General features: G+C 60.3%; 75 protein-coding genes (1 of these 75 only partly in view). 27 read left to right on the top strand and 48 right to left on the bottom strand.

The annotated features are described in order from the left end of the window. The 13 genes from BMY98_RS03160 to BMY98_RS03220 form a co-directional block, all read right to left on the bottom strand. Positions 1-155, bottom strand: partial view of an efflux RND transporter periplasmic adaptor subunit gene (locus tag BMY98_RS03160; RefSeq protein ID WP_074884534.1) — the start only. 1,012 nt of this gene lie to the left of the window's left edge; the window shows 155 of its 1,167 coding nt (coding positions 1-155); it begins with the start codon at positions 153-155; the stop codon falls past the left edge of the window. Positions 156-492: 337 nt separating this feature from the next. Continuing rightward, positions 493-1,590, bottom strand: a complete 1,098-nt coding sequence (locus BMY98_RS03165) for a DUF1513 domain-containing protein (RefSeq protein ID WP_074884537.1) — start codon at positions 1,588-1,590, stop codon at positions 493-495. A gap of 1 nt (position 1,591) precedes the next feature. Continuing rightward, positions 1,592-2,656 carry an imelysin family protein gene (locus tag BMY98_RS03170; protein ID WP_074884540.1) on the bottom strand — a complete coding sequence of 355 codons (1,065 nt, stop codon included), beginning with the start codon at positions 2,654-2,656 and terminating at the stop codon, positions 1,592-1,594. 27 nt (positions 2,657-2,683) lie between these two features. Beyond that, positions 2,684-4,111: a di-heme oxidoreductase family protein gene (locus tag BMY98_RS03175; protein ID WP_074884543.1), complete on the bottom strand. Its 1,428-nt coding sequence runs from the start codon at positions 4,109-4,111 to the stop codon at positions 2,684-2,686. Between the two features lie 139 nt (positions 4,112-4,250). After that, complete coding sequence (locus BMY98_RS03180) at positions 4,251-4,790, bottom strand: AP2/ERF family transcription factor (protein ID WP_074884547.1); 540 nt, start codon at positions 4,788-4,790, stop codon at positions 4,251-4,253. Positions 4,791-5,055: 265 nt separating this feature from the next. Then, complete coding sequence (locus BMY98_RS03185) at positions 5,056-6,411, bottom strand: imelysin family protein (protein ID WP_074884551.1); 1,356 nt, start codon at positions 6,409-6,411, stop codon at positions 5,056-5,058. 215 nt (positions 6,412-6,626) lie between these two features. Then, complete coding sequence (locus BMY98_RS03190) at positions 6,627-8,678, bottom strand: putative bifunctional diguanylate cyclase/phosphodiesterase (protein WP_074884554.1); 2,052 nt, start codon at positions 8,676-8,678, stop codon at positions 6,627-6,629. Positions 8,679-8,988: 310 nt separating this feature from the next. Further along, on the bottom strand, positions 8,989-9,585 hold the full coding sequence (locus BMY98_RS03195; protein WP_065992213.1) for a superoxide dismutase: 597 nt from the start codon (positions 9,583-9,585) through the stop codon (positions 8,989-8,991). 368 nt (positions 9,586-9,953) lie between these two features. Continuing rightward, positions 9,954-11,177 carry an MFS transporter gene (locus BMY98_RS03200; RefSeq protein ID WP_074884556.1) on the bottom strand — a complete coding sequence of 408 codons (1,224 nt, stop codon included), beginning with the start codon at positions 11,175-11,177 and terminating at the stop codon, positions 9,954-9,956. 22 nt (positions 11,178-11,199) lie between these two features. Continuing rightward, positions 11,200-12,159 (bottom strand): diiron oxygenase, encoded by a 960-nt coding sequence (locus BMY98_RS03205; protein ID WP_074884559.1) that lies wholly within the window; start codon positions 12,157-12,159, stop codon positions 11,200-11,202. Then, entirely contained in the window at positions 12,149-13,246 is a 1,098-nt protein-coding gene (locus BMY98_RS03210) for a SagB/ThcOx family dehydrogenase (RefSeq protein WP_074884562.1), read from the bottom strand. Before BMY98_RS03210 ends, BMY98_RS03205 begins: the two co-directional genes overlap by 11 nt. A gap of 438 nt (positions 13,247-13,684) precedes the next feature. Further along, positions 13,685-14,287, bottom strand: a complete 603-nt coding sequence (locus BMY98_RS03215; RefSeq protein ID WP_074884565.1) for a LysE/ArgO family amino acid transporter — start codon at positions 14,285-14,287, stop codon at positions 13,685-13,687. Between the two features lie 36 nt (positions 14,288-14,323). After that, positions 14,324-14,722, bottom strand: coding sequence for an ACT domain-containing protein (locus tag BMY98_RS03220; protein WP_074884568.1), 399 nt, complete (start codon positions 14,720-14,722; stop codon positions 14,324-14,326). Positions 14,723-14,831: 109 nt separating this feature from the next. On the opposite strand from BMY98_RS03220, the gene BMY98_RS03225 reads away from it, so the two are divergent. The 4 genes from BMY98_RS03225 (at position 14,832) to BMY98_RS26655 (ending at position 18,773) form a co-directional block, all read left to right on the top strand. Then, complete coding sequence (locus BMY98_RS03225) at positions 14,832-15,731, top strand: LysR family transcriptional regulator ArgP (RefSeq protein ID WP_074884571.1); 900 nt, start codon at positions 14,832-14,834, stop codon at positions 15,729-15,731. Between the two features lie 88 nt (positions 15,732-15,819). Then, a complete protein-coding gene (locus tag BMY98_RS03230; RefSeq protein ID WP_074884574.1) occupies positions 15,820-16,818 on the top strand; it encodes an NAD-dependent epimerase/dehydratase family protein in 999 nt (332 codons plus the stop codon). A gap of 68 nt (positions 16,819-16,886) precedes the next feature. Next, on the top strand, positions 16,887-17,741 hold the full coding sequence (locus tag BMY98_RS03235; protein ID WP_074884576.1) for an ATPase: 855 nt from the start codon (positions 16,887-16,889) through the stop codon (positions 17,739-17,741). Positions 17,742-18,032: 291 nt separating this feature from the next. After that, the gene (locus BMY98_RS26655; RefSeq protein ID WP_074884579.1) at positions 18,033-18,773 is read left to right on the top strand and encodes an SMP-30/gluconolactonase/LRE family protein; all 741 of its coding nucleotides are present in this window, start codon (positions 18,033-18,035) and stop codon (positions 18,771-18,773) included. A 98-nt stretch (positions 18,774-18,871) separates the two neighbouring features. On the opposite strand, the gene BMY98_RS03245 is transcribed toward BMY98_RS26655, so the two are convergent. The 3 genes from BMY98_RS03245 to BMY98_RS03255 are packed head-to-tail and all read right to left on the bottom strand — an operon-like array spanning position 18,872 to position 21,491. Beyond that, positions 18,872-19,921 (bottom strand): alkene reductase, encoded by a 1,050-nt coding sequence (locus BMY98_RS03245; RefSeq protein WP_074884582.1) that lies wholly within the window; start codon positions 19,919-19,921, stop codon positions 18,872-18,874. 57 nt (positions 19,922-19,978) lie between these two features. Beyond that, positions 19,979-21,145 (bottom strand): MFS transporter, encoded by a 1,167-nt coding sequence (locus BMY98_RS03250; RefSeq protein WP_074884585.1) that lies wholly within the window; start codon positions 21,143-21,145, stop codon positions 19,979-19,981. 37 nt (positions 21,146-21,182) lie between these two features. Further along, entirely contained in the window at positions 21,183-21,491 is a 309-nt protein-coding gene (locus BMY98_RS03255; RefSeq protein WP_074884588.1) for an ArsR/SmtB family transcription factor, read from the bottom strand. Positions 21,492-21,769: 278 nt separating this feature from the next. Here BMY98_RS03255 and BMY98_RS03260 point away from each other — a divergent pair, with 278 nt between their 5' ends. Next, on the top strand, positions 21,770-22,366 hold the full coding sequence (locus tag BMY98_RS03260; protein ID WP_074884590.1) for an acyl carrier protein phosphodiesterase: 597 nt from the start codon (positions 21,770-21,772) through the stop codon (positions 22,364-22,366). On the opposite strand, the gene BMY98_RS03265 is transcribed toward BMY98_RS03260, so the two are convergent. Both BMY98_RS03265 and olsB read right to left on the bottom strand, forming a co-directional pair. Continuing rightward, positions 22,327-23,115 (bottom strand): lysophospholipid acyltransferase family protein, encoded by a 789-nt coding sequence (locus BMY98_RS03265; RefSeq protein ID WP_074884593.1) that lies wholly within the window; start codon positions 23,113-23,115, stop codon positions 22,327-22,329. The genes BMY98_RS03260 and BMY98_RS03265 overlap by 40 nt on opposite strands. Next, positions 23,115-23,870, bottom strand: a complete 756-nt coding sequence (olsB, locus tag BMY98_RS03270) for an L-ornithine N(alpha)-acyltransferase (RefSeq protein ID WP_074884596.1) — start codon at positions 23,868-23,870, stop codon at positions 23,115-23,117. The genes BMY98_RS03265 and olsB overlap by 1 nt, the downstream gene beginning before the upstream one ends. 195 nt (positions 23,871-24,065) lie before the next feature. Here olsB and BMY98_RS03275 point away from each other — a divergent pair, with 195 nt between their 5' ends. The 3 genes from BMY98_RS03275 (at position 24,066) to BMY98_RS03285 (ending at position 26,802) form a co-directional block, all read left to right on the top strand. Next, positions 24,066-25,160 (top strand): serine hydrolase domain-containing protein, encoded by a 1,095-nt coding sequence (locus BMY98_RS03275; RefSeq protein ID WP_074884598.1) that lies wholly within the window; start codon positions 24,066-24,068, stop codon positions 25,158-25,160. Further along, positions 25,157-25,495 carry an amidase gene (locus BMY98_RS03280; protein ID WP_074884601.1) on the top strand — a complete coding sequence of 113 codons (339 nt, stop codon included), beginning with the start codon at positions 25,157-25,159 and terminating at the stop codon, positions 25,493-25,495. The genes BMY98_RS03275 and BMY98_RS03280 overlap by 4 nt, the downstream gene beginning before the upstream one ends. A gap of 149 nt (positions 25,496-25,644) precedes the next feature. Then, positions 25,645-26,802 (top strand): phospholipase D-like domain-containing protein, encoded by a 1,158-nt coding sequence (locus BMY98_RS03285; RefSeq protein WP_074884603.1) that lies wholly within the window; start codon positions 25,645-25,647, stop codon positions 26,800-26,802. Between the two features lie 74 nt (positions 26,803-26,876). On the opposite strand, the gene BMY98_RS03290 is transcribed toward BMY98_RS03285, so the two are convergent. The 5 genes from BMY98_RS03290 to BMY98_RS03310 form a co-directional block, all read right to left on the bottom strand. Beyond that, positions 26,877-28,400, bottom strand: a complete 1,524-nt coding sequence (locus BMY98_RS03290; RefSeq protein ID WP_074884606.1) for a fumarate hydratase — start codon at positions 28,398-28,400, stop codon at positions 26,877-26,879. A 251-nt stretch (positions 28,401-28,651) separates the two neighbouring features. Next, positions 28,652-31,042 carry an RHS repeat-associated core domain-containing protein gene (locus tag BMY98_RS03295; RefSeq protein ID WP_074884609.1) on the bottom strand — a complete coding sequence of 797 codons (2,391 nt, stop codon included), beginning with the start codon at positions 31,040-31,042 and terminating at the stop codon, positions 28,652-28,654. Positions 31,043-31,086: 44 nt separating this feature from the next. Beyond that, the gene (locus BMY98_RS03300) at positions 31,087-33,531 is read right to left on the bottom strand and encodes an RHS repeat domain-containing protein (RefSeq protein WP_074884611.1); all 2,445 of its coding nucleotides are present in this window, start codon (positions 33,529-33,531) and stop codon (positions 31,087-31,089) included. Between the two features lie 92 nt (positions 33,532-33,623). Further along, entirely contained in the window at positions 33,624-36,257 is a 2,634-nt protein-coding gene (locus tag BMY98_RS03305; protein ID WP_074884614.1) for an RHS repeat domain-containing protein, read from the bottom strand. Between the two features lie 80 nt (positions 36,258-36,337). Further along, positions 36,338-37,345: a hypothetical protein gene (locus BMY98_RS03310; protein ID WP_074884617.1), complete on the bottom strand. Its 1,008-nt coding sequence runs from the start codon at positions 37,343-37,345 to the stop codon at positions 36,338-36,340. Between the two features lie 328 nt (positions 37,346-37,673). Here BMY98_RS03310 and BMY98_RS03315 point away from each other — a divergent pair, with 328 nt between their 5' ends. Continuing rightward, a complete protein-coding gene (locus BMY98_RS03315) occupies positions 37,674-38,795 on the top strand; it encodes a GGDEF domain-containing protein (RefSeq protein ID WP_074884619.1) in 1,122 nt (373 codons plus the stop codon). Next, on the top strand, positions 38,788-39,726 hold the full coding sequence (locus BMY98_RS03320; RefSeq protein ID WP_074884622.1) for an iron-sulfur-binding ferredoxin reductase: 939 nt from the start codon (positions 38,788-38,790) through the stop codon (positions 39,724-39,726). The genes BMY98_RS03315 and BMY98_RS03320 overlap by 8 nt, the downstream gene beginning before the upstream one ends. A 38-nt stretch (positions 39,727-39,764) precedes the next feature. Here BMY98_RS03320 and BMY98_RS03325 read toward each other — a convergent pair whose 3' ends face one another. Together BMY98_RS03325 and pyk are read right to left on the bottom strand one after the other, a co-directional pair. Beyond that, positions 39,765-40,997 carry an NHL repeat-containing protein gene (locus BMY98_RS03325; protein WP_074884626.1) on the bottom strand — a complete coding sequence of 411 codons (1,233 nt, stop codon included), beginning with the start codon at positions 40,995-40,997 and terminating at the stop codon, positions 39,765-39,767. Positions 40,998-41,224: 227 nt separating this feature from the next. Beyond that, the gene (gene pyk / locus BMY98_RS03330; RefSeq protein ID WP_065992245.1) at positions 41,225-42,676 is read right to left on the bottom strand and encodes a pyruvate kinase; all 1,452 of its coding nucleotides are present in this window, start codon (positions 42,674-42,676) and stop codon (positions 41,225-41,227) included. Positions 42,677-42,855: 179 nt separating this feature from the next. On the opposite strand from pyk, the gene BMY98_RS03335 reads away from it, so the two are divergent. Both BMY98_RS03335 and BMY98_RS03340 read left to right on the top strand, forming a co-directional pair. Then, complete coding sequence (locus tag BMY98_RS03335) at positions 42,856-43,230, top strand: tetratricopeptide repeat protein (protein WP_074884629.1); 375 nt, start codon at positions 42,856-42,858, stop codon at positions 43,228-43,230. A 314-nt stretch (positions 43,231-43,544) separates the two neighbouring features. After that, positions 43,545-43,904 (top strand): PilZ domain-containing protein, encoded by a 360-nt coding sequence (locus BMY98_RS03340; RefSeq protein ID WP_074884632.1) that lies wholly within the window; start codon positions 43,545-43,547, stop codon positions 43,902-43,904. A gap of 10 nt (positions 43,905-43,914) precedes the next feature. Here the strand turns inward: BMY98_RS03340 and BMY98_RS03345 are convergent, their stop codons facing one another. The 6 genes from BMY98_RS03345 to BMY98_RS03370 are packed head-to-tail and all read right to left on the bottom strand — an operon-like array spanning position 43,915 to position 50,877. Further along, positions 43,915-45,270: a DUF58 domain-containing protein gene (locus BMY98_RS03345; protein ID WP_074884634.1), complete on the bottom strand. Its 1,356-nt coding sequence runs from the start codon at positions 45,268-45,270 to the stop codon at positions 43,915-43,917. After that, on the bottom strand, positions 45,267-46,343 hold the full coding sequence (locus BMY98_RS03350) for an AAA family ATPase (protein WP_083398701.1): 1,077 nt from the start codon (positions 46,341-46,343) through the stop codon (positions 45,267-45,269). The genes BMY98_RS03345 and BMY98_RS03350 overlap by 4 nt, the downstream gene beginning before the upstream one ends. Further along, positions 46,340-47,560, bottom strand: coding sequence for a DUF4350 domain-containing protein (locus tag BMY98_RS03355; RefSeq protein WP_074884637.1), 1,221 nt, complete (start codon positions 47,558-47,560; stop codon positions 46,340-46,342). The genes BMY98_RS03350 and BMY98_RS03355 overlap by 4 nt, the downstream gene beginning before the upstream one ends. Then, positions 47,557-49,176 (bottom strand): DUF4129 domain-containing protein, encoded by a 1,620-nt coding sequence (locus BMY98_RS03360; RefSeq protein WP_074884640.1) that lies wholly within the window; start codon positions 49,174-49,176, stop codon positions 47,557-47,559. Before BMY98_RS03360 ends, BMY98_RS03355 begins: the two co-directional genes overlap by 4 nt. Then, complete coding sequence (locus BMY98_RS03365) at positions 49,163-50,143, bottom strand: stage II sporulation protein M (protein ID WP_074884643.1); 981 nt, start codon at positions 50,141-50,143, stop codon at positions 49,163-49,165. Before BMY98_RS03365 ends, BMY98_RS03360 begins: the two co-directional genes overlap by 14 nt. Then, positions 50,140-50,877 (bottom strand): RDD family protein, encoded by a 738-nt coding sequence (locus tag BMY98_RS03370; protein WP_074884646.1) that lies wholly within the window; start codon positions 50,875-50,877, stop codon positions 50,140-50,142. The genes BMY98_RS03365 and BMY98_RS03370 overlap by 4 nt, the downstream gene beginning before the upstream one ends. Before the next feature lie 235 nt (positions 50,878-51,112). Between BMY98_RS03370 and sbcB the strand changes: the two genes are divergently transcribed. Continuing rightward, entirely contained in the window at positions 51,113-52,543 is a 1,431-nt protein-coding gene (gene sbcB, locus BMY98_RS03375) for an exodeoxyribonuclease I (protein WP_074884649.1), read from the top strand. 98 nt (positions 52,544-52,641) lie between these two features. Here sbcB and mvaT read toward each other — a convergent pair whose 3' ends face one another. Next, positions 52,642-53,019, bottom strand: coding sequence for a histone-like nucleoid-structuring protein MvaT (mvaT, locus tag BMY98_RS03380; RefSeq protein ID WP_065992265.1), 378 nt, complete (start codon positions 53,017-53,019; stop codon positions 52,642-52,644). Positions 53,020-53,365: 346 nt separating this feature from the next. Between mvaT and purU the strand changes: the two genes are divergently transcribed. Together purU and BMY98_RS03390 are read left to right on the top strand one after the other, a co-directional pair. After that, entirely contained in the window at positions 53,366-54,217 is an 852-nt protein-coding gene (gene purU, locus BMY98_RS03385; RefSeq protein WP_074884652.1) for a formyltetrahydrofolate deformylase, read from the top strand. 104 nt (positions 54,218-54,321) lie between these two features. Continuing rightward, positions 54,322-54,510, top strand: a complete 189-nt coding sequence (locus BMY98_RS03390; protein ID WP_074884654.1) for a hypothetical protein — start codon at positions 54,322-54,324, stop codon at positions 54,508-54,510. Here the strand turns inward: BMY98_RS03390 and gpgF are convergent. The 3 genes from gpgF to gpgS are packed head-to-tail and all read right to left on the bottom strand — an operon-like array spanning position 54,487 to position 57,363. Continuing rightward, positions 54,487-55,482 (bottom strand): glucosaminyl phosphatidylglycerol flippase, encoded by a 996-nt coding sequence (gene gpgF, locus BMY98_RS03395; protein ID WP_074884658.1) that lies wholly within the window; start codon positions 55,480-55,482, stop codon positions 54,487-54,489. The genes BMY98_RS03390 and gpgF overlap by 24 nt on opposite strands. Continuing rightward, entirely contained in the window at positions 55,479-56,222 is a 744-nt protein-coding gene (gene gpgD, locus BMY98_RS03400; protein ID WP_245760010.1) for an N-acetylglucosaminyl phosphatidylglycerol deacetylase, read from the bottom strand. Before gpgD ends, gpgF begins: the two co-directional genes overlap by 4 nt. Positions 56,223-56,250: 28 nt before the next feature. Continuing rightward, positions 56,251-57,363 carry an N-acetylglucosaminyl phosphatidylglycerol synthase gene (gene gpgS, locus BMY98_RS03405; RefSeq protein WP_245760011.1) on the bottom strand — a complete coding sequence of 371 codons (1,113 nt, stop codon included), beginning with the start codon at positions 57,361-57,363 and terminating at the stop codon, positions 56,251-56,253. A 225-nt stretch (positions 57,364-57,588) separates the two neighbouring features. Between gpgS and BMY98_RS03410 the strand changes: the two genes are divergently transcribed. After that, on the top strand, positions 57,589-59,079 hold the full coding sequence (locus tag BMY98_RS03410) for a helicase HerA-like domain-containing protein (protein WP_074884781.1): 1,491 nt from the start codon (positions 57,589-57,591) through the stop codon (positions 59,077-59,079). Between the two features lie 178 nt (positions 59,080-59,257). On the opposite strand, the gene BMY98_RS03415 is transcribed toward BMY98_RS03410, so the two are convergent. Both BMY98_RS03415 and BMY98_RS03420 read right to left on the bottom strand, forming a co-directional pair. Beyond that, a complete protein-coding gene (locus tag BMY98_RS03415; RefSeq protein ID WP_074884664.1) occupies positions 59,258-60,730 on the bottom strand; it encodes an inorganic phosphate transporter in 1,473 nt (490 codons plus the stop codon). Positions 60,731-60,974: 244 nt separating this feature from the next. Further along, on the bottom strand, positions 60,975-61,172 hold the full coding sequence (locus BMY98_RS03420; RefSeq protein ID WP_074884667.1) for a hypothetical protein: 198 nt from the start codon (positions 61,170-61,172) through the stop codon (positions 60,975-60,977). Positions 61,173-61,989: 817 nt separating this feature from the next. On the opposite strand from BMY98_RS03420, the gene pcaR reads away from it, so the two are divergent. From pcaR to pcaD, 6 genes are all read left to right on the top strand, one after another. Beyond that, on the top strand, positions 61,990-62,832 hold the full coding sequence (gene pcaR / locus BMY98_RS03425) for a pca regulon transcriptional regulator PcaR (RefSeq protein ID WP_074884784.1): 843 nt from the start codon (positions 61,990-61,992) through the stop codon (positions 62,830-62,832). A 172-nt stretch (positions 62,833-63,004) separates the two neighbouring features. Further along, positions 63,005-63,865, top strand: coding sequence for a CoA transferase subunit A (locus BMY98_RS03430; protein ID WP_074884670.1), 861 nt, complete (start codon positions 63,005-63,007; stop codon positions 63,863-63,865). 17 nt (positions 63,866-63,882) lie between these two features. Then, positions 63,883-64,641: a CoA-transferase subunit beta gene (locus tag BMY98_RS03435; protein ID WP_175514137.1), complete on the top strand. Its 759-nt coding sequence runs from the start codon at positions 63,883-63,885 to the stop codon at positions 64,639-64,641. Next, positions 64,638-65,840: a 3-oxoadipyl-CoA thiolase gene (gene pcaF, locus BMY98_RS03440; RefSeq protein WP_175514132.1), complete on the top strand. Its 1,203-nt coding sequence runs from the start codon at positions 64,638-64,640 to the stop codon at positions 65,838-65,840. Before BMY98_RS03435 ends, pcaF begins: the two co-directional genes overlap by 4 nt. Before the next feature lie 169 nt (positions 65,841-66,009). After that, entirely contained in the window at positions 66,010-67,299 is a 1,290-nt protein-coding gene (locus BMY98_RS03445) for an MFS family transporter (RefSeq protein WP_074884680.1), read from the top strand. A gap of 87 nt (positions 67,300-67,386) precedes the next feature. Next, complete coding sequence (gene pcaD, locus BMY98_RS03450; protein WP_074884682.1) at positions 67,387-68,175, top strand: 3-oxoadipate enol-lactonase; 789 nt, start codon at positions 67,387-67,389, stop codon at positions 68,173-68,175. An 82-nt stretch (positions 68,176-68,257) separates the two neighbouring features. On the opposite strand, the gene BMY98_RS03455 is transcribed toward pcaD, so the two are convergent. The 3 genes from BMY98_RS03455 to BMY98_RS03465 are packed head-to-tail and all read right to left on the bottom strand — an operon-like array spanning position 68,258 to position 74,031. Continuing rightward, on the bottom strand, positions 68,258-69,724 hold the full coding sequence (locus BMY98_RS03455; RefSeq protein ID WP_074884686.1) for an AdeC/AdeK/OprM family multidrug efflux complex outer membrane factor: 1,467 nt from the start codon (positions 69,722-69,724) through the stop codon (positions 68,258-68,260). Next, positions 69,721-72,855, bottom strand: a complete 3,135-nt coding sequence (locus BMY98_RS03460) for an efflux RND transporter permease subunit (protein WP_074884689.1) — start codon at positions 72,853-72,855, stop codon at positions 69,721-69,723. Before BMY98_RS03460 ends, BMY98_RS03455 begins: the two co-directional genes overlap by 4 nt. Positions 72,856-72,858: 3 nt before the next feature. Next, positions 72,859-74,031: an efflux RND transporter periplasmic adaptor subunit gene (locus BMY98_RS03465; protein WP_074884692.1), complete on the bottom strand. Its 1,173-nt coding sequence runs from the start codon at positions 74,029-74,031 to the stop codon at positions 72,859-72,861. Positions 74,032-74,285: 254 nt separating this feature from the next. Here BMY98_RS03465 and BMY98_RS03470 point away from each other — a divergent pair, with 254 nt between their 5' ends. Both BMY98_RS03470 and BMY98_RS03475 read left to right on the top strand, forming a co-directional pair. Continuing rightward, positions 74,286-74,945, top strand: coding sequence for a TetR family transcriptional regulator (locus tag BMY98_RS03470; protein WP_074884695.1), 660 nt, complete (start codon positions 74,286-74,288; stop codon positions 74,943-74,945). A 230-nt stretch (positions 74,946-75,175) separates the two neighbouring features. Beyond that, on the top strand, positions 75,176-76,036 hold the full coding sequence (locus tag BMY98_RS03475; protein ID WP_074884697.1) for a cache domain-containing protein: 861 nt from the start codon (positions 75,176-75,178) through the stop codon (positions 76,034-76,036). Positions 76,037-76,054: 18 nt separating this feature from the next. On the opposite strand, the gene BMY98_RS03480 is transcribed toward BMY98_RS03475, so the two are convergent. The 3 genes from BMY98_RS03480 to BMY98_RS03485 all read right to left on the bottom strand — a co-directional run bounded on the left by BMY98_RS03480 (position 76,055) and on the right by BMY98_RS03485 (position 78,908). Beyond that, positions 76,055-77,560, bottom strand: a complete 1,506-nt coding sequence (locus BMY98_RS03480) for an MDR family MFS transporter (protein ID WP_074884700.1) — start codon at positions 77,558-77,560, stop codon at positions 76,055-76,057. 143 nt (positions 77,561-77,703) lie between these two features. Continuing rightward, positions 77,704-77,880 (bottom strand): hypothetical protein, encoded by a 177-nt coding sequence (locus BMY98_RS27240; RefSeq protein ID WP_175514133.1) that lies wholly within the window; start codon positions 77,878-77,880, stop codon positions 77,704-77,706. Positions 77,881-78,020: 140 nt separating this feature from the next. Then, positions 78,021-78,908 (bottom strand): LysR substrate-binding domain-containing protein, encoded by an 888-nt coding sequence (locus BMY98_RS03485; RefSeq protein WP_074884787.1) that lies wholly within the window; start codon positions 78,906-78,908, stop codon positions 78,021-78,023. A 145-nt stretch (positions 78,909-79,053) separates the two neighbouring features. On the opposite strand from BMY98_RS03485, the gene BMY98_RS03490 reads away from it, so the two are divergent. Continuing rightward, positions 79,054-80,685: a 5-guanidino-2-oxopentanoate decarboxylase gene (locus BMY98_RS03490; protein WP_074884703.1), complete on the top strand. Its 1,632-nt coding sequence runs from the start codon at positions 79,054-79,056 to the stop codon at positions 80,683-80,685. Between the two features lie 27 nt (positions 80,686-80,712). On the opposite strand, the gene BMY98_RS03495 is transcribed toward BMY98_RS03490, so the two are convergent. Further along, the gene (locus tag BMY98_RS03495; RefSeq protein ID WP_083398702.1) at positions 80,713-81,666 is read right to left on the bottom strand and encodes an AraC family transcriptional regulator; all 954 of its coding nucleotides are present in this window, start codon (positions 81,664-81,666) and stop codon (positions 80,713-80,715) included. 368 nt (positions 81,667-82,034) lie between these two features. Between BMY98_RS03495 and BMY98_RS03500 the strand changes: the two genes are divergently transcribed. Together BMY98_RS03500 and BMY98_RS03505 are read left to right on the top strand one after the other, a co-directional pair. Beyond that, the gene (locus tag BMY98_RS03500) at positions 82,035-82,388 is read left to right on the top strand and encodes an antibiotic biosynthesis monooxygenase family protein (RefSeq protein ID WP_074884706.1); all 354 of its coding nucleotides are present in this window, start codon (positions 82,035-82,037) and stop codon (positions 82,386-82,388) included. 118 nt (positions 82,389-82,506) lie between these two features. Further along, positions 82,507-82,746, top strand: a complete 240-nt coding sequence (locus BMY98_RS03505; RefSeq protein WP_074884709.1) for a hypothetical protein — start codon at positions 82,507-82,509, stop codon at positions 82,744-82,746. On the opposite strand, the gene BMY98_RS03510 is transcribed toward BMY98_RS03505, so the two are convergent. The 4 genes from BMY98_RS03510 to BMY98_RS03525 form a co-directional block, all read right to left on the bottom strand. Continuing rightward, positions 82,747-83,370 (bottom strand): flavin reductase family protein, encoded by a 624-nt coding sequence (locus BMY98_RS03510; RefSeq protein WP_074884712.1) that lies wholly within the window; start codon positions 83,368-83,370, stop codon positions 82,747-82,749. It lies immediately after the preceding gene. A 217-nt stretch (positions 83,371-83,587) separates the two neighbouring features. Next, a complete protein-coding gene (locus BMY98_RS03515) occupies positions 83,588-83,911 on the bottom strand; it encodes a hypothetical protein (protein WP_074884716.1) in 324 nt (107 codons plus the stop codon). 409 nt (positions 83,912-84,320) lie between these two features. Continuing rightward, positions 84,321-84,668, bottom strand: coding sequence for a hypothetical protein (locus BMY98_RS03520; protein ID WP_074884719.1), 348 nt, complete (start codon positions 84,666-84,668; stop codon positions 84,321-84,323). Positions 84,669-84,917: 249 nt separating this feature from the next. Further along, on the bottom strand, positions 84,918-86,240 hold the full coding sequence (locus BMY98_RS03525; RefSeq protein WP_074884722.1) for an MFS transporter: 1,323 nt from the start codon (positions 86,238-86,240) through the stop codon (positions 84,918-84,920). Positions 86,241-86,755: the final 515 nt, after the last annotated feature.

The raw sequence follows: 86,755 nt of genomic DNA on the forward strand, positions 1-86,755 counted from the left end.
CGCTCTTCGACAATCGCCACCGCGACATTGATCGGCGGCTTCGGCGCCGTGAATTGCTGGATCTGCTGATAGACCGAAAACGCCTTGTACCCACCCAGGACCAGCACCACGATCAGGACAATGCCCAACATGATCAACATGCGGCGACGCAACATATTCCACTTCCTTGGAAAACCGATGAATCAGGCGAGCACGTTAGTCTTGTCGCGATTTAGTTGCCAGTGGCATTGATTGAATTCGGGGTTAGCGTCCTGCCGGAACCATGGAGGATAGATGGGCATGCCCGCCGCCGTGACATCGCGCTGTCGCCCAGCAAAAACGGTATCTGTAGGAGTGAGCTTGCTCGCGAAGTCAGTATTCCATGCGCTGAAAATCTAGCGGATGTTCCGGCCTCTTCGCGAGCAAGCTCACTCCTACAAGGTGATGTGGCTGCGCGACAGTTCGGCGTCCGGACAACCCGAAGAAGCCCGCGCGGCAGCCGCAGTTCCACCATCAAACCAAATGCAGATGGTTGTCCCACAACCCCGCCGGCAGCTCCAGCGGCTTGGCGACCAGCACTGTCTCGCGGCAGTCGTAGAATCGGCAGCGCCCTTGTCCCGAGGTCACGACAAAGCCATCGGTCACAGCACCGACCCCGGCGCAGTCAGGCAGCGGTGCGTCGAGCTTCAGCGCGCCGCTGTCCAGGTCCCAGATGAAGAAGCGGTTGCCCCTTGGCGCCGTCAATGCCACCAGCCGCAGGTCGTTATGAATGGCGACGCTGGCGGTGTAATGCGCCATGGCCTGCAACTGCTGCTCCGCCACCGGAAAGGCCTGGAACGGCTGGCCTGGTCGCTTGATGGCGAGCAGCTCGGCGGACTCGTGGGAGGGCCCCATGAACTGCTGCCCCGCCACGATGGTGCCGTCGCTGGCAATCGCCATATGCCGCACGCTGTTCATCTGCTGCGCCAATGTCTCTTTGCTCAGCAGGGTGCCGTCGCGCTGCATCAGCACCAGACTGGGCTCCATGGCGTCGAGGTTCATTTCGACGCGGCTCTCGGCCTCGGTGCGAATGCCGCCGTTGGCGACTGCAAGGGTTTCGCCGTCCGGCATCCATGACACCTGATGAGGTCCCACGCCGTGGGTGGAAATCTCCCCGGTGCGTTGCAGCCGCTCATCCACAAATCGATACACGCCCAACAGGCCGCGACCCGGTTCGGTCGTGTCGTTTTCAGTGGCGTACAGCCATTCGCCGTCTTTGTGAATGACCGCGTGGCCGTAGAAGTGTCGGTGGGGTTGCGAGGTGATGGTCTGCAGCAGCCGACCGTCGCGCAGGTCGATCAGGTAACTTTCGGTGCCCGGCCGGCGCGCGACGAACAGGGCGATCGGCAGATTCGGGTGATTGATGATGTCGTGACAGCGCTGGGCGACGGCGGTGGCGAAGACTTGCGTGCCGTCGACGTGATAACCCACGGCGAAGTGCTGGCCGTTGCCGTCGTCCCGCGCGGACAACAGCAGCGGGCTTTCGCCTTTTCTCGCGAACAGCGTCCAGCCGCCAAACGTGACGGCGCTGAGCAGCAGGCTGCCCAGACCCAGAGCCTGACGTCGCAACATATCAGTCACCATCATTGGCGTTGAAGCCCAGTTGAATGCCCAACGCCTTGGCCAGTTCGCCTTCGTGCAGGCGATGAACCACGTTGAGGCTGTCGTAGAAAGCGTTGAGCTGCTGGCGGCCTTCTTCGCTGGCCAGCAGATCGCCGAGCGGCGGTTTCAGCGCGGCCAACTGTCGATTGCTCTCGGCGTAGGCGGCGTCGATCTTGTCGGCCAAAGGCTTCTGCTCCTTGGGCAACAGCCCGCGCAGACCCTTGTTGTCGACGCCGGCCCAGACCGTCTGCGCACTGGCCAGACTCGCCTGCAAGCTGCTGAGCGAGGCTTTGCTGCGCCAGGCTTCGGCCTGAAACGGCTGCGGGACGCCCTTGGTGCCACGGCCGAGCGGGGTGCCGAGCTTTTTCTTCAGCGAGTCCAGTGCGGTCACTTGCACGCGCAGCAACTCGGCAATGGCTTCGTGGGAATCGGCATAACGCTGGTTGGGAAACTTGCTCAACTGAGCGAGCATGCCGTCGTTGCTGTTCCAGCTGCTGAGGATGTCTTCGGCCAACGCCTTCTGACGCTCGCCGATGGCCACCAGCAGCGGGCAGTAGCGGGCTTTCTGCTCGGCATTGGCCATGTCGATGTCGGCGTCGAAGAGGATGTATTCATAGGCCGAGAGGCCCTGAACCACCACGCTGGATTTGCTCAGTTCGTCGGCGCTGATCTGCGGCTGTGCGGTCACCAGTTGCTCCACCTGACGACCGACCAGGTTTTTCTTGTCCGGCCAGAACTGAATCTGCCAGGCGCGATTGCCTTCGGCGAGCGGCCCGATCAGCAACGGTTGCAGCTCGGCCCAGGCTTTTTGCGCGTGGAGGAAGTCGGCCCGGGCGGTGTCCAGGTCGGATTTGCCCTGGCAGTAGGACAGCGCACTGATCGCCAGCTGCCGGTCCGCATCGACCCAACGGCTGTAGGTCGGCAGGATGACCTGACTGGCGATGGCGGCAGACGTCACGGCTTGCGGGTCCGACGGCGCGCACGCGCCCAGTGCCAGTGCGGCGAGGCTGGTGAGCAACAACTTGGGGCGGAACATGCCCGACTCCTTATCTTCAGAAATACGTTAGAGAGAATTCAAGAACGCCAGCAGCGCTGCGCGTTGTTCCGCGTCGAAAGCCAGCACCTGACGTTGCGCCGGCAGTGCCTCGCCGCCGTGCCAGAGTACGGCCTCCATCAGGTTGCGAGCGCGGCCGTCGTGCAGAAACTGCGTGTGGCCACTGACGGCTTGCGTCAGGCCGATGCCCCATAACGGCGGCGTGCGCCACTGCTGGCCGCTGGCCTGAAATTCGCTGAGATTGTCGGCCAGTCCTTCGCCCATGTCATGCAGCAGCAGATCGGTGTACGGGCGAATGACCTGATTCGCCAGTTCGGGTTCGGCGGCGTCGGCGGAGGTGGTGAATTGCGGCGTGTGGCATTGCTGGCAGCCTGCTTTGAAAAACAGATTCTTGCCCGCCAGTACCTCTGGCCCAGCCACGTCACGCCGCGCCGGAACGCCGAGGTTGCGGGTGTAAAAGGTGATCAGCCGCAGGATGTTGTCGCTGACTTCCGGTTCGCCGTTCGGGCCATTGCCGTTGGGCGCGGCAAGGCAGTCGGTCTGTGACGGCGTGCAGTCGTCGACCGGCATCAAGGTGGACGTCAGGCCCATGTCACCTACCAGTGCGTGGGCATTTTGCTGTTCGATGCTCGGCTGCGAGGCTTTCCAGCCGAAGCGGCCGAGGACGGATTTCTGCTGCGCGTCGTCCCAGACCCAGTTGGGTTTACCGGTGATGCCGGTGCCCTGTTCATCGTTCGGGTTGGCGTTGGCCAGAATCGCCGCCTGAGGAATGGCTTCCAGAAGCCCCAGCCCGATCATCGGCGGAGCAATGCGCGCGGAAGCTCGCGTCTGCGGGTGCATCGGACCGTAGCCGGGTTGGGTGATCTGCAGGGTAGGCCGGCGCAGGTGCACCGGGGTGCCGTCGCGAAAATGCACGGTCATTGAGTCGTAATCGACCCGAACCTTGCCCTCTGGCGTCACGCCGGGGATGGCCATGTCCTGGAGTTGCTTGCCATACACCGGCTCGGGTGTCAGGCCCAGTTGCTTGATGTGTTCGGCGAATGCCGGATCGTCGGGAATGGACAGGCGTACCAGCATGGACACGGCGTTGTCGGCGCCGGGCTCGGGTGGGTGGCCGCGGCCGTCCTTGATGTGGCAGTTCTGGCAGGCGTTGGTGTTGAACAACGGACCCAGGCCGTCGCGAGCAGTGGTCGTCGAGGGGGCAATCACCCAGGGGTTGCGGAAGAAACTGTTGCCGACGCTGAAGTCCAGCCGCCGGACAGGCGACAGGTTGGCCGAAGGCAGGGAAAACGCGTTGCGGTCGCTTTTGTTCACGGTGGTGGCGCCGCCAGAGCGAGACTCGCCCGGCTCGGCGGCGGTGAAACGCGGGGCGTCATCGCACCCACTGACGGCCAGCGCCATCAGCAGGAGAAACGAAGGACGGAGCCGCGCAGTCATACAGGTCCTGCAAAAGGGGGGAATTCGGGGCGAGCAAGCTTACCAGCCCCGTGTTTGATGAATAAGAGGGATTAGCGTTTGAAGGTCCTCTCGTAACGTGTTGTTACCAAATGATCGGCTGGCAACGGGCAGGCAACGCTCACGCGCCGGCGATCTCCAGGGCCGGGTTTTCCACGAGTAATTGCATCAGGCGTCGTTCGCCCTCAACCACCTTGAATGACCGGTAATCGCCAATGCCGTCGAGTTGCCGTTCGCGCTCGCGGATCGCCAGCTCCTTGGCCCGCTCATAGCCGTAGTGCTCGACCCTGAACGACTTGGTGACGCTGCTGCCGTTGCGCAGCGTGGTCCGCGCCACCCAATAGGCGATGCCGGTGTAGCAGCGGTAATGCACCCCCGGATAGCCGCTGGTGTTGGTGGCGATGATGCGTTGACGGATGTCGCGGCTGAGCTTGGGCAAGTGTGCCAGCAGCAACTGGTCACGGCACGCGTCTGCGGCCTGTCGTGCCGGATCACGGCCGCCGTAGCGGGAGAATGAAAACAGCCGGTTGAAGGTCCTGCCATCGCGGTAGATCGTCACCTTCCAGGCACGCGGGCCCTTGACGCCGACCAGCAGGTGGATACCGTAATCGTTGGCTTTGAGCTTGCTGACGCGGCGCCTTTTTTTGTTTCTCTTGGGCACTTTCTGTCTCCTCCTGGATAGGGTGGGGTCAAGGAAGTGCGCATGATCGGCGGCGGGGGAGGCGTGTTCAATCCGACAAGGAACGAACAGGAAATGCCCTACAAAGCTTACAGACCGGTCCCCGGATAACGCCGGTTTTGGTAGGGTTTGCAGCTTCGATTGACGAAAAAAATGCCGGCCCGTGGTCGGGTCGGCATTCGTTTGCAGCGGGGCCGGCGTCAGCCGGGTGCTTGTAAGGCTGCGGCCCTACAGGGCGTGAAGCGGATCAGAACTCGTGGTCGGCATTGTCCGGATTCAGGTCAGTGATGCCCAGCTTGCCGGCCGCTTGCTCGATCGCGCCGGTCTGTTTGACCAGCGCGGCGATGGCGTCGCGCACGACCTGGTTGCCCGCTGTATTGCCCGCCGCGATGAGTTGGTCGAAATGCTCGCCCTTGTTGGCATGGTCGACGATGACCTGCAGCTTTGCCTGGGTGGCGTCGAGGTCGGCACGCACGGTCTGGTCGGTCGCGGCGTCGGCCTTGGCCACCAGCGAAGACAGGCTTGGGCCGGTCACTTTGCTGCCGTCGACGCGGGTGTATTCGCCCAGGTAAACGTTGCGGATGCCCAGGCCGTTATAGAAGTGCGAGTTGTGGGTGTTGTCGCTGAAGCAATCGTGCTCGTCTTCGCTGGAATTGGCTTCCAGCGCGACTTTCATGCGCTCGCCTGCCAGTTCACCCAGCGACAGGCTGCCCATGCCGAACAGCATTTTGCGCAGCCCGCTTTCGGCGGATTCTGCTTCCAGCGTGGCGCGGTAGTTGTCAGCGACGCCCGGCTTCCAGTTGTTGACCATCTCTTCGAGGTCGCTCACCAGCAGATCGGTGGCTGCTTTCAGGTAGGCGCGCCGGCGGTCGTTGTGGCCGCCGGTGCCGCCCTGACCTTCGATGTAGTCGCTGGCCGGACGCTCGCCGGCGCCCGGGCCGGTGCCGTGCAGGTCCTGGCCCCAGAGCAGGAATTCGATGGCGTGGTAACCGGTCGCTACGTTGGCTTCCGAACCGCCCAGCTCGTTCAGGCTGGCGAGTTTTTCAGGGGTGATGTCGCTGACGTCAACTTTGTCCTCGCCCACTTGCACCGACTTGTTGGCGATGATGTTGGCGGTGGCGCCCGGATTGCCCAGTGCGTGCTGGTAATCCTTGGCGACGTAGTCGATCAGGCCTTCGTCCAGCGGCCATGCGTTCACCTGACCTTCCCAGTCGTCGATGATGGTATTGCCGAAGCGGAACACTTCCGTCTGCATGTACGGCACGCGCGCCGCGACCCATGCTGCACGCGCTGCTTTCAGGGTCTGGTCATTGGGGGCGGCGAGGAAAGCGTCGACTGCCGTGCTGAGGTTTTTGGCAGTGGATTCGGCGTCGCTGAAGACGGCAAATACCATGTTGGCGTAATTGGCGACCACTGCTTTGGTGGCGGCTTCGCTGGACTGGGCAGGCGCAGCGGCTGGGGTTGGCGCTGTGGCCGGGGCGGCCGCTGCGGCAGGAGCCGGGGCAGGCGCTGCAGCGGCGGGTTTGTCCTTGCCTTGATCACAACCGGCCAGAGCAATAGCGACAGCCAGCAGACTTGCGGTTGCCAGGGGCATACGAATCATGACGGAATCCTGCATCGAGAAGAGGTGTGAACGGTGGCGAACGCCAAAAAATGCTGCGACATAATGCGAAAGATTTGCATTCTGTGTAAAGGCCATTTGCCCAGGCAGTCGGGAGGAGATATTTCAAGCTGTTTCAAGGAGAGGGTTAAGTGGCGGCGTCGGAATGGCGAGGGGAATCTGCGCAGCGGCTGCCTTCGCGTTGAAAGGCAGCTGTTCTAGAGCGCCTCGCTGTGAGTGCGCCGTGCCTGCTTCAGGTACACCAGCAGCTCCCGCGCCGGCAGCGGCTTGCTGTAGAAATAGCCCTGACCCTCGTGGCAACCCTCGGAAATGATGTACGCCTCTTGCTCGGCGGTCTCCACACCCTCGGCAATCACCTGCATGCCCAGGCTTTTGCCAAGCTGGATGATGGCGCGCACGATCGTCGCGTCGTCATCGTCGTCGAGCAAATCCTGCACGAAGCTCTTGTCGATCTTGATCTTGTCCAGCGGCAGGCTTTTCAGATAGCTCAGCGATGAATAACCGGTGCCGAAGTCATCGATGGCGATCAGCGCCCCGGAGCGGCGCAGGCTCAGCAAGTGCTGCGCGGCGGTGGTGATGTCTTCCATCAGGCCGGTTTCCGTGACTTCCAGCTCCAGGCTACGGGGCGGCAGGCGGTAGATCTGCAGCAGGTTGTTCACCACCCGCGGCAGTTCGGCGTGGTGCAGCTGCACGGTGGACAGGTTCACCGCCATGCGCAGGTCGCTGAAGCCCTGATCGTGCCATTCGCGCAGCTGTTTGCAGGCCTGATCCAGCACCCACTCGCCGATGGCGATGATAGTGCCGTTCTGCTCGGCCAGCGGGATGAACAGGTCAGGCGGCACGAAGCCATGTTCCGGATGAATCCAGCGGATCAATGCTTCGACGCCGACCACACTGTGATCCCGATAACTGATCTGCGGCTGATAGACCAGATGAAACTGCTCGCGGGCCATGGCTTCGCGCAGGTCCTTCTCCAGCTCGCGACGACGGCGCATCTCGCTGTCGACGCTGGCGATATAAAACTGGTAGCGATTGCGCGAGCGGGTCTTTGCCAGCGTCATGGTCTGTTCGGCTTTCTGCAGCAGCTTCTCGGTGCTGTCGCCATCTTCGGGGAACAGCGTGATGCCGATGGTGGCGCGCAGGCGAATCTCCTGCTGATCGACGGCGAAGGGCGCTTCCAGGTCGTCGAGAATGTTCTGCGCCAGCTCGGCGGCTTCATAAGGCTGTTCGATATCGGCCTGAACCAGCGCGAACTGGTCGCCGCCCAGACGGGCGAGGGCGCCGAGGCGGCCGCTGTGGCTGCGCAATCGATCGGCGAGGGCCAGCAGCAACTGATCGCCAGCCTGATAACTGAATTGTTCGTTGATGCCTTTGAAGTCATCCAGACCGACGCACAACACTGCGACGCGGTGCTGCGCTTTTCCGGAATCGACGAGGATTTTGTCCAGTTGCTTCTGCAGTTGCAGCCGGTTGGGCAGCCCGGTGAGGAAGTCGTATTGGGCCATCCGCAACAGGCTCGATTCAGCCTCGTGACGCAGCGTGGTGTTGCGCTCGATGGAGGCCAGCAGTTGGTTGGCGGTGTTGACCCAGACCCCCAGCTCGTTTTTTTCGTGGCCTTTGAGCAGAGGCAATTGGTGTTCGCTGGGGCGGTCGGGGTTGATGGTGGTCAGGTGCTCGATGATTCTCGACAGCGGTTTGGTCAGCAGCCAGTGATAAACCAGGTACAGCACCACACCCAATGCCAGCGCGCGCAACACGCCGGAGATGAAGATGATCATCGAGTTGGTGAGGAAGGTTTCGCCGTAGGTGGCAGTGTCCAGTGTGATGCGCAGGTCGCCGTAGTATTCGCTGTACGGGCTGCGGCCGACCAGTTGCGTAGTAAAGCTGCGTTCCTGGCCAAGGATCAGATCGGTCAGCCAGCGGGTGGGGGTGACATCGAGCTCGCGGGATTTCTCGGCGAGCACCGTCTCGTTGGGGTGACCGATGGACGCCTGCCGCACGGCTTTATCCTGAAACAACCCTTCGATGACCTGCATGCCCATTTCCCGGTCCAGGCTGTAAACGGCCTGCGTCGACGGGTCGCGAAACATGTCGAGGATACGCTCGGCATCCGAGGCAACGGCCTGGCGGGTTTTGTACGCGTCGTAGACGATCTGTGCACAACTGAGCACGACTCCCACGATCAGCGCTGAAAGCAGCACAACGCGAAGCAGCTTCACCGACAAGCTGTGTTTGAGTTCCAGCTTCAAATGGCCATTCCTTCATCCATGCTGATAGCAGCCTGAATGCGTGCAAGCACTGGCAATGCAGGCATTCAGATCAGACGCTTCTCGCTTGCGCGCGATTCCATCAATCGGGAAAACAGTTAACAGGCAGACCACTCTGGCTATCCGCACTGTGTCGGTCGTACGCGGGGAAAACTTGAGCCCAGTCGTTTGAATCAGCACGGAATTTGATATTAGTCCGCTATCGCTTCCAGACAATACATAAACGACAAACAGAAGGCGAAAAAAAACCCGGACGTGCCGGGCTTTTTTTTATCGAGCATTCAAGCATTCGTCAGGCGGTGAAGCTTTTGCCTTCGAACTGCTCGGCAACGAACTTCCAGTTGACCAGGTTCCAGAACGCCTCGACGTACTTTGGACGCAGGTTACGGTAGTCGATGTAGTAAGCGTGTTCCCAGACATCGCAGGTCAGCAGCGGGGTGTCGCCGCTGGTGATTGGGTTGCCGGCGCCGATGGTGCTGGCCAGTGCCAGGGAGCCGTCGGCTTTCTTCACCAGCCAGCCCCAGCCGGAGCCGAAGGTGCCGATGGAAGTCTTGCTGAATTCTTCCTTGAACTTGTCGAAGGAGCCGAAAGCAGCGTTGATCGCGTCAGCCAGAGCGCCAGTCGGTTGGCCGCCGGCGTTTGGCGCCAGGCAGTTCCAGTAGAACGTGTGGTTCCAGACTTGAGCGGCGTTGTTGAAGATACCGCCCGAAGAGGTCTTGACGATTTCTTCCAGAGTCTTGCCTTCGAACTCGGTGCCTGGCACCAGGTTGTTCAGGTTCACGACATAGGTGTTGTGGTGCTTGTCGTGGTGGTATTCCAGAGTTTCCTTGGAGATGTGCGGTGCCAGAGCATCATGTGCGTACGGCAGCGGAGGCAATTCAAAAGCCATGGTAATTCTCCTAATCAGGTCAGTTGCGGTTTGCGCAAGGCCGATCACGGGCGGCCAGACAGAACTTACGCTGGCGAGTTTGTACTCTTTGCAGCGCAGGGGCTGGATCATAGCACCGGCCCCTGACCTTAACCACGCAACAACTGTAGGGGATAGAGGTTCCAGAGCGTTGCGCTGAAATGACCGAATTCGGGCTGGGGGGCTGCTCACTGGCCACACGGTCGCGACAGGGCAACCCTTCCTGGCACTCATCGATGTCTGCTAAAAAGCTTGACCGGCCAAGGGACAAGGCCGTTTTCCCCGGTTCTACCGTTTCGCCTGGTGGGCAAGGGGCGCAGCGCGATTGATCGTACCTCGCTGGTCGATGATCAATGTGAGGACCCCGCTTCTGTATCTCCGAGGACTGGACCTTCAGGGATTCCCCATTTGTTGAACGCATAGCCCAACGCAGTGGCAATGACGATGAAAATCGAAAGGCTTTCCAGAGGGGGCAATGGCGCATTGGAAAGGATCACGCTGACCGAGCCCGCGGTCACAAACATGATGGTGCCGCCTGCAGCAGACGAAGCGCCCGCTTTTTCGCTGAACATCTCCATTGCCCGCGAGGCAGCTGCTGGCCTGACCAGGGTGGTGCCAATCGTGCAGATAATCATTGGTACGGCAACTGTGGCAATCGAAAGCTGAAATTGAATCATGCTGACCATGATCACTCCGGATAGCCCCGAGATGGCGAGCCCTATCTTTATTTGCGCATCGACGGCCAGCGTCTTGGACAGCCGTGTAGCGACCAATCCCCCCACCACATACGCGGCTCCATAAAGTAGCAGCACAAGTGAGTAGGCAAGGGACGATACCTGCAGTGTTTCCAGAAAAATGATAGGGGAGACAGCGATAAAGCCGAAGTGGCAAGAGAATGCCATCGCAGACGTTAACCAGGAACATACAAACGGCCTGAAGGTAACAATGTCGGCGTAGCGCTTCACAAGACTCAGTTTTTGGGTTTGGGCGGATAACGGCTGATCCTGCAAGTTGGGGAAATAAAACACGATCTGGACAAGAAGAATGAGCGCCAGGATTGCAAATAAGTAAAAACTTCCCTGCCAGTCCAGCGCATATTGCAGGTATGTCCCGAGCAAAGGTGAGAAAGAGATGCAGATGCCGCTCAAGGAAAGCAGGTAGATGCGAACTCTTTGGCGGTCTTCGACGGTGAATACATCCTGGACGATGGCCTGAGCCAAGACAAAGCATCCGCATCCTGCGCCTTGTATCACCCGAGCTGCGGCGAATGCGGTGTGAGTGTTTGAAAGAAGGCACCCCATAACACCAATCAGTGATACCACAAGCCCGATTTTCAGCATGATGGGTCGCCCATATTTATCCGACAGGGGGCCGATCAAGATTTGTGAAATCGAAAAACCCACTGCGAACATCGCCACATAAAGCGTGACCTCATTGATTTTCACTTCAAAGGCATTCGCCAGTGCAGGGTAGGAAGGGAGCATGACATCAAGTGGAAACATGCCTAGCACAACCATTAAGGAAAGCAAAAGCACTGCAGATTTTTTTGAGGAAGGCCTGGCCGTATCATTCATGGTCTACTCAACTGTTGTCTGATTAGAGAAGTCCTGCCTCAACGAAACGCTCTACATTTAGGGGGTCTTTAAAGAAGCCGCTGCGCTTCATGGCCGTTATCGTCGCGGTGCAGCCCGCCTTCGCTCTGGCGCGATGTGGGAAAACGCCTTGTTGTCGCTCATGGATAATTTCCGCGCTGGAATCATCTATGCCCACGCACCTAAGGCTTTCGTACAGCCATGTTTTATGCAGTCTAAAAAACTCGTAGATGGCGTGGATGATAAAGGTTGAAATGAAAGTTTGCTGAGCCTTTGAAGCACGTTGCCAGATGATGCTAAAGAGGTTGGAAAAATAGAGAGAGTGTTTTAACTCATCCTCTAGGTGGTCGCGAAGCATCAGGTAGACGGGGGTGTAGATAGTTGCCTTGGAAATTTTGAGGAATTCTTTGGTGATAACAGTCTCTGAGACGAATCCTATAACGAACCACGCTAGTTCAGCGTGAACCGGATCAACTGCATCCGCCAGTGCTCGAATATTTTGAACTCGCTCGGACGTGATCTCGCGGTTATTGATACCGTAAATAGCGCTCACTTGATTAGCCACGGCTGCTGACATCACGGCATGGTAGGCTTCATCTGCATACAACTTCAGCCCTGTGAGCTTGAGCGGTGCAGATAAACCAAAATCGACTCGATCATGGGCGATCGTGACGATCGAGCGATTGACAATCCTAGTCTCGAGTTCAGTTGTATAGTCCAGGAACATCACCAGATACCGTGCCAGCAACTCCTGTCTGACGTCTTCTCCTCGTGAGTGGACCGCGTCGTCAGCCAGCCAAGGAAGGGCCGTTGACACGAACCAGTCCTCGTGTTGTTCTCCCTCCCGAGTCCAGCCTGAAAGGTCGTAGGCATAAGGTTGCGTGCGTACTGTAGACGCTTCGTCCCAGTCTCCAAAGACCATCAGTGCGTCGCGTTCGGTCTGAGCACATTTGTCAATAATCATTGTGTACTCTCCCGTTGGCGTGCAGTTCTTCCAAGGCCGCCGGCATATCCCGGCCTGTGCTGACGCCGGCACCGACAAACAGAAGGGGGGCTGACCGGTTGAGATGATCTATGACTGGCTCCAGACAGGATTCATCAATCGCTGCAGAGATCCACGTGCCGAGGCCCAGCGAGGTTGAGATGAGCTGTACTGTTTGGGATAGATGACCTGCATCAAGTAGCGCTACGCGGTAGGCTCTTGAATGAGGATACTTCCACCAAAGGCGGTCGAACTGGCAGGTTAGGAAGATCCCGAAAGGGATGTCCTCTGCGAAAAACTGTCCGTTGAGTGCTTTGCCTAGGCTGAACTCACGGTCACTGCTGATTAATTCTAACTGGTGGCGCGCAGGGTTGTAATAATAGAAACCTGCAGGGATCTGTGAGACGTTCCTGATGTAGACATATCCGTCTATCGAATTGAGCCCTCCACCTGAGGGGCTGCTTCTTCGATGTCGCAGCCCCTCGGGGCACAACTCACTAATATCGCCAGCTCGTGAAGGTAGATAAGCAAGGGAAAAATAGAGTATCGACTCAAGTTGTTTTTTTGTGACCGCCTGGGGCAAGAACTCTCTCACGCTACGCCGTGTGAGTAATGCATGCTGCAGGTCATGTGTCTCATCAGTAGCAGGGACATCCAGCTGAATGCTGTTTATTATTTTTCTGCTTTGAACTTCATGCCTTAGTTTTGGAATGGGCACGTCGACTGTGTTTTCGCATGCGGCCTGGTACGCGATCGCCCACTCCTGAGTGTTGGTCGGTTGTTCTGTGTAGTCGATATGACTCGTTCCAAAATGGAAAATTCTGGAAAGGTCATCCCACCCCCAATCAACCACTGGAAATGAATGCTCCGCCAATAGGCCCGTCGCTAGTAGATCTTGATCGATTGCATGGTCCCTGTCGGGATTTTCATGGGCGTTTTGACTAAGGTGCAATAACCGTGAAAGGTACGCTTGGGTAATGGAATATTGCTTATGTGCAGCGTAGTCCCATAGCACCAGTTGGTTGTTCTTGATTAGGAAAAAAATATTTGAGCTGATATAGGACGGCACTGTTCTCTTCCATGAGGCGCTCTACGATAAAAAGCCCGGAAGAATTACTTCCGGGCCCGCATGTCACTTGCTTGCAGTTTTCACTGGGCCGGCAAGTTGAGTCCAATTTGCCAAAGCTTTAGATTCAAGATTGATAGCAATCATGGTGCTCTCCTTATGCAATTGACATGCCGAACCATTCGGCGGGACTAGATTTAAATATATTTCTGAGTGTGTCAACAACGTAATGAAAAAATGTAAGCTCATATTTTGGTGCGTTGCTAATAGGGAGTGCACGCTTGAGGTGCTTAGGCTTCATGGCAGTCATAAATGTTTGTGGGTATTAAATATTTTTGTGCGCCAGATGAGTGCGGACGTTGTTATAAGGAACTCTCTCGCTACAGAAATCTACGGCCGCATTGTCAGGCAGCGGCTGTATGCTCTTGGCGAGGCGCATATTTACGCCGTTCTGATCAATTGCACCGCCACGCTGAACATCATCACCGCGACCATCAGGTCCAGCAGGCGCCAAGTCGTTGGGCGTGCCAGCCACGGGGCCAGCCAGGCGGCGCCAATCGCCAACGTGGAAAACCACACGACTGATGCGCTCGCCGCTCCGGCCACATAGGCGCCGGGCACCGCTTGCTGCGCGCCGAGGGAGCCGATCAGCAGGACCGTATCGAGATAAACGTGCGGGTTCAGCAAGGTCACCGCCAGGGCGGTCAGCAATACCGCGCGGCGTGAGCGCTGGCCGTCAGTGTCGCCCTCTGCGAGGCTCTGCGGCGATAGCGCGCGGCGCAAGGCCATGGCGCCGTACCACAGCAGAAACACCACGCCGCCCCAGCGTGCCACCGCCAGCAGCGTCGGGTTGTTGGCCAGCACATTGGCCAGCCCGAAAACGCCGGCGGCCACCAGTACGGCATCGCACACGATGCACAGCAGGGCCACGGAAAGGTGGTGTTCGCGACGCAGACTTTGCGCCAGCACGTAGGCGTTCTGGGTGCCGATGGCCATGATCAGCCCGAGAGAAACCAGCAGGCCGTTGAGGTAACTTTGCCACATGATGCCGAGCCTCGATCAGTTCAGAAATGGGAGCGATCAGGCGCTCGCGGCCAGTGCGCGCAAGGTAGTCATGGCCTCCTGCGCGTCGTCCTTACCCACGAAAAGATGGTCGTGGTAAAAGCCCGCGACCACGTTGCAACTGATGCCCGCCTGGCCCAGTGCGCTGGCGAACGCTGCGGTCAACCCGACTGCCGCGAGTGAGGAATGAACGGTCAGGGTGATCCAGGCCATGACGTAATCGCAGTCCAGGCCCAGTTGCTGCGCCTGGCTGCGTTCGAGGATGACGGTCAGGCCCTCACGCTCCCGGAAGCTGCCGATGACTTCAATCCCCTCTATACGGCGGCTGTCCGTCACGGTGCAGAACACGTAGTCACCGTCGTTCAGTTCGGGGTTCATGCTGCGCAGCAATGCGCTAAGGGAAGTTTCGCCAGTCATTGATAGTTCGCCGTCCATTGAGGGTGTGCCGTGAATCAGTGGTGGCGATTGTCAGCCGACAGCGGGTATAAGAAAAACCAATAAAGCTCATCACCCATTAGAGAAACTGATGTTCGACTACAAGTTGCTTTCCGCGCTGGCGGCGGTGATCGAACAAGCCGGCTTCGAGCGCGCCGCCCAAGTACTTGGTCTTTCGCAGTCCGCGGTATCCCAGCGCATCAAGCTTCTGGAGGCGCGGGTCGGCCAGCCAGTACTGGTTCGGGCGACGCCGCCCACGCCGACAGACATCGGCCGGCGCTTGCTCAACCATGTGCAGCAGGTGCGTTTGCTGGAGCGGGATCTGCAAAGCGTGGTACCGGCGCTGGACGAAGGCGGTATGCCCGAACGTTTGCGCATCGCGCTGAACGCCGACAGCCTGGCCACCTGGTGGGCCCTCGCAGTGGGGGACTTCTGTGCCGAGCATCGATTGCTCACTGATCTGGTGGTCGAGGACCAGGATGTTGGCCTCAAGCGCATGCGCGCCGGTGAAGTGGCCGCGTGCCTGTGCGGCAGTGAACGGCCGGTGGCAGGGGCGCGGAGTCTATTGCTTGGCGCCATGCGCTACCGGGCGCTGGCCAGCCCTGACTTTATCGATCGGCATTTCCCGCAGGGCGTGACGCCCCAGGCGGTGGCCCGATCGCCCGCGCTGGTGTTTGGCCCGGATGATTTCCTGCAGCACCGCTATCTCGCTTCGCTGGGAGTCGAGGGCGGATTCGAGCATCATTTATGTCCGTCGTCCGAAGGTTTCACGCGCATGGTCGAAGCCGGAATGGGCTGGGGACTGGTGCCTGAGTTGCAGGTTCGTGGGCAATTGGCGAGCGGTCAGTTGGTCGAGTTGCTGGCCGATCACTGCATTGATGTGCCGTTGTACTGGCATCATTGGCGCAATGGCGGTCGGTTGCTGACAGAGCTGACGGACCATCTGGCGAAAAAAGCGGGGCAGTGGCTGGTGCCGTTGCAGCCTGAGTGAACGTCAGTAGTCGACGCAGCAGATTGTAGGATCGGTCGCAGCACCGCCGCGGCGATCACAGGTAAAAGAAGATGAAACGGAGCACGCAATGAAAATTCTGGTCACCGGCGCAGGCGGCTTCATCGGCGGACGCTTCGCGCGTTTCGCGCTGGAGCAAGGCCTGAGCGTCCGGGTCAACGGCCGCCGCGCTGAGGGTGTCGAGCATCTGGTCCGGCGCGGCGCCGAGTTCATTCAGGGCGATCTCTGCGATCCGGAGCTTGTGCATGCGCTGTGTGACGACATTGAGGCCGTGGTCCATTGCGCGGGGGCAGTGGGGACGTGGGGGCGACGCCAGGACTTCCATCAGGGCAACGTTCAGGTCACCGAAAACGTCGTTGAAGCCTGCCTGAAACAAAGAGTCCGGCGGCTGGTGCACCTGTCGTCGCCATCCATCTATTTCGATGGCCGCTCGCACCTCGACATCCGCGAGGAGCAAGTGCCCAAGCGCTTCGGCAATCACTATGCCGCGACCAAATACCTGGCCGAGCAAAAGGTGTTTGGTGCCGAAGAGTTCGGTCTGGAAGTCATCGCCCTGCGCCCGCGTTTTGTGACAGGCGCGGGTGACACGAGCATTTTCCCGCGCCTGCTGCAGATGCAGCAGAAGAAGCGCCTGTCGATCATCGGCAACGGCCTGAACAAGGTCGATTTCACCAGCATTCAAAACCTCAATGAGGCACTGCTCAGCAGTCTTCTCGCCGCAGGGTCAGCATTGGGTAAGGTTTACAACATCAGTAATGGCGCGCCGGTCCCGCTCTGGGACGTGGTCAATTACGTCATGCGCCAGATGGAATTGCCGCCGGTAAGGCGTTATCGGTCGTACGGCCTGGGGTACACCGCCGCAGCCTTGAACGAGGCGGCGTGCCTGATCTGGCCGGGACAACCTGAACCGACGCTGTCGCGCATCGGGATGCAGGTGATGAGCCGTGATTTCACGCTTGATATCAGTCGCGCGAGGCATTATCTGGATTACCAGCCCGACGTCAGCGTGTGGACCGCCCTCGACGAGTTCTGCGGCTGGTGGAAAGCCCAGCACGGCGGCGCGTTGTAAAAGGCGTCAACATCCGTGGTTATACTGCGAGCCATTCAGATTCAGCGGTTTTTTTCAAAGGTAAATCCATGCGCAAAGATCCCTATGACGACGTCGATGACGTCCCGAGCCTCAGCGCCAAAGACGATGACGATGATTTTCTGCCGCCGCCCGGCGCTCGCGAGCGCACGACGGTGTATTCGCGCGACACGCCAGTGGTGAAGGTGAAGGCGCCCGGTACCGGTGCCTTGTGGGCGTTGATCTGTGTGCTGTTTATCGCTTTTTGTGGCCTGGGCTGGTGGAGTTTTCAGCAGGTTTCGTTGATGGAGCAGCAGTTGGTGGCAACGCAGGAAAGCTTCGCGCGGATCAGTGAGGAGGCGGCAGGGCGCTTGCAGGATATTTCCGGCAAGGTGGTGGCGACCGAGTCAATGGCCAGCAGCAGCGAGGCGTTGAAGGCGCAGATCAAGCAGTTGCAGGATCAGTTGGCGGATCAGAACAAACAGCAGGAAGGTGTGGCCGGTTTGCAGGGCGGGCTGGACAAGCGGCTGGAGCAGATCAGCACACAGAGTGCGCAGCAGCAGGCGGTCAATCAGCAGTTGCAGGATCAGTTGAAGGCGGTGGCGACTGAGCTGGCGGCGTTGAAGGCGGCGGTCCCGGATGGGAAGTCGATTCAGGCTGAGCAGGAGCGGCTGGAGACGCAGTTGAAGGGTTTGACTGCGGATGTGGCAAGTCTGAAAAAGGCGAACGGCAGTCAGGCGATCGAGCAGCTTGAGCAGGATATGGTGGTGGTGAAGAGCGAGTTGGAAAATCGTCCGGCGGCGGCTGCTTCTACGGGGGCGAGTCTGGCCGAGTTCGATGCGTTTCGTGGGCAGATGACGCGGACGATCAATACGTTGCAGAGTCAGATTCAGACGTTGTCGCAGCAGATGAATGCTCGACCTTGAAGCAGCACCCCGATGACGTCGCTGTTTGTGACGTCATCGGGGGAAATGACGCGGAGACAAGTTGAGGAGTGAATGTTTAACTCTGCTCCGTAGGCCATTTCCGATTTTGATATTTTGTCGGGTTTTGAATTGCGTTTATTTTGCTTTGAATTATGGTTCTAACCAGTGACTCGCAACAGCGCTATTCTTTATCGCGCACTCAGTGAAGAGCATCAATGACGAAGCTCTTTTGAAGAACAAACGATACAACTCAAACGGGGTGTTTCGTTACCACAGCCAAGGATGACTGAAATGAATGGATTCAATAGTAAGAACGGCCAAAACCCCTCGATCGGTAAAAGCATCGTCAGCGGTGCAGGCCTTACCCGAAATGCTGCAAAGCCGCCGAAAATCAAACCCGGCATCAAACCTCCCGTGACGAAGCAGACGGTCGTCAAGCCTCCCGTTACAAAGCCAGGCGGTACAAAGCCTCCGGTTATCAAGCCACCCGTGACGACCCCACCGGGTATCAAACCACCTGTGACGACCCCGCCCCCGATTAAACCGCCGGTCATCCGACCTCCTGCTGTAAAACCAGTGAAACCACGGCAGTCGGCTGCTAAACCGCGTCCTCCCAAGCCAGTCATCAAGGGACCGGTCAAGCCACCCGCGTCGCTGGTGCTGCCACCCAGGCCGCTGATCCCACCTCGTCTGGCTGAAGTGCTGTCGGTGGTTGATACGATTACCGGTGTCGTCTCTTTGCTGTATCCGTTGGGCACGTATCTGCTGTCGAGCGGAGACAAGCAATTGCCGGACGGCCGCGTAGCCGATGCCGGGGGCGAGTACGTTACGGATGCCGATGGCAACGTCCAGTATCTGGATGGCACCATTGTTTACGCAGACGGGACGATCAAGTTCCCGGACGGCACCTATCAATATACCGATGGCAGTTACATGCACCCTGATGGCACCGTTAGTTATCCGGACGGTACCTGGCGGTTCCCGGATGGCACTGTTACGGATTCGGAAGGCAATGTGTTGGCTACTGAATAACCGGAGCTGTAAGTTGAAACGTTAGTTGTAAAAAAAGCCCCGGCTCTTTCGAGTCGAGGCTTTTTTATTCTGCTTGTATTACTCAAGAGCGGTGCGGCTTACAGCGTCGGGTAATCCAGATAACCCTCAGCGCCTTTGGCGTAGAAGGTTTCGGGATGAGGTTCGTTGAGCGGTGCATCCTTGGCCAGACGTGCCGGCAGGTCGGGGTTGGCGATGAAGGGCACGCCGAACGCCACTGCATCCGCCTTACCGCTTGCCAGCCACTCGTTGGCGCTGTCCTTGGTGAATTTCTCGTTGGCGATGAACACGCCGCCGAACGCTTCTTTCAGGCGTGGGCCGAGGCTGTCGTCGAGTTCACGTTCGCGGGCGCAGATGAAGGCGATGCCGCGTTTGCCGAGTTCGCGAGCGACGTAGGTGAAGGTCTCGGCCAGGTTGGCATCGCCCATGTCGTGGGCATCAGCGCGGGGTGCCAGGTGCACGCCGACGCGGCCAGCGCCCCAGACTTCAACGGCGGCGTCGGTCACTTCCAGCAGCAGACGCGCGCGATTTTCCAGCGAGCCGCCGTAGGCATCGGTGCGGGTGTTGGTGCTGGTTTGCAGGAACTGGTCGAGCAGGTAACCGTTGGCGCCGTGGATCTCGACGCCGTCAAAGCCGGCGGCCTTGGCGTTCTCGGCACCGACGCGGTAGGCGTCGACGATTTCTTCGATTTCTGCCAGTTCCAGCGCGCGCGGGGTGACGTAGTCAGACAGCGGACGCACCAGGCTCACGTGGCCTTTCGGCTGGATGGCGCTCGGCGCAACCGGGGTTTCGCCGTTCAGGTAGGTCGGATGGGAAACGCGCCCTACGTGCCACAGTTGCAGCACAATCTTGCCGCCGGCCGCGTGCACGGCTTTGGTGATGTTGGCCCAGCCACGCACTTGATCGTTGGACCAGATGCCCGGGGTGTCGGGGTAGCCAACGCCCATCGGCATGACCGAAGTGGCTTCGCTGATGATCAGGCCGGCCGAGGCGCGCTGTACGTAGTACTCGGCCATCATCGCGTTGGGTACGCGGCCTTCGTCGGCGCGGCAGCGGGTCAGCGGCGCCATGATGATGCGGTTGGCCAGTTCCAGGTCACCCATCTTGATCGGGTCAAAAATCGTGGTCATCGTGAAATCCTTAGTGCAATCGGTAAAAGGTGGATCCGCAGTTTCAAATTCGGGGAATCAGTTCGTCACGGCGGCCAGTTCGGCATCGTTGGGCTGCCTGAAGTTAATCAGCGTGACCAGCAGGGCCAGCACCGCGAGTGCGCCGGCCGCCAGCGGCACGGTGGTCAGGCCAAAACCATGGGCGATGACGCTGCCACCGACCCAGGCGCCCAGCGCGTTGCCGACGTTGAAGGCGCCGATGTTCAGGGTGGACACCAGATTGGGCGCGGCCTTGCCGAAGGTCACCACGTTGATCTGCAGGGCAGGCACGGCGGCAAATGCAGCGGTGGCCCAGAGGAACAGGGTGATCTCGGCCGGAATCAGCGCCGTGCTGGTCCAGCTCAGCACCGTGGAGATCACCGCCATGGCGATGAACACGCCGATCAGCGTGGCGGCCAGTCGGCGGTCGGCGAGCTTGCCGCCGATGATGTTGCCCAGCGTCAGACCAAGGCCAATGAGCATCAGCGTCCAGGTCACGCCCAAAGGCGAGACGCCGGTGACTTCGCCCAGCAGCGGCGCGACGTAGGTGAACAGCGCGAACACGGAGGCCGCGAACAGCGCGGTCATGCTCAGGGACAGCCAGATGCCTGCGCCTTTGAGTGCAGCCAGTTCGGCGCGCATGTCGAGTTTCTCTTCATCCCGCTTGCTCGGCAGGAAGCGAATCAGGCCGATGAAGGCGATGACGCCAATCACCGTCACCGCGTAGAAGGTCGAGCGCCAGCCAGCTTGTTGTCCCAGTGCGGTGCCCAGCGGGACGCCGAGGACGTTGGCCAGGGTCAGGCCGGTGAACATCAGCGCGACGGCCGACGCGCGGCGATTGGCCGGGACCAGATTTGCCGCCACCACCGACCCGATGCCGAAGAACGCGCCGTGGCACAACGCGGTGACCACACGGGCGAACATCAGGATGTTGTAGTCCGCCGCCAGTGCGCAGAGCAGGTTGCCGATGATGAAGATGCCCATCAACGTCACCAATGCGCCTTTGCGCGGCAGCCTGGCGGTGGCCATCGCCATGAACGGCGCGCCGATCGCGACGCCCAGGGCGTAACCGGTGACCAGCCAGCCGGCACCCGGAATGCTGACGCCCAGGTCGCTGGCGACGTCGGGAAGCAGGCCCATGATGACGAACTCGGTCGTCCCGATGGCAAAGGCGCTCAGGGCCAGAATGAGTAGTGAAAGGGGCACGTTGCGTCTCCTGAAAGGCGGGTGTGTGGCGCAGGGCTTAGAGCCGCTGCGCCAGTTGCTGCACGAACGCCTGAATGACGTCTTCGTTGCGCTTGAAAAAATGCCACTGGCCGTGTTTCTGGTTGGTGATCAGACCGGCACGTTGCAGCGTTGCCAGATGGGCGGAAACGGTCGACTGCGACAGGCCGGCGCGTTGGTCGATCTGGCCGGCACACACACCACCATCGATCGTGTGACGCTGATCGGGGAAAGTCGTGACCGGGTCTTTGAGCCAGTCCAGAATCTGCCGGCGAACCGGGTGGGCCAGGGCTTTGATGATTTCGTCGATATCGATGTCGGTAGGCATGTCGTTCTCAGTGCAGGTGCGCTGTATCGCGATGGGGCGAACCTTATATCTATAAATCGCGATATACAAATATGATTAGGTGCTTAGGAGAGGCCGAATCGTTATATCGGGTTATAACGATATGAGCATGGCCTGATACCTCGGTGGGGCCTTCACCGGCAATCCCGCTTTACACGCGCAGGGAATGTCGCGACTGTACGAACGTCATTGCGCATGAGTTCCCGCACATTCGGCGGAGTCAGGCGCACAAAGAAGGCTCGCAGCAATAGGCAAGCACCATGAATTACCTCGCACACCTGCACCTCGGCGGGCAGGCCCCGGCGCAATTGCTGGGCAGCCTGTACGGCGACTTCGTCAAAGGGCTGCTGCCCGGACGTTTCCCGGCGGACATCGAAAGCGCGATTCATCTGCATCGGCGCATTGATGCATTCACCGATTCGCACCCGCTGATCAAGCAGGCACTGGGACGTTTTCCCGATGGCCGTCGCCGCTATGCCGGCATTGCGCTGGATGTGTTTTTCGACCATTGCCTGGCGAGGGACTGGCACGAGTACTCGGATGAGCCCCTGGATGGCTTCACGCGTAAGGTTTACCGCGTGCTGGCCGAAGAGCCTGCGTTGCCGGAGCGTCTGGCGCTGATTGCGCCGCGCATGGCGGCGCAAGACTGGCTGGGTTCGTACCGTGAGTTTTCGGTGGTGGGCGATGCACTGGCCGGCATTTCGCGGCGCCTGTCACGTCCGGAAGGGCTGGCCGGGGTCAACCAAGAGTTGCACGCGCTGTATCGACCACTGAGTGACGACTTCAGCGCGTTTTATCCTGAGCTGCAGGCGTTTGCTCAGGCGGCCTTGGCGGCGGAACGTACCATCACCGGTTGAACCGCCTCGCCGAATAGCGCGATCTGCACCGCCTGCTGGGCTTCGAACGCCAGCGCTGCGCGCTCTTTCCCCACAGAAGCGATAGGCGAGAGCAACTGGATATGCACCTCGCTGACCTCATTGGCAAACAGACGACGCAAGTGCGAGAGCAGGTCGTCGTCGCCAATGAACGGCGCAATCTGATCCGGTTGGCCGTCGCGCACATACTGAATGGCAACAGGCTGCACGGGCACGCCGGTTTCAATCGCGCTGGACAGAAGGCGGCCGTGGAAGGTACGCAAGCTGCGGCCGTCGGTGGTGGTGCCCTCAGGGAAGATCACCAGCGAATGCCTGCCGAGCAAGTGCTGGCCCATCTGCTTTTGAATCAGCTTGCTGTCGCCCGAGCCCCGGCGGATGAACAACGTTCCGGCTTTCAAGGCCAGCCAGCCCGCCACGGGCCAGGTGCGCACTTCGGCCTTGGACAGGAACGACAGTGGCGCCAGCATCCCCAGCAACGGAATGTCGGTCCATGACACATGATTGCTTACCCACAGCATCGGCTCGCTCGGCAGCTTGCCGCTGACCTTCACGCGGAACGGCAGCGCGGCACTCAGGCGCGCCATGAACCAGGCGGTCCAGCGCTGGCGACGGGCCATGGAATTGCCGATGCGCAGACGTTCCATCAGGGCAAAGGTACCGGCGATGCTCAGGCCCAGTGCAATGACCCACAGCACCCGCACCACGCGCGCATGACTGCGCCACGTGCTCATCACACCGCTGCCTTGAAGTGGCGGGCGTAGCGTGGGCACAGGTCGTCGCGCTTGAGCAGGATGAAGACGTCGGCCACCTGGAAGTCTTCGTCCCAGCACGGTTCGCCGCAGATCTTCGCGCCAAGGCGCATGTAAGCCTTGAGCAGTGGCGGCATCTCACAAATGACGTTGTTGGGCAGGTCCAGTGTCGGCAGCGGATTCTTCGGTTCGGCGCGCAGGTGTTCATTACACAGATAACGTTCGCGCAAGCGCTGCATGATCGCGTGGGCCTGAATGCCGCCGTCCTGCATCGGAATGCTCGCGCAGCCCATCAGGTAGCTGTAGCCGCCTTCGTTGAGGATCTCGGCAAGTTCGCTCCACAACACGGCGATGGTGCCGCCGTTGCGGTAGGACGGATCAACGCAGGTCCGACCCAACTCCAGGATTGGGCCCTGCAAATGCCGCAGGCCGTGCAGGCTGAATTCTTCTTCGCTGTAGAATTTGCCCAGGGTGCTGGCGGCCTTGTGGTCCAGCAAGCGGGTGGTGGCGACCAGACGACCGCTGCTCAGGTCGCGCACGCCGATGTGCATGCAGTGAACGTCGTAATCATCAATGTCCAGGCCCAGCTCGGCGCCCTTGAGCCTGGCGTTGAATTCGCCACTGAACACACTGAAGCGCAAAGCCTGTGCTTCCTGCAGGGCCTTATCACCGGTCAGGCGTTCTGCCTGCAGGCGACGTTCGGTTCGGGTGTCTCGAATGCTGGCGATCTGAGTCATGCGGCATCTCCGTAATCCCGCCTTCGTCCAGGCGGGTCGACTGATTGTTCGAGCATTGCTGTACGAATTCAGGCTAGGGAGAGGCCGTGTCACGACCATTAAGCTTTGGTGATGGTTGCGTGACAGGGGTTTGTGTTCAATGGGCTGTCATTATTGAGTGCTAGGGTTGCCTGCATCCGAGCCCGAGTCCTGTCCATGAGCCGTCTGCTGTTAACACTCGCGCTGTTGCTCATCAGCTGTTCAGCCGCTGCCGAAACCTGGCCGACGCCGGATTGGTCCGAGCGCCTGCTCAGTCAAAACGCTGCCATTACTGCCCTCGATGCTTACGCCTTCCCGCCCCGCGACGAGATCGAACGCAAGGGCGTGCGCACAGACGCGCTGCTGATCATTCACGACGGCGAAGTGGTGTATGAACGCTATGGCGGCGTGACCCGGGCAGACACCCCGCACCTGACCTGGTCGATCAGCAAAAGCATTCTGGCGAGCGTACTTGGCGTCGCGTTTGGTGAAAGCCGTTTCAAGCTTGAAGACCCCGTCGTCAGGTTCTACCCGCCGTTCAGCGCGCATCCCGATATCAAACTTCAGGACCTGCTGCGCTGGGCTTCGGGGCTGGACTGGCAGGAAGATTACGAATACGCGCCGCTCAACTCGTCTGTGGTGGCGATGCTTTACACCCGTGGCCGCGGCGACATGGCGCGGTACACCGCCGAACATGCCGTCGCCAGTGCGCCCGGCACTTCATACCGCTATTCCAGTGGCGACAGCACCGTCCTCGCCGCCGCACTTAAAAGCATGGTCGGTGACAGCGCTTACGCCAATTACCCGTGGACCGCCTTGTTCGACCCGCTGGGCATCACCAGCGCCACGTGGGAGCGCGACGCCGCCGGCACTTTTGTCGGGTCGTCCTACGCGTACATGACGGCCCGCGATCTGGCGCGCATCGGCCTGCTGATGGAGCGCGGCGGGCGTTGGCAAGACCGCCAGTTGCTGCCCAAGGCCTGGGTTGATTTCAATCTGACGCCGTTCAAATCCCTGACCCCGACGCCGACCGATGAAGCCCCAGGCGGTCACTGGTGGCTGAACAAGACCGCCGACGGCAAGCCCGGCCCTTGGCCCGACGCATCTCCCGACACCTTTGCGGCCCTCGGCCATTGGGGGCAGGCGCTGTACGTGATCCCCAGCGCAGGACTGGTGATCGTTCGCAACGCCGACGATCGCGACGGCACTTATGACCACAACCAGTTGCTCAAGCTGGCGCTGAAGGCCGTGGCCGGGGAGGGTGATCAATGAACGCTCGTAAAGCATTCATCCGATGCCGCCCGTTCAGCAGTCTCGGCATATTACTTCTGTTAATACTTGCCGGCCTGATCTGGAACTGGCGCGTTCAACTGCAGGTGTTCCCCAGCATCATCAGCGCCTACACCGCCAAGGAATACTGCTCGTGTCGGTTCGTCATGAATAACCCGGCGGACTATTGCCGCAGCTACGTAAAGCAATGGCTGCCGAGTACGCTTGACGAAGACGCCCTGAACAAGCGCATCACTTCGACAGGCCTGGGCCGCGAGAGCGAAGCCCGCTGGGAAGGCCAGCGCCAGGGCTGCCGTTTGTCGCCGCCGGTACCGTAGAACGTTGAAGTTTGCCTGCGGTCAGACAGCCGGATAGGGTTGCGTATCGCACCCTCTGGAGTCCGCATGTCTATTCGCCTTCCTTCCTCGTTCGCCTGCGCGCTATTTGCCGTTGATGCCTGTGACTTGATCGCCACGGCGCGCCGCTCGTGAGGGGCGCGATCTTCCCGTGGCGTGAAGAAAACCAGTTCAACCTGCTGATTGACGGCCCGGCGTTTTTTCCGCGCATGATCGCCGCGATAGAAGGCGCGCAGCAGCAGATCGAGCTCGAACTGTATCTGGTGGAAGCCGGGGCCTGTGCCGAAGCGATCGTGGAGGCGCTGGTCAGTGCAGCGAGTCGCGGGGTCATCGTGCGTTGTCTGTTCGATGGCTTCGGCTCTGCGGCGTTTACGATCAGCCTGCGCAAGCGACTGACCGACGCTGGCGTGATCCTGCGTTTCTATAATCCTGTGCATTGGCGGCGGGGCTTGCGCAATCTCTACCGCGACCACCGCAAACTGTTGCTGGTCGACAAAGAGCTGGCGGTCGTGGGCGGGACAGGTGTCACCGACGAGTTCTGGCGCCCTGACCTGAACACCAGCGAGTGGCATGAGGTCATGGTCGAGATTCGTGGACCGCTGGTGATCGACTGGCAGGCGCTGTTCGACCGCCAGTTTCACGCCAACCCTCGGCGGCGGGCGTGGCGGCCGGCGGAAAACTTCGGTCTGCCGCGCTTGCCCAAGGCGCCCGTCAGCGGGAATGGACTGGGTCGTGTGGCCTATGCCGACTCCCGTCAGCACCGGGATATCGTGCAGTCACTGGTGCGTGCGCTGAACACCAGCAAGACGCGCATCTGGCTGGCGACCCCGTATTTCCTGCCGACCTGGAAAGTCCGCCGCGCGTTGCGTCGTGCCGCCTCCCGTGGCGTCGACGTGCGCTTGTTGCTCACCGGGCCGCGCACCGATCACCCCTCGGTTCGCTACGCCGGCCATCGCTACTACCCGCGCCTGCTCAAGGCCGGCGTGAAAATCTTCGAATACCAGCCGTGCTTTCTGCACTTGAAAATGGTGCTGATCGACGACTGGGTCAGCGTCGGCTCATGTAACTTCGATCACTGGAATCTGCGTTTCAACCTGGAGGCCAACCTCGAAGCGATCGACCCCGCGCTGACCCATGCCGTGACCGCCAGCTTCACCAAGGATTTCGCCGTGAGCAGCGAAATCACCCTGGACGGCTGGAAATCCAGACCGCTGTGGCGACGGGTTCAGGAGCGGGTGTGGGGATGGCTGGATCGGTTGGTGGTGAATGTGCTGGATCGGCGTGGGTGAGCGCTTTACAACTCATCGCCCACAAAAAAGCCCGACACGCAGGTCGGGCTTTTTCGTTTTAGCGATTGAAACGCTTACTGCACTTCTACCGCCAGGCTTTCACTGATCTTCTTCTGCCAGATGGCGGGACCGGTGATGTGAACCGACTCGCCCTGGCTGTCTACTGCAACCGTGACCGGCATGTCCTTGACCTCGAACTCGTAGATCGCTTCCATGCCCAGTTCCGGGAAGGCCAGCACTTGCGATTTCTTGATCGCCTGAGCAACCAGGTAGGCAGCGCCACCCACGGCCATCAGGTAAACGGCTTTGTTGTCCTTGATCGCTTCGATGGCGGTCGGGCCGCGCTCGGATTTGCCGATCATGCCCAACAGGCCGGTCTGCTCGAGGATCTGGCGGGTGAACTTGTCCATCCGCGTCGCTGTGGTCGGACCGGCAGGCCCCACCACTTCATCACCGACCGGATCAACCGGGCCGACGTAATAGATGAAGCGCCCCTTCAGGTCCACCGGCAGGGTTTCGCCCTTGTTGAGCATCTCGACCATGCGCTTGTGCGCCGCGTCGCGACCGGTGAGCATCTTGCCGTTGAGCAGGACGGTTTCGCCCGGCTTCCAGCTCTGCACGTCTTCCGGCGTCAGCGTGTCGAGGTTGACGCGGCGCGCCGACGGACCGGCTTCCCAGACGATCTCGGGGTAAGCGTCCAGCGGTGGTGCTTCCAGCGAAGCCGGGCCGGAGCCGTCGAGCACGAAGTGGGCGTGACGGGTGGCGGCGCAGTTGGGGATCATGCACACCGGCAGCGATGCGGCGTGGGTCGGGTAATCCATGATCTTGACGTCGAGCACTGTGGTCAGACCGCCAAGGCCCTGGGCGCCGATGCCCAGTTGGTTGACCTTCTCGAACAGCTCCAGACGCATTTCTTCCAGACGGTTCGACGGGCCGCGTGCCTTGAGCTCGTGGATGTCGATGGACTCCATCAAAACTTCCTTGGCCATGACCGCAGCTTTCTCGGCAGTGCCGCCGATGCCGATACCGAGCATGCCGGGTGGGCACCAGCCAGCGCCCATGGTCGGCACGGTTTTGAGCACCCAGTCGACGATCGAATCGGACGGGTTGAGCATCGCCATTTTCGATTTATTTTCCGAACCACCGCCCTTGGCCGCCACGTCCACTTCCACGGTGTTGCCCGGGACGATGGAGTAGTGAATGACCGCCGGGGTGTTGTCCTTGGTGTTTTTACGGGCGCCGGCCGGATCGGCGAGGATCGAGGCGCGCAGGACGTTTTCCGGCAGATTGTAGGCGCGACGCACGCCTTCGTTGATCATGTCGTCCAGGCCCATGGTCGCGCCATCCCAGCGCACGTCCATGCCGACGCGGACGAACACGGTGACAATCCCGGTGTCCTGGCAGATCGGCCGATGGCCGGTGGCGCACATGCGCGAGTTGATCAGAATCTGAGCCATGGAATCCCGTGCGGCAGGGGATTCTTCACGCAGGTAGGCCTCGTGCATGGCCTGAATGAAATCGACGGGGTGGTAATAGGAGATGAACTGCAGCGCGTCGGCGACGCTCTGGATCAGGTCATCCTGCTTGATCACGGTCATGGGCGTTCTCCTCTCTCAGGCGGGAACTTTGAATAGGGCTGTTCGCGCAGGGTGTAATGGACACTCGCGGGAACGGCCTTTGGCCCGGCTGCCCATCAGGCGCCGCGGCAGGAAAAGGCGCGGCAGTATAGCGCCTGACTGCCGGCGCGACACCCTGCCGCAGGGTAAACATTGGTATTAGCAGCAGGGGGGCGCTGAATGGCAAGGTGCCGGCGCTGCTTCAGCCACTGCAGCGCTGCGGCGCCGGCGAGTCAAGCGGGAGAATAGGTCCGCGGCGTGGCGAATCCGTAATTAGGGCCCAAGTGAAAACCCTGATCTCTTCCGCCTTTCAACCGTTTGAGGGGCAGGGTCGTCACGATGCCTGTACGGGTTTGGTGGTACCCAAACGATCCAATATGGCTGGGACCGCCAACGTAAATGACCTCGTCGTAGCCGATGACCGGCCTGCGCAGTACGTTGGCGATTTCCTGTGCGGCGCCGCTGGATCCACCCTCGCACGCCAACAACACAAGTGGCCGGTGAGCCTCGTATTCAGCCAGACGAGGCGCGATTTCCCGTTTTGCGACATTGGCAGCCGGCTCGAAGATCCCCTTGGCGTTCATCAGGTAGCCTTCTGGCGTGCCGTGTGTTTCAAAGCCCTTTAAATCACTCTCTCCCCAGAGTGCTTTATGAAACGTCACATCATGTTCGCCGCGGGTTTTTTCAAAGAGTACATCAGCGCTGGACTCTCGACGCACGGGCACCGAAGGGCTGCCGGGTTTGCGCCCTCCGATCCTGGCGACCGATCCGGCGAGGCCGCTCAGCGCGCCAGCCGCCAGCCCTGTCCCAAACGAAACCCAGCCCAACACGTTGCCGACGCTCTCATCCGCGCCGGTGGCCTGGCTTATCAGCCCTGCAACCCCTGTGGCGACGGACGCGACGTCCAGGGCGCCCGCGCCGATGATCATCGCTGCACTCGGGGTCAGGGCGGCCCATCCGGCATACCCGAATGAGGCGATGACCGTGGACGCCGCTCCAAAGCTGGCGACCGCTGCAGCGATACCAATCGCCAGACCTGCCCCTGCCAAGAGGTAATTGACCCAGCTGTGGCCATCAGGGTCGATCCGATTCACCGGATCCCCCGCACAATAAGCGTAAGGGTTGATTCCGCCCTTGCCGAAAGGGCTCTCACTGTCTGGACTCAGAAAGCACATCAGCACCGGGTCGTAAGGACGATAGTCCCCCAGAATCTGTATGCCGGTCAGCGGTTCGTGGCGCTGGCCTGCGTAGCCGAATGGCACCGCTTGCGTATTTCGGGACTCCATACCGTAAGCGCTGTAGCGGCGTGTTCGCACCGTGCTACGGGACTCCAGGCGCACACTTCCCTGTCCATCTGCTCCCAGCAAGGTGGTTTCGCGGAGGGCCGCAGTGACTTTACTGACGGCAAACAGGCCGGTTTCACCGGAGTTGAATTGCAGGCTGTCGTCGCCCGTCATTTCGTGGGTCAGTTCTTCGCCACTGTAAAAGCTGCGGCTCAGCGTGCCGTCGACAGTGCGATCGACCAGACGGCCGTGAGCCGTGTAGCCGTACTGGCAGGATCGGCCATCCTGGCGGATTTCAATCAGGCGACCCTGGGCGTTCCAGACCATGCGACGTCCCAGGCTGTCACTGACGACGCGCCCGCAGTCGTCATAGTTGAGCTTCACTTCCCTGGGCCATGACGGGTGGGTGTGGGTGATCAGCGCCAGTTGAACCGGGTTGTGGGTGGCGTAAGTGAAGCGGGCCTCATCGACGCTGGTGTCGGCATAGGTGGTCACCACCTTTTCATGACCGTTGAGCGAGTTGTAAGTGAAGGCCTGGCTGACGATGGGATTGCCAAAAGGGTCTTCCGGGGCTGCGTCGGCGTCTGCGGCAAAGCCGACCAGGCGGCCCCTGATGTCGTACTCGAAGGTTTCCTTAAGGGTCCGGGAGTCTTCGGTCCAGGTGCGCGAGGTGATCTGGTCCAGCGCCGAATAGCTCAATGTCTGAGTGGAGGTGTGCGACTGGCCGTCGGGCGTCACGGCGGTGAAGGTACGCGTGTGCTCGCGTCCCAGACTGTCGTACGTCAGTGCGGTGGTCAGTTTTCCCGCGTCGAGCTGATCCTTGACGGAGATTTCAGCGAGGCGGGAAAGGGCGTCGTAGCGATAGCGGGTAACGAGATGACCGACCCGTGTTTCCGAAACCCGGCCATGGCTGTCGAAACTGCGCCGATGTGCCGTGCCCATCGCGTCATCGAACCCTTGAAGCAAACCGTTCAGCGAATAATGCCAGCGGGTCCCATGACGGGCATCTCCAACGGTCCACGTGTCCTGATCGGGCTGCCCGGACGGGGTAAAACCGAAGGACTCGGTACCCAGCGCACCGTTTGCCGAGGCGGGCATGCCCAAAGGGTGATAGGCGATGGTCTGCGCTGGCTGGTCGTGAGGGGTGACACTGAGCAAACGGTTGTTCAATTCCGGCTCGTAGGTGAATTCGACGCGCTTGCCGTCAGCCAGGGTGTTGGCCGTCGGCGGAAGTTGTCCTTTCCCGTAATGAAAGCGCGTGAGACAGCCCGCTGCTTCCACCGAAAGCTGACGACCCAGGCCGTCGAAGGTCTGACGACCAATGATGAGAGTAGCGGTCACGGTTCCAATCCCTCGAGATAATGACAGACAAGCCTGTCCACGATTCAAACTGCGACTACTGTGCCGTCAGGGTGATAAATATTGGATTTCGCCGCCTTGTAAGTGGTCTTCAATGCTTTGAAAGGGTTGCCCGTCGCACGCATCCGCTCCAGGTAGGAGGTGGCTTGGGTGGGTATATTTGCCGCGTTCGGGTTCAATTGGAGATTGGCGAAGCCTTTGACGAACACCTTCCCAGTGAATCCTTGAACGGGGCGACCCAGCTCCCTGGCAATCTCCAGCGCAGCACCGTTCTTCCCGCCCCAGCACGACAGCAACACGAAGGTGTCATCAGCCCCAGTGCCAAGCGCTTGGAGTCGGGGGGCTATGACATCTCTTGCAACGTCGGCTGCTCGCATTGTTTTACCGTCAGGCCCCATCAGCAGCGCACGTTTCAGATCTCCGTGCGTCAGGAGGGCGGCACGGTTGCTGCCCAGATAGGTATCGATGAAACCGACGTCCACTCCTCTGGATGTGTGTTGCGCAAGCAACTCTCCACTGCCAAGACGACCAGGTTTGGGTAAGGTCCAGCCCTGCTTGATGTCCATTGCCTTGAGCCTGCTCCCTGCATTTTTCAGCGTAAACAGTTTCAGGCCGATTCCTGCCCCGGCAAGGCTGGCGACCATGGAAACGCCGCCTAAAATGCCGGATGCGGCGCCGTCAGCGCCGGTCGCTTCCAGGGCCAGGCTGGCAACGCCCGTCGCCATGCCGACGATGTCCAGCGCCACACCGACAAGTCCCGCTATTTGCCCGGTCGTCAGCAGGGCTGCCCCGGAACTGATCAACGCACCTGCCACGGGCAAGGCAGCGATTACCGCGGGAATCATCGCGACAAGCCCCAATGCCAGCCCGGCGCCGGCAATGGCGTAGTTCACCCAGCTATGGCCGTCAGGGTCCACACGATTGACCGGATCCCCGCCACACCATGCGTATGGATTGATGCCGCCCGGCCCGAACGGACTGTCGGTGTCAGGTGCGAGAAAGCACATCAGTATCGGGTCATAAGGTCGATTGCCGCCCGGAATGCAAAGGCCAGACAAGGGTTCGAGCTGCTCGCCCGTATAGCCGAATGCAAGGTCGCCAACGTCTGATGCCTGGGCGCCGTGTGCGGTGTAGCGCCGTGTGCGCACTGTGCTGCCGGCCTCAATGCGCAGGCTGCCTTGTGCGTCGGTGCCAAGCAGGAGGGTCTGGCGGATGCCTCCTGTCACTTTGTTCACGGCAAACAACGCGCTCAGGTCGGAGATCAGTTCGATGCTGTCTTTGCCGCAATATTGATGGGTGAGTTGATCGGCGCTGTAGAAATCCCGGGTCAGGACGCCGTCCACTTCACGGTCAGTGAGTTGCCCGCTGGGGTCGTAGCGGTACTTGCAGGTGCCTGATGGTGATCGGACTTCAGTCAGTCGTCCCTGGGCGTTCCAGTGCAGGTGGCGGCCAAGGCTGTCGTTGATCACGCGACCACGTGCGTCATAACCCAGCGTGACCTCTGCTGGCCAGGCCGGATGGGTGTGGGTGACTTTAACCGGACGGGTAGGGTCGTCGACGGCATAGGTGAAACGGGCTTCGTCGCAGCTCCCGTCAGCGTAGGTGCTCACCACCTTCTCATGGCCGTTATAGGCATTGAAGGTGAACACCTGCTCGACGATGAGGTTGCCGTAGGGATCTGGTGCCGCCGCGTGCTCATCCGCGAGGTAACGCACCAGTCTGTCGCGCACATCGTATTCGAAGCGCTCCTCGCTGCACGCTGCGCCTTCGGCCCAGGTTCGAGAAGCAATCTGGTCCAGTCCTGTGTAAGCAAGGGTCTGGGTGATCGTTCGAACGTCGGTTTTTTCCTCCTCGCCCGTTTGCGTGATCGTGAAGGTGCGCGTGTGCTCACGTCCAACGGCGTCGTAGGTAATCGCGGTGGTCAGGACTCTGCCGCTTTCCGGGACACTCACACTGACGGTCGCCGGTCGAGACAGGGCGTCATAGGTATAGGCGGTGTCCACCTCGCCAACGCGGGTAGCGCTCACTCGACCAGACGAATCGAACTGGCGCCGATGAGCAATACCCTTGGCATCGTGAAAGCCTTGCAGCAGGCCGCTGAACGAGTAGCGCCATGCGGTGGTGTGGGTCTGCCCGTCGACAGTCCAGCCGTCTTTGGTCGCCTGGCCTCCCGGGCTGAATGCAAAGGCCTGGCTGCCCAGTTCACCGGCGATCGTCGAAGGGTGCCCGAATTGTGCATGCCGGGTTATTTCCGTCGGGGCCTCTCCATCGGCTTCGACCTTGAGCAATTGATTGTTAAGGTCCTTCTCATAAGTGAATCGGACCTCCTTGCCGTCGGCGAGCCTGGTCGAGGAGGGCGGTAGCTGCCCAACGCGGTATTGAAAGCGGGAGGTATGGCCTCCGACACTGACTGACAGCTGACGACCCAGGCCGTCGAAGGTCTGACGACCGATTATCGTGGAGTTGTTCATGTTTTCGATCCTTCGAAATGTCCCATCCATTGGGAACCCTGCGAGTTGCCGCAGGTTTCCCGTTCATGACTGCGGGGGCTCGGACGCCGTCCTCAAGACGCCCGGGTGACGAGGGGCGCGGTGACGGCGACGGTTTCGGGGTGGTTGTCATCGCTGTGAGCGGCGAAAGTCCAGTTCACGACCGTGTCGTCAGCCAGCCGCTGCTCAACGATGCGCCCGTATGCGTCCAGCTCGACGCACGTCACGCGATCTGCCTCGCCAGGTACCCGGAGGGTAGTCCGGGTAATACGGTCCAGTCCGTCCCGCTGCCATTCCCTGGTCCGAATCAACACACCGTCGGCGTCGTGCAGCTGTTCCTTGATCGCGCTGCCAGCCGCATTGTGCTGCGTGAGCGTACTTGGCCCCTTGAGTGAGCCATTCTGTTGCCAGCTGTTGGCAGTGAGGCTCACCGGATTGTGCTCGGTATGACTTTCGACACCATCGGGGGTAATGCTCAGGCTTGCCTGGCCCCATTCATCGTAGTGCGTCCGGGTCGTCAGTCCGAGTGCGGTCACGGTCGCCGGATCCTCGGGATCGCGCAGCCAGTCCTGTTGCGTTTCGCTGACCGTGCGGCCTTCGGCGTCGAACACACAGCAGGCAATCTCGCGGAATACGTCAGGGGCGTGGTCGATGTCTTCGAGCTCAACGCGGACAGTGCGGCCCTCGCCATCGAGCCATTGGCGGCGACGCTGACCCGTCGAATGACGATGCTCGATCATCACCGGATTCTCGTTCCCGGTCCTGCAATCGTGTGCTTTCTGATCGTTCACATGGTAGGTGGAAGTGCGCCGGGCTTCGTAGCGGCTGTCATCGGCGGTCACCGCAAGCGTCACGCGACCGAGCGCATCGTAGACGTAACGCGAGACGACGCCAGCCTGATTCCGTTCCCGTGTAAGCCTTCCCGTAAGGAGCGATCGGGCGCCGCTTTGAGTCGCGCGCACGAGTTCGGTGTTCTCGAAACCGGTGAGAGTGGTGTGCGTACTCAGCTCGTCCTCGCTCAGCTCATAGCGGAAGCTCGTCGTGGTGGCTTTGCCATTGAGTGTCGTGACTTTGCTGTCGAGGCGCCCATAGTGCGGTCCCGGTTCAGTCACGTAGGTCTGAGTGGTGGTTTCCAGCAGGCGACCATGGCTCTCTTCCCGAACGGTCTCGCTGTTCACCACGACAAACGCGGGTCCGCCTACAAGCTTTGAGGCCAGCGCTTCGTAGGTGTAGGTGGTGGAGATGACGGGCGCGCCGCCGTAAGTGCCGTCATCGAGGCGCGCAGGTTTGATGGTCTTCTTCCTCAGATGCCGAACCATGCCCAGTGCGTTGGGCGGACAACCGGTGCCATCGGCCGAAGCGGGGGTACCTTCGGCAGGGTAATACTCGCTGTGCTCTTCTACACCGGCGGGCGATCGGGTGAATATGAGGTTGCCCGACACGTCGTAGCGATAGTCGGTTTGCTCGCTGCGTTGCAGACCTGCGCGACTATGGTCGATGTAGGTGACGGTCTGCTGATGCGGCAGCTGGTACCACGCGGGCTGGCCGTCCCAGTCGGCCTCGGGGTCAAGGCCGAAAGTGGTTTCGATGCGGCTCTCGGCGCTGCCCCGGCGTGTTACTTCGCGGGTCATTAAGTGGAAGCGGTTCCACGTCCGGGTGAGGGTCGCAAGTGTGTCACCGTTGGGGTCGGCCAGGGTTTCAACCACTTCGTACTCGTAACCCTGGTCGACCTGATAGAGGTTGTCGCGGCCTTGCTGCCAGTCGAATGCCTGTTCGCTGCCGAATCCCAGGAAGTTATGGGCGCCGGACCATTCGTAGGAGCGGGTGAGCGCGGTAGCGTCCGTTCCCGCTGAATGAGTCCACTCCAGAACCCGTGGCAATACCTCGAAGGGTGCACCGGGCGGCAGACGATGGCCTTCTTCGCCGGTGGCCCAGATCACTGAATCGGTCGCGCCCAACGGGCTGGAAAGGCGGATTGGCAGCAGAAGGTGGTTCTGGGTGTCGAGGGCATGATGGTCGTAGGCGATGGAGAAGGGCGTCTCGATTCCAGGCAGGTAGATGTCACTCAGTTTGTCGTTGGCCAGTTGCAGACGCACCGTCTCGTCCTCGCGTCCCGGTACCGAGAGTACGACTTCGGCGCCGTCGGCCTTCACCTCGAGCAGAACCCGGGTCTCATCGCGGATCGTTTCAAGGATGAAGTCGTCATTGCCATGAGGCGCCCATTCGACGAATACGCGATTGCCCTCCGGGCTGCGCAGCTCGGTAGTCAGGTAGCGCGCGCTGTCGTGCTGTCGGGTGAGTATTTCGGTCTGACCGTTTTTCTGATCCACGCGGAACATATCTTCATGCTCGCACGTCACCACCATGGATTTGAGTTTGGCGTCGAACAGCTTTAGCTCAGTGCCCGGCGTGAAAGTGGTGTCGTCCAGGTCGACGGCGAACTGTTCACCCGTCGACAGGCGCAACGACGGCGCATCCTGATGCAGATCGAGTTCGCTCAAGTCCAGCGACCAGCCCAGTCCGAACCCTTTGTTGCGAGTTGAGCCGAGTACACCGAACGTGAGGGTGGGCGTGAGAGCGGGGCCGGCCAGATTGTTGGCCGGCAATAGAGGCAGTTTGATAGCGACAGTGAATTGTCCGGTGCGGGCATCGACGCCGGTCTTTATACAGTCCATGAAGTTGCTGGCTTGGGTATGAATGCTGGACATGCGAATTCTCTTTAGTGGTAGGCCAATGAGTAGAACGCGCGTCATACGGGGGCCATATGACACGCGCGCGCAAGTTCGACTTACATGTCATGCATGATGAAATCTATCTCGTTGCCCGAATTCTTTTGGGTCATTTCAATGCCGTGCCAATTACCATATTGGTCAAACACTATCCAGCGCTTAGGACCGTACGCCGGGGCGTCGGGCGCCAAACCGGCAGGGCCGATCAGCTCCATGCGTAAAAAGCTCATCGCCCCGGTACGACTGTTTATTGCGACGGAAACATTTTGATAGCTGAAGTCTCGTGCAGCTCCAGGTTTGAATCCATAGTGAAACTGGGTTTCGTTGTAGTGGATGCCGGAGAGTGAAAAAAGCGGGTCGGCGCTTTTCCAGTCTTCGTAATAATAAGTGCTCTGGTCGCCATCCAGCGGGACGGCGTGGACAACCCGCAACGTCCGCTCGGCAAACTGCAAGTAATAGACGTCGATGTCTACGGCGGTCTTCTCGTTGTCGGTGGAGCCTTCGAAAGCATGAACTCGCTCCAGCGTAAAGTCGGTGCGTCTGCGGCGCGGGGAGCTGACGGTCTCCAGTTCTACATGCGAGTTGAAACGTGACGTGCTGGTAGCGTACTGAACCCCCTCTTCTTTCATGATTGCTGCATAAATCTTGTAACGTTCGCCACCATGGGCCAGTGTGGAGATATAGAAATCCCGACTCCGCGCTGCGGATTCAAGCAGATTGTGAGGCGCAAAACCCGACGCGGCGTAGTATTCAAACTGTGTATTCTTTTTGAGCGATACCCTGAAAAAATCTTCCGGCTCGGCGTTATTGTTATTCGCCCATTCTGAACGCCCGGCACCTTGGCCGAAGCCACCGCCCAGATCGCGATAGTCGCTGCCGTCCTTTATCATGAAGATCCAGATGCTATCCATCTGTTGATTGGTAATTTCCTGGCCTTTGATCGGTGTCAGGCTGACCGTGACTTTGACTTGCTGATTGCCATTGTTGTAAAGCTTGTTTGAGTTGGACGTGACGTCAATCTTGAATTTGCTCAGCCATTTGGCGTCATCTTTGAATTCGATTCGCATGGGTAACCTTCCGTGGTTGTTGAGTGCGGGCTGAGGTTACGCGTTTGAGCCGTCCGAATTGGCATAAATATATATTGGGTGCGTCACGAGGTTTAACGTGATGTTTCATGGGAAAGCCGCGTCCGAATCGGACACTGTCCCGCCGAGCGGTACCAGATCCCTTACACTCAAATGGCAGTATCTTCGCGTCGGACGACGGGCGCGTTGGCGAAACGCGCCGTTTCCTCTACATTGGCACTCTTCCCGGATGATCGAAGCGTTCGCTGAACATCTTCGGCCAGCGGCGCGAAGCAGGCCCCTGTGGCCGGACAGGACGAAACCCTACACGATGACCACCCAGCCTCTTTTAGACGGATCTATCCAGCGCTTGCGGCTAAAGCGTTTTGGCCTGGCAACCGGCACCTACGTGTTACTGATCGTGCTCGTCATGGTTGCGTATTGCACCGGCTACTACCACGCGACTTTTTTTGGCGTCTGGCTCGCCAGCGTCTCTGTTCTTCTGATGCAGGGCGCGCTGAGCCTGGTCTTCTTCGGCGGCTACAACCAGCGTTTCAAGGATCCCAGCCTGACCGAGTTTCAAGTGCTCATGGGGCTCGGCTGGCAGACGTTCGTGCTCGCCCATATGGATTCGGCCAGAGGCACCTTTCTGGTGTTCTATGTGCTGGTGTTGCTGTTCGGTCTCTTTCACTTGAGGCCCAAAGTCTTCCTTCGCTGCTCAGTGCTCGCCTTGCTGGGCTTCATAGGGCTGAACCTGTGGGATGCCGCGCACAGCCAACTCGACGATCCGGGCCTCGCCGCGCTGCAGACCTGCGCGCTGTTCATCATCTTTTCCTGGCTGTGCCTGTTCGCACGCTTCGTCCAGAACTCGCGCAACCGCATGCACCAGCGTCGGATCACTCTGCAGGCGCATCAGGAAACCTTGCGCGGCATGATGTTGCAGCTCGAAGAGCTGGCGTCCACCGACGAACTCACCAACCTCTATAACCGCCGCCACTTCCTGCGCATCGCGACCCGCGAACTCGAACTTATGAACGGTAACTACACCGCAGGCCTGGCGCTGATTGACCTTGACCACTTCAAGCGGGTCAACGATCTTCATGGTCATGCCGCAGGCGACAGGGTGCTGCAGGTCTTCGGCAAAACCGCCGCTCAGTGCCTGCGGGCCGATGACATTCTGGCCCGCTACGGCGGTGAAGAGTTCGTGTTGCTGATTCCGCGCTGTACCCGCGCTCAACTGGTCGACTGCTGCGAGCGCATCCGCCTGGCCTTTACCCACGTCACGTTGCCGGAATTTCCAGAGCTGGATCTGAGCTTGTCGATCGGCATGGTCATCATTGAGCGCGGTGACCGCATGGACCGGGCTTTACAGCGTGCCGATCAGTCGCTGTATCGCGCCAAGCACCAAGGCCGCAACCGCTGCCACGGCGCCTGGGATTACGCCGATGCCTGAGTTGCGTGTCGGCGACCGGAGATGGTCGGTCACACCCGGGACCAATTTGCTCGACGCCTTGAACGACGCCGGGATGTCCGTCCCCTACAGCTGCCGTGCCGGCAGTTGCCATGCCTGCATGGTGCGCTGCGTCATTGGTGAGCCGCTGGATGCAGCACCTGAGGCGCTTGACTCGGAGAGGCGCGGCCAGGGCTGGCGGCTGTCGTGCCAGTGTCAGGTAGCCGGCGATCTGGCGGTGGAAGTCTTCGACCCGCTGCGCGATGGCCTGCCAGCAACCGTCGTCGGTGCTGACTGGCTGAGTCCGTCGGTGCTGCGCTTGCGACTGAACCCTGAACGCCCGTTGCGCTATCGCGTCGGCCAGCATCTGCTGCTGTGGACCGAGAATGGCGTAGCGCGGCCTTACTCGTTGGCGAGCGTGCCAGGGGACGATCCCTTTTTGGAGTTTCATATCGATTGCCTGCGTTCCGGCGCTTTCGCTGATGTGGCGCGCACACTGAAAAACGGTGATCCGATCCGCCTCGGCGAACTGCAGGGCGGCGCGCTGCGTTACGACCCCGACTGGCAGGACCGGCCATTATTGCTGCTGGCGGCGGGTACCGGATTAGCGCCGTTGTGGGGAGTGCTGCGCGAAGCGTTGCGGCAGGATCATCAGGGCGACATCCGCGTGCTGCATCTGGCGCGCGATGCGCAGGAGCATTATCTGACGGGCCCATTGAGCGAGCTGGCGGCCCGGCACTCAAATCTTTCCGTGGAGTCGATCGAAGGGTCGGGCTTTGCGGCTGTACTGGGCGAATTGCGCGTGACATCCCGCCAGACCATCGCGCTGGTGTGCGGATCACCCACCAGCGTCGAGGCGTTTTCGAAGCGGCTGTTTATCACGGGGTTGCCCCGTGGTCAGGTGCTCTCTGACGAGTTTGTCGAGAGAGGCTGAAGTCCGCCAACCCTTTGCCGGCTCCTCACACCATTCGCTCAGGCGAGAATACGCGTGACGAAGCTGCCGCCGGCTACCAGAATCCTTTCTTCGACGGATTTTACGTCATACGGAGTTGAAGACTCGGGTATGCCGGGGTAGTCGAGGCGTACCCAGCCTGAATCGGTCCCGAACGCGCGATCGAGAGAGCCATCCGTGTTGTAGCGCGCGACAATGAGGTAGCGGGAGTTAGACGTATGTCCCGCTGCGACGATTTTGTCTCCGTCGTACGCTGCACTGAGCCACTGGAACAGATCGGGGACTGGCTCGGGGTTAAACGACTCATCAATTCTGCCGTCCTTATCAAGACCAATAAGCGCTGCATTGTCACCAGCACCCCGACCGCAAATGATCAGGTTCCCCTCCGTCGTTTCAATGCAGCCGTTCACACGAAAACCGGCATAGTTCTGCAGTGGAAGTTCTACGAAACCGCTTCCGCCATTTCCAAACCCAACATCCAGTGCCCCCGTATCGGTGTACCTGACCAAAAACGGATAGAAGTCGCCGGATTCACTTCTATGCTCGCCGACGACCAAGACCTTTCCCGATGCCAAGACTAATAACGCACCCAGTGAGCTGGACCCCAGCGCCTCAGGGTAATGCGCGTAGCCCACCTCATTGAAGGAAGTGTCAAGTTGGCCGGTGTCATCAATCCGGTAAATAACCGTTCTTTTCTCGACGGAGTACCACCAACCGACTATGAGCTTGCCAGAGGGTGTTAATCCGGTTCGCATTGCTGACGGGAGTGAATAAAGTTGGCCTTCAACATCTGGCAGAGGCTCGTTATCCGGAAGTCGGTCATTGCTTAGGGTGTCAGGATAAGAGAGCTGCAAGATGCCGCCTTGTCCATAGTCCGGGTCCAGGATGCCGTCTCGTGAGTATCGGGTTGCACAGGGAATAATCGAGCCACTTAGGGTCGTGGTGGTCACCACAATTAACGTCTTGTCCTGTTCGACCTCGAATGCGCCGATTGCCACAGATCTCTGTTGCGCCATGACCTGATCCTGAATAACGCCGTTTTTGCCGAAGCTGGCGTCAACGGTGCCATTGTTCAACAACCGCGTTACAAGAAACTTCCCTTCCTCAGTACTTGAAGAGCCCGCAACCAACGGGCTAGTCCCAGGCGCCCAAGTCAAATTGCCTGCATATCCCATGGAAGCCGGTAAGTTGGCCAGTCCATCGGTACCGAAGTCCGGATCCGGCCCTCCACTGACAAGTACGTCCTTGTTCATTTGGTTTCCCCTTCCGATGGCGTTTTGCAAACTTGACTGTAGGCCTGTGCCAATGCCGAATCTACTGGCATATATGACAGTCGAAAGCGTCTGTCTGAACTGACTCTTGCTCAGACAGACTGTGATGGTCGGCCTGCCTATACCCCACGGCAGTCAGGTAAGTGTCAGAGGGAATAAAAAAGCCCCGCACTCTCACGAGGCGGGGCTTTTTGGTGTTGCGGTGCCGCTTAAACCATTGGGTCGCCGACGTGCAGGATCTTCATGCCGTTGGTGCCGCCGATGGTGTGGTAGCTGTCGCCCTTGGTCAGGATGACCCAGTCGCCTTGCTCAACCAGACCGCGCTTGACCAGTTCGTCCACAGCCGACTGGCTGACCTGACCTGGCGGCAATGCCGCCGGGTCGAACGGAATGGTGTAAACGCCACGGAACATCGCCGCGCGCGCCTGGGTGCCGCGGTGCGGGGAGAACGCGTAGATCGGTACCGAGGAACGAATCCGCGACATGATCAGCGGGGTGTAGCCGCTTTCGGTCAGCGCGATGATCGCTTTCACGCCAGGGAAGTGGTTGGCGGTGTACATGGCGGCCAGCGCGATGCTTTCGTCACAACGGGTGAAGGAGTGACCGACGCGGTGGCTGGAGGTCTTGCCGGTCGGATGACGTTCAGCGCCGACGCAGATGCGCGCCATCGCCTCAACGGCTTCAACAGGATAAGAGCCGGCGGCACTTTCAGCGGACAGCATCACGGCGTCGGTGTAGTCGAGCACGGCGTTGGCCACGTCGGACACTTCAGCGCGGGTTGGCATCGGGCTGGAAATCATCGATTCCATCATCTGCGTAGCAACGATCACCGCCTTGTTATGGCGACGTGCGTGCAGAATGATTTTCTTCTGGACGCCCACCAGCTCGGCGTCGCCGATTTCCACGCCCAGGTCGCCACGGGCAACCATGACCGCGTCACTGGCGCGGATCAGCGCATCGAGGGTGTCGTCGTCGGCAACGGCTTCGGCGCGTTCGATCTTCGCCACCAGCCAGGCCGTGCCGCCGGACTCGTCACGCAGCTTGCGCGCGTATTCCATGTCGGCCGCATCACGCGGGAAGGAAACGGCCAGGTAATCCAGGTCCATTTCTGCAGCGAGCTTGATGTCCTGCTTGTCTTTCTCGGTCAGCGCCGGAGCTGTGAGGCCGCCGCCGCGACGGTTGATGCCTTTGTGATCCGACAGCGGGCCGCCGATGGTCACGGTGCAATGCAGTGCATCGGCGGTTTGCGTGTCGACGCGCATGACCACGCGCCCATCGTCCAGCAGCAGCTCATCACCGACGCCGCAGTCTTTGACCAGGTCGGGGTAGTCGATACCGACGATGTCCTGGTTGCCGTCGGTCAGAGGATGGCTGGTGGAAAAGATGAACTTGTCACCTACCTTCAGCTCGATCTTCTTGTTGACGAATTTGGCGATGCGGATTTTCGGGCCTTGAAGGTCACCCAGCAACGCGACGAACCGACCGTTCTTGGCGGCGATGTCGCGGATCAGCTTCGCGCGAGCTTTGTGCTCGTCGGGCGTGCCGTGGGAGAAGTTCAGGCGGGCGACGTCCAGGCCAGCGAGAATCAGCTTCTCGATGACTTCTGGCGAATTACTGGCAGGGCCCAGTGTGGCTACGATTTTGGTGCGGCGAACGGTCATGCACAAACTCCTTAAATGAAGCGCAGCGAGAGGCTACTACTGTATTGCTCTGTAGTCATTGTTCCTTTGCACTACCTGCCCCCCTGATCGCTGGGCAATCGGCAGGTCGGCGGCAGTTGAATCGGACTTGAAGAAATCCAGGAATACGCCGATACAAGGGCTGAGCACAGGAGACTCTCATGCGAATCGTGATGATATTAGTGGCGCTGCTTGCCTTGGGTGGCTGCACCCGTTGGGCAATGAACAGCCATTTGAACAATGCCAACCGCGCCTACGCCCAGGGCGACTGTGACGCGGTGATGTACAACTTGTCGAAAGTCGATCGGGAAAGCCGTTCGCGTCGCTACGTACAGCCTGAAGTGTCGATGTTGCGTGGCCAGTGCCTGGAGCGCCAGAAGTTCTACATGGATGCGGTCCAGACCTACCAGTACATCATCACCCAGTTCCCCGAAAGCGAGTATGCATTCCGCGCCAAGGCCCGTCTGGACACGCTGCATCAGCTTGGCCATGACAACCTGGCTCCGCCCGCCACACCGCGAGCTGCTTCACGCTAGTTACACCCGAGTGGATACACGGTCACGTCTCCGGGTGGATATTGGGGAAAGCTGAGCTAGGCTACGATGGGTAGGGACCTAAGTGTTTTGACGAAGGCGGCAGCGCCACTGATCCGAAAGCGAGGCGAACAGGCGTGGATAAGCCTGATCGGTCGCGTGGATGAGTGACTTTTGCCAGTGCTGAATGAGTCAGATGTCGTCATGGGTTTTTCCAATGATGGATTCTGGCGTCACGGGTCTGGCAGTTCCGTGCGACCGAGTCCCAAAGCACTAGCGCGGCCATGCTCAATGGTCATCTCAGGGCGAGTGTCCGAATGCTTAATGAAAGACGAATAGAACGTCACCAACTGCCTTATTACCTGCAAGTGTTCAACCGGTACACCGATAAACCCCTGGGTTGCCTGGGTAACGTGTCCGAACAAGGCCTGATGCTGATCAGTGATCTGCCCATTCTGGTGGGGGCTGATTTTCAGCTGCGCCTGAAAGTGCCTGACGGCAAGAACGGCCTGTACCACATCGATATCGACGCCAGCTGCCTGTGGTGTCAGGAAGACGAAACACCGCGCGTGTTCGATTCCGGCTTTCGCCTGCAAGCGGCACCGGCGGAGTACTTCGTCCTCATTCAGGCCTTGCAGCGCTACTTTAGCTTCTACCCTCTGGAAGCCTCCGCCTGAAGGCAGGCGCCTACAGCGCGCCAGCCTTTTTCCAGCTCATGTATCGGCTCACCAACTCCGGCCCCAGCTCACTGGGGCGCACATCCAGCACCGGGATTCCATGGGCGGTCAAACGCTCATGCAGCCCGTTGCGTGCGTTGAGCAGGTCCACCGTCCCGCAGTAGTCCACGGCCTGTTGCCAGGTCTGCACGGGTGTTTGACGAAGATCGTCAAGCACAGCCTCGCGCAAACTGGCGATGAGCACGCGATGATGTCGACTCAGCTGTTTGACCGCTTCGAGTAATTGCTCGTCATCCTCGTCTCGCAGGTTGGTGATCAGCACCACCAATGCCCGGCGCTTCTGCCGCACGAGGATGTTTCGCATCGCCACCGCGTAATCGGCGGGACGCTGGGTTGCGTTGACGTTGTAGAGATGGTTCAACAGCACGTTCAGTTGGCTGGCGCCTTTGGCGGGTGGCAAATGCCGATCCTGTTCGCCCGCGAAGGTTGAAAGACCGACCGCGTCGCCCTGGCGCAAAGCCACATAGCTCAGCAGCAAGCAGGCATTCAACCCATGGTCGAAGTGCGTCAGGTCGCCGTCCTGGCTGCGCATGCGTCGGCCACAGTCAAGCATGAACAGGATTTGCTGGTCGCGCTCATCCTGATATTCCCGCGCAATGGGCGCGCGATGCCGGGCCGTGGCTTTCCAGTCGATCTGACGCAGGCTGTCGCCTTCACGAAATTCACGCAGTTGATGAAATTCCAGGCCCAGCCCCCGGCGTGGCTGCTGGCGAATGCCGATCTGCCTGAGCCAGTTCTCGACGCCCAGCAGTTGCCCGTTCTGCAACCGGGCGAAATCCGGGTAGACCCGGACGATGTCATGGTTGGGCACATAACGCCGGGATGCCCACAGGCGCAACGGGCTGCGCATGAGGATCTCGGTGCGTTCGAAGGTGAAATCCCCGCGACTGGCCGGGCGCAGCCGATAGGTCAGCTGGGCCGTGCGTTGCGGGCGCAGCACGAGGTCCTGGGGCAGATTTTCGGTTTCGTAGCGAGCGTCCGGCTCTGAGGGGCCATGATCAAATAGAGTCATGTGCAGCGCACGGGGTGAATCGTGTTCCAGCTCGACCCGCACCTCGCTCCAGCGTCCCATTCCCAGGCTGCCGGCCAGATGCCGCCTGGCGCGAGGGGAGGGCAGGCGCCATAGCCACACCGCATCCAGCCCGGCTGCGGCAATCATCATCCACAGCAGGGTCCAGAAAAGGCCATCCAGCCGCGCGACGGGCCCTCGCCCCAATGCCTGCAGAATGCCGAGCAGCACCGACACGCCGAGCAGAACGGCCAGCCACCAGAGCATTCGGGTCGACGGCTTGAGCAGTTGTTTCATCGACGGGGCGCCGCCACCTGATCGAGCAATTGCTTGAGCACGTGATCCACGGACAACCCTTCGATGTCCAGCTCCGGCGCAAGCCTTACCCTATGCCGCAGCACTGCCAGGGCACAGCCTTTGACGTCGTCGGGCACGACGAATTCGCCGCCACGCAACAGCGCACGCGCCCGGGCTCCCCGGATCAGCGCGATGGACGCCCGCGGCCCTGCGCCGAGTGTCAGGCCTGGCCACGTACGAGTCGCGCGAGCAAGCCGCACGGCGTAGTCAAGCACCTGTTCATCCACCGGCAGATCGCTGGCGATGCGTTGCAGCGCCAGCACATCTTTCGCCTGCATCAAGGTGCGAAGGGGCTGGATGTCGAGCATGTCGGAGCGCGTCGAACGGGTGACCTGGCGGACCATTTCCTGCTCCTGCTCGGCATGGGGATAATCCATACGCACCTTGAGCATGAAGCGGTCCAGCTCGGCTTCGGGCAGCGGGTAAGTGCCTTCCTGCTCGATCGGGTTCTGTGTCGCGAGCACCATGAAGGGTTGCGGCACGGGCAGGGCTCGGCCCTCCAGTGTGACCTGACGTTCCTGCATCACCTCAAGCAGCGCGGCCTGAGTCTTGGCCGGTGCGCGGTTGATCTCGTCCGCGAGCAGCAGATGGGTAAACAGTGGCCCCTTGCGCAGCTTGAACTGCTCGCTCTGCATGTCGTACACGGCATGGCCGGTGACATCGCTGGGCATCAGGTCGGGGGTGAACTGAATGCGCGCGAACTCGCCGCCGAAACACCGGGCCAGCGCCCGCACCAGCAGCGTCTTGCCCAGCCCGGGCACACCTTCGAGCAACACATGGCCACCGCCGATCAGTGCGGTCAGCACATCATCGATCACCGCGTCCTGGCCGATGACGGCTTTTTGCAGCTCGTGCCGCACCGCCTGCGCCAGATGAATCGCGCGCTGGCGCTGTTGCGCCTGATGGCTGCCCGAAGCGGTGGCCGGCTCGCTCTGCGTGTGCTCCACGGCGGTGGATTCAAGGGTGGGAAGATGTTGGGCCGCGTGGCCTGGCTCGCTCGGTTGATCGCTCATAAGGCATTCCTGATGGTTTGCAGGTACGCAACCTGACGGGTGAATTCGCTGCTGGACAGGCGCTGCTCCGGCCGCGGACGCAATGCCTGGCCGATGCTGCTGGTGGAGTGACGCGTGATGCGCGCCAGCGTTTGCCACTGGTCGGTGACGGCCAGGGTTTCAAAGCCGGGATGCCGTTGCCGGGCGCGGCGCAGGATGTCCTGCTGCAAGGCGCGCAGCGCGGCGTGCTGGCCTTCCCGGCGGAGCATGAAGTCGGCGCTCGCGCGCAGGTGCTCGTTGAGCTGACGGCGGCCGCGCGACCGTATTGGGAGCATTGGGCCATGGCGCATGCCGGCATGCCACAGCGTTGCGATGAGGCACAGCGTCAGGGCGAGCAGGGCCTGGGGGAAGTATTTCCAGAGCAGGCCGAACAGGTTGTCATGCTCAGTGCGCAGCACCATCGTTACGGTGCTGTCCTGGCTCAGGTACCAGAGCAGCCAGGCATTATCGTATTCGCCGATGGCGTGGGTTTTCCAGAGATCCGCATCGGTGACGACGGTGATCAATCCGGCGCCGTACACCATTTGCAGCAGGTGCGTGGCGTCAGCGCTGTTGGCCCATGACTGTGCATGATCCTCGGGGTCATCCAGATGGAAGGCCGGGTCGAAACTCATGTAGGCGGGGTCGTTTTCGTTTTGCACGAACAGCCGCGTCAACTCCGGCCACGGCGTTTCGGGGCCTTGGGTGTCCGGCGTGCTTAGCGGGATGACCGGCTTGAGTTGTTCGCGCTGCCGTTCGCGGTCCTGCTCTTGCAGATCCAGCGTGAGGAATTGATGAATCTGCAACTGATCCAGCAACAGGTCGCCGCTGGTCCCCTTGGCCGGGTCCCACAACTGCTCGGCAACAAACAGAAGGCGCCCGCCTGACCGGGCCCAGGCCAGCAAGCGTTTGACCTCGGACGGCGTCATATTTTCGCGGAAATCCAGGAGCATGAGGGTTTGCGGCTGGTCTTGGATGTCAGGGAGAGCGGCGAGGGTTTCGACCGTTTTCACCTCAATGTTTCGTTGACGCAGGAACGTCTGAGCGGCGAGGTAAGGGTTGGCCAGAGCCTCGGGAGAAGGGCCCTGGTCGACGGTTTCCTGATAACGCTCGAGGCGCTTGAGCACGGGAACACTGGCGATGACGATGCTCAACAGCGTCAATGCGGTGACCAGCCCGATGATCCAGCGCCGGCTCATGCGCCTGCACCCTGCGCGAACAACTTCCGCCAGCCTGAACACAGCGTCTGTCGTGCCTGATCCGGCGGCAGCCGATGCCCGTAGGCGAGATTCTGCCAGTGGCGCGTCAGCTCATGGCTGAAGTCATCGAGGGGTGGCTGCTTGAGCTCGGCGATGCGCGCCAGTATCTGGCCTTCTGTGTCCGCGCTTTTCAGCGGGAGCTGGTAATCGGTCAACAGGCGGCTCAGCAGTGCGCGGTAAAGCAGGCTCAATGCCTCGCGCGGTGACTGCTGCCACAGCCTTTCCGCTGCATCGGCGACATCCGTCGGCAGGGTTTCAGCGCGGACCTGTAAGCCAAAGAGCTGGTGAGGGATGTCTTGGGGTGCAGTTGCCTTGGGTGGGCTTTTACCCACGAAGGTGGCGAACCAGGCCCGATAACGCCACATCACCCACGCGACCGTGATGCCAAGCAGCGCCCATAGCAGCGCCCCGAAAACAGCCGACAGGGTTTTGCCCGTATTGAGCAGGCCGACGACCAGCCGCGCCAGCCAGTTCGGTGTCTCGGCTGACTGGGCATCGTGCTTGGGCTGAGCGATGCGCCACCCGGACACCGGTTTTGGGTTCTTGAACGGCGGTTGTTCAAGCACAGCATGGATGGCGTTCTGTGACGCCTGGCTGGTCAGCGGTTGATTGAGCAGGCGAGGTGAATCGGGCGGTGCCACGTCTTCATCGGTCTGTGGGTTGTCCAGTGGTGGCAGCGGGCAGCTGTTGCCCGATTCGCTGGGAATTTCCTCCGGCATCGACTGAATTGACGCCGACGCTGCCATAACCGAAGAAGGCAGCAACGTCAGCGCGAAGAAACCGCCCAGTAGCAGCGCCAGTGCGCTCCCCAGAACACGCTGACGCAAGTTGCGGAATCCCAGTTCGATGTCCCACGCCTCCAATGCAGTTCGGCGGTTCAGATACAGCGCAAACCCGCACGACACATAGACCGGGCCCCAGACGATCAGGACCAACGCGTAAAACCCGTTAGTCAAATGTTCCAGCCAGTTCCACTCGCCCTCGATGTCCAGCAGGCTGCGCCATGACCAGTCGGCTTCGATCTGCGGCGGAATCATGGCGTAGAACAGCACCATCAGGCCGATCCAGAAGGTCATTTCAAGCGTGCTGCCCAGCGCGGTCAGAAGACGCGCCGCCCGGGGATCCTTCTGGCCGAGCACGGCAATCCGCTGGGCACGCGGCAACCCGTCGAGCCCCTCGAGTTGCTGCACCGGCTGGTAGAAGCTGCGGCTTAGGCTCAGACGCCGCCAGGTCAGGCTCGCTATCAACTGCGGTGTGAGTGCGGATGGGAGGCTTTTCAACGCCTGCCTGAGCGAAGGTGCCGAGCCGAACAGCGCCTGGGACAGAATCAGCAGCGGCAACCGTTCGTAGGCTGGCTTCAGCCACCAGAACACCAGCACAGCCACCGACGGATAATCCCACAGCAGCAGTGTCAGTAATGCGAAGACCGGCAAGGTGACGATGGCCCAACTGGTCATCAGCAAGGCGCGATGCCGCTGCGCCAGGAGAACGCCCAGGTCGATGGCCTCCCAGGACGTACGTGGGCGTATGACAACGCTGGCGTCAGTCAGGCGCATGGGGCGTGCGTCCGGCAAGGGTCAGGTAGGCGCCGACCAGCAACCATAAAGAAGCACCCACCAGATACTTGGCCGTCGCTGCCGGCCAGCTCATCGACGACCAGTACGCTTCAATGAACGCAGCGATGAGCAGAAACATCATGACCCCGCCAATCAGTCGTACGCTGATCTGGGCAGCGCGGCGAAGCGCTTCGCCCCGGCGCAGTCGACCGGGAGCCACCAGCGCCCATCCGAGTTTGAGCCCCGCCGCACCCGCCAGCATGATGCCGGTCAGCTCAAAGGCGCTGTGTCCGACCACGAACGGCCAGAAGGTTGCACCCATGCCCGCGTCGGTGAGATGGCCTGCACCCGCGCCAATCATCAGCCCGTTGAAGAACAGAAAAAACAGACTGCCGACGCCAAAGAGCAGGCCGCTGGCGAAGGTCTGGAAAGCAATGCCGACGTTGTGCATGACGTAGTAACCGAACATCAGCCAGTCAGTGCTCGATGCGCGCTCGGCCGTCTGCCCGATGCGCCGTGCGGCGGGCTCGTACATCGCGTGCATTTCAGCGACATCGGCCGGGCTGACGACGCTGTACACCAGGTCCGGATAGCCATAGACCAGCAGCGCCATGAGCGTGAGGCTGCCAAAAAACAGCAGGCCGGCGAGGGCGACCCATCTCCATTCGGCACGCACCAGCCGCGGAAAGTCCGCCAGCACAAAGCTCAGCAACTGCGCAGTGAACTGGCTTCGGTGGCGATACAGCTGCTGGTGGCCGCGCATTGCAAGCTGTTGCAGTTGCTCGACCAGATGACTGGCGTACCCGCGGTCAATCGCCAGCGCAAGGTGCTGGCAGATCTGACGGTATTCGCGGCTGAAGCCTGCGCCGGACCCGCTTTTACGGCGGCTCCCTTCCAGCGTTTCAAGACGCGTTGAAAACCGCTGCCAGTTTTCTGCATGACGTTGTTCGAACAGGCTCTGCTTCATGATGAACCCGCCAGGCTGCGGGCAATGCCATTCAATTGCTGGACCGGGTAGTGCGGATCTGGCGAGGTAGACAGCTGCAACGGCTGCGTGACGATGGCGGCAAGCTCCTGAGCCCTCGCCGGAGAAAGTGTTGCGTGTCGCTCGGCAAAGGCTTGTACGGCGCGCTGCTCCGCCAGCAAGAGGGGCAGCGGCGGATTTATCGCCGTGACCTCAGCCAGTGCCGGCCTTTGTGGGGGCAAATCCCTATAGATGACCAGTGTGCCGGCCGCGAGATCACCCAGGCGTTTGAACAGCGGGTGCTGCAGACAGGTGAACGCGCCGACGCAGTAGCCGAAGGGCAGCATGTCTACGAAACGCAGCAGATTGCGCAGTACCGAGGCTGACCAGCCAATGGGCGTGCCGTCATCATGAATGACCCGCAGCCCCATGATCTGTTTCCCCGGCGTGCGTCCTTGGTGCAGCACCTCGAAGAGGACCATATAGCCCCAGGTCCCGAGAAACAGCGCGAGCATGAACAGTCCGGTGCCGAAGTCCCCCAGTGTTCCCAGCACAAAAAACAGCGCACCCAGCAATACGCCACGAATCATCAGGTCGATGCCGAACGCAATTGAGCGGGACAGTAAACCGGCGGGGCGCAGGATGAGGTCTATGCCCTCGGGGGTTTCCATGCGTACACGAGTGTCCAGCAGGGCAAGCGGTGCAGCAAATCCTGGCTCTGCATGGGAAAGGGACATAAGGAAAGGTACGCCGGTGAAAGAGGTTTGATGCTAGCCACGCCTGAGTGGGTAAGCAACAGGATGATTCTGGACAATGTGTGGGAAGGGTCCTGTTACAAGTTGCTGCCCCTCGACTGCCGCCACTTTCGCACAAACTGTGTCGCAGTATCCCAAGCTGTGGGGTGTATTCGCTGAGGCCAGACGCGCAAAGGCATCTGATAAACTCGCCGGGTCTTTTGTTCAGGATCAGCCCGTGACTTCCAGCATCTTCTGGTACGACTACGAAACCACCGGGATCAATCCACGCAACGACCGGCCGCTGCAAGTGGCGGGCATTCGTACGGACGATCAGCTCAACGAGATTGGCGAACCGATCAACCTCTACTGCCAGCCCGGCGATGACATCCTGCCCCATCCGGCGGCATGTCTGGTGACAGGCATCACGCCAGACCGGCTCGCGGAAAAGGGGTTGTGCGAGGCGGATTTCATGACGCGCCTGCATGCGGAGATGTCTCGCCCCGGTACCTGCAGCGCGGGTTACAACACGTTGCGCTTCGACGACGAGATGACCCGCTACAGTTTTTATCGAAACTTCTTCGACCCCTACGCCCGCGAATGGCAGGGCGGTAACAGCCGCTGGGATCTGATCGACGTGGTCCGCACGGCTTACGCGCTGCGTCCGGAGGGCATTGTCTGGCCGGAAGAAGAGGGCCGGGTCACGCTGAAACTTGAGCGGCTGACGGCGGCCAACGGGATCGATCACGGCCATGCACACGACGCGCTGTCCGATGTCCGCGCAACCATAGCGCTGGCGCGTCTGGTCCGCGATAAACAACCCAAACTTTACGACTATCTTTTTGAATTGCGCTTCAAGCACAAGGTGCAGGATCAGATTCGGTTGATGCAGCCGCTTGTGCATATATCGGGTCGGTTCTCCGCGGCGCGAAGTTACGTAAGCGTCGTACTGCCGCTGGCCTGGCATCCGGTCAACCGTAACGCATTGATTGTCTGCGATCTGTTCCATGACCACAGTCCGTTGCTGGATGAAGACGGCGAGACCTTGCGCCAGCGTCTATATACCCGTCGCGAAGATCTGCTCGAAGGCCAGTTACCGGTCCCGCTCAAATTGCTGCATGTAAATAAATGCCCGGTCATTGCCCCGCTGAGCGTGCTTCGCGAGGAGGACCGTCAGCGTCTGCAACTGGACATGAGTGTTTATAAAACGCGTGTCGCCGCATTGAATGAAGGTCAGACGATCTGGCAGGACAAGTTGAAAAGCGTGTATGCCAACGACAACTTCGCTGCCAGTGAGGATCCGGAGCAGCAGTTATACGATGGCTTCATCAATGATCGGGACCGTCGCCTCTGCGAGCAGGTGCGAATTGCCGAGCCGCAGCAGCTGGCTAGCGATGTCTGGCCGTTCGATGATCCGCGACTGCCTGAATTGTTATTCCGCTATCGCGCCCGCAACTTTGCCGAAACCCTGAGTGTTGCAGAGCAACAGCGCTGGTTGGCGTTTTGTCAGTTGCGCCTGAGCGACCCTCAGGCCGGCGCGCCCAATACGCTCAAGGCCTTCAGCCGTGCGCTGGTCGAGCTCTCACTGAAGGCCACGCCCGAGCAACTCAAGGTGCTTGCCCAATGGCAGGATTACTCTCTGATGTTGAAACAGCGTCTGGGGCTTTAAGCGAAGAAGGGTTAATGGCAGGCAATAAAAAACGCCAGCAGTCGCTGGCGTTTTTGGGTCGGACGTTTCAGTGCGACGGCTGACTCTAAATTCGGGAATTAACCCAGCAGAGTTGCCCAGCCTTCAACCTCGTCGCCGCCCCACTTGGCTTTCCACTCTTTCAGCGTCTTGTGGTTGCCGCCTTTGGTTTCGATGATTTCACCGTTGTGCGGGTTTTTGTATTGCTTGACCTTACGAGCGCGCTTGGTGCCGACCGGCTTAACAGCAGCGCCACGTGGCGCCTTCATTTTGGATTCTGGATCCAGCAGCGCAATGATGTCGCGCAGGGACTTCTGATATTCGCCCATCAAAGTGCGCAGTTTGCCTTCGAACTCAAGTTCTTTCTGCAGTTTGTCGTCTTGTTGCAGATTTTGCAGGCGGGCTTGCAGTTCTTTGATGGCTTCTTCTGTTGCGCGGTATTCGTTGATCAGTGACATGGGGGCTACCTATGTTGTGATGGGCATGATGCGATGGCGCATAATAATCAGAGTGTTTGCGCAAGTAAACATTTAAGAAAAGTTTTATCCGTAGCATTTTGAAATGACCGAACACATACCCTCGATTTAGATACACATGTTGCGTTATAGAGCGCCAATGAGCTTGCCGCTTTTAGTGATGTATCTGGCGTCGAGTTTCCGCCGCCGATGAACCGGCCCGGCACTAATGCGTTAATCCCCGCAGGGTGCGCTTTTTTGCCGCCTGAAATGAGCGGCATACGGGTACTGCACAGTCCTCAGGTAATCGCTAGAATGGCGGCCTTTGCGAAGTTCTGGAGTTTTTCACATGCGCACTTTTCGTCTGGTGATTGCTTGCCCGGACCGTGTCGGTATCGTTGCCAAGGTCAGTAACTTTCTGGCGTCGTACAACGGCTGGATTACCGAAGCGAGCCATCACTCTGACAACCTCAGCGGCTGGTTTTTCATGCGTCATGAAATGCGCGCCGATACCCTGCCTTTCGACCTCGAAGGTTTCCGTGAAGCCTTTGCGCCCATCGCCGAAGAGTTTTCGATGGACTGGCGCATTACCGACTCCGCGCAGAAAAAACGCGTCGTGCTGATGGCCAGTCGGGAGTCCCACTGCCTGGCAGACCTGCTGCACCGCTGGCACAGCGATGAACTGGACTGCGAAATCGCCTGCGTGATTTCCAACCACCAGGACCTGCGCAGCATGGTCGAATGGCACAACATCCCTTACTACCATGTGCCGGTTGATCCCAAAGACAAAGAGCCGGCGTTCGCCGAAGTCTCGCGTCTGGTCAAACACCATGAAGCCGACGTTGTTGTGCTGGCGCGTTACATGCAGATCCTGCCGCCGCAACTGTGCCGGGAATACGCGCATCAAGTCATCAACATTCACCACAGCTTCCTGCCTTCGTTCGTCGGCGCCAAGCCGTATCACCAAGCGTCGCTGCGTGGCGTGAAACTGATCGGCGCTACTTGTCACTACGTCACCGAAGAACTGGACGCCGGTCCGATCATCGAGCAGGACGTCGTGCGCGTCAGCCATCGCGACAGCATCGAAAACATGGTGCGTTTCGGTCGCGACGTGGAAAAAATGGTGCTCGCTCGCGGCCTGCGCGCACACCTGGAAGATCGCGTGCTGGTGCATGACAACAAGACAGTGGTCTTTGATTAAGCAGTGATCAAGCGGTTTGGGTGAGCCGCTGAAGTTCAGCGGCTCACTGCGAAGCGATTGTCTCCAGACAGTCAGGCTGCCAAGGAAACACAGGCGTAATCAATATGAGCGATCCCCTCGACAAAGCCACCTCCAAAGCCCCGCCAACCCTTGGCGAGGGATGCCTGAGCCGTTACGACGTCGACGCAATGTCGCCGGAGGACGGAACGGATTTCGAGGGGGCCGAAGCATTATGGAAAGAACTGACGTCTGCCAAACGGGAAGACGAATCAGACGGTCTTGATCCGCAGTAACTTGTTCAAAAGTGGGCGCCCGACCATCAACAGAAACACCGGGCCGCCGGCGACCAGATAGAAGTAATAGGTAACAATCCGCCAGATAAGGATCGCCGCCGCTGCCGTCGACTTGCCCATCATCGGCGCCAGCAAGGCAGCCGACGTCAACTCCGCCGCGCCGGCACCGCCCGGCGACAGGCTGAACTGCCCGGCGCTCAGCGAGAGCATCTGCACCAGAAACGTCCACGCCCAGTCGATATTAACCCCCAACCCTTTCAGCGCCAGGTACAGCACGCTGTAACGCAGGCTCCAGTGCACGCAGGTCAGCGCAAATACTTGAAGCAGAATGCGGTGGGGCATCTTCCAGGTTTCAGCCAGCGCGTCGCGAAAATGCAGCAGCTTGCGCGCCCAGCGAATACGCGTGGTGTTCTTGCGCCTCAGGCGTTTGAGCACCCGACCGTTGAACTGAATGATGCGTCGGTGATACCGCGCGAAACCGGCGCACGCGCAAAGCCCGGCGCCGATCAGCAGGGCGCTGGCGATGAGCATCCATTCAAGATTTTCGCTGAGCTGGTGGAATACTGCGTAAATCAGGATGCCGATCAGAGCGAGCAGGAAAAACACCAGATCCATCAGTTGGTCAGTGGCGAAAGCCGCTGTGCTTTTCGCCGGGCCGATACCACTGCGCGAGAGCAGTGCCACCAGCGTCAACGGGGCACCGCTGCCACCGGGTGTTGCGCAGTAGGCAAACTCGGTCGCCATGACCACGGCGAGGCTCTTGCGCATGCCGAGCCCGCTGGCGGCGTCGCCGAGTAAAAGGCGCAGGCGCATTGTGTTCATGCACCAGCCCACCAGCACCATGGCAAACATGCCGACGAGGAGCATCACCGGGAAATTGCGCAGGCGATGAAACATGTCCGCGCCGCCCATGAAGAACGGAATCAGCAGGGCGAGTATCAGTGCTGCTGCGAGCCAGCCAAGTCGCCTCACGCCGCAGACCTGACGGTATTCAAGCCCTGTAACCAGGCAAATTTGCTCATCGGCGTGCGGCCGTCGTTCAGCAAGCGCTCAAGGGCTTGCAGCCAGTAACGACGGGAAAAGTCGTGGCGCATGTCCACAGGGTGCAGACCCAGACGAATAGTTGCGGCGTTGTGCAATTGAGCCTCACGGTGGTTGCTGACGATTTTCGATACCCCCCGGCGCCAGGCGCTGCGAGCGCTCCAGACGATGCCGGGCGCATCGATCTCGGAAAAGTCCGGCAGACGATACAAGTGTTGGGCATCACTTGTGTAGTCCAATGGCAATTTTCGCAGGGCATTGCGCGTGCCTTGGCTCATCAGCCAGGCCGGAGCGACGAATCCGTGAAGCGGCCATTCGTTGCGCCGGAATAGCTCCATGCCTGCTTCGAGCCGCTGCATCGCCTGCTGCTCGTTGAGGGTGTAGAACTCGCCTTCCCAGGTGTAAATGCGCCGCATGAAAAAGTCCTGTGGCGTGCGTGGGGCAGGGCTGTCGTCGCAGTGGTAATAACCGTGCAGCGCCAGTTCGTCACCCCGGGCGAGGCGGTTGTGCATCAACCGCTGGAAGTCCTGATTGGCGTCGACCGGGTCATGCTTGTGAAAGTCCGGGACCACAAGCCAGGTAATGGGGATGTTGCCCAGCGCATCGACGGCTTCCACAAACGGACGATAATCCGGCCAGGTCTGTGGTGCCACGTCGTGAAGGACGAGCATGACGCTGCGTGATGCGTTTGCGCAGGTTTCAGCCATGGGCACGGACCGGCTGGTGGGCACCGAGCACCGCCTGGTAATGGCCAAGCAACCCGGCGACCACGGTGTCCCACGCGTAGTGCGCCTCGACATGACGCCGCGCATTTGCACCTCGGCGTGCCGCATTCTCGGCAAACAGCTGACTCACAGATGCCGCCATGGCCAGCGGATGATTGGGCTCGCACAGCAGGCCGCAGTGTTCGGGAATGATTTCGCGGAACGCGCCGGCATCTACTGCGACCACCGGGATCCCGCTGGCCATGGCTTCGATCACCACCAGCCCGAAGGTTTCCTGATCCCCGGCATGCACCAGCGCATCAGCGCTTGCCAGCAGACGCGCGACTTCGGCGGCAGGGCGGAATTTATCCACAACCGTGACGTTGGCCGGTACGCCGGTGGGCATATGAGAACCTACCAACATCAGGTGGTACCCAGCGCCCAGCGCCCTCATGCAGTCGAGCAGAACAGTCAGGTTTTTCTCTTTCGACCCTCGACCCGCGAAGACAAGCAGATGTGTTTCTTCGGTCAGGCCTAGCTCGGCCTTGAGACCAGGGTCTCGCCGAGAGGGATGAAACGTCTGCAGATCAACCCCCAACGGTTGCACATGAACATTCTTCACACCCAGGCGGATCAGCTTGTCCGCCATTGCAGCGCTTGGTGCCAGCACCCGGTCGAAGTTGCTGTAGAGCTTGCTGACGTAATTCTCGACGTTGGCGCCCAGCCAGGTGCCGATGCGGTTCTTCACCAGCAGCGGCAAATCGGAGTGGTAGAAGCCTATCACCGGCACCTCCAGTTGACGTCGGGCATCCAGTGCGGCCCAGGCCGTCAGGTAAGGATCGCCGACTTCAATGAGGTCCGGCCGCAGACTTCGCAGGGCATCTCGCCAGGGACCGACGCGCAGCGGAAATCGATAGCCGTTGCCAAAAGGCACGGGCGGAGCGGGTACCCGATACACCCCGTCCTCATGACTGCTTTGCGGACCGGGAATCAGCAGGCTGTGTCGCACGCCCGGGTAAAGCGCGAGGCGACGGTGTTTGGCGTCCAGATACGTGCGCACGCCACCGCTGGCTGGGGCGTAGAACATGGTCATGTCAGCGATATGCACACGATGCCTCCGTCCATTGATCAGTCCTTCTGGTTGACCATCCACAGATACAGATGTTCGGTTGCAGATCGTCGCATCCATGCTCACGACGATGCCCATGGACGACCGTTGTGCCGCTTGCGCTAGAGTATAGCGGTGGCCTGAGGGCTGATCAGCGGTGCGGTCCCATCCGGGCGGCTGCCGCAGTCCCCTCGGGAATATCAAATGCGACGCTTGGGTGAACGGATGCCTGACTCACTACAGATTCTTATTGGCGCTGACCTGAAGGGCCAGCCGATCGGGCAGGCGATGCGTCTGGCCAACCGTCACGGGCTGGTGGCCGGCGCGACCGGCACCGGCAAAACCGTCACGCTGCAGCGCCTGGCGGAGGCGTTCAGCGAGGCTGGCGTGGCGGTGTTCGCGGCGGATATCAAGGGTGACCTTTGCGGGCTCGGTGCGGCGGGTGACCCTCAAGGCAAGATCGCCGAGCGCATCGCCGGCATGCCCTGGTTGCACCATAAATCTCAAGGCTATCCGGTGACCCTGTGGGATGTGCACGGTGAAACGGGCCATCCGTTGCGCACAACTCTGTCGGAACTGGGGCCGCTGCTGCTGGGAAGTTTGCTGGAATTGACGGATAGCCAGCAGTCGGCGCTGTACGCGGCGTTCAAGGTAGCGGATCGGGAAGGCCTGTTGTTGCTGGACCTCAAGGACCTCAAGGCGCTGCTCAATCATCTGCGTGACAACCCCGAAGTGCTGGGTGACGACAGCGCGTTGATGACCACGGGGTCGAGTCAGGCGCTTTTACGTCGGCTGGCGGTCCTTGAGCAGCAAGGCGCCGAGGCCTTGTTCGGCGAGCCGGCGCTGCAACTGGAAGACATTTTGCAACCTGCCAGCGACGGTCGCGGGCAAATTCATCTGCTTGATGCCAGCCGGCTGGTACACGAGTCGCCGAAGGTCTATGCCACGTTCCTGCTGTGGCTGCTGGCAGAGCTGTTCGAGCAATTGCCTGAGCGAGGCGATGCCGATAAACCCTTGCTGGCACTGTTCTTCGACGAAGCGCATTTGCTGTTTGCGGATACGCCGAAGGCGCTGCAGGAGCGTCTGGTACAAGTGGTGCGGCTGATTCGCTCGAAAGGCGTCGGTGTGTATTTTGTCACCCAGTCGCCGGGGGATCTGCCAGACAGCATTCTGGCGCAACTCGGTTTGCGGATTCAGCACGGCCTGCGCGCGTTCACCAGCAAGGAGCAACGGTCGCTGAAGGCCGTTGCGGAAGGTTTTCGGCTCAATCCCGAGTTCGATGCCCTTTCGGTGCTCACCGAGTTGGGTATAGGTGAGGCGCTGGTGGGTACCCTGCAGGACAAGGGCACGCCCGAGATCGTCCAGCGTGTGCTGGTCGCGCCGCCGCAATCCCGGATTGGGCCGTTGACCCAGGCCGAACGCGCCGCGCTGATCGCCCGGTCGCCACTGGCCGGGCGGTATGACAGACCCGTGGATCGCGAGTCGGCCTACGAACTGCTACTGGCGCGCAAGGGCGCACCGGCGGATCCCTCCCAGAAGGCCGGCGCTGAGGAGAAGTCGGAAGGCGGCTTTGCCGATATGGCCGGTGGTTTTCTGGGCGGGCTGGCGGGGCAGGCGGTCAAGAGTGCAATGCGCCAGGCTGCTAGCCAGATCGGCCGCGAACTGGTGCGGGGGTTGATGGGGTCGTTGCTGGGCGGTAGCAAAAAGCGCCGGTAAGCCATTCAATCTCTGATCCGTAGGCGCGCGCAGGCCCGCGAACGCATCCTCGCAGGTGACATCTGCGTCACAGGCATACCGCAATCGCGGGCAAGCGCGCTTCTACATTGGCGGACGTTTGGGCAATAAAAAGCCCATTCAATGAATGGGCTTTTTCAGAACGGCCGACGCTGTCAGGTCAAGCCAGCGCTTTGGACGCCAACCAGAACAAACCTGCCGACAGCGCGACAGTGGCGGGCAGGGTCAACACCCATGCCAGCAGAATGTTGCGAACCGTGCCGCCCTGCAGGCCGCTCTTGTTCGCCACCATGGTCCCGGCCACGCCGGACGACAGGATGTGAGTCGTCGAAACCGGCAGGCTGAACACGTTGGCCAGCGCAATGGCGCTCGCGGTGGTGATCTGCGCGGACATGCCCTGGGCGTAGGTCATGCCTTGCTTGCCGATCTTCTCGCCGATGGTCAGGACGACGCGTTTCCAGCCGACCATGGTGCCGATACCCAGCGCCAGTGCAACGGCGAAGATGACCCAGAACGGCGCATATTCAGTGGTCGCGGTCAGGTCCTTGCGCAGCTTCTCCAGATCCGATTTTTCACGGGCATCAAGGGCTGGCAGCTTGCCGACCTTGCGTGCTGTGTCATCCAGGCACAGCAGGTAGCGACGGACTTCGATGCGACGCTCCGGTGCGAGGCTGTGGTAGTCGGTGACACCCTTGAGGTTGTTCAACAGGGCATCAATGGTCGGCTCGGTTTGCTCAGGGTTGCAGCTGAAACGCTCGGGCAGATCGCCCGCCGCCGATTTGCCCAGCGCCAGGTACTCGCCCAGTGTCGCGTTGTTGCGCTGGTAAAACTGGCTCAGGTGCTGGGTGGCGTCGCGGGTGCGTTCGATCTGGTAGGTCGTGGTGCTAAGGTCCAGCACGAACTGCGCCGGGACAATGCCGATCAGCACTAGCATGATCAGGCCGATGCCTTTCTGGCCATCGTTGGAGCCGTGCACAAAACTCACCGCCATCGCCGAAATCACCAGCACCAGGCGATTCCAGAAGGGAGGGTGTTTTTTGTCATCAAGCTTGCGGCGTTGTTCCGGGGTCTTGTGCATCTTGGACAGGGGGCGCCAGGCCTTGAGGCCCAGCAGTACCAGAGCTGCCACGATGAAACCGGCCAGCGGTGAGAACACCAGCGAAGCGCCGATATCGATCGCTTTCTGCCAGTTAACGCCTTCGCCCAACGGAATGTGATTGATCAGCGCGTTGGCCAGGCCCACACCCAGAATCGAACCGATCAACGTGTGAGAGCTGGACGCCGGGATGCCGAAATACCAGGTGCCTAGGTTCCAGGTGATGGCCGCAGCCAACAGCGAGAACACCATGGCCAGACCATGACCGGTGTTGACATTGATCAACAACTCGACCGGCAGCAGATGCACGATGGCATACGCCACGCCGACGCCACCCAGGAGCACTCCGAGGAAATTGAACACACCCGAGAAAAATACCGCCAGATGGGGCGGCATGGCCTTGGTGTAAATGACTGTCGCCACCGCGTTGGCGGTGTCATGAAAGCCGTTGATGAACTCGAAGGTGAGGACAAACGCCAGGGCGAGCAACAAGCTCACAATCACCCAAGCATCCAGTCCGCTGAATAAATCGATCATGGAAGGTTTTCTGACCCGGTCTTAAGGGGGCGGGATTATGACAGAAAAAAAACTGCGCGATAGGCGCGCTGCTAATTGGTAGCAGCCTGCAACGAAATTTCTGTCCCGCCTGACCGTTGACTTCCTGTCTTGAAGGAGCGTGCGAATCACGCTGAACCTTGGACGAGTCTGTAAAACCTGGCCTTTAAAGCACTGGAAACGCTTGCCGTCGACTAATTGATTCAACGACAGGCAAGCGAGCGGCTCATGGCGCTTCCTTGAGTTCTTCTTCCATCTTTTGCAGCTCTTGCTTGAAAGCCTGGTCGAGCAGGCTGGCCCGTTTGCGCCAAGGCTTGCGCTCGGGCTCGGGCTGGGCGGCGTATGTTGTCACTTCGCCGCCATACACTTCCTTGTAACGTTGTTCCTGGCGTTCCAGTTCTACGCGCAGTTCATCTTTGGTCACGTTAATACCTGATCGGGTCGAGTTTAATCCCGGTGCTGACGCCGAGTCTGAAAGTGCCTGACCTGAGGATCGCAATGTATCGAATCAGGAATAATCGTCGGGCAGGGTCGCTGCACAAGAGGATTCACACTTCCACCAACGGCGGCTACGTGCACCAGAATGACAAAACTGTCGTAGCAACATTCTTAATTGATTGCCTGCAGGATGACAAATGACCTGGGTGTTGGCCTGCCATCGCTGAGCATTGCGATCGAGTCGGGCAATGCCTGCGTGAGTTTGGATCCATGCCAGATAGGGCGGGGAATAAACCACGCGATAGCGTTACTGGGCTTCAATGACGGCCACTATCGCGAAGATGCGCAGGCGAGTCAACTGTCAGAACTGTCGCAGTCGGACAACTGAGGATTTATACCTTTTTTATGTACGAATGTTCCTAAGTTGCACAGTCCGATTTATGGCGGAACTTGGTGAGTCAAATGTTTAACGCTACAGGCAGTTTTCTGGCGACGTAAATTCACGGGTTATGAAGGCGCGAATAGCCGATGTGTATTTAGACGCAAAAAATAAATGAGGAGGGCAGAGACAAAAACGGCCTTGGGTTAGCAAGGCCGTGCCTGGGACTTCTCAGTGGGTACCTGACCAGTAATCCAAAGAAGCCTCATATGGCAGGTGAAAGGTATAAGTAACCGTACGGCCGGTCAATTGCGATTATCGCCCACTCGTTCGATTATCGCCCAAAGCTGGCTTGCCGTGGCCTGGAAAACAGGCGAGAGTGGCGTTCTACAAGGCTTTCGCGGCCACGACGAACGGTGCCAGCATGAACGATCAATTGCGTAATTCTTTCACGTCACTTGCGCCGCCGATTGTTGCGTCCCCTGCTAAAAGGATTCAGGCGCTCACCGGCGATCCGGACTTCATGACCTCTCTGGCGCGAGGGTTGGCGGTCATTCATGCGTTTCAAGAGCGCAAGCGGCACCTGACCATTGCCCAGATCAGCCACCGAACTGAAATCCCCAGGGCCGCGGTTCGTCGCTGCCTGCACACGCTGATCAAGCTGGGTTACGCCACCACTGACGGCCGCACATACTCGCTGCTGCCGAAAGTGCTGACCCTCGGCCATGCCTATCTCTCGTCCACCCCTCTGGCAGTCTCGTCGCAGCCTTATCTGGACCGGATGAGTGATCGACTGCATGAGGCCTGCAACATGGCCACGCTGGAAGGCGACGACATTCTTTATATAGCGCGGTCGGCCACTACCCAGCGGCTGATCTCTGTGGATCTGGCAGTGGGTGGGCGTTTGCCGGCGTACTGCACGTCTATGGGGCGGATTCTGCTGGCGGCGCTGGACGACGTGTCGTTGCAGGAGTACCTCGACCACGTCGACCTGCAGCCCAAAACCAGTCGCACCTTGCGCACCCCCGAAGCCTTGCTCGAATGTCTGCAGCAGGTGCGGCAACAGGGCTGGTGCATTGTCGATCAGGAACTGGAGCAGGGCCTGCGTTCCATTGCGGTGCCGGTGTACGACGCCTCGGGTCAGGTGCTCGCGGCGCTCAATGTCAGCACCAGCGCCGGCCGGGTGACGCGTAATGAGCTTGAGCAGAAGTTTCTGCCGATCATGCTGGATGCCAGCCGTGACCTCAGCACGCAACTGTTTACCTGATCCTGAAAAGGGTCGGGCGACTGCATCCGGCTCACAATCACCACTCTCCGTTCGGTGATCGAACACTTAGTCGGTTATCGGATTGTTCCGCCCCGTTCCCGGGCATAACCTCAGTTGCAACGCCGTATCTGCCTCTAGAGAACGGCAACCGAGTGTGAACCTGGAGCACCCCATGGCTGTAATTCTTTCCCTTCACGAGGCCGTGAAGCAGTTCGTCAACGATGGCGATACCCTTGCACTGGAAGGCTTTACCCACCTCATTCCTACAGCAGCCGGACACGAGCTCATCCGTCAGAAGAAGAAAGATCTGACGCTGGTGCGCATGACCCCTGACTTGATCTATGACCAGCTCATCGGCGCAGGCTGTGCGAAACGGCTGATTTTCTCGTGGGGCGGCAACCCCGGGGTTGGTTCGCTGCATAGGCTTCGTGATGCGGTCGAGCGACAGTGGCCGCAGCCCATGGAGATTGAAGAACACAGCCATGCCGACCTTGCCAACGCCTACGTGGCGGGGGCGTCGGGTCTGCCGTTCGCGGTGCTGCGTGCGTACGCCGGTTCCGACTTGCCGAAGGTCAACCCGCTGATCAAAACAGTGACGTGCCCGTTCACCGGAGAAGTGCTGGCCGCAGTGCCGGCAGTGCGCCCCGACGTTACGGTCATTCATGCGCAGAAGGCGGACCGCAAAGGCAACGTGTTGCTGTGGGGCATCCTGGGCGTGCAGAAAGAGGCAGCGCTGGCGGCCAGGCGCTGCATCGTCACGGTCGAGGAAATTGTCGACGACCTTAACGCACCGATGAACGCTTGCGTGCTGCCAACCTGGGCGCTCAGCGCTGTCTGCCTTGTGCCGGGCGGCGCTCATCCTTCCTACGCCCACGGCTACTACGAACGCGATAACCGTTTCTATCAGGCGTGGGACGCCATCGCCCGCGACCGTGAGGGGTTTACCGCCTGGATTGACGAATACATCCATGGCACCCGGGACTTCAGTGAGTTCAAGAGCAAGCTGGCCCATGTGGCGGAGACTAATCAGTGAACTATTCCACCAGCGAAATGATGACCGTCGCTGCCGCGCGTCGGTTGAAAAATGGTGCCGTGTGCTTCGTCGGCATTGGCCTGCCCTCCAAAGCGGCCAATCTGGCGCGCCTCACTTCTTCGCCTGACGTGGTGCTGATTTATGAATCAGGACCCATTGGCGCCAAACCAGACGTGCTGCCGCTGTCCATCGGTGACGGCGAACTGGCGGAAACCGCTGACACCGTGGTGTCCACCAGCGAAATCTTCCGTTACTGGTTGCAGGGCGGCCGTGTCGATGTCGGGTTCCTCGGCGCGGCTCAGGTCGACCGGTTTGGCAACATCAACACGACGGTGGTCGGCGATTACCACAGCCCGAAAGTGCGCCTGCCGGGTGCGGGGGGCGCGCCGGAAATCGCGGGCTCCGCCAAAGAAGTGCTGATCATCCTCAAACAGTCGCCGCGGACCTTCGTCAATAAGCTGGACTTCCTGACTTCGGTCGGCCACGGCGAAGGCGGCGACTCGCGCAAACGCCTCGGCCTGCCGGGCGCCGGGCCGGTGGGCATCATCACTGACCTGTGCATCATGGAGCCGGAGGAGGGCACCCACGAATTCGTTGTGACGACCCTGCACCCGGGCGTGACCCGCGAGCAGGTGATCGCCGCCACCGGTTGGGACGTGCGATTTGCCGACACCGTGGTGAATTCCGACTCACCGAGCGAGTACGAACTGACTGCGCTGCGTGATCTTGAAGCGCGAACCGCGGCTGCCCATGGCCAGACGCCGGGAGAAGCATGATGCGTGACGTATTTATCTGCGACGCGATTCGCACCCCCATCGGCCGTTTTGGCGGCGCCCTCGCGGCTGTTCGTGCGGATGATCTGGCAGCGTTGCCCATAAAAGCCCTGATGGCGCGCAATCCGTCGGTCAATTGGGATGAGCTGGACGAAGTGTTCCTCGGTTGCGCCAACCAGGCCGGTGAAGACAACCGCAACGTCGCCCGCATGGCTGCGCTGTTGGCGGGGTTGCCGGCCAGTGTGCCCGGCGTGACCCTGAATCGCTTGTGTGCTTCGGGCCTGGACGCGGTGGGTTCTGCGTTCCGCGCCATTGCCTGTGGCGAAATGGAGCTGGCCATCGCCGGCGGCGTCGAGTCCATGTCCCGCGCGCCGTTCGTGATGGGCAAGGCCGACACGGCATTCGGCCGCAGCCAGAAGCTGGAAGACACCACCCTGGGCTGGCGTTTCGTCAATCCGCAGATGAAGGACCAGTACGGCGTGGAGGCGATGCCGCAGACCGGCGATAACGTCGCTGAGGATTTCGGCATCTCCCGTGAGGATCAGGACGCGTTTGCCCTGCGCAGCCAGCAACGCACGGCGGCGGCTCAGGCCTTGGGCTTCTTCGCTGAGGAGATCGTGCCCGTGCGCATCGCCCACAAGAAAGGCGAGACCGTCGTCGACACCGATGAGCACCCCCGTGCCGACACCAGCCTTGAGGCGCTCGGCAAGCTCAAGCCGGTCAACGGCCCGGGCAACACGGTCACGGCCGGCAACGCGGCGGGCCTCAACGACGGCGCGGCGGCGATGATTCTGGCGTCCGCCGAAGCCGTCAGGAAACACGGCCTGACCCCGCGCGCGCGCGTATTGGGCATGGCCAGTGCCGGCGTCGAGCCGCGCGTGATGGGCATCGGCCCGGTGCCGGCGGTGCGCAAGCTGGTTGCCAGGCTGGGGCTGGCGGTCAGTGATTTCGACGTCATTGAACTCAACGAAGCGTTCGCCAGCCAAGCGTTGGCGGTCATGCGTGAACTGGGCATCAATGACGATTCATCCAGGGTCAATCCCAACGGCGGGTCGATTTCCCTGGGGCATCCGCTGGGCATGAGCGGCGCGCGTCTGGTACTGACCGCCTTGCATCAACTTGAGAAAACCGGCGGCAGCAAAGCGCTGGCTACTATGTGCGTTGGTGTGGGGCAGGGGCTGGCTCTTGCGATAGCGCGCTAAACGACATTCTCGCAAACCAACTACCCGAGTCATCGGTTGCCTGCATGAAAGGGGCAACTTGCTGGCTCGGGTGGTTGTCCTTGTGATGTCGGAACGTTACTGCTTAAGTCTAAATGTTGCAGGTTATGTCTTAGACTGGCTGACCTTACAAACACCTGGGGAGATAATAATGACAACGACTCACTACACCGGCGAAGAACGGCGCAAGCGGATCTTCGCCATCGTCGGTGCTTCATCGGGCAACCTCGTCGAATGGTTCGACTTCTACGTCTACGCCTTCTGCGCCATCTATTTCGCGCCTGCGTTCTTTCCTTCCGATGATCCGACCGTTCAATTGCTCAACACCGCGGGCGTCTTCGCCGCAGGCTTTCTGATGCGTCCTATCGGCGGCTGGCTGTTCGGTCGCGTGGCCGACAAGCACGGCCGCAAGAACTCAATGATGATTTCCGTCCTGATGATGTGCGCAGGCTCGCTGGTCATTGCCTGTCTGCCTACGTACGCATCCATCGGTGCCTGGGCACCGTTTCTGCTGCTCATGGCGCGCCTGTTCCAGGGGCTGTCGGTAGGTGGCGAGTACGGCACCACCGCCACGTACATGAGCGAAGTCGCGTTGCGGGGGCAGCGCGGGTTTTTCGCTTCATTTCAGTACGTGACGCTGATCGGTGGTCAGCTGTTGGCCGTGTTGACCGTAGTCATCCTCCAGCAATTTCTCACCGCCGATGAGCTGAGAGCCTACGGCTGGCGTATTCCGTTCGTCGTCGGGGCGGTGGCGGCGGTGATCTCGCTGGTGCTGCGCCGATCGCTGAAAGAGACCACCACCGCTGAAGTGCGTCAGAACAAGGACGCGGGCAGTGTGTCTGCGTTGTTCCGCGACCACAAAGCGGCATTCATCACCGTGCTGGGCTACACCGCCGGCGGCTCGCTGATTTTCTACACGTTCACCACGTACATGCAGAAATACCTGGTCAACACCGTGCACATGGACGCCAAGGTCGCGAGCTACATCATGACCGGCGCGCTGTTCCTGTACATGTGCATGCAGCCGGTGTTCGGCATGCTCGCCGACAAGATCGGCCGCCGCGCTTCGATGCTGTGGTTCGGCGGACTGGGCACGCTGTGCACCGTGCCGCTGCTGCTGACGTTGAAAACCACCACCAGCCCGATCATCGCGTTCGTGCTGATTACCTTGGCGCTGGCCATCGTCAGTTTCTACACCTCCATTAGCGGCCTGGTGAAAGCCGAGATGTTTCCGGTGCAGGTTCGCGCGCTGGGCGTCGGTCTGGCCTATGCCGTGGCCAACGCGATCTTCGGTGGCTCGGCTGAATACGTGGCCCTGGGCCTGAAAAACATGGGTATGGAAAACACCTTCTACTGGTACGTGACCGCGATGATGGCGATTGCTTTCCTGTTCAGCCTGCGACTGCCGAAGAAGCCGGCTTACCTGCACGAAGATCACTGATCCCGGATCTCGCAGCGCGCGTCCCGGCAGGGCGCGCGTTGTCCCTGTTCATCACACTTATTCCACGTATTTCACGGAGCGACTGCCATGGCGTTCGTACAACTCGAAGACGGTGAGCTGCATTATCAGATTGATGGCCCGGTGGATGCGCCGGTGCTGGTGCTGTCCAACTCCCTGGGCACGGACTTGCACATGTGGGACGCGCAGATCCCGGCGCTGAGCAAGTCATTCCGCGTCGTACGTTACGACACGCGCGGCCACGGGAAGTCCCTCGTCTCTCAAGGGCCTTACACCCTTTCGCAACTGGGACGCGACGTGCTGGCGCTGCTCGATGCATTGAAAATCGACCGAGCGCATTTCTGCGGATTGTCCATGGGCGGCCTGATCGGGCAGTGGCTGGGTGTCCATGCCAACGACCGGTTGCACAAGCTGATTCTGTGCAACACCGCCGCGAAGATCGGCGATACAGAAACGTGGGCGCCGCGCATCGCGCAGGTGGAGAAGGGCGGCGAGCGGGCCATGAAAGAAATGGGCGCTGGCGCTGTAGGGCGTTGGTTCACCCCTGACTTTGCCAGTCGGCACTCCGACAAGGTCACGCCCATCACCGACGTACTGGCGGCAACTTCTCCGCTGGGTTACGCCGCCTGCTGCGCGGCTGTCCGGGATGCTGATCTGCGTAAAGAAGTCAGTTCGATTACCGTGCCCACGCTGATCATCTGCGGCAGCCATGACGCCGTCACCACGGTGGCGGACGGGCATTTTCTGCAGAATCACATCCACGGCAGCGAGCTATCCGACTATTACGCCGCGCACTTGTCCAGCGTCGAGCTGGGTGAGGTCTTTGCCCTGCGCGTGACGGAGTTTTTGTTGGCGTAACGGCTGTGGCCTTTGCTTGAAACAGCCTAAAAAACAGGCAAAAAAAACCCACCAATCGGTGGGTTTTTTCATACGCGCTGGATCAGAACAAGCGGGTAGACGGCACATCGCCCGCCGTCGGCTGACGCTCGCCGGTCGGGGTCTGTTCATACCAGCCGCCGCCCAGGGCACGGTACAGATTGACCTCGCTGTTGAGCTGCGACAGGCGATCGGTGATCAACGACTGTTGCGCGTTGAACAACTGACGCTGGGCGTCGAGGAAGGTCAGGTTGCTGTCGATCCCGATGCGATAGCGCCGCTCGGCCAGGCGGTAGTAGTCCTGGTTGGCGTTGACGAAATCCGTCTGCGCCTTGAGCTGATCGGTGTAGGTTTTGCGCGCGGCCAGGCCGTCGGAGACTTCCTGAAACGCCGTCTGGATCGCTTTCTCGTAGTTGGCGACGCCGATGTCTTTCTGGATCTTCGAGTAGTCGAGGCTTGCGCGCAGACTGCCTGCGTTGAAGATCGGCAGATTGATCGTCGGCTCGAACAACCACGTGCCCGAACCGCCCTTGAACAAACCGCTCAGATCGCCGCTCGCCGTACCGGCACTGGCCGTCAGGCTGATGCTCGGGAAGAACGCGGCACGTGCGGCGCCGATGTTGGCGTTGGCCGCTTTCAGGCTGTATTCGGCCTGAAGAATGTCCGGGCGACGCTGCAGCAGCTCCGACGGCAGACCCGCAGGCATTTCGTTGAGCATGTCAGCACTCAACGGCTTGGGCGCGGGCAGGTTGGCCGGCAGACTGGTGCCTAACAGCAGCACCAGATTGTTCTCGTCCTGGGCAACCAGGCGCTGATACTGCGCCAGCTTGACGCGAGCGCTCTCGACGGAGGTGCGCGATTGCGCAAGATCCAGCGCCGAGGCCACACCCACTTCACTGCTGCGGGAAGTCAGACGCAGGCTTTCTTCGAAGGCGCCCAGGGTGTCCTGGGTCAGCTTCAACAGCTCTTTGTCCGCTTGCCACGTCAGATAGGCGTTGGCCACGTTGGCGACCAGACTGATCTGCGTGCTGCGACGGCCTTCTTCACCCGCGAAGTAGGTCTGCAGCGCCTGCTCACTCAGGCTGCGCACTCGTCCGAACAGATCCAGCTCATAGGAACTGATGCCCAGACCCACCGAGTACTGACTGGTGATGCGGGACTCGCCGGTTTGCGACAGGTCGCCCGGAACGCGCTGACGCGTGCCGGTGCCCGAGGCTGCCACAGCCGGGAACAGGTCCGCACGTTGAATGCGGTACTGCGCGCGGTAGGCATCGATGTTCAACGCGGCAACGCGCAGGTCACGGTTGTTCTGCAGTGACGTCTGAATCAGTTGCTGCAGCGCCGGGTCATGGAAAAACTGACGCCAGCCTTGTTCGGCCGCCGCCTGATTCGCCGCTTGGGCCGGCGAGTACGCCGGGCCTTGCGGGAACTGAGCCGGCACCGGTGCGGCGGGCTGCTTGTAATCGGGGATCAACGAGCAGCCGCCGAGAATGAACGCGGTGACCGCCAGCGAGATCAGGGACTTGCTCATTGGCCAGCCTCATCGTGTGGAGTGTGTTTCTGTTTGCCTTTGAACAGCGAGGATATCGAAACGAAGAACAATGGTACCCAGAAGATCGCCAGGATAACCGCGGTGATCATACCGCCGATTACGCCTGTACCGATCGAATGCTGGCTACCGGCACCGGCGCCCGAGGAAATCGCCAGCGGGACCACACCGAGGATGAACGCCATAGACGTCATCACGATGGGCCGCAGACGCATCCGGCAGGCTTCAATGGTCGCCTCGACGATGTCCTTGCCCTGCTCATGCAGCTCCTTGGCGAACTCGACGATCAGAATGGCGTTTTTCGCCGCCAGACCCACCGTCACCAAGAGACCTACCTGGAAGAACACGTCGTTGGACAGACCGCGCAAGCTCGTCGCCATCAGCGCACCGATGACCCCGAGCGGGATGACCAGCAATACCGCGATCGGAATCGACCAGCTTTCGTACAGCGCTGCCAGACACAGGAACACGATCAGAATGGAAAGTGCGTACAGTGCGGGCGCCTGAGAGCCTGACAGACGCTCTTCATAGGAAAGACCGGTCCAGGAAAGGCCCACGCCGGCCGGCAACTTCTTGGCCAATTGCTCGACCTCCGCCATCGCGTCGCCGGTGCTGTAACCCGGCGCCGGAGTACCCAGTACTTCCTCTGCCGGCACACCGTTGTAACGGGACAGCTTTGGCGAACCGAACACCCACTCGCCTGTGGCGAAGGAGGCAAACGGCACCATCTCGCCGGCGGTATTGCGCACGTACCACTTCTTCAAGTCTTCCGGTTTCATCCGCGCACTGGCTTTGCCCTGCACGTACACCTTCTTGACCCGACCGCGGTCGATGAAGTCGTTGACGTAGCTGCCACCCATCGCGATGGACAGCGTGGTGTTGATGTCCGACAGACTCAGGCCCAGGGCCTGTGCACGCTCGTCATCGATGACCAGTTGATACTGCGGCTCATCGTTCAGACCGTTGGGACGCACGCCCGCCAGAATCTTGCTCTGTGCCGCCATGCCCAGCAGTTGGTTACGCGCTTCCATCAGCTTGGCGTGACCCACGCCGCCCTGATCCTGCAAGTACACATCGAAACCGGTGGCGTTACCCAGTTCCAGTACCGCAGGCGGTACAACCGCAAAGGTCATCGCGTCGCGGAAACCGAAGAAGTGCTGCTGCGCCCGTTTGGCCAGCTCGAACACGCTGTTGGAAGAATCACGGTCGCCCCACGGTTTCAGCATGATGAATGCCAGACCGGAGCTCTGACCGCGACCGGCAAAGTTGAAGCCGTTCACGGTGAACACCGAGTTGACCGCGCCCGATTCTTCTTCAAGCAGGTACTTGCGCATGTTGTCGATGACGGTCTGCGTACGTTCAGCCGAGGAGCCTGGAGGCGTCTGCACCTGGGCGAAAATAACGCCCTGGTCTTCTTCCGGCAGGAACGCGCTCGGAATCCGGGTGAACATCCAGATGGTGCCGCAGACGATCAGCGCGTAAACGATAAAGGCCGGAATCTTGTGCTTGAGCATGTTGCCGACGCCGCGCTCGTAGCTCACTACGCTGCGGTCGAAGGTACGGTTGAACCAGCCAAAGAATCCACGTTTCGGCTGCCCGTGCTTCTCGTGATCGATCGGCTTGAGCAGGGTGGAGCACAACGCCGGGGTGAAGATCAGCGCGACCAGTACCGAAAGCGCCATCGCCGAAACGATGGTGATCGAGAACTGACGGTAGATCACACCCGTGGAGCCGCCGAAGAACGCCATTGGCAACAGAACCGCACACAACACGAGTGCGATACCGACCAGTGCGCCCTGGATCTGCTCCATGGATTTGATCGTGGCGTCCCGCGGCGACAGTTTTTCCTCCGCCATCACCCGCTCGACGTTTTCCACCACAACGATGGCATCGTCCACCAGCAGGCCGATGGCGAGAATCACCCCGAACATGGTCAACGTGTTGATGGTGAAACCGGCGGCGGCGAGGATCCCGAACGTACCCAGCAATACCACTGGCACGGTCATCGTGGTGATGATGGTGGCGCGGAAGTTCTGCAGGAACAGATACATCACCAGGAACACCAGGATGATCGCTTCACCCAAGGTATGAACAACCCCGGTGATGGATTCCTGAACCACCGGCGTGGTGTCGTACGGATAAACCACTTTCATGCCAGGCGGGAAGAACGGCTCCAGCTGGGCAATCGTGGCGCGGATCGCCTTGGCGGTGTCCAGCGCGTTGGCACCGGTCGCCAGCTTGATCGCCAGACCGGACGCCGCCTTGCCGTTGAACTGCGCGTCGATGCTGTAGTTCTCGCCGCCCAGGCCGACTTCCGCCACGTCCTTGAGGCGAACTTGCGAACCGTCCTGATTGACCTTCAGCAGAATGTTGCCGAACTGCTCGGCGGTCTGCAGACGGGTTTTACCGATGATCGTGGCGTTCAGCTGCTGGCCCTTGAGCGCAGGCAAACCGCCGATCTGGCCGGAAGACACCTGAACGTTCTGGGCAGTAATGGCCGTTTTGACGTCAACCGGGGTCAGCTGGAAGTTGTTCAGCTTGGCCGGGTCAAGCCAGATACGCATCGCGTACTGAGCACCGAAGACCTGAAAGTCACCCACACCGGAGGTACGGGAAATCGGGTCCTGCATGTTCGACACGATGTAGTTGGACAAGTCTTCCTTGCCCATGCTGCCATCTTCGGACACCAGGCCGACCACCATCAGGAAGTTCTTCACCGCCTTGGTCACGCGGATACCCTGCTGCTGCACTTCTTGGGGCAGCAGCGGGGTGGCGAGGTTGAGCTTGTTCTGTACCTGAACCTGGGCGATGTCCGGGTTGGTGCCCTGGTTGAACGTCGCGGTGATGGTCATGCTGCCGTCGGAGTTACTTTCCGAAGACACATAACGCAGGTTGTCGATACCGTTGAGCTGCTGCTCGATCACCTGAACCACGGTGTCCTGCACGGTTTGCGCGTTCGCGCCCGGGTAGGTCACCTGAATCGCGATGGCCGGTGGCGCGATCGCGGGGTATTGGTTGATCGGCAACTTGAGGATCGATAGCGTCCCCACCAGCATGATCACGAGGGCAATTACCCACGCGAAGATTGGCCGGTCGATAAAAAATTTCGACATGAATTACTCCCCTTTGCTGCCTGCGGCTTTATCAGTTGCCGGGGCAGTTGCCGGGTTCGGTGCCGGGTTAGCTGCATTGACGTTGGTGGCTTCGGCCACTTTCACTTCAGCACCTGGCTTGACGTATTGCAGCCCTTCGGTAATCACGCGATCACCTGCGCTCAAGCCTTTCTCTACCAGCCAGTCGCTGCCGATGGTGCGGTTGGCAACCAGCGTGCGGGACTCGACCTTGTTGTCAGCATTCACCACCAGTGCGGTCGGCGTGCCTTTAAGGTCGCGGGTGACGCCTTGCTGTGGAACCAGAATCGCGTTCTCGGCCACGCCCGATTGCAGTCGTGCATGCACGAACATGCCTGGCAGGAGGGTGTGATCCGGGTTCGCGAACACGGCGCGCAGGGTCACGGAACCGGTGGTCTGGTCGACCGACACTTCGGAGAACTCAAGCTTGCCTTCGACCGGATAGAGGCTGCCGTCTTCCAGCACCAGCTTGACCTTGGCGGCATTGTCGCCGGCTTTCTGCAGCTTGCCGCTTTCCAGCTCCCGACGCAGCTTGAGCATCTCGGCCGAAGACTGGATCACGTCGACGTAAATAGGGTCGAGCTGCTGGATGGTGGCCATCGCATCGGCCTGACCGTTACTCACCAGCGCACCCTCAGTCACGAGGGAGCGGCCAATGCGGCCTGAGATCGGCGCATAGACCTTGGTGTAACGCAGGTTGATTTCTGCCGTCTGCACCGCCGCCTTCGCTTCGCGAGCCGAACCTACCGCCGTGTCGTATTCCTGACGGCTGACCGCTTGCTCATTGATCAGCTGCTTATAGCGGCCGGCCAGGGAGTTGGAGGATTCGTAGGTCGCTTTGGCGCTGTCCAGGGTGGCCTGATAGATCGCCGGGTCAATCTGGTAAAGCTGCTGACCCGCCTTGACGTCTCCACCTTCGGTGAACAGGCGCTTGAGGATGATGCCGTTCACTTGCGGACGCACTTCGGCAATCCGGAACGCAGTGGTGCGGCCGGGAAGTTCGGACGTCAGGGTGTAGGCCTGGGTTTTCAGAGTGACGACGCCGACCTGAGGGGGCGGTGGTGCTGGGGCCGCTTCTTCCTTTTTGCTGCATCCGCTGAGCAGCGATGCAAGGGCGATGGCAGTGACCAGTACGGTAACAGCTGGCTTGAATTGCATGAAGATCCTCGGGTCAGGAGCCTGAACTCATGAAAAGTGGAAAGGGGCGGGAAAGGGTTCCTGCTGGATAAGTAGGATGCTAATGAATATACTTACATTCACGGTTGTTTGTAAACACCCAAGAGTGTGACACTCCAGCGCACCGAGGGCATCGATTGTAGATCCGGGACAAGGCATTACAAAGGCCGCCCGACATGCTGTGCAGGCCACTCGACCAGAGCGCCTGACGCATTTTCATAGAGGTTTTTACTGCCATGGTCCGACGCACGAAAGAAGAGGCTCAGGAAACCCGCAGGCAGATTCTGGAAGCTGCCGAGCAGGCTTTCTATGATCGAGGGGTTTCCCGCACGACGCTCGCCGACATTGCGGCCTTGGCTGGCGTGACCCGTGGCGCAATCTATTGGCATTTCAGCAACAAGGCCGATCTGGTCCAGGCGATGCTCGACAGCCTGCACGAGCCTCTTGAAGAAATGGCGCGGGCGAGCGAAAGCGAAGACGAAGTGGATCCGTTGGGATGGACGCGCAAGCTTCTCATCCATTTGTTTCAGCAAGTTGCCAGCGATCCTAAAACCCGCCGCATCAACGAAATTCTGTTTCATAAATTCGAATTTACCGACGAAATGTGTGACATGCGGCAACAACGGCAATTTGTCTGGCTTGACGCCAACGAGCGCATTGCACTGGCGCTCGGTAACGCTTCCCGGCAAGGCCAGCTTCCCGCTGACCTCAATCCGCAACGCGCAGCGATCTGCTTGCACGCTTATATCCACGGCATCATCGGCCAGTGGCTGCTGGTGCCGGAGAGCTTCTCGCTGCAAGACGACGCAGAGCGACTGGTTGACGGCATTCTCGACATGCTCCGCTTCAGCCCGGCGTTACGCGACCCGGTGTCTCCCGCATCCTCAGTCAACTGATCCGCCAGCACCCCACCGCCACTTGGAAAAACTGAGCTGTGTGGCGCTTGGCCTGTATCTATACCGCGCCTGACCTTCGCTGAACAGGCGGTTTACCCTGGCTTTACCCCGCGATCACCGTGATTCAGCCCCCATTCAGGCATGGCTACCCATTGAAGTGCCGAATGCTGCCCTATTGCAATCTGGCGTCTACGCTTCCCCCCATAACCAATAAGAGTGGGGGCGAAGCGATGGCAGTCGTATCAAAACACGCATGCAGAAAACTCCTGATGGGTGCGCTTGCTGCCCTGAGCATCGGACAAGGCTGGGCAGCGGGCGACGAAGCTCAGGAATCGGCAGCGGCCAAGGGACTGCTGGAAAAAGCCGTGGCCCGTTACCGTGTCCGGGGGGACAAAGCACTGGCCGAATTCAGCCGCCAGGGCGAGTTCGTCGATGGCGAGCGTTATGTCTTCGTCACCGATACCAAAGGGATCATGCTTGCAAGTGGCGGGCCATCGGTGGCGTTGATCGGCCGTGATGTCTCCTCGGTGCTCGATCCCGAGCTGCAGAAAAACTTCAAGCAGGTGCTGCAGACCCCGGAAAGCGCCGGCGTTCAGCAGGCCGAGTATCGCTGGCAGAACTGGCGCGACGGCAAGGTTGAGCGCAAACGTGTGTATTTTCAGCGCATCGGCGATCGGGTTCTCGCCGTCGGCTACTACCTGCCGCGCGCTTCGCCGGAGCAGGCAAGGGCGTTGCTCGAGAAGGCGTCCAAAGCGCTGGAACAGGACAAGGACGGCACCCTTCGCGCCATCAACGACCTCAAGGGCGGATTTCTGCAAGATGATCTGTACGTCTTCGTGGTGAACGTCGACACCAAACGCTATGTGGCCCACGGCACCAACCTGCGGCTGGTGAACACCGATTTCAGCAAGGTCAAGGACCCGGAAGGCAAGCCGGTCGGCATCCCGATGCTTGAACTGGTGAAGAAACAGGCCCAAGGCGAATACGAATACCGCTGGCGCAACCCGGTCACCAGCAAGATCGAACACAAGCACGCTTACGTGCGCAAGGTCGGTGAATTCCTGGTGGCGGTGGGTTATTACAGCGGCTGAGCATCCTCACAGGTTCGTTCATCGGTCCTTGTCGTCGCGCCCGCGCAGCAGGTTGTTGGGCATTGCCAGCGCAGCAGACAAACCCAGCAGTGAGACCGCCGCGCTGGCCATCAGCAGGTGCTGAAACGTCATCGACAGCTGCCCGCGCAGCAATTCAAGGGCCGGGCCGCTGGCGGCGTGCAGGCTGTCCATCAGCAAGTTGCCCGAACCTTCGTCCGCCATTGAACGGCCTCCGACCTGGGCAATGCCGGAACCGGCGAGCATCGCCAGCAGCAGTGCCGACATCGTCGCCACACCGACCGCGCCGCCCAATGAGCGAAACAGGTTGGTCGTGCTGGTCGCCACGCCCATGTCTTTGACCTCCACCGAGTTCTGTGTGCCCACCAGCGACGTCGGGAATTGCATGCCGCTGGCGATGCCGGTCAGGACCATGAACAGGCTCGTTAGAATGGCCGACTGAGGCGGCGTGAGGGCGATGCCGAGGATTGCCAGCGGCATCAACGCTGCGCCAGTGAGGATGATTGGCTTGTAACGGCCCGTCAGCGAAGTGCGGCGGCCGCCGAAGTACGCGCCCATGGGCATGCCGATGGCCAGCGGCATCAGGTGCAACGCCGCGCTGTCGGCCCCTGCGCCGGTCACGGTCTGAAAGCGCAGCGGCAGCAGCACGATCAGCGAGATGGCCTGGAAGCTGGTGAAGAAAATCGTGCACCAGCAGAGCACCGCGCTGCGATTGGCGAACAGGTGTATCGGCAGCAGAGGCTCGCGGGTGCGCCGCTCATACAGCACAAAAATCACCAGTGCGAGCAGCGCCACCGACAGTTGCATGACCACCGACTGGTCGCGCCAGCCGCGGCCCTGACCGATTTCGGTAATGCCCAGCAGCAGTGAGGTCAGGCCGATGATCATCAACACCGTGCCGAGGTAGTCGATCACCGGTTTGCGCTGAGGGACCGGCAAGCCGACCAGCGTTTTGCGCGCCACCCACCATGCCGCCAGCCCCAGCGGCAGATTGATAATGAAGACCCAGCGCCACGACAGGTATTCGGTCATGAAGCCGCCAAGCACAGGGCCGGCCACGCTGGCCGCCGCGTACATGCCGCTGAAGTAACCCTGATAACGGCCGCGCTCCCGGGGCGGAACGATGTCGCCGATGATCGCCTGGCTCACGGAAACCATGCCGCCGGCGCCGATGCCTTGCAGCACCCGCGCCAGCACCAGTTGTTCCATGCTCTGGGCCATGGCGCAGAACAGCGAGGCGAGGGTAAAGGTCGCCAGCCCGAACAGCATCAGGCGCCGCCGGCCGTATAAATCCCCGAGCTTGCCGTAAATCGGCACGGCCACGGTGAGCGCGACCATGTAGGCGGAGATCACCCAGGCGAGCAGGTCGAAATCCTGGAACTGGGCGGAGATGGCCGGCATCGAGACCGCAACGATGGTCTGATCCAGCGCGCTGAGAAACACGGCCATCATCAGCGCAAACAGAATGCTGCGGATGTCCGGACGGGGTTGATTAAGGCTCGTCACAGAAGGGACTCGACTGGCAGATTGACCCGCTGAACACCCGCAGGAATTTGTGCCAAGTCTAGTCCGTTAGCTTGCTAATCGATAGCAGGCTGTGGGGATTTTCGCAGTACGTTGACCCGCGTTACGTCGACCGGCAGTTGCCGTCAACGAAGGGCGCTGAACGTCGCATCAGTGGGCACGCAATGCCCCATCGTGCAGACCACCGCCATGCGTGGCGTCTGCCGCATCTGTTCGATTCGGTAGGCACCTGCGGCATACAGGCTCAACACGGCAGCAACGGCGACGACATAAACGCACTGTCTTTTTATTGTGGTTCTCATGACATTTGCCTCGATCCGGTAGGACAGCTGGTTCAGAGCGGACACTGTCAGTGTAGGTCGCTATTGGCGAGTGGACCGGGCGATGGGGATTGAATGTTTGTATCAGGCGGGCCGTTGGTGAAGAGCCAGCATTGCGCCGCTCAGCCAATGCGCCGTTCAGCCGCCTGCAGCGACAGCCAGTCCAGCAGGTCAAGCAGTGGCGAATGCACGCTGGCGCCCCTGGGATGCACGAAGTAATACGCCGCGCCGGTCCGCACTTTCAGCTCGAAGGGCATGACCAGCCGCCCCGCGCTCAGGTCTTCACCGATCAGCGACCAGTCGCCAATGGCAACGCCCGAACCTTGTGAGGCGACGGTCATCGCCAGGTCCATCGTGTCGAAGTGCTGGCCTTGCTCGATATTGCCCGGCTTCGCCCGGGCGGCCTTCAGCCACAGCGTCCAGTCCCGCTCGTCGAGGGTTGGGTGCAGGAGCATGTGCCGCTCCAGATCGGCGAGGCGGGAGAGGGGATTGCCGGACGCCAGTGACGGCGAGCACACGGGCGTCAGCTGTTCATCGAACAGATGCTGCACATGGCTGGTATCACCCGGGTACGCGCCGAACACCACGGCGGCATCGAAATCCTCCCGCCGAAAATCCACCGTGTGGGCGCTTGTGGTGGTCAGTTGCACTGGCACGTCAGGCCGCTCTTTCTGCCACTGCATCAGGCGCGGTAATAACCAGCGGCTGATGCAGGTGGGTGCCTTGATCTGCAGCGCCCTTGGTCTGGCATTGACCTGATCCACCGCTTCTTCGATCAGGCTGAACACCTGCTCGATGCGCGGCAGCAGTTCGCGGCCCTGGGCTGTCAGGCTCAAGCCCCGGGCCTGACGATTGAACAGGCGATAGCCCAGATGCGCTTCGAGCCCGGAGATCTGTCGGCTGACAGCGCCCTGGGTGATGTGCATTGCCTCCGCGGCTCGGGTGAAGTTGCAGCACTTCGCCGTGATCAGGAACGTATGCAGCGCGGGCAGGGGAGGAGGGCGTTTCATCGGCAGGCGAGCCATGAGCTGAGGACATGGCTAAGCATGACATTTTATGCGTTGTGGTCGATACGGCCCGCAGCTTCAATAGTCGCCTACTGAGCCTGGCAAATTGCAGGCGCGTCGGGCAAGACTTCACAAAAGGGGCAGGCACATGGCGACGTGCGGGGAAGTGCTGGTCAGGTTGCTGGAAGGTTACGGGGTCGAGCGGGTGTTCGGCATTCCGGGCGTGCACACGGTCGAGCTTTACCGGGGCCTGGCGGGGTCGTCGATCAGACACATCACCCCGCGTCATGAGCAGGGCGCAGGCTTCATGGCCGACGGTTATGCGCGCACCCGGGGCAAGCCCGGCGTGTGCTTCATCATCACCGGCCCCGGCATGACCAACATCACCACTGCGATGGGCCAGGCCTACGCGGACTCGATCCCCATGCTGGTGATTTCCAGCGTGCAGTCGCGCAGCCAATTGGGCGGCGGTCGCGGCAAACTGCATGAACTGCCGTCCCAGAGTGCGCTCGTCGCGGGTGTCGCGGCCTTCTCCCACACGCTGATGTCTGCGGCTGAATTGCCGTCGGTACTGGCCCGGGCGTTTGCGGTATTTCAAGCGGCGCGTCCGCGTCCCGTGCATATCGAGATCCCGCTGGATGTGCTGGTGGAAAATGCCGACGCCCTGCTGCACAGCCAACCGGTATCGGTGACCCGCGCGGGACCGGCGCCCTCAGCGATCAGGCAGATGGCACGTCTGTTGGCCACGGCGCAACGGCCACTGATTCTCGCGGGAGGCGGCGCCATTGACGCCGCCCCGGCGCTGACGCGTCTGGCGGAACGGCTGAACGCGCCGGTCGCGCTGACCATTAACGCCAAAGGCATGCTGCCGGGCGCTCACCCGCTGCTGATCGGCTCGACGCAGTCCCTCGAGGCCACCCGAGAGGTCATTGAAAGCGCCGACGTGGTGCTGGCCATCGGCACTGAGCTGGCGGAGACCGATTACGACATCACCTTTCAGGGCCACTTCAAGATTCCGGGCGCGTTGCTGCGCATCGACATCGATCCCGATCAGACCGTGCGCAACTTTGCGCCGACCCTCGGGCTGGTGTCCGACGCTCAATACGCCGCCGAGGCTTTGTTCGATGCGCTGGCCGACGAAGTGCTGGCAACACGCAGCGAGGAGTGGGGCGCTGCGCGGGTTGCGGAGCTGAGGACAAGTCTTGAGGCGGGCTGGGAAGATGCCACCCGTGGGCAGACGCTGTTCTTGCAAACGGTGCTCGAAGCGTTGCCGGACGCCGTGATCGTGGGCGACTCGACCCAGCCGGTCTACACAGGCAACCTGACCCTCGACCTCGACAAGCCCAGGCGCTGGTTCAACTCATCAACCGGTTACGGAACCCTGGGTTACGCATTGCCCGCCGCCGTGGGCGCCTGGCTGGGCAGTCGCGACGCTGGAGAGTCCAATTCAGTGGTGTGCCTGATCGGTGATGGCGGTTTGCAGTTCACCTTGTCCGAACTGGCGAGTGCGGTGGAAGCGCGAACGCCGATTATCGTGCTGCTGTGGAATAACCAGGGTTACGAAGAGATCAAGAAGTACATGGTCAACCGCGCCATTGAGCCCATCGGCGTCGATATTTACACGCCTGATTTCATCGGTGTGGCCAAAGCGCTGGGGTGCGCCGCGGAGGCGGTGGGCAGCGTTGAGCAATTGACCGCCGCCCTGCACTCAGCCAGCCAGCGCAGCGGTCCGACGTTGATCGAGATCGACCAGGCTCAATGGATGAGCAGCCTCGGCTGACTTCTTACTTTGACTGATCGGCGCGGTTTAAACCGTGCTGCGCAGGCGCGCCAGATCTCGCAACGGTGGCGCGCCGAACAGGCGGCTGTATTCGCGGCTGAACTGCGAAGCGCTTTCGTAGCCGACCCGGTAGCCAGCGGCCGAGGCTTCGAGGCCGTCCGCCAGCATCAACCGCCGCGCCTCTTGCAAGCGCAGTTGCTTCTGGTATTGCAACGGGCTCATGGCGGTGACGGACTTGAAACGGTGGTGCAGTGTCGAGACGCTCAGGTTCACCTCCCTCGCCAGATCTTCAATCCGCAATGGCTCCTGGAAATGGTCGTTGAGCCACTTGATCGCCTGGGTGACGCGGTGGGTCTGGCAGTTGGAGATGGCGATTTCATACAGCCGATGTCCTTCACTCCCACGTAGCAGTCGGTAAAGGATCTCCCGGTTGATCAGCGGTGCGAGCATGGGAATGTCTTTCGGCGTGTCCAGCAGGCGGATCAGACGGATGACGGCGTCGAGCAGCTGTGAATCGATCCGCTCGACGTACATGCCACGCCCGCTGTGACGCGTCGGCACGCTCATCGGACCGGCTTCGGCAATCAGTGCGTTGATTTCGACCGGATCGATTTCCAGGCGCAAGGCCAGATGCGGTTCCTCCGGGGTCGCGTAAATGACCTTGCCGCTGATGGGCAACGCTACCGAAAGCACCAGGTAATTGAGCGGGTCGTAGGTGTACAGCTCGCCGCCCAGCGTTACGTCCTTGCGGCCCTGAGCCATGATGCACAGCGCCGGCTGCACCAGCCCCGGCACCGATTGCGACGGGCGATCGTGGCGAACCATGAACAACGGCTTGATCACCGTCTGGAAGCTGCCATCGACGGGGGCATGCCGGCGGATCAGTTCTGCCAGCTCGGCGCGCTGCTGCGTCATCTGCGCGCTCAGCTCGGCATCAGGTCGAGCATCCGGAGCGGACGGCGCAAGAGCGGATAGCGACATGGGGAATTCCTCTGACAGGGCGTTAATGCAGCACAGCTTATTTTTGGGCAAGCGCAAGCGTTAGGCGAATCCTGCCGGATGCTTGCCTGATTCTGTTACCGATGTGTTGCGTTGCCATGAACGGGCCCTGTTCGCCCGGGATGGTTGCTCGAAAGTCCATGTGCATCGCGCGGCACAGCGGCGAGGCCGGCCATCACGATGAACCTGCCAGCGCAGAATCAGGCAATAACCGGGCAGTAATTGGCTACCGCACGGCGCGTGCCTGCCCCTAACCTTCACTTCCCGCCGCAGCCTGTTTCATCGATTCCCGATCCCGAAGCACGGCGCCCACGCCAAAGACACGCACGTAAAGAAAAGGAGCGCAGAGCATGCTAAATACTTCAGTCGTGAGCCATTGGGTTTCTGTCCGCGCCCGGCCCGGACACGGTGCGCAATTGGGCGCCCGTTTGAGCAGCCTGATCAGCCCGTCCGCCGCCGCGTCGGGTTGCCTGCACTTCGCGCTGCAGAAGTCTCTGACAGACGACGACTTCTGGGTCATCACCGGCACCTGGGCCGATCCCTCCGCAATGAACGACTGGTTCGCCGCCCCTGAGCTCAACCTGTTTTCCGAACTGCTGACCGATTTGCTGGTGGCGAGCCTGGATTTTCAGACCTTCGCCACGGTAACGCCGGCTCAGGCACAGAAGGCTCATGTCGCTGCCTGTGATCGCCTGGCGGGATAAAGGGTTGAGTGCTGTCGCTCACGGGCGCGGCCAATACGCCAGAGAAGAAAACATTTCGAGTGTTCAAACGCCTGCGTTTAAACTCCTGCCTTCATTTTTTACAGCAGGGCGTCGGACCATGGCACGCAAAGAATTTCAGCATCACGAAGCCGTCTCGGCAGCGGTCCCCGGTGATGACGGCTATAGCGCCGCGATCGCGGTCAAGGCACGGGTCATGGGCGGTGCGCCAACCTTTCACCGCGTGCTCGCCGAACAGAAATTCGCCACCGCGTTCGCGGCTGACGACGCCGCCGTAAAAGAGCTGGAGCGGCTCGCCGACGTCACCCAAGAGGGCGAACTGGTATTCGCCCCGAACTGATCAGCCTTTTGGCCGGTACATTTTGAACAGTGACTCTGCGCTCAGCTGGAAGTAGTCAGCCGGGCCGCCGCCGCGCAGGATGGGCTCGCCGGCTGCGGTGTCATACACACCTTCCTTCAGCAGCCGCTTGGCAATATGCACTGCCACCACTTCCCCCAGAATCAGCCAGCTCGGCACGACTTCCTTGTCGGCGCGTTGCAGCTGGATGATCTGCGTCACTTTGCATTCGAACGAAACCGGCGTCTCCTTTACCCTCGGCACGGAAACGATGCGCGACGGTTCTGCGGTCAGGCCGGCTAGCTCGAACTCACTCACGTCCGCCGGCACTGCCGCGCAACTCATGTTCATCTGCTCGGCCAAGCTGCGCGTGGCGAGGTTCCAGACGAACTCGCCGGTCTGCTCGATGTTGTTCAGGCTGTCTTTTCGGCCGATGCTGCAGAACCCGATGATGGGCGGCACATAGTTGAAGGCGTTGAAGAAGCTGTAGGGCGCCAGGTTCAGCTTGCCCTCTGCGTCCTGGGACGAGATCCAGCCAATCGGGCGTGGACCGACGATGGCGTTGAACGGGTCGTGGGGCAGTCCATGACCTTTGGACGGTTCGTAGAAATGAATATCGTCTGACATGGTGTGTTCCTGAATGTGGGTGTGCGGGCGTGCCGGCGCACGGTGAGCGCGTGCACGGAATGCAGGCCGACATAGTGCAAGGCATTGGATGAGGATTCCAGCGACCTCCGAACCCCGCGCAAAAAAAAAGCCCGACAAGTGTCGGGCTACAAAGGGAGTTCAGGAGGTGGAACATGAAGCGGTAAACATGAAGCGGTGGGCATGGTGCGGATAACGCTTAGCTGGCGCGATTGGCACCGACGCGATCAGCGCCATCAGCGGCCAGACGGTTTGCACCGATATGGTCAGCGCCATCGGCAGCCTGGCGGTTGTTACCTACGCGGTCAGCGCCGTCGGCGGCGAGGCGATTGGCACCAATGTGATCGGAGCCATCGGAAGCCTGACGATACGAACCGGTGTGCGATGCATTGGTGTGGGAAGAACCGCCTTCTGCGACAACAGTGCCGTTAAAGGCAGAGTGCTGTTCGGAAACGGGCAGAGCGAAGGCGCTCGATGCCAGAATGGAGAGACTAATACCAAAAATAATATTCGACGTTTTCATAAGTGTTGCTCCAGTAAGTTCAATAATGTTTTCAACTTGGGAATGGAGCCAATGTTACGCGCGTGCAGATTAAGTTGAAGTTAACGCTGTTGCTATCGACCATCGTTAAAAATGATAGTGGGCTGGAGCGCCCGGTTTTAAAGCGTCGGCGAGACATTTGCGCTGGAATGAGGCAATTTTCACCGGCGACGGCGAATTTGCCTGTTGACTCTGGTGGGTGTTATTTGCTAGCTCGGTGCGCGGCGGGGAGAGGGATCGAGCATGCCAGCTATAGAAAACGAGATGGATACGCGATTCGCTGCTGACCCACATCTGTCAGGAGACCAGTCAAACCGGGGGGTTCAGGTTTCCACGTGCGGGAAAAATTAAGCCCGGCATAAAGCCGGGCTGAGAGTGCGTCATGGGTGTATCAGCTCAGGCGATTTGCACCAACATGGTCCGAGCCATCAGCGGCCTGGCGGTTTGCACCGACGCGGTCAGCACCGTCAGCAGCGAGGCGGTTGGCGCCTACGTGGTCCGAGCCATCAGCGGCCTGGCGGTTTGCACCGACGCGGTCAGCACCGTCAGCAGCGAGGCGGTTGGCGCCGACGTGGTCCGAACCGTCAGCAGCGACACGACCGATATTAGTGTGGGACGAGCCGTTTTCTGCAACGACTGCAGCATTAACTTCGTGGTGTGCGTCAACAGCGGGAAGTGCAAAGGCGCTGCTGGCAAGAATAGAGAAAGCGAGGCCGAAGATCAGTTTGTTAGTTTTCATGGTAGTTGCTCCAGATCGATTTAGTTAGTGGGTAACTCGGTATGGAGTGAACTTTACTCGCCTCTGAATTATTAAGAAGTCAATCGCATTGGTAGCGATCATCGCTGAAATTGATACTGCGAAAAGGGAGCGTTATTCATGCACTTAGCTGCGCCTGCGAATGCAAAAGGGCAGCTCATGTGAGTGAGCTGCCCTTGTTATTGCCGTCCGGGAGGGCTGAGCGAGACGATCCGCCAGCCCGGTCTCGGGTCAGTCGGTTTCGATCCGCGAGTGCTTGCGGGTGTCCTTCATGAACACGTACACCAGCAGCGACACCGCGATGCAGGCGGTGACGTACCAGTAGTAACCGGTCTCCATGCCGATGCTCTTGAACCACAGCGCGATGTATTCGGCCGTGCCGCCGAAGATCGACACCGTCAGTGCGTACGGCAGGCCGACGCCCAGGGCGCGGATCTCGGTCGGGAACAGTTCGGCTTTCACCACGGCGTTGATCGACGTGTAGCCGCTGACGATGATCAGCGCGGCCATGATCAGGAAGAACGCGCCCCACCAGCTTTGGATGGTATGCAGCGTGGTGAGGATCGGCACGGTACACAACGTGCCCAGCACGCCGAAGGCAATCAGGATCGGGCGGCGGCCAATCTTGTCAGACAGCGCGCCGATCACCGGTTGCAACAGCATGAACAGGAACAGCGTAGCGGCAGAAATGGTCGTGGAGTCGGTGATGCTCATGCCCACCGTGTTCACCAGGTATTTCTGCATGTAGGTGGTGTAGGTATAGAAGGCCAGGGTGCCGCCCATGGTCAGGCCGACGACGGTCATCAGCTCTTTCGGATGGCGCATCAGCGTGCGCATCAGGCTTTCTTTGGGTTTGTCCTTCTTGCGGGTGAACGACTCGGTTTCTTCCATCCCGCGACGCAGGAACAGAGCCACCACCGCGCACAACGCGCCGATGGCAAACGGGATACGCCAGCCCCATGTTTGCAGCTGTTCAGTGGTCAGTGTCTGTTGCAGGACGATCAGCACTGCCAGCGCGATGAGCTGGCCGGAGATCAGCGTCACGTACTGGAAGCTGGAGAAAAAGCCGCGGCGTTCTTTGGTCGCCATCTCGCTAAGGTACGTCGCCGAGGTGCCGTACTCGCCACCCACCGACAGTCCCTGCAACAGGCGGGCGAACACCAGCATGATCGGCGCGCCGACCCCGATGGTTTCGTAACCGGGGGTGAGGGCGATGATCAGCGAGCCGAAACACATCAACAGCACCGACGCCATCAGCGCGGCCTTGCGGCCTTTGCGGTCTGCGTAGAGGCCCATGAGCCAGCCGCCGATGGGGCGCATCAGAAAGCCCACGGCAAAGATCGCGGCGGTGTTGAGCAATTGGGCGGTGGTGTCGCCCTTGGGGAAGAAGACTTTGGCGAAGTAGAGGGAGAAGGCGGCGTAGACGTACCAGTCGTACCACTCGACCATGTTGCCGACCGAACCGCTGAAAATGGATTTCAGGCGACTTCCGGTGGTTTTCTCGGCGGCTGGCGCGGCAGCCGTTCCGTGGGAGGCAGAATTGGGGATGGCCATGGGATTTCCTGCAAGTCATTGTTGTTAGAAGGAACGCATCGAGGCGGTCTGACGACAGTGATAGCAGGAGCTGTGCCAAAGGCTGAAAGCCCCTGTTTAGAAGGGTTGGCATCGTGCGAGTGCGCGGAAATCCGCTTATTGCCTAAAACCCATGAGCGAAAATCCGCTCACTTCCCTATCTGGCGGCGGTGAAGCCAATTCCCGGCTGAAGCCGGTCCTACACCGATCGGCGGCGAACAGTGAGATCTGGTGGTAGACGCTGGTCTTTTCCCGGCTGAATGGAACCGGTCTACAGAAACACTGCGTACCTTAGTGGGACCGGCTTTAGCCGGGAATGCGTCGGTTGTCATACCGCAGAGCAATTGACGTACTGCAGATATGTAGGAGCGCGCTTGCCCGCGAAGGCGTAGGCACGGAGGACCATTATGCGTCGGATGTACCGGCCTCTTCGCGGGCAAGCGCGCTCCTACACCGATCGGCGGCGAGCAGTGACATCTGGTGGCAGACGCTGGTCT

This window comes from Pseudomonas graminis (assembly GCF_900111735.1).
Classification (GTDB): domain Bacteria; phylum Pseudomonadota; class Gammaproteobacteria; order Pseudomonadales; family Pseudomonadaceae; genus Aquipseudomonas; species Aquipseudomonas graminis.

What these genes read in the sequence shown, in the direction of transcription:
- BMY98_RS03165 (WP_074884537.1), bottom strand. Translation starts at nt 1,590, where the DNA reads ATGTTGCGACGTCAGGCTCTGGGTCTGGGCAGCCTGCTGCTCAGCGCC.
- BMY98_RS03170 (WP_074884540.1), bottom strand. Translation starts at nt 2,656, where the DNA reads ATGTTCCGCCCCAAGTTGTTGCTCACCAGCCTCGCCGCACTGGCACTG.
- BMY98_RS03175 (WP_074884543.1), bottom strand. Translation starts at nt 4,111, where the DNA reads ATGACTGCGCGGCTCCGTCCTTCGTTTCTCCTGCTGATGGCGCTGGCC.
- BMY98_RS03185 (WP_074884551.1), bottom strand. Translation starts at nt 6,411, where the DNA reads ATGATTCGTATGCCCCTGGCAACCGCAAGTCTGCTGGCTGTCGCTATT.
- BMY98_RS03195 (WP_065992213.1), bottom strand. Translation starts at nt 9,585, where the DNA reads ATGGCTTTTGAATTGCCTCCGCTGCCGTACGCACATGATGCTCTGGCA.
- BMY98_RS03200 (WP_074884556.1), bottom strand. Translation starts at nt 11,177, where the DNA reads ATGAATGATACGGCCAGGCCTTCCTCAAAAAAATCTGCAGTGCTTTTG.
- BMY98_RS03205 (WP_074884559.1), bottom strand. Translation starts at nt 12,159, where the DNA reads ATGATTATTGACAAATGTGCTCAGACCGAACGCGACGCACTGATGGTC.
- BMY98_RS03215 (WP_074884565.1), bottom strand. Translation starts at nt 14,287, where the DNA reads ATGTGGCAAAGTTACCTCAACGGCCTGCTGGTTTCTCTCGGGCTGATC.
- BMY98_RS03220 (WP_074884568.1), bottom strand. Translation starts at nt 14,722, where the DNA reads ATGACTGGCGAAACTTCCCTTAGCGCATTGCTGCGCAGCATGAACCCC.
- BMY98_RS03225 (WP_074884571.1), top strand. Translation starts at nt 14,832, where the DNA reads ATGTTCGACTACAAGTTGCTTTCCGCGCTGGCGGCGGTGATCGAACAA.
- BMY98_RS03230 (WP_074884574.1), top strand. Translation starts at nt 15,820, where the DNA reads ATGAAAATTCTGGTCACCGGCGCAGGCGGCTTCATCGGCGGACGCTTC.
- BMY98_RS03235 (WP_074884576.1), top strand. Translation starts at nt 16,887, where the DNA reads ATGCGCAAAGATCCCTATGACGACGTCGATGACGTCCCGAGCCTCAGC.
- BMY98_RS26655 (WP_074884579.1), top strand. Translation starts at nt 18,033, where the DNA reads ATGAATGGATTCAATAGTAAGAACGGCCAAAACCCCTCGATCGGTAAA.
- BMY98_RS03245 (WP_074884582.1), bottom strand. Translation starts at nt 19,921, where the DNA reads ATGACCACGATTTTTGACCCGATCAAGATGGGTGACCTGGAACTGGCC.
- BMY98_RS03255 (WP_074884588.1), bottom strand. Translation starts at nt 21,491, where the DNA reads ATGCCTACCGACATCGATATCGACGAAATCATCAAAGCCCTGGCCCAC.
- BMY98_RS03260 (WP_074884590.1), top strand. Translation starts at nt 21,770, where the DNA reads ATGAATTACCTCGCACACCTGCACCTCGGCGGGCAGGCCCCGGCGCAA.
- BMY98_RS03265 (WP_074884593.1), bottom strand. Translation starts at nt 23,115, where the DNA reads ATGAGCACGTGGCGCAGTCATGCGCGCGTGGTGCGGGTGCTGTGGGTC.
- olsB (WP_074884596.1), bottom strand. Translation starts at nt 23,870, where the DNA reads ATGACTCAGATCGCCAGCATTCGAGACACCCGAACCGAACGTCGCCTG.
- BMY98_RS03275 (WP_074884598.1), top strand. Translation starts at nt 24,066, where the DNA reads ATGAGCCGTCTGCTGTTAACACTCGCGCTGTTGCTCATCAGCTGTTCA.
- BMY98_RS03280 (WP_074884601.1), top strand. Translation starts at nt 25,157, where the DNA reads ATGAACGCTCGTAAAGCATTCATCCGATGCCGCCCGTTCAGCAGTCTC.
- BMY98_RS03290 (WP_074884606.1), bottom strand. Translation starts at nt 28,400, where the DNA reads ATGACCGTGATCAAGCAGGATGACCTGATCCAGAGCGTCGCCGACGCG.
- BMY98_RS03300 (WP_074884611.1), bottom strand. Translation starts at nt 33,531, where the DNA reads ATGAACAACTCCACGATAATCGGTCGTCAGACCTTCGACGGCCTGGGT.
- BMY98_RS03305 (WP_074884614.1), bottom strand. Translation starts at nt 36,257, where the DNA reads ATGTCCAGCATTCATACCCAAGCCAGCAACTTCATGGACTGTATAAAG.
- BMY98_RS03310 (WP_074884617.1), bottom strand. Translation starts at nt 37,345, where the DNA reads ATGCGAATCGAATTCAAAGATGACGCCAAATGGCTGAGCAAATTCAAG.
- BMY98_RS03315 (WP_074884619.1), top strand. Translation starts at nt 37,674, where the DNA reads ATGACCACCCAGCCTCTTTTAGACGGATCTATCCAGCGCTTGCGGCTA.
- BMY98_RS03320 (WP_074884622.1), top strand. Translation starts at nt 38,788, where the DNA reads ATGCCTGAGTTGCGTGTCGGCGACCGGAGATGGTCGGTCACACCCGGG.
- BMY98_RS03325 (WP_074884626.1), bottom strand. Translation starts at nt 40,997, where the DNA reads ATGAACAAGGACGTACTTGTCAGTGGAGGGCCGGATCCGGACTTCGGT.
- pyk (WP_065992245.1), bottom strand. Translation starts at nt 42,676, where the DNA reads ATGACCGTTCGCCGCACCAAAATCGTAGCCACACTGGGCCCTGCCAGT.
- BMY98_RS03335 (WP_074884629.1), top strand. Translation starts at nt 42,856, where the DNA reads ATGCGAATCGTGATGATATTAGTGGCGCTGCTTGCCTTGGGTGGCTGC.
- BMY98_RS03340 (WP_074884632.1), top strand. Translation starts at nt 43,545, where the DNA reads ATGCTTAATGAAAGACGAATAGAACGTCACCAACTGCCTTATTACCTG.
- BMY98_RS03345 (WP_074884634.1), bottom strand. Translation starts at nt 45,270, where the DNA reads ATGAAACAACTGCTCAAGCCGTCGACCCGAATGCTCTGGTGGCTGGCC.
- BMY98_RS03350 (WP_083398701.1), bottom strand. Translation starts at nt 46,343, where the DNA reads ATGAGCGATCAACCGAGCGAGCCAGGCCACGCGGCCCAACATCTTCCC.
- BMY98_RS03355 (WP_074884637.1), bottom strand. Translation starts at nt 47,560, where the DNA reads ATGAGCCGGCGCTGGATCATCGGGCTGGTCACCGCATTGACGCTGTTG.
- BMY98_RS03360 (WP_074884640.1), bottom strand. Translation starts at nt 49,176, where the DNA reads ATGCGCCTGACTGACGCCAGCGTTGTCATACGCCCACGTACGTCCTGG.
- BMY98_RS03365 (WP_074884643.1), bottom strand. Translation starts at nt 50,143, where the DNA reads ATGAAGCAGAGCCTGTTCGAACAACGTCATGCAGAAAACTGGCAGCGG.
- BMY98_RS03370 (WP_074884646.1), bottom strand. Translation starts at nt 50,877, where the DNA reads ATGTCCCTTTCCCATGCAGAGCCAGGATTTGCTGCACCGCTTGCCCTG.
- mvaT (WP_065992265.1), bottom strand. Translation starts at nt 53,019, where the DNA reads ATGTCACTGATCAACGAATACCGCGCAACAGAAGAAGCCATCAAAGAA.
- purU (WP_074884652.1), top strand. Translation starts at nt 53,366, where the DNA reads ATGCGCACTTTTCGTCTGGTGATTGCTTGCCCGGACCGTGTCGGTATC.
- BMY98_RS03390 (WP_074884654.1), top strand. Translation starts at nt 54,322, where the DNA reads ATGAGCGATCCCCTCGACAAAGCCACCTCCAAAGCCCCGCCAACCCTT.
- gpgD (WP_245760010.1), bottom strand. Translation starts at nt 56,222, where the DNA reads ATGCTCGTCCTTCACGACGTGGCACCACAGACCTGGCCGGATTATCGT.
- BMY98_RS03410 (WP_074884781.1), top strand. Translation starts at nt 57,589, where the DNA reads ATGCCTGACTCACTACAGATTCTTATTGGCGCTGACCTGAAGGGCCAG.
- BMY98_RS03415 (WP_074884664.1), bottom strand. Translation starts at nt 60,730, where the DNA reads ATGATCGATTTATTCAGCGGACTGGATGCTTGGGTGATTGTGAGCTTG.
- pcaR (WP_074884784.1), top strand. Translation starts at nt 61,990, where the DNA reads ATGAACGATCAATTGCGTAATTCTTTCACGTCACTTGCGCCGCCGATT.
- BMY98_RS03430 (WP_074884670.1), top strand. Translation starts at nt 63,005, where the DNA reads ATGGCTGTAATTCTTTCCCTTCACGAGGCCGTGAAGCAGTTCGTCAAC.
- BMY98_RS03435 (WP_175514137.1), top strand. Translation starts at nt 63,883, where the DNA reads ATGATGACCGTCGCTGCCGCGCGTCGGTTGAAAAATGGTGCCGTGTGC.
- pcaF (WP_175514132.1), top strand. Translation starts at nt 64,638, where the DNA reads ATGATGCGTGACGTATTTATCTGCGACGCGATTCGCACCCCCATCGGC.
- BMY98_RS03445 (WP_074884680.1), top strand. Translation starts at nt 66,010, where the DNA reads ATGACAACGACTCACTACACCGGCGAAGAACGGCGCAAGCGGATCTTC.
- pcaD (WP_074884682.1), top strand. Translation starts at nt 67,387, where the DNA reads ATGGCGTTCGTACAACTCGAAGACGGTGAGCTGCATTATCAGATTGAT.
- BMY98_RS03455 (WP_074884686.1), bottom strand. Translation starts at nt 69,724, where the DNA reads ATGAGCAAGTCCCTGATCTCGCTGGCGGTCACCGCGTTCATTCTCGGC.
- BMY98_RS03460 (WP_074884689.1), bottom strand. Translation starts at nt 72,855, where the DNA reads ATGTCGAAATTTTTTATCGACCGGCCAATCTTCGCGTGGGTAATTGCC.
- BMY98_RS03465 (WP_074884692.1), bottom strand. Translation starts at nt 74,031, where the DNA reads ATGCAATTCAAGCCAGCTGTTACCGTACTGGTCACTGCCATCGCCCTT.
- BMY98_RS03470 (WP_074884695.1), top strand. Translation starts at nt 74,286, where the DNA reads ATGGTCCGACGCACGAAAGAAGAGGCTCAGGAAACCCGCAGGCAGATT.
- BMY98_RS03475 (WP_074884697.1), top strand. Translation starts at nt 75,176, where the DNA reads ATGGCAGTCGTATCAAAACACGCATGCAGAAAACTCCTGATGGGTGCG.
- BMY98_RS27240 (WP_175514133.1), bottom strand. Translation starts at nt 77,880, where the DNA reads ATGAGAACCACAATAAAAAGACAGTGCGTTTATGTCGTCGCCGTTGCT.
- BMY98_RS03485 (WP_074884787.1), bottom strand. Translation starts at nt 78,908, where the DNA reads ATGAAACGCCCTCCTCCCCTGCCCGCGCTGCATACGTTCCTGATCACG.
- BMY98_RS03490 (WP_074884703.1), top strand. Translation starts at nt 79,054, where the DNA reads ATGGCGACGTGCGGGGAAGTGCTGGTCAGGTTGCTGGAAGGTTACGGG.
- BMY98_RS03495 (WP_083398702.1), bottom strand. Translation starts at nt 81,666, where the DNA reads ATGTCGCTATCCGCTCTTGCGCCGTCCGCTCCGGATGCTCGACCTGAT.
- BMY98_RS03500 (WP_074884706.1), top strand. Translation starts at nt 82,035, where the DNA reads ATGCTAAATACTTCAGTCGTGAGCCATTGGGTTTCTGTCCGCGCCCGG.
- BMY98_RS03505 (WP_074884709.1), top strand. Translation starts at nt 82,507, where the DNA reads ATGGCACGCAAAGAATTTCAGCATCACGAAGCCGTCTCGGCAGCGGTC.
- BMY98_RS03510 (WP_074884712.1), bottom strand. Translation starts at nt 83,370, where the DNA reads ATGTCAGACGATATTCATTTCTACGAACCGTCCAAAGGTCATGGACTG.
- BMY98_RS03515 (WP_074884716.1), bottom strand. Translation starts at nt 83,911, where the DNA reads ATGAAAACGTCGAATATTATTTTTGGTATTAGTCTCTCCATTCTGGCA.
- BMY98_RS03520 (WP_074884719.1), bottom strand. Translation starts at nt 84,668, where the DNA reads ATGAAAACTAACAAACTGATCTTCGGCCTCGCTTTCTCTATTCTTGCC.
- BMY98_RS03525 (WP_074884722.1), bottom strand. Translation starts at nt 86,240, where the DNA reads ATGGCCATCCCCAATTCTGCCTCCCACGGAACGGCTGCCGCGCCAGCC.